Genomic DNA, 115,343 nt, shown 5'->3' on the forward strand with positions numbered 1-115,343 from the left:
GTGCCTTGCAGGCTTGACTCATTCAATTTCGGAACGTAGTTCTCGCTTGGCTCGAACTGCATCAATGTACCTAAACTCATCTCCCTCCTTCGGAGTTGATTCGTTAAGGATTTTTATACGGTTTACAGATTTTTCCCTTACAGGAAAAACTGCATCCATTGCTCTAAGATTCATCTGCGCCTTGCAGGCTTGACTCATTAAGAGCAATAGAAAAGAGCACACAGTTTACATCGCTTAGGGCTGCTGGATTCCTCCCCTGACCCGCTTCACGCAAAACTGTTGCTCCATGAATAGTATATCATATTTTTTTACTTTTGGCGACGATTTCTGAAAAAATCTTGCATGATTTGAGCGCACTCTTCTTGGAGAACACCTGTCTCCACCTCCACTCGGTGGTTTAGTCGTTCATCCGTTAAAATATCATACAGGCTACCAGCTGCACCAAACTTTTGATTTGATGCTCCGTAGACAACATGGGGTATGCGCGCTAAACCGATTGCTCCGCTACACATGACACAAGGTTCAATGGTCACAAAAAGTGTTGTATCCAGCAAGCGCCAGCTATTCTCATGCTGATTTGCCTCTTCAATAGCCATGATTTCCGCATGCATGACCGCCCGTTGCAATTCCTCACGTGCATTATGCCCGCGACCAATAATCTGACCGTCTCTAACAATGACACATCCGATTGGAATTTCATCATTTTCCAAAGCAATTCTGGCCTCTTTTAAGGCCTCTAGCATAAAATATTCTTTTTCCTCTTTACTATAGTTCATAAGTTTTTTCTTATCTTTCAGATTCTCTTTTGCTCTATTATAATGTTTAGAACCAAAAAAAGCCACCAAGAATCTTGGGGGCTTTTTAGGAGATTATGAAAAATTTTAGGATAGGTATATCATAAACTCCCTTGCTTAAAGAAAACTTAAAGTTTTTTAGAAATTATCAAAAGCAGTCGCTTCTATATTTTTTTGTTTTTCTACTAGAAAATAATCATCGGATTGATTAATAAGTAAATCCGCATCTTTTTCATAGATCTGATAAAAGCGCCTATATTGCTCTCGCCGAGCTAGATGCGTCTGCTTTATCCAATCTGGTCTGCGCTCTCGAACAGCCACATCACGAGCCAAGCGACGCTTTAACTCAGTCTGATCATCTGTGTAAAAGCAAATCGATAAATCAAACAAACTTTCAGGCAAAAAGGCAGCCGACATCCCTTCTACTATTAGAATTGGCTTTTGAGCTGATAAACGCAAACTGGATGACCAAGTTGTACCAATGGTCAGAATATCCAGACCAGACTGCAAGGCGCAAATATCTCGCTCCAGACTGCTTAGTTCATGAACCGCAGGGAGACAGGCTGTTACTTTTTGATGAGGAAAATCTTTGGAACTGAGCAAATCTCGATAGTCTCCAGTAATTACATAAGGATCTGTTTCCAGCAGATTGGCTCGTTCCTCACCCAAGGCTAGTTGGAGTTTTCGAGCAAAAGTTGACTTGCCTGAAGCACCATGACCATATATACGTATAGTATGTTTTTGATCTGCTATCAGATACGCTGTCAAGCTTTCCAGCAATTTTTCTTCATCTGACATGACCTCTCCTTTCAAATGGAGATTTTAGAAATTTCGATTGGATCGATTATAGCCGTAGCGTTCCATAAAATCTTCACGGAATTCTAACAAATTATCATCCATAATAGCTTGGCGAACTTTCTTCATAAGGTTTACTAAGAAGTAAAGATTGTGGTAACTTGTCAAGCGAAGACCAAATGTTTCGTCAGCCTTGAGCAGATGGCGGATATAAGCCCGCGTGTAATTGGTACAAGTGTAGCAATCACAGTTATGATCCAATGGCGTGAAATCTTCTTCAAACTGGGCATTTTTGACGACTAGGCGTCCTTCACTAGTCATACAAGTGCCGTTTCGGGCAATGCGAGTCGGCAAAACGCAGTCAAACATATCCACACCACGGATAACACCATCGATCAAGCTATCTGGCGCACCTACTCCCATAAGATAGCGGGGTTTGTTTTCAGGTAGTAGAGGAGTTGTGAAGTCCAGCACCGCATTCATCTCTTCGTGAGACTCACCAACAGCCAAACCTCCAATAGAGTAGCCTGGGAAATCCATGCTGACCAAGTCTTGAGCAGATTGGCGGCGCAAATCTTCAAAGCCAGCTCCTTGAACAATACCAAAAAGACCCTGATCATGAGGACGGCTGTGGGCCTTGAGTCCACGCTCAGCCCAACGGCTGGTCCGCTCAATAGACTTCTTGACATAGTCATAAGGCTGGTAGAACTGCGGGCATTCGTCAAAGGACATCATAATGTCACTGCCTAGATTATTCTGAATAGAGATAGCCTTTTCTGGTGAGAGAAACATCTTGGAACCGTTGAGGTGGTTTTTGAAGGTTACCCCTTCTTCTGTGATATTGCGACTATCAGCTAGAGAATAGACCTGGAAACCACCGCTATCGGTCAGAATAGGCTGGTCCCAGTTCATGAACTTGTGCAGACCACCTGCACGGGCAATCAGTTCATCGCCCGGCCGTAGCCAGAGATGGTAAGTATTGGCCAAGATAATACCCGACCCCATTTGCTTGAGCTCTTCAGGGGACTGAGTCTTGACTGTCGCCTGAGTGCCAACCGGCATAAACATAGGCGTCGGAAAGGTCCCGTGAGGTGTAATAATCTCTCCCAGACGGGCACCTGTGTGCTTTTCTTTTTTGATCAATTGATATTGAATCGGTGAATCTGACATTTTTACCTCCGATGCTGGGAAAGACAGTCCCAGATCTTATTTTCTGTGGAAAATTCCACAAGATACTGTATGATTTTATCAAAAAAAGCCCTGTCTGTCACGGGGTATGATATAATAGATAGCATTACTGGAGGTTTTTATGAATTTACGTCAACTGAGGGCTGAAGCCCGTCTCCTACAGAGGAAAATACCAGGACTCCTACTTCTCTTTTTCATCCCGATTATGATCTTGTTGCTGAGCAACTTTTTGGGTGATTCGCAAGAGGATTTGATGGAATATTTCGCGTCGATAGATCTAAAACAGGCTTTCTATCTTGAAGTCAGTCGCGGTCTTTTCTCTCAAGTTATCAATTTTATCATCTCTCTTTTTATCATTTCAGCGTCCTATGCTTTAATTGATTTGTTGCGCAGACAAACTGAACAGTTGAAGTTTTCGGACTCTCTGCGTGCTTTTTCCAATCAAATTTTTACTCCACTTGTACTTACTTTGTTTTGCAAGCGTCTGATTTTGTTTTGTTGGAGTATTTTACTTTGGGTTGGCTCTGTCATTTCTATATTTACGAGCTACCGCATCCTCTATATCTACAATCAAGCTCCTAATAATCAACTGTCTGATCAAGCTATTCAGCAGATTAGCAACTATTCGCCTTCTCTGTTTCTGGGCTTGCTTCTCGTTACTCTAGGCTTGATTATCTCCCTTCCTCAGCGTTATGCTTATTCGCAAGCTGAGTTTATTCTTTACGATCAACTTAAAGAAGGAACTTACCAAGGTCCGCTTCAAGTCCTTCGTCAAAGCCGGCTTATGATGAAGGGATACAAAGACAAACGCTTTATGCTGGATGTGAGCTTTATCGGCTGGCAGGTTTTAATGTTTCTGACCCTTGGTCTTGCTGGAATCTATGTTATTCCATATATCCATACCAGCTCCGTCCTCTTTTATGAGCAATTAAAAGCCCTGAAAAAATAAAAGCGCCTCTGCTTGAGTGTACTGACCCCAAAAAGTTAGACAGTAAATCTAACCGATTGGGGGTAGTTCATAAGGCAGAAGTGCTTTTTGTTTGTACGCTATTTTAAGCCAGCTCGACTTTAAAGACCAGTGGCAGGTTAGTCTCAACTTCAGACAAGAATATCCGTAAACCTTGAGAAGTTTGCTCCCATTTCAGTGCTTTTTCATAGCCCAGCAAGGAGACACTTTTTATAATACCGTGGAAACGAGAGGCGGGATTTTCCCTTTCATCCGCCAAGGCTTCTACTGTCAGCCATTGATCCATAGCTGGCTCCATTGCATATACATAAACAGAACCTCCCTTGGCTGTAAAACGGAAATCTTGATGAGTATAGGTTACGGTATCACCATCAGAAAATGGTCCACTAGCCGGCTGTGTCGGCCCTTCTCCAAATTGTCTCCAAGCATAGGAGTCATATATCGCTGGCCCATTCACCTCCAGCCAAGCTCCTATTTCCTTTAAGATAGCCTGATCTCTCTCAGGAATCGAACCGTCTCCTTTAGGTCCGATATTGAGTAGGAGATTCCCATTTTTAGAAACTACATCGATCAAGGTTTGGATGATTTCTTTAGCAGATTTATAATCCAGCTGCTCTGTGTAGCCCCAAGAATTACGTGCGATAGCTGTATCTGTCTGCCAAGTGAAAGGCTGTATCTCCGCAAAACCGCCGCGTTCCATCTCGACAATCCCAGACCCAAAAGCCAGGGCATCGTGCTTGTAACAAATACTAGCTGGCTTACCGGTCGCAACTCCCAAATTATAATAATAAGCCGCAAAAAGTTTCAAATATTCTTTAAAGGCTGTATGTTGAATCCACCAGTCAAAGTACAAAATCTCTGGCTGATAGTCTCGGACAAGCTCACAGGTCCGCAAGAGCCAATCATCTAAAAATTCTTGATCAGGATAGGGCTGACCAAATAAATCATGGTGATCTGGCTCTGGCATGGCTGGCCAATAAAGTTCATCTCTGCTGACTTCCTTAGCGATGTCACTATCGAATTCTTTCCCATGTGAGAAGAAAAAATGATGCTCAGCCCGATGGGAAGAAGTACAGAAATGAAGATGGGCTTGATCTGTTGCCTGCTTTAACTCCTGTAAGATATCCCGCTTTGGTCCCATTTCCACACTATTAAAAGGTGATAGCTGACTTTCATAAAGCTGGAAACCATCATGATGCTCAGCTACTGGAAAAATGTAGCGCGCCCCAGCCATTTTAAAAATCTGTACCCACTCCTCCGCCTGAAATTTTTCGGCAGTAAATAGAGGAATGAAATCCTTATAACCAAAATCCTTGTGGGACCCATAGGTTTTGACGTGATGTTCAAACTCTGCTGTACCTTGGATGTACATATTACGAGAATACCATTCACTTCCAAAAGCCGGTAGACTATAAAGCCCCCAATGGATAAAAATCCCAAACTTAGCTCCTTTGAACCAGTTGGGCACCTGATAGGTCGCAAGAGAATCCCAGTCTGGATAGAAAGGCCCTTGATTGGCAACTTTTTTGATTTCTTCTAAGCTAATTATCATTACTACTGCCTCATTAGTTTATTTTTAAAACGCTTTCTTTTATTCTACCAATTTTTTAGTAAATTAAACAGATTATTTTAGCAAAAATGATTCTAGATTTGCTTATCCATCATATTCACTGCTATCAAAAATATACTCTTCCGTATGAGGTAGTAGGGTTATCTCATCCTCTTGCTTGACATGATGGTAATCTTGAAAATAGAGAATCTTTTTTTCTCCTGCATAAAAAAGTGGGATCATAATCAGTTTTCCATTTTTGCAAACACGATAAAAAATCATGCCCTCTGTCATATTTTCAATAAAAATACCTTCCTGCCCTTCTGAGATCAAACATTGAAAACGCGCTAATAACTGGTCATGAGGTTCATATAAAGCGATCGTTGTAAGACCTACTGGTGTTTCTTCTAGTCTTTTTGGAAGCATTGCTTTTTCCTCTTTCTACTGAGATTATACCTACTTCTCCTTGCTCAAAACAGGACATGGATGTCACTATGATATTTGATGCTTTTAGCAAAAAACTCTTTTTCTAAAAGACTCATTTAGAAGAGGACTTTAAAACCTGAACTAGAAAAAAGAAGGCTAAAGCAATGTTCAACCTTCTTTGTCTTTGAATCTGTGAATAGGATCATTTTGCAGGCAATTAGTTGTTTTCACAGATACACATCATTTACTAATTTGCCACTCGGTAGTATGGATGAAGTGCTACATCAGAACTTTGACCAATAATTAAACGATCCTGTTTTTCGTCCACTTGATGTGCAGCCTCATCTTGACTATAGGCATCTGGCAGACGAATACCACCTGGCACTAGTAGACATAAGGCCCCACTCAAATTTTTGGCTCGGAACTCTCCAATATATAGCCCATCACGTATTTCTTTTAAAAGTATAGCCCCATCTTTGTTCGTTGTCCCATTATTGTAAATAACCAGCTTGTCTCCTTGGTCATTTTGCCAAGTTCCCGCAAGACTAGCGAAGTTTCCCTGTGCCAATTCATCAAAGTTGAAATTGGACTGTTGATTAGTGCTGTCTTTGCTCTGATCTGCTTCAGAGGAAGGGGAGGTATCTTCTTTTTGACTAGCTTTGGAATCCTGGCTACTTGAGTTGGCCGTAGCCTTTTCCTTTGTGGATGATTTTTCTGATTTTTCGCTGGATTTGGTAGTCTGAGTAACCTTGCTTGAGCTATTGGTTGCACTTTCTTGCTTATTCCCATTCCCACAAGCATTGAGAATGAAGCAAGTAGTTAAAGAAATAACAACTAAAAGAGTAAATTTTATAGTTTTCATCACTTATTCTCCTTTTTGTAACAAAAGAAATATTTTGTAATTTAATTGTAATTTTTTGTAATATATATGTCAATAGTTTTTTGATTATATTTTAAATTTAATAGGAGGCTACAAAAAAAGTGACACTTAAACCGAAATGTCACTTTTAAAATTGGGTAAAGATTAAAATCCGTCTAAATCTTGACAAATTCGCTGAAAAGCTGTCTCAAGCGAATCCTCATCTGTGAAAAAGACTTCCTCTTCCCAGGCTAAGAAGTCTCGGTCTTTCCACCAGCGCTTCATGTCGGCTGGGGTAAATTCTTCTTGTTTAGCTCTGGTCTGATGGCGGCGGACAGTTTCTTCAAAGGATAGGTCATAGTAGTAAGCAAAGACCTGCGGAGCGAAGATTTTTTTCAACCGTTCTAGCATCTGTCCGTAAATGTCTGTCTCATAAAACCCTTCAACCAGAACCAGCAAATCATGCTCGTAGCCGAAGTGGGCCAGTGTCTCCGTCAGGTCAATAGACAAATTTCCCGGCTCGACTTCTTCCTTGAGCATGTCCCGTCTAATCGTATCCTGCGCAATCAAGAGAGTACCTCGACCGTAGTGAGCCTGTAGTTTCTTGGTTAGGCTAGACTTGCCAGAGCCGGAATTTCCACGAATGATGACTAACTTGGCCATCTTATTCACCCAGAATCAAGCGGGTATGCTCGCGTTTAATACAACGGTCCATGACAATATCGTCTCGACCGGCAGCCCGCAAAATCTGCTCAGCTTCCTCACTCTCCAAGCCCAACTGTGCCCAGAAAATCTTGGCATCTGCTTCCAGAAAATCACGCGCTACATCTGGCAAAAACTCACTGCGACGGTATACATCGACAATATCCACCGGGAAAGGAATGTCTTTGAGACTGGCATAAACAGTTTCACCAAAAATCCGATTGCCTGCTGCCCGAGGATTGATTGGGATAATGCGATAACCTCGCTCCTGCATCTCCTTGGACACGCGGTTGCTGGTCGTTTCCTCACGGTCTGACAGACCAACAACAGCAATCACCTTGCTGTTTTCCAGATAATGCTTGACAATGGCATCACTGGGATTTTGAAAATGATAAGTCATAGACTTCCTCCTCATTCATAATAAAGCTAGATAGTTTTACAGTATTTGCGTCTTAACTGAATCCGGGCTAAACACCGTGTGAAAAAGACAAGCTTCCTTGCATTCATCGAATGCTATGTCAGCTTTCTATTTTCACTTTGTGTTTTACGCCCTTGATATCTTAAACTGAACACGAGCTAAAACCTTGGAAAATAGATATATTCTCCTGATACCGTTACCATTTAGTTGTTCTGTTAATTTTGTATGCTTAATTGAATCCGGGCTAAACACTGTGTGAAAAAGACAAGCTTCCTCGCATTCATCGAATGCTGCGTCAGCTTTCTCTTTTCACTTTGTGTTTTACGCCCTTGATATCTTATTTTGCCTCGTACCAAGTTTGGCCGGCATTTTCATCAGCCACTAGTGGAACGGCTAGCTCAATCGCGGCTTCCATGGTTTCTTTGACTAGCTGGCGGACGGCTGTTAGCTCGTCATTGGGCACTTCCAGCACGATTTCATCGTGTACCTGCAAGAGCATGCGCGACTTGAAATTCTTCTCTGTCAGAGCTCGATCCAGATTAATCATGGCGACTTTGAGAATGTCTGCGGCCGATCCTTGGATGGGGCTGTTAATGGCTGTGCGCTCCGCAAAATTTCGGATGTTAAAGTTGCGGGAATTGATGTCCGGTAAAGAACGACGGCGATGGTAGATAGTCTCTACATAACCCTTATCACGCGCTTCGCGGACGATGGTTTCCATATAATTCTTAATCCCTGGGAAGCGCTCAAAATAGGTCTCAATGTATTCCTTGGCAGCCTTGCGGGAAATGTCCAGATTATTGGCTAGGCCAAAGTCAGAAATGCCATAGACTACTCCGAAGTTGACAGCCTTGGCATTGCGGCGGTCATTAGGCGTCACATCCTCTGCCTTTTCAATACCAAAGACCCGCATGGCAGTAGCCGTATGAATATCTTCTCCATGTTGAAAGGCGGCAATCAGATGCTCGTCCTGCGAAATGTGAGCCAGCACCCGCAGCTCAATCTGGGAATAATCCGAGCTGAGAAGTACACTATCTGCCCACTCTGGCACAAAGGCCTTACGAATGAGGCGCCCCTGCTCCAAACGAACGGGGATATTCTGCAGGTTCGGGTCAACGGAAGACAGGCGGCCAGTCTGAGTAAAATCCTGAACATAGCGAGTGTGAATCTTACCGTCAGCAGCAATCGCCTCCTGCAATCCTATGATATAAGTGGACTGGAGCTTGCTGATTTGACGGTATTCCAGAATTTTAGACACAATCGGTGCAATCGGTGCTAAACGCTCCAGCACGTCCACCGCTGTCGAGTAGCCTGTCTTGGTCTTTTTAGTGTACTCCAGCGGCAAACCCATATCCTCAAAGAGAATGGTTCCCAGCTGTTTCGGTGAGTTGATATTAAACTCCTGACCAGCCAGATCATAAATCTCCTGGGTCAGACTTTCCAGCGTCTTTTCATTTTCTGCCTGCATGCCCTGCAGGGTTTCCCGCTCAACCTTGATCCCCGCAATCTCCATCTTGGCTAGGACAAAGGCCAGCGGCTGTTCCATTTCAAGCAACAAATCCAGTTGATCGTGGGAACGGAGCTGGTCTTTCATTGGCTCTTCTGTTTCCAACAACACTTGAACCTTACGAGCTAGATGCTCAAAGAGCTGCTCTTGCTCCGGCAAAGCTCGCTTGGCTCCCTTGCCATAAACCTCGTCATCAGTCGGCAGAATTGTTTGGCCGTAGAGGCGAGCAATAGTCGCCAGCTCATTATCCTCGACCGTCGAAAGCAAATACTTGGCTAGGCGCGCATCAAAGGAGGCTGCTGGTAGTTCAATGCCGTAATGACTGAGCAGTACCTTGGTCCGCTTGAGGTCGTAGGTTTTTAGAGCTGTTTTTGCCAAAAATTCTTGAAAGAGAGGCTGCTGCAGTAAATCGCTGGAACCGACATAAATCTGACGACTATCGCCCCAGGCAAGACCGACAATCTCTTCCTTATGGTAGTTGTCGCCCAAAATTTCAAAATAGAAGAATTGCTCTGGTGCCAGCATATCCGCTGTCACCTCAGTCACTTTGGTAAATTCAATTGGTTTGACTTCTACTGGTTCCTGACCAGTTCCTAGCTGAGCCTTGAGCTGCTTGAAGCCCATCTCGTCGTAGAACTTGCTCAGGGTCTCTACCTGTGGCCCCTTGTAAACCAAATCATCCAGTCCGATTTCGATCGGAGCCTGAGTATTGATGGTTGCGAGGGTCTTAGATAAGAAGGCCTTGTCCTTGTCATTAATCAGATTTTCCTTCATCTTGGAAGCCTTGAGCTGGTCGATGTTTTCATAGAGATTTTCCAAAGAGCCATACTCCAAAAGGAGCTTGAGGCCAGTCTTCTCACCGATCTTGGTCACGCCAGGGATATTATCCGACTGATCGCCCATCAACGCCTTGAGGTCAATAAACTGCTCTGGTGTGATGCCCATCTTTTCCATGAGGTAGGCTGGGGTAAATTCTTCGAACTCGGCCACACCTTTCTTGGAAATCTCCACCACTGTATTATCATCCGTCAGCTGAATCAAGTCTTTATCGCCGCTGACAATGGTCACATCGTAAGGCACAGCTGTCTTTTCAGCCATCTTGTCCAAGGTTCCGATGATGTCATCCGCCTCGTACTGAGCCAAGTCGTAGTAGTGAATGCCTAGGTGGCTCAGCATTTCACGGATAAAAGGTAGCTGCTCACGAAATTCATCCGGTGTCTTGGCCCGACCTGCCTTATAATCGGCGTACATCTCGGTCCGGAAGGTCGTCTTGCCAGCATCAAAAGCTACTAGGACATGGGTCGGCTGCACGCGCTCCAAGAGATGATTGAGCATAAGGTGGAAGCCATAAATGGCATTGGTATGCAGGCCCGATGGACTCTTGAAACGGTCAATTTGATTGTAAAGCGCAAAAAAAGCGCGAAAAGCAACGGACGAACCGTCGATTAATAATAATTTGTTCTTTTTTTCCATAGGTTTATTATAACACGAAAGGCGGACAAAGACAGAAAAGGCGGTGTGGAAAATAGAAAGTGATTTTAACTACTCCTCTGTGTTATAATAATAAAAACTAGGAGGTAAGAGATGTTTCCAATCCGTATTACAACTCTTATGACTGAAGAAGTTTATAAAAGATTTTCTTGGGCTATTCTCGTGCGACGAAAAGGATTTGTATTATACATAATCATACTGATAATCGGACTGTTCACCTACGTAATGTTCAGTCCGTTAGAGAAAAAGATAATATCTATCATATTGGCTCCCCCTATTTGCGCCTCTATGTACTATTTTGGCATGAATTATCAGATAAAGAGAGCCTATCAAAAAAATCCTTTATTTCAGAACATGGAGGTCACTCTGATATTTGACAGAGAGGCTTTTGTAGCTCAGAATAAACGTGGAGAATTTCACTATACCTATGATGATATTGTCAAAGTCATTAGGACAAAGCGAGATTTTTATATCTTGATAGGGGAGAACACTGGTTTTGCAATTGAAAACAAGAACTGCACTCCCGAAGCTCTTGAGTTCTTGTTAGAACTTCACATTGAAAATATGTAAAATAAAAAGCAGGCTAGGCTGACAGTAGATCAGTTTTAGTCTGCTTTTTATCTTGTAAATAATTGCTTTATATCCACCAATTTCTCGATTTTTTGATTGATTTCTGGTCGGTAGTCACAGAAGTTAATGCTCTGGATGCCACTGTTGACTGCGACATCCACATCCAATGTCCGATCGCCGATATAGTAGGTTTCCTGCTTGTCCAGGTCATATTTCTCGAGCAGATAGTCGACACCCTCTGGGTGGGGCTTGCGCTCAAAGCCGTTGGCTGTTGTGATGATTTCTGTAAAATAATCATGAATGCCCAAGTCTTCCAAGATTTGATGGGCATTGAGTCCCTTGTGAGTATAGACAAACTGGGCAATGCCCTGCTCTTCAGCCCAAGCCAGTATCTCCGCCGCTCCTTCCATCAGATGAACCTGAGCATTTTTCTCCTTTAGACTTGCTCCACGGAAGACATTCATCTCGGCAGCGTCCAGACCTTTCTCAGACGCTACTTTTTCCAAGAGCTTCTGTACAGAGTGCTTTAGGATATAGCTGTGGATACCTTCTCTGTCAAAGTCCAGACCATAGTGAGCATAGGTTTCCTCAATCCCTGCCAAAATAGCATCATAGGAGTCCAGCAAGGTGCCGTCCAAATCCCAAATAAATGCTTTTGTCATGTGATTTCCCTCATTTTTCTTTCAAATAAAACCTTTAAAAATAGCCAGCGGAAGCCATTGTCCAAGAGTGTCCCAGCCCAGACCCCCGGAAGGCCCAAGCCAAAGGTCACACCCAACAAATAGCCTGATATGATGCGAATCAGCCACATGCCAATAGTCGTAGCATAAAAGGGCAGTCTAGCGTTGCCCAGCCCCTGCCAGAGAGCTGTGTAAATCACGGTCCCCACTGCCATGGGAGTCCCCAGTAGGGAGAAGAGGATGACTAACAGACTGGCTGTGATAGCTCCGCTATTGTTCGTATAGAGCGAGGTCAACGGCCGACCAAAAGCAAAAATCCCTAGAGCCACGGGTAGCATACAAGCAAAAGATAGCCAGAAGGTCCGCTTGCGAATCAGACTGAGCGCTTGCAGATCTCCCTCACCAACCGCATGGGCGACCAGCATGACTGTTGCTGTTGCGACCCCGAAGATTGGCATATAGTTAAACTGAGTCAGAACTTCACCGATAGCATTTCCCGCTACTGCTTCCGTACCAAAGGCGACCACAATAGCGATAATCACCACGTCACCCGCCCGCATCATGAGACGCTCTCCTGCAGCCGGCAGAGACAGGCGCAAAAGTTCTCCATCTAAGCCCCAGCTCCAGCGAATCGTGAAAAAATCCAGCTCTCGCCAAAGAATGACTACACCGACCAATCGAGCCAGCACGGTTCCCAGTGCTACACCGACAATACCAAGCTGAAAGACGTAGATCCCTAGACCGGACAAGAGAGCATTGAGCACATTTGTCAGAAGACTGACATACATGGGAAATCTTGGATTGCGCGTGACCCGCACTAAAGCTCCAAAACTAGTCATCAAGCCTAGCAGAACAATAGTCCCACCAACCAGAGCCAGATAAAGACCCCCAGCTTCAGCCACCGCCTTTTCTGTCCCTAAAAGATCCAGCATCTGCCTGCCAAAGAGTAGAGAAATCAGCCCCAACAGAAGGCTCAAAAGCAAGGTCAGCTTGATAGCTTCAGCTGTATGATAAGCTAGATTTTCCTTGTCTCCCTGAGCCAGAGTCTTGGAAATGAGACTTGAAATAGCAGCCCCTAAAGCGATAAAAATTGCTTGATAAATAGTAATAATATTGCTGGCCACCGAGACACCAGAGATTGCAATTAGCCCAAGACTGGCTACCAGATAGTTGTCTACCATACCCATGAGCATTTGCAAAAAGTTCTCCGCCATTGCCGGCAGGGCGATATTCATGATTTTTTTATAAGTCGTCATAAAGAAAATTCTTCCTTTTAAGCATAAGCTACTTCACCTTTCCATAGGACATCTCAAGAAAAAATCAGCCAGATATCTAGCTGATTTTAGGCTTTCTAAGCAATATTTATAATCCTAAGTAATCCTCAACCGCTGCCTGCATTTGGTCTGCAGCAACCGTCGTTTTGTGGCGAACCGGTGCTGTTTCTAAGCCATCCACTGCTGGTGGAAGGGCTACGCCAGAAAGTTCGTGCAGTTGGCCCAAAGCCTCGAAGTCACTAAGTCCTGTTTGATCAGTCACAGCTTCAACGGCTACAACTGGGAACTTGTAAGGACTAGCGGTAGACGCGATAACAGTCTTGCGCTGATCACCTGTCTCTGCCAAGTATTTTTGATAGACAGCGGATGCAACGGCAGTATGTGGGTCTTCGATGTAATCAGATGCTTGATAGACCCGCTTGATTTCAGCAGCTGTTTCTTGCTCTGTCGCATAATCAGCCGCAAAGAGCTCTAAAATCTCAGCGTCAAAGTCTGTCAGTTCATACTGTCCATGCTCATTTAGGGCAGCCATCAGGGCAGCTGTTTTCTCAGCGCTATTACCAGACAGATGGAAAATCAAACGCTCCAAGTTAGAGGAAACCAGAATATCCATGGACGGACTAGACGTCACCTTGAAGCTCCGTTTCTTGTCATAAACCTGAGTCTTGAAGAAGTCCGTCAGGACATTGTTCTCATTCGAAGCACAGATTAGCTTGCCAACTGGCAGACCGATTTGCTTGGCATAGTAGGCCGCCAAGATATTACCAAAGTTCCCTGTCGGAACTGTAAAGTTAACCTGGTCGCCCGATGTGATTTCTCCCGTCTTCACTAGCTGAGCATAAGCATAGACATAGTAAACAATCTGAGGCACCAAACGGCCGATATTCATAGAGTTAGCTGATGAAAACTGGAGTTTGTGCTCCAAGAGACGAGCTCGTAGGTCTGTGTCATTGAACATATGCTTGACATTGGTCTGGGCATCGTCAAAGTTGCCGTCAATGGCCACCACATGCGTATTGGCACCTGTCTGCGTTGTCATTTGCAGCTCTTGAACCTTGCTGACACCGTCTTTGGGATAAAAGACAATAATTTCAGTCCCTGGAACGTCCGCAAAGCCTGCCATAGCCGCCTTGCCTGTGTCACCAGAAGTTGCCGTCAAAATGACAATTTTGTTTTCCAAGCCGTGCTTTTTGGCTGCGGTTGTCATCAGGTGAGGCAGGATAGATAAAGCCATGTCCTTAAAGGCAATAGTCGCTCCGTGGAAAAGCTCTAGATTGTACTGACCATCCAGCTTGACCAAGGGAGCAATCGCCGCGTCATCAAACTTGCTGTCGTAGGCATGGTTGATACAGTGGTCCAGCTCCGCTTCAGAAAAATCATCTAAAAAAGCAGATAAAATCAACTTGGCTACTTCCTGATAAGAAGCGTCTTTGAGCTTGGCAAAGTCCAAATCGACCTGCGGATAAGTAATAGGTGTAAAAAGGCCTCCGTCTGTTGCCAAACCTTGCAGAATCGCCTGGCTAGCTGTTACTCTATTCTTTTCGTCACGTGTTGATTGATAAACTAAAGTCATTCTTTCTTTTCCTTTATCTGTAATTCGTTTTATTATACCAAAATTTATCAGAAAATTCTCGCTTTTTCACAAAGAATATAAGAAAAAGCCCATTTCTGGGCTTTTAATTGTCTTATTTATTCATTCATAGATACGTGCACGTGGTCGTAATGGTTTTCAGTCACACTACCACGGTCTGGCATTTGGTTCCAAGTATTGGCTGGACCGTAAATGCTATCAAATGGTGCATAGAATTTCTGTTGCCAGATAACATAAGAGATTCCTCTTCCGGTCATGTTAGAAGTAACATCAGCTGCAACCTGATTTCCTAACTCAGTATTGTTGCCAACGATAAAGTCAGCTGCCAAGCCCTTACCATGATCTCCGCTATCACCTGGACGATAAAGACTGAATTCTGTAATTCCATATTTAGCTGCTATTTCTTCTTTCAAAGCAGCAGTCTGTGGTCTCAAACCTTCATTAGCAGCGTTATTGCTTGTTTGAGTTGCTACAGCTGGGGCAGTGTAGGTTGGAGATTCAATATTAGTTACATCTTGGTTAACCTGCTCTTGGTCTAATTGAGGGGCCGCTTGCGTTACAGCTTCTGCTTGAGTTGCCTCTGGCTGAGCTGGGGTCGCTGGAGCAGCTGGTTCAGTGATAGGCTCAGCAGACTGTGGTTCACTCACTTCCGCAGCAGCTGCCACTTGACTTGAAGCAGCTTCTGGAGCTGATTGAGCTTCTGCAGGAACTGCTGGTGCATCAGATGACGCTTGTTCTTCTACAGGGGCTGGAGCCACTGGAGCATCAGTTACTGGGGCTGCTGGAACTTCAGCATTTGCTTCAGTTGAAGGAGCCGTAGTTTCGGCAGGAGCTGCCTCAGGCTGAACTGGAGTTGCTGGAGCTGGCTCAGAAACAGGTCCTGTTACAGCTCTTGTTGCTTGTGGACTTGTAATTTCTACACCAGTTATTTCGTTTTTATCATTTGTCGTAATATTTAAAACCGTATTTGGATAGATTAGATCAATATTAGCAATCGCGTTAATATGAGCCAGAACATTTACATCCAAGTCAAATGCTTCCGCAATTGTTCCAAGAGTATCGCCATATTGGACTGTATAAGTCTGTTGATTTTCACTACTAGTAATGTCAGCTTTGATTTGATCAACTGTCCTAGCTGTCCAATTTTGTGATTCCTCTTCAGCATTGGCTGTTATCAATGGGAACACCGACAAAGCTACTGTTGAAGCGAATAGCATTTTTTTATTGATTTTCATATGTAAAGTACACCTTTCTTCATTCATACTACAAATCTCATCTTAACATAATTTCCCCAAGAATAAACCCTTTTTCATCCGATTTAATCGAACTGTCTGACCTTTGTAATATAGAGACGCACTTGTAACATATCCTCAATAGTTAGTAATAAATATACAAAAAATAGGACAGCTTTACTTCTTAATAAAAGGCGATTATACATTGGTATATCAAAGCATTAAAAATGATTAATAGCTTTTTATTTCAGATTTTCACATAGTCAAAGAAAGGCTAAAATAAGCCTAAAAACTCGGAAAAAAGAGAACTGGGCTTGAATTCATCGAATCCATCGTCCAGTTCCTATTTTTTTATTCAGTTTTCTTTATTTTTTTGTATCCTGCGAAACTGACCCCGACCTAAGCTCTTGGCAAAAAAGATAAAATCTCCTAGAAGCTATCGCTTCTCCGTCTATTTTCCTATTTTTGCTGTGAGCTCTTAACGGTCTTGGTATCTTACTTCACCTTCATCATTCGGACGAGGCTAGCCCGTTCGGCTTCTTCTAGCTTCATCTCGATGTAGTAGATGGTTTCTTTGAGATCAGGGATGGTAGCATACTCTAGTCCGTTGACTCGGCGGCGGGTTTTCTCGATTTCATCCGCCATAAGCTGGCAGCTTTTCTCAATTTCAGCCAGTCGCAGCAGGTCCGGAAGCAGATCGCTCATACTTTCAATGGTTTCATCCATCTGGCTGTTAGACGCCACATAGCTATAAACCACGTCTCCCTCGTCATCACCATAGGGATTGTCAATATGGGCGTGCATCTTGGGCACGCGCACACTCATGATATTCTCAGTCTCCACATGTAGATTGACTTCCCGCATGGGCACAGCGAAAATCTCCTCGACCATGAGATCGCTCTCCAGCGCCTTTGCCATGACAAAGTCCTGCAGATGACCGACCAGAGCGGATTCGACCTTTTGGCGAAGCTGATTGTTCTCACGGACAGACTCAATGAAGCGCCGCATCAGCTCATCCCGCTTATCCTTGAGCAGTTTATGCCCACGGACAGCCGTTTTGAGACGGGCTTTTAAGTTATTCAGCTCCATCCGAGTCGGCTTGACATTGAGTCGTGTCATCTTTCTTCCTCCTTGGTCTGCGGCAGGTATTGGTCAATCATATCGTCCTTGATCCGCTTAAGCTCCGTTCTTGGTAAGATAGATAGGAGTTCCCAGCCCAAATCCAAGCTTTCCTCGATGGTTCGGTTGGTCTGGAAACCTTGATTGATGTATTCCTGCTCGAAGCGATCGGTAAAGCGCACATAGAGCTTGTCCGTTTCGGACAGGGCGGATTCCCCTAGAACGACAGCCAGCTCCTTGGCCTGCTTTCCTTGCGCATAGGCGGCAAATAGCTGGTTCATAGTCGCGGCATGGTCTCCTCTGGTCTTACCCTCACCAGAACCCTTGTCCTTGAGACGAGACAGAGATGGCAGGACATTGATGGGCGGACGATAGCCACTGTTGTAAAGGTCGCGTGAAAGGATAATCTGACCTTCCGTAATATAACCCGTCAAGTCTGGAATCGGATGGGTAATGTCATCCTCTGGCATGGACAGGATCGGAATCTGCGTCACAGAGCCTTTCTTGCCGACCAGACGTCCAGCCCGCTCATAGAGGGTGGACAGGTTAGTATAGAGGTAACCCGGATACCCACGACGGCCCGGCACTTCACGACGAGCTGCGGAAACTTCCCGCAGGGCTTCACAGTAGTTGGTCATGTCAGTCATGATAACCAGAACGTGCATGTCCTTTTTATAAGCCAGGTACTCAGCTGCTGTCAGGGCAATCCGTGGCGTCGCAATCCGCTCGATAGCTGGGTCATTAGCCAGATTGATAAAGAGCACCGAGCGGTCAATGGCTCCTGTCTCCCGGAGGTCATTCATGAAGAATTCGGCTTCTTCAAAGGTAATCCCCATGGCCGCAAAGACCACGGCGAAGTTTTCATCAGAGTTAAGCACGGTCGCCTGACGGGCGATTTGAGCAGCTAATTCCTTGTGGGGCAGACCAGAGCCAGAAAATACTGGCAGTTTTTGCCCCCGAACCAAGGTATTGAGGTGGTCGATAGCTGAAATCCCAGTCTGAATAAACTCATCTGGATAATCGCGAGCTACTGGATTGATGGCTTGACCGTCAATATCCAGATATTTTTCTGGCAGGATAGCTGGGCCACCATCAATCGGCTTGCCCATCCCATTGAAAATCCTGCCCACCATGTCTTCTGACACTGGCAGCTCTAGCGGACGGCCAGTAAAGCGGACCTTGGCTTTTTCCAGATTGATACCGCTAGATCCCTCAAAAAGCTGGACCATAGCCTTGTCTTCCTGGACTTCCAGGACCTGGCCCTGACGCTTGCTACCGTCATGTAGCTGGATTTCTACCAATTCATTGAAATGCACGCCAGCGACTTGGTCGACAATCATCAGAGGGCCGACAACTTCACTGACGGTGCGGTATTCTTTAATGACGCTCATTGTCTAGTCCTCCTTGGGCAAGAATCTGGTGCAGGGTTTCCTCGATAGTCTGACTGAGGGCTTGGATTTTTTCTAGCTGGTCTTCATGTATAAACTTGCTGCGGGCAATTCGGTCACGCAGCTCCACCGTTCCTTCCATGATTTCCCGGAAATAAGCTCCCAGCTCCAAGGCACGATTGGCCTCCGCATCGAAGGTCAGGATATTGCTCAATAAAGCCACCTGCTTTTTGAAAGAAGTATAGGTGTCCACATCATCAAAGGCATTCTGCTGCAGGTAGTCCTCGCGGATCATCTTGGCTGCATTCATGGTCAGCCGGTCCTTTTCAGACAAGGAATCCAAGCCCACCAAACGCACGATTTCCTGCAGTTCACTTTCCTTTTGCAGGATATTCATGGCCTTGGTCACCTTTTCTGCCCAAGCAATCTTCTCATGCTGGTCGATATATGCTCCCACTTCGTCTAGATAGAGCGAGTAAGAGCTCAACCAGTTGATAGCTGGGAAATGCCGGCGTTGAGCCAGCTGTGCATCCAAGCCCCAGAAGACCTTGACAATCCGCAGGGTATTTTGCGTTACTGGCTCAGAAATATCTCCACCTGGAGGTGATACGGCTCCGATAGCGGTTATAGAGCCTTCGCGCGCAGTTGAACCGAGCGTCTTGACCCGGCCAGCCCGCTCGTAATACTCAGCAATCCGGCTGCCAAGATAGGCTGGATAGCCTTCGTCACCTGGCATTTCTTCCAGACGGCCGGACATTTCCCGCAGGGCTTCTGCCCAGCGAGAGGTGGAGTCCGCCATGATGGCCACGGAATAGCCCATGTCACGGAAGTATTCTGCGATCGTAATCCCTGTGTAAATCGATGCCTCCCGAGCCGCTACTGGCATATTGGAGGTGTTGGCTATCAGCACCGTCCGCTGCATGATGGACTGGCCAGTTGATGGGTCGATTAGTTCTGGAAATTCATTGAGTACGTCAGTCATCTCATTGCCACGCTCACCGCAGCCGACATAGATAACGATGTCAACATTGGCAAACTTGGCCACCTGGTGCTGAACGACAGTCTTACCGGCTCCGAAAGGTCCTGGTACGGCTGCTGCTCCGCCCTTGGTCACTGGAAAGAAAGTATCAATGACCCGCTGACCTGTCACCAAAGGCTCAACCGGAATCAGCTTCTGAGCAAAAGGACGCCCTCGACGGACTGGCCATTTTTGCATGAGAGTCCCTTTAAAAATAGACCCTTCCGCCTGCTCAATCTCGTAAACAGTCTCTTCAACAGTGAAACTGCCAGCCGAGATATTAGCCAAGCGTCCACTGACGCCGACCGGCACCATGATGCGGTGCTCCACCAGATTGGTCTCCTGCACCGTTCCCAGAATATCGCCAGCCTCAACCGTATCTCCGACAGACAGACTTGGAACGAAATCCCACTTAGCCTCCCGATCTAGATTTGGCAATTGGACACCGCGGACGAGGAAGTCGCTCTCCGTCATGGTCTGGAAACGCTCCAAAGGCCGCTGAATTCCGTCAAACATCTGGGAAATCAGACCTGGCCCCAGTTCAACAGACAGAGGGCTTCCAGTCGTGATGACCGGCTCTCCCGGACCCAAGCCAGAAGTTTCTTCATAAACCTGAATAGAGGCTTGGTCCCGCCGCATTTCGATAATTTCACCGATTAGCCCCAAATCGCCAACCCGGCAGATATCCTGAATATTCGCTTCCTGCATCCCTGATGCCAGCACCAGGGGACCAGAAACTTTGATAATCTTTCCTTGACTCACAATCTTCCTCCATTCTTGGGAGATTTTTCTTGTTTCTCAATGAAAATCAAAGCTCAAACTAAGCAAGAGTTTGAATTTCATTTCCAAAGAGTGTTTTTTGATCCTTGCCGCGAGTTTGAAATCTTTCTTAGCTAGCTCTAGGGCAAGGATTTTGGCTTTTTATTTTAAAAATCAGATAAGGCTTTTATTTGCTGGCCCTTTTCGTCGAAATTATCTGGGCTTAGCCATTTTTCTAGACGGCTCTTGACGGCCGGCCAATCCTTGTCAATCATAGACAGCCAGTCAGTATCTCGGTTGCGCCCCTTATAGACAACAGCCTGACGAAACCTACCCTCATAGGTGAAACCAAGTCTCTCTGCTGCCCGTCTTGAAGGCTGATTGAGGGAGTCACATTTCCATTCATAGCGGCGATACTCCAGCTCTTCAAAGACATAGCGTGCCAGCAAGTACTGGGCTTCCGTAGCCAGCCTAGTACGCTTCAGCTTGGGTGAATAGGTCACAGCTCCCACTTCAATGACACGGTTATTTCTGTCAATCCTCATCAAGGCAAAAGTTCCCAGAGCCTTACCGTTCTCCTTGTCCACAATCGCATAGTGGAAACGATCCTGTTCTGCCAGCATCTGATCTAGCTTCTGTGACCATTCTGCCTGATTTTGGGCAGGATTTTGGAAGAGATAGGTCCACATATTCGCAGGAGAATCTGGGCCATACACCTCATACAAATCCGCTCCATGATTGTCCTTGGACAAACGCTCGATAATAACATACTGGCCTTCGATTCGCTCCAGATTGGGCAAGTCCCCCGGCTGAAAATCCGGCAGAGCATCCCCAATGGGTTGGCCTAGTTCATTCATTCGCATAAAAACCTCACAATATATCTTGTCCGACAGCCTTTTCGACATTTTCATGAATCCGCGAAAGAGCCAGTCCCGTGCTCCCCTTATGGGTAGGAATGAGCACAAGAGCAGGAATCTCCAGCTGGTCATAGTAGGCCAGAGTTTCTGGAATATCCGCAGCCATATCCTCCGTCAGATAGATAATACCGAAATCTTCGTGAGCGAGCCGACGCAGGGTATTGACCGTCTCCTGAGCTTCTTTTACTGGAAAGGTCTGAAAACCAATCAGCTTAAATGGGAGAATAGTATCGCGATTTCCCACGACAGCAATCTTGTAGCTAGTCTTGTCCATAAATCGGTCGCATCCTTTCTCTGATAAGCTCTACTGGCAACTGATTGTCCATGCCGGTCAAAATCAACCGCAGATTCTTAACTTCCAACTCCTTACCCAGCAGATAGCGGGCGAGAGGAAGCGGTCCATCTGTCTCAAACTGACCAGCCGCCAGCAACTTAGCCTGCAAGAGGTCCGCTAGATATTCTAACTCTACTGTCGTCAAGGTCTGGTTCCGCATTTTCTCCTCATAGGAACGCAGATCCAGATCGTAACCACAGGGATTGACCTGGCTAAACCAAGTCAAGAAATCTCCCAGCTCCGCCATGGCAATCCAGTTGGCAGCAGAAAGACTCCCTTCATCAGACAGGAGCTGCCTCATAAAGCTGCGCGGTTTCTCCAAGCCAACAGCACGCTTGACCGTGATGGCATTGTAAAAATCAATAGTCAGATTCACCAGCTGCAGCAGACGGTCATCTTCCAATTCCTGTGTCAGGCGCTTGAGATGCTGGAAATAAGCCATGTCCATGCCAATCTCCAGCACGCGCACATCCTGATAATCCTGGTATTCCTGCCAGGTCGCAAGCACCTCGTCTAGCATGAAATCTGGACAATACTCAGCCGAAAAGGCCATAACTAGGTGCTCTAAAACCTCCAGCGAATAGGTCCCCACCGGCATCAGCAAATGCTCCAGGGACTGACCTGTCGCCCGACCCTTGAGAAAAACTTTGAGATTGTGGTAGGTATAGCGGAGCGTGAAAATCTCCACTAACTCCTTACTTGGACTGATCTCAAGCGCCCAATTATAAACGGAATACAAATGCTTCATCAGTACTTGCTCAATCGCATTGAGATCCTTGATAGCTTCAGCATCCATGGCATAGACCGTTCCCTGCAGAAGAGCCGAACGGCTGGCAGCATCGTCAGTCTGCAGCAACTGATCATATTGCTGGGGCGTCAAAAAGGAAGCCTCCTGCACGCTAATGGCTGTATTGACTTGAGAGAAGCTTGTTTCACTCATGGTCCGCCTCCTATTCTGCCTGGTCTTTGAAAATATCCTGAGCCAGTCGGTAGCTTTCCTCCTGCCAGACAGAGTTCAGCAAGTCGCGATAGAGATAACTATCATCCACCCGTCCTTGGCTCAGCACAAAGCCTGCTTGATTGGCTATAAACTGGTCTGAAAAATGCACTTGCGGAAAGACCTTTTTCAAGTCTTCTAACTTGATGGTGTTAAATTTCTCAGCTGATAGAGCACCGAAAGTCAGTGTCAATTCTTCCTCTGGGTATTTAGCCAGGACACTCTTCAGAAAATGCTCCTCTTCAGCTGGTGACCAAGCCGCCATCTGAGCATAGGCCTCCTCAAAAAGCTCTCTGAGAACCCGCTGCTTGATGACCAAAGTAGACTGGCGCTTTTGATTTTCCAGCTGCTGAATATCGCGCTGACTACGCCGGCTGATTTCTTTCAGCTGCTGCTCCCGCTGTCCAAGCTTTTGCCGAACCAGCTGGGCCTCACGTTCCTTGGCTTCCTGTTCTATTTTCTCAGTAGCCTCGGCCAAAAGCAGACGCCCCTTCTCGTGAGCCTGCTCCAAGACAGAAGCTTTGAGATCTGATATGTCAGACATAAAAGCCTCCTTACTTCACATTCAGAACCATGATGAAGGAAACAACGAAGGCCAAGATGGCGTAGGTTTCAACCATGGCCGCGAGTATTACCCCTTTCATGACCTCTTCCGGACGCTTGGCCAAAATCTGAATACCAGCTGTCGCCACTCGTCCTTGATGCTTGGCTGAAAAGTAACCGACAATGGCAACTGGCAAAGCAGCTAGGAAATAAGCTACGCCTGATTGCAGAGCCAATTCTGGCTTGATATTAAAGAAGACGGTAATCCCGATAACAAAGCCGTAGAGACCTTGGGTACCTGGCAAAAGCTGTAAGATCAGAGCTTGAGCGAATTTTTCCGGCTGTTCTTTCAAGAGGGCTGCTGCTGCCTGACCTGTGCTTCCAACACCCAGAGCTGAGCCCATTCCGCTGAGAAAGACCGCCAAAGCTACTCCCAGACCTGCAAAAAAGGCGCCGCCGTATGTTCCAAAATATGATGCTAAATGTTCCATGATTTACTCCTATGAAAATGCTGTAATTGTCGTAAAACCAACAGCTAGTTAAATGAATGATACTTGTTTTGATGTTTTAGAAAGTGTTTTTCTAAAGATGAGCTTCTCATCTATTACCATAGTGTCTAATCTTTATTTCTTACTTTGCTGAACGTATTTCTCACTAGGCTTGAGCGGAGTGAAAGGCTTACCGCCTCCGTCGTAGAATTTCCCGAAGAATTCCACGAAAATCAAACGCGCTCCGTGTACATAACCGGACAGAAAAGATAGAAACATATTGACCAAATGCAGGGCAATAAAGAGCAGAATGCCGATGCTAAAGCGAGCGACAGGTGGAAAGAGGCTGACAATCAAGTTAAAGGCCGAGCCAATGCTGGCTCCTGAAAGCCCCAGAGCCATCAGCCGCGTAAAGCTGACAAGATCTCCTACATAACCGCTGACATTGTAAAGATTAAAGAGACCTGACCCCAATCCTGCCAAGCTCTTAGCACTGACAATGGATACTGCCAGTATGCCCAGAGCATTGATGATAGCCAGCCACTGACCAATCGTTGCAGCAAAGGCCAAGGATGGGAAGAAATTTCCCAAGGCCAAGAGTAGCAGCCCCAGCAAAATCAGCACCCAAGCAAAGCCTGCATTATAAGCTTCTGCATAATCCTTGAGGCGGATATTTTTCAGACCGCTGAGGAAGAGGCCCGCCAGCACCGTAACAAAACCAAAGACAACCGAAATAACCAGAATCGTCATGGCATCGGAGCTGGTGCTAATCAGAGCGAAGGGCAGTTCAAAGCCAAAGAAAGAACCATAAACCAGTCCCCAGATGATGACTGCCACACCCAGCAGGCGGAAGAATCGCAGATTCTTAGCCAGTCCCGGCTTGACATGCAAGAAGTGTAGCGCCAGACTGGTGCCTACAAAGAGTAAAAGGCCGTAGCCGATGTCAGCGACCATCATGCCAAAGAATACAAAATAGAATAGGGAAACGATAGGGGTTGGATCCTTGTCACCATACTTAGGCAGGGAATACATCTCCGTCACTAGCTCGAAGGGCTCCACCAAGGCATTGTTTTTAAGCTTGGTCGGAACCTTATCTTCCTCGTCCTGTCGAATCTCTCTGGTCTGGATGAGAATGCTCTGGCCGAACTGCTCTGTCAAGCAAGCCTCAAGAGCTTTCACTTGATTGCTTTCGATCCAGCCTTCCAAGGCTGCCAGATTTTGCGTACTGGCTAACTGATTTTTACTTTCTTGACGGGAGGAGAGATTGCAGAGATAATCAAGCTGAACCTTGAGTTGGTCCAACTCATTCTTGGAAGCTGCCAGACTCTTGGTCATAGCATCTGCTACCGCCTCCTGCTGTCGAATATTGGCCTTGAGCTGATCTATTCGCTCAGCGGGTAGTTCCGCATGGGCGTACTCAAAAGGCTTAAAGCCGTACTCTTTCAAGACTTTGCGAACTTCTTCCAGAGTGCCTGCCTTGTAAAAAATAAGAACCCCATGCTCCGTATCATCGGTAAAGACTTCCTGAAACTTCAGGTCAGGATGTGCTCCCAGAGTCAGACGCAGAGCGTCGTCATCGGTATTGGGAATCGTCCCAATCAAAGCTCCCAGATGGCTGAAAGCTGCTGCTGCTTGCGGTGTTAGCTCCAATGGCTCCCACTTCTCCAGCGCAGCCACTTCCAAGCGGTCAGCCTCTATCTGATCTTTGGCCTCTTGCAAGACCTTGAGTTGCTTACTGATTCCTTCTAATAGCGCCTCCTCATCCCTAGCCTTCCCTGCCTGCTCTAAAGCAGCAAAGGATAATTCCAAAGGCTTTTCTTTTAAGGCTTCCAGCAGTTTCTTTTTGGGCATAAAGGGCTCCAGCTCTGCAATCAGCCTCTCGAGCTTTTCCTGACGACTCAGCAAATCCTGCTGAGATAACTCTTGATCCGGCCGACCGACTAAAGCCTGCTCAAAGGCTACCTGCCAGTCCTCTTCCTCCCGCAAGTTGTGAATCTGTACCGACTCTAAATCCTGGAGGAAAAAGAGAAGTTGATCAAGCAGTTCCTTGGGCAGGAGCAGAGACAGTTGCCGCATTTGACTAATGGCCATAGGCTTCTACCACCTTCTCTACAATGGCTTGCGCCAAGTCTGCTTTTTTGTCTGTCAACGCAGCCTCAACCTTATCCTCATTTTGCTGGGTTGTCTGCTCCAAGTCTTGCTGCAGGAGCACCAACTTTTGCTGGGAACTCGCTGTTAATTCCTCTGCCAGCTTCTGCGTTTCATCGTCATAGGTCAGACCCAGTCGTCTGAGATTTTCATCTACTTGCTGTCGCAGCTCCTGAGCCTGCTTCCTGTAGCCCATCAAAACTTCTTCTGCAGCAGTCTCAATTTCTTGCATCTTCTCTAAGGTCGTATTTGTCATATCCCCACTATCTCCTTTGGGTTGTATGTTCTTTCATGTGTAAATTATAACACATTTATGCTTTATCCGTCATAAGCTACAAGTAGTTGCTTCTGTTCAATTACTGTACAGACTTATATTCTGTCATATGGAAATATCTTTCTCAGATCCTCTTTTCAAAAACAAGTTCGCTTATGTTTTTACAGATTATGTTATAATATAAACATATAATAACGCTTACTAAAATTTCAAGGAGATATTGATGGGAAATCAGCTGCATATTATAGATATCATTGAAAACAGTTTAGATAGTATGACCGGCCTAGAAAGAGAGATTGCCCACTACTTCTTGAACTCTACAAATATTCAGGAAGATCTATCTTCGCTTCAAGTGACCAAGCAACTGCATATTTCCCAGGCAGCCTTGACTCGATTTGCCAAGAAGTGTGGTTTTAAAGGTTATAGAGAGTTCAAATTTCAATACCAACAGCAAACTACATCGAGTGAGCCCGAAGTGCCTTCTCTCGGGCATGACTTATCACGTCGTGTCTTGCGAAATTATACACAACTTCGAATGCAGACGGAAGAAGTCATAGACGAAGATAAACTACAGCGAATAGCTACTTTGATTGAAGATGCTGATCGGGTTTATTTCTTCGGTATTGGAAGTTCTGGTTTAGTAGCTCGTGATATGAAGCTACGCTTTATGCGTCTAGGAGTCGTTTGTGAGGCCCTGACTGACCAAGATGGTTTCGCTTGGACAACCAGTATTTTAGACAAAAACTGTCTTGTCATCGGATTCTCCCTGTCAGGACAGACTCAATCTATTATTGACAGTCTAATTGATGCTAAAAACATGGGGGCAAAAACAGTTTTGGTGACTGGACAGCCCCAAAAGGTCCAACAAGATTTTACAGAAATCCTTGCTGTAGCTCTGCAAAGCAAACCTGAATTCATCCTGCGTATATCAGCCCAATTTCCCATGTTGCTTATGATAGACCTCATTTACGCCTTTTTTCTTGAGATTAATCGTGAAAAAAAAGAGAAAATCTTCAATAGCTTTTGGGAAAACCAGAAACTAAATGGCTATCACCGTCGAAATACTCATAAAAGATAAAAACGAATCAGAATTTCTTGACTCGTTTTTCTTTTTCGGTTCTCGCTTTTTCGTCTTTTTTCACAAGGGAAGGATTGGACCGTAGATTTCCAATTGAGGCTGAACTTTTTCCATATGAAAGGTATCATAGGCACGCCATTTTTGATAAGTAGACTGATCGAGTTTGAGACCACTAAGACCAATTAAAAAACTAGCACTTTTATGGAATCTTTCAAGAGCAATGAGGAGACGGTTATCAAGGGCTTTGGTTTTCTCCAAACTCTTCAAAACTTCTACTAAACACTCGTAAAAGAGAATTTCATCTCTTGATCGAATTGCCTTCTTTTGAAAATCTTCCATCAAGGAACTTAGAAGCTGAGTGGCTTCCTGAATGAAACTTTTTTCTGTCATTTGATTTTCCTCCTGAAAGACAAGGAACCTGAGAAAAATCTCAGGTTAAACTTGTTTATTTTTGAAATGATAGTAGGCTCCAAACATACCCGCAGTATTTTGATGATGAGCAAAAGCGAGTTTCGTTTTATCGGCAATGCTTGGAACCAAGGCATCCTGCAAAGCCACCTGAATACGCGGTCTAAGAATAGCTTCTTGTCCCATGATGCCACCTCCTAGGATGACAACTTCTGGATTAACAACATAGCAGATATTGGCAATTCCCTGACCCAGATAACCAACCATACGATCAATGCCCTGTATACAAATCTTATTTCCTTCAGTTGCTTCTTTGAAAATCCGTCGGCCATTCCAATGCTCTGCTTCTTCTCCGTGTAGCTCAGCCACATAATTGACTAAAGCAGTTGTAGATGCCACATCCTGGAAAGCTCCATCCGGTAGATGCAGGTAACCGACCTCACAGGCAGAGTTACTAAAGCCATGGAAGACCTGACCATCTACGACCAGACAGCCTCCGATACCTGTACCGATTGTCAAACAAAGGGCAATCTTGGCTCCCATGCCACTGCCCGACATAGCCTCTGCTAGACCAGCACAGTTGACATCATTTTCAATCTCACATGGTAAGGAAAATTTTTCTTCCAGCACTTTTTTGAACTGGGTTCCAGCGTAATTAGGAATCTGCGGCCCAGCATAGAAAATTTCACCCTTGTCTGGATCCACCATACCAGCAGAAGAAATACAAATCCCAGCGAGAGGTCCTTTTTCTAAATAGGCTGCAACAATCGCTTCAACCTTTTGCATAATTCCCGGACCACCTTTGTGGGCCTCTGTCGGCATTTCATGTGCTTCCACCAAGGTCTCAGCCTCGTTGATCAAGCCATACTTGATATTGGTACCGCCAATATCAATGGCGACATATTGTTTCATAGCACACCTTCTCTCTAGTATCTGTTCTTTGACTTATAAGAACTGCTCCTTAGTATGACGAATCAACTGAGCAGCCTCTTCCACGATCGACCGGTCTTCTTCAGTCACTGGTGTCAGAGGTGAACGAACAGACCCAATATTGAGTCCTTCATTGATTTTCAAGACTTCTTTAATCACACCATACATATTACCATGCGCACTCGTTAATTTTCCGATAATAGCATTAATAGCATATTGCAATTCTTTAGCACGTTCCAATTCCTTGTCAGCAATCAGTTGATTGAGTTTGAGGAAGAGCTCTGGCATAGCCCCATATGTACCACCGATACCAGCTGCAGCACCCATGAGTCGGCCACCTAAGAATTGTTCATCTGGTCCATTAAAGACTACATGATCTTCTCTCCCAAGAGCTACAAAGGTCTGAATATCCTGCACCGGCATTGAAGAATTCTTCACACCAATCACACGCTTATTCTTGAGCATTTCTTTGTAAAGACTAGGAGTCAAAGCTACACCAGCCAGCTGAGGGATATTGTAAATCACGAAATCCGTATTAGGCGCTGCCGCACTGATGTCATTCCAATACTTGGCAACCGAATACTCTGGCAACCGGAAATAAATCGGTGGAATAGCTGCAATAGCATCGACTCCTAAACTTTCCGCATGACGAGCCAACTCCACGCTGTCTTTAGTATTGTTGCAAGCCACGTGGGCAATGATGGTCAGACGCCCCTTAGCAACTTTCATCACTTCTTCTAGAACCCGTTTTCGGTCTTCTACACTCAGATAGATACACTCGCCCGAAGAACCGTTGACATAAAGACCTTGCACGCCCTTGGCGATGAAATATTCCACTAAAGCGCGAGTCCGCTCCGGACTGATTTCACCTTCCTCGTCATAGCAGGCGTAGAAAGCCGGAATGACACCTTGGTATTTTTTTAAATCTGACATAGTTTTCTCCTAATGTTTTAGAAATGAGAGGGACGAAAATCATTGTTTCATCCCCACATCTTTTATTTTACAATTTCTGATAATTTAACTTTACGATCTTCAAACATAGACTGAGTACATGCATCTGCTGTCGCAATAGCCTCCAGAGCTGCTTCTCCCGTCAATAATTTTTTGAATTCTTCTGTTACTGGTGCTCCCTGCATAATTTCATGAAAGTAACGCATTTCCTTGTCAATAACAGATGATAACCACAATGGGGTACGTTTACCAGGTTTTCCGTAAGCAATCGCTCCATCCATTTCGGTACTATGGTAAATACGAGTACGATCATCATCTTCTTCCTGTGACTCATGGATTAGGAAGTAACTTTCTTGGCCATCTAATTTGAGAGTTCCTTTACAGTTGAATAAGTCCAGACGAATCGCTCCTTTTGTTCCTTGAATCAAGACATAGTGTTCACCCCAGCGATAAGCAGAACCCCATTCTAGCAAAGCGAAACGCTTGTTTGAAAATTCCATATTAACAAAAATCATGTCATCTTCGTCACCAAAGTTTTCTCCCTCGTGAGCTACATTACCACCAGTCATTGTGACAGTTTCAGGCATCCCGCCCATAAGAAATTGAACACAGTCCAATTCATGGATATGGTGATATAAGTGACCACCAGATTTTTCTCGAATTTTTTTCCAAGATACTGATGGTTGTTGTTCCTCCCATCCATTACGAGCTGTATGACAATATAGAACGTCCCCGATCACACCTTGATTGATTAATTCTTTAGCATGGTGAACACCATTAAAGAAGTTCATGATATGCCCCGCCATAAAGGTCACATTATTTTCTTTACAAGCGTCTACCATTTCGCGACAATCCTCATAGGAAAGAGCAATTGGTTTTTCACAAAAAACATTTTTCCCATGTTGAGCTGCTTTGATAACTGGCTCTTTGTGCAGATTATTTGGAGAAGCTACAATAACACAATCAACTTCGTCGCTAGCGACTAATTCATCTAACGATGCCGCAACTTTTGCTCCTAGCTCTTCAGCTACTGATTCCGCATTTTCTGGATCATAAACAACCGTAATCTCTGCACCATCGTTTTTTTGCATATATCGAGCCAATTCAGCTCCAAAATATCCTGTTCCTACGACGCCATATTTAACCATTTGTTTCTCCTTTGTTATTGTGTATAACATTTTTATTTTTTCTATTTCACAGATCCCTCAGACAATCCTTTTGCTATTTTATTTTGAATAATAGAGAAGAAGATAATTGAAGGAAGGACGACGATAACAGAAGCTGCCATCATATCTCCCCAATCCAGAATTTCTGAACCATTTAATGAACGAAGTGCTACTGCCACTGTCATCTTACTGGTATCATTAATTAAGATTAAGGCATATAAAAATTCATTCCAAGCATTGATAAAAGTATAAATTGCTGTTGCCACAATCCCTGGTGCTACAATAGGTAATACAATCTTATAGAATGTCACAAATTTATTTGCACCGTCAATTCTAGCTGCTTCTTCAATACCGATTGGGACAGTCTGGAAGAAACCTACCAGAAGCCAAACCGCATAAGGAACACTAAAAGATAGATAAACCATCATTAAACCAAATAAACTATTTGTCAAGCCAACTTTTGCAATTGCTATTGAGTAAGGAATCGCCAACAAAATTGGCGGGAAAATATAGGTAATTACAAGCAATCTAGACATGATTGCTCCTAGCTTTGGAAAGAATCGAACAATCCCATAAGCAGCCATTGCCGAGATAATAATTGCAATGACTGTAGTCGTAAGGGCAATGAGTAAACTATTTTTGATATTATCAATAAAGTGTAAATCATTAATAACATGAACAAAATAGTCAAAAGTAAATTGCTCAGGCCAAAATCTAGTAGGAAACTGAGTCAGTTCTCCCTTACCCTTTACTGATGAGATAATGATCCAAATCAAGGGGAAAATAGCAACTATTGTTGCACCTACCAAGAGTATATGTGAAAGAATATCTAAATAAATTCCTGATTTCTTTTTCATTATTTTCTACCCTCCTTTTCCCACTTGCTTATAATGCCAAAATAAATAAAGCAAACTGCCATTAAGAAGATAAAGAGTAAAACAGTTACAGCTGAGGCACGACCCAACAATTTAGTTCCCCATCCAAGATTATAGGCAAAAATTGGGAGAGTCATTGTTGCATTTGAAGGTCCTCCACCTGTAATCAGATAGATGATATCAAAATTATTAAATATCCATACTGTTCTTAAAACAACTAGAAGCCCTACTACGACTTTAATATGAGGGAACACAATAAACTTAAATACTTGCCAACTAGACGCCCCATCAATTGTAGCTGCTTCAAATTGCTCTTCTGGAACTGTTTGAAGAGCAGACAAAACGTTGACCATAATCATTGGAGCACCAAACCAGATATTGATAAATACCAAGCAGATGAAGGCCCATGTGCTGTCTGTTAAAAATGCAGGAACATGATTCATGAGACCTAATTTAACAATCAAGTTTGGTAAATAACCATAAACTCCGTTCAAAATCCATTGCCATGAAAAAGCTATAACGATAGTCGGGAAAGCCCAAGGAACAATCAAAAGAGTGCGATAGAGTTTCTTAAATCGTCGTACTCGATGCAGGGCTAAAGCTAATACAAAACCTACTAAAACTTGCCCAACCAGCGAGAAAACCGTCCACTTAATGGAGTTAAAGAACGCATTAAAGAAGTTGGGATCTGATAGCACAGCCTTGTAATTCGCTAATCCAACAAATCGATAGTTTGGCATGATTAAATGTTTGTTGGTAAAGCTAAAATAGATGCTGGAGAAAAATGGATAAACAAATAATAGTCCAACAATGATAATAGCAGGTAATACAAACACCCATCGAGTCAAATTTCTATTTTTGACCATATGCTTATTCCTCTCTAAAAACAGAGGCCACATAATTGTAGCCTCTGCTATTATTATTTAACATCAACTGCTACAGTTTCAAATAAATCATTCAATTGTTTTTCTGCATCCTTAGCAGCCTCCATTGGATCTTTACCATTTGTAATAATATCTTGGAACATTTGTTCAATGATATGTTGGTTTGTTAACATTCCAGCTTGAACACTTGGACCATTTTCATATCCAATAGCTGTACCTTTTTCTGCCGCTTTTGTAATAACTTCTTCTGCATGTTGGAATTTCTTACGGACGTCATTATCTTTATAGGCTGGATCATCGCTAATGCCTTTGATGGCAGGCAACATTCCGACAGGAGTTGAATCCAAGAAATGAATATAGTCTTTCTTTTCATACAAAGATTCTAAGAATGCTTTCGCTACTTCTGGATGTTTTGAATTCTTCCAAACTACCAATGGAATATTAGAAGTTTCAATACCATAATCTTTATCTGATTCTTTTACTTTTGGAATCGGATAAGCATCAATCGCATCAATTAATTGAGGGCTATTTGCTTGGATACCACCAATATGGAATCCTGAGTTAAAGTCAAAAGCTGTCTTTCCTTGATAGAACAAAGTAGCTTGTTGCAAGACATTAAAGTTCAGTGAATCTTTTGGAGAAAATTCCTTGTACATTTTCACCCAATATTTAATTCCATCTTGAGCCAATTTGCTTGTCAAGTTGGCTTTCATATCCTTTGTCAACAGACTTCCACCGCCACTTCGTACATAGAAATTCAAGAAGCGTGTCCCCATCAGATCATTTGTCCCAAAAGGAACAGACAATCCATAAACTCCATTTTCTTTTAATTTTTTAGAAGCTTCATACAACTGGTCCCATGTTTTTGGAACTTCAATATTATATTGTTTCAATAAATCAGTGCGAACCCACATGACTTGAGCATGGGAGTACAATGGAACAGAATAAAAATTGCCATCAACTTTTGCTTCATCTAGTGCTGTTTTTGTAAACTTATCTTCCCCGATTTTCTTAACAGTATCATTCAATGGAATCAAAGCATCTGAATTGACCATTTCCATAACTTGGTTTGGCAAAGCCGTGCTAATATCTGGAACATTGCCATTCGCTAAACCAGTTGTCCATTTTGTATAAAAGTCATTCCAAGAAAACGTTTCGATTTTAATTTTTGTTTTTGGATGTTTTTTCATAAATTCATCTGCTGATTTTTGGATGCTTTCTAGACGAGGACCCTGTGTAAAGGAGTGCCACATAGTAATCTCACCAGATAATTCTGTTGATGAGCCTTTGTCAGCTGTCTTTTCCGTCTTGCCAGAACAAGCAACCAAGGCAAGACCTGTCAGAGCAAGACCTGCAAGACATAACATTTTTTTAAATTTTTTCATTGTTATTTCCTTCCTTTATTACGAAATTGCAACTTTAAAAACGACTTTTTTTACAGGAGCATCATTTACACGAACCTTAGGTTGATGGAGATCTTCTGGAAAAGTAATTAAACATTCTCCAGCTCTTAGATGCACTAATTGCTCTACTTTTCCTTTGTATAACGCAATATCTTTATTTTCATCGTATTCTTGGGTTACGCTTACGCTTTCTGGTGAAGTAACTGCCATTGCTTCCTCATTTTCTAAAACCAAGTGGATATCTAAATATTTTTGGTGTGTTTCAAAAAATGTGCCCGCTTCACCATCAGCTAAATAAGTAAAGCAATTCCCAAATATACTATCTCCATCAATCTCCAGCAAACCCTCTTGAAGATCATCTAAATCAGTTGATTTTAGAAAGGAAATTAACTTTTCAAAATGCGGATTCACACCTGTATAGGTTGCTAAACGATTGATTTTGGTAATAATCATCCTCCATCCTCCTCTTTTTTCGTTAAGTAAAATTATTCCTATTTTTTTACAGCAGCCACAAAGCGTTCTGTTATTTCTTTGGGACGAGTAATTGCCCCTCCAACCACAATACCACGAACACCTAAATCATGAATCACTTTAGCATCTGCGGGGTAATGAATCTTCCCTTCCGCAATGACATCCAAACCTGCATTACAAAGATTTTTGATAAGTTCGAAATCAGGCCCATCTACTTTAGGACTGTAAGAAGTATAACCCGATAAGGTTGTCCCTACAAAATCTACTCCCGCCTCTGCCGCGTCTACACCCTCTTCAAGAGTGCTAATATCTGCCATTAGCAACTGTTTAGGGTACTTTCTCTTGACTTCCTTAATAAATTCCTCAATCGTTAAACCATCAAAGCGATCCCTTTTAGTACAATCCATTGCAATCACTTCAATATCTAACTCCGCCAACTCATCCACTTCTTTCATTGTTGCAGTGATAAAAGGTTCTTGCGGTGGATAATCCCTCTTAATAATTCCGATAATAGGAAGAGAGGATATCTCTTTAATTTCCTTGATATCCCGAACACTATTTGCTCGAATACCAATTGCTCCCCCCTGCTCAGCAGCCTTAACTAAAAGCGGAATCACTCCCCCTTTTTCTGTATAAAGCGGTTCATGAGGTAAGGCTTGGCAAGATACGATGATGCCATCCCTAATTTGTTCAATTAATGCTTCTTTGGAAATTTGTGCCATAGACAATCTCCTTTTTCTTTTGATATTCCGTTTATTTTGTAATGTCATTATATACAATTATTAAAGCGCTTTCAATATTTTCTGGCGTTTAGATTTTAGTTTCCTATTTTTAGTATTTTTCACAAAACTCTGAAAGTAGTTTCAGAATTTAGTCCATTTCCATAAAATAAAAAAAAAGATTTTTTTACTTTCTTTTTCATTTTTCTCATCTTCCTGCGAATAGTTAAGTGTAAGCAAAATCGCTTAACAAACTGTAAAGGAGTAGCAAGATGTTTTTATTACCACTTTTCTGGCCTCTATTTTTCAAAATCTAAAAGATTGGAGATAATAATGAAAGAATTCAAAGAACTAAGCAAACAAGAGTTAGAGAAAACATGTGGCGGAGTTGCCATGCCTGCCTTATGGTTTTTTAGACGCCAAGCACCTTCAGGAAATCGACGGTCCTCTAGATTTTCACTTCTCATTCTCTAGACCATAGATGAGATAAGGTTCAACCACTAGTCCTAAAGCTAGCTTCACTTCTACCAACTTAACAGTTGGTGGCCTATATAATAAAGGAGAATATACAATGGAAAATATGACAACAATTGAAAACCACTACCTCGCCCTAACCGAAGACGAATTAATGAATGTTGAAGGGGGAGAATTCTTAACTGCTACTATTGCGGGTATTGCTGTATGGAAACTTGGAGTAGCAGCTCTATCTGGACTAAGCCTAGGTTATTTAATTAACCGCTAAAAACCTATACTTATATAAAAGGAGAATAACATGAGTAATTTCAATAGCATTGATAAATATGAAACACTAACTGAGATAAACTTGGCAGAAATCCAAGGTGGTGATTTAGGAGTTTTAGTCGGAATTTTCGCTGCTGCATATGTTATTGGTAGTGACTTAGCTAGACGAAAAAAATAGTCCATTATGTTATCTAAAAAAGAAATAGTTATAACTGTCTTGTATCTTGTCTATGTCATTTTTTATGTATTAAACGATATGCATGTTCTGAAAATTGGCAACCTTCCTAATCTATTAGTGCCAACTATTCTATTTTTATGCTTAAAATACGAAATCAGACGAAATAGCGAACATAAGAAAAAGCCTGTATCTTAGGCTTTTTTCTAATCCTTCAGCCAACACACACTTCAGCACCTTTACCTCTTTGACAACTCTACGCCTGAAAGATAGCTAGTAGACCACTCTTTGATTCCACCTAATCGACATTCAGTTTATGTTTAGCACGGAGAAGGCAACTCATTAATCCCAACATAATGAGCTCCTAGTGAGGAGAAAAACGATAGCCTAACAACATCAATAGAATTAAGAAATCGGTGTTCGCTATTGCTCCTCCTAGACTAAATTTCAGTCCATGCCACCAATCACTACATTTTGCTGATCAATATACGAAAATCCCTCACTCATGCGAGCGAGGGATTTTTTTATGATCTTTACAGGAGTTTTTCACTCCTTCAGCCATGTACTTATTTGCGACGTCCTGGACGTTCTTTGTAACCGTAGTAAGAATCTTCGATGATTTCTTGCATATGGTCAACCATTGGAAGACGTGGGTTAGCAGGCGAACATTGATCTTCATAAGCAAGGAAAGCCAATTCACGAGAATGTTTCTTCCATTCTTTTTCATCAATTCCTTGAGCCTTGAAGTTCATTTGGATACCAACGCGCTCACCAAGTTCGTAGACAGCTTTTGCGTAAGATTCCACACCTTCTTCTGGAGTAGAAGCCGGTAAACCAAGCATACGAGCGATATCTTGGTATTTTTCATCCGCACGGTAGTAGTTGTACTTAGGCCATGTCGCTGTCTTAGCTGGACGTGTACCATTGTAACGGATTACGTATGGCAGCAAGATAGCATTGGTACGACCGTGGATTGTGTGGAATTGCGCACCAATCTTATGAGCCATTGAGTGAGAAATACCCAAGAAAGCATTGGCAAAGGCCATACCAGCGATTGTTGAAGCATTATGCATCTTTTCACGTGAATGGAAATCTGCATTCTTCACAGAGCTTTCAAGGTTTTCAAAGACAAGTTTGATTGCTTGAAGGGCAAGACCATCAGTGTAGTCACTAGCCATTTGAGATACGTATGCTTCAGTAGCGTGGGTCAATACGTCCATACCAGTGTCCGCAGCAACAAATCCTGGAACTGTTAATACCAAAGCTGGGTCTACGATGGCTACAGTAGGAGTCAATGAGTAGTCAGCGATTGGGTATTTACGGTTGTTAGCCTTATCAGAGATAACGGCAAACGGTGTTACTTCAGATCCTGTACCAGATGTTGTTGGGATTGCGATAAACTTAGTCTTCTTACCAAGCAATGGGAACTTGAAGGCACGTTTACGGATATCCATGAATTTTTGAACAAGGTCACGGAAGTCAACTTCTGGTCGTTCATAGAAGAGCCACATTACTTTAGCTGCGTCCATTGGTGAACCACCACCAAGTGCAATGATTGTATCAGGTTTGAAGGAACGCATGATCTCTGTACCACGTTCAACTGTTGTGATATCTGGCTCTGGTTCTACGTCAGCAAAGATTTGATAAACAACCTTATTACGACGAAGATCGAGTTGCTCGATGATACGATCTAGGAAACCAAGCTCTACCATAGCATGGTCTGTAACGATCATGACACGCTCAACGTCACGACATTTTTGAAGGTATTGAATTGAGTCACGTTCAAAGTATGTTTTTGAAGGAAGTTTCATCCATTGCATGTTATTTCTCCGTCTTCCGACTTTTTTGATGTTCAAGAGGTTGATGGCGCTGACGTTATCTCCAACTGAGTTGCGTCCGTAAGAACCACATCCAAGTGTCAATGATGGCAAGAAGGCATTATAAACGTCCCCGATACCACCGAAAGTAGAAGGTGAGTTACAGATAACACGAATAGCTTTAACTGCTTTACCAAATTCTTTAGTCAATTCTTCATCTGCAGTATGGATGGCAGCTGAGTGACCAAGACCGTTAAATTCAACCATTTGGCGAGCCTTGTTAATTCCGTCTTCACGACTTTCAGATTTCAAAACTGCGATAACTGGAGATAATTTTTCACGAGTTAACGGCTCTTTTTCGCCAACTTCTTTACATTCTGCAGCAAGGATATTGGTTCCTTCTGGAACTGTAAATCCTGCTTGTTCTGCAATCCAAGCTGCTGGCTTACCTACGATATCTGCATTGAGCTTCGCACCAGCACAGTTCTTACTGTTTGCCTTAGCACCGAAGCAGAATTCTTCCAACAGAGCTTTTTCTTTCTTATTTACAAAGTAAGTATGATAAGACTTGAATTCTTCTACAAATTCATCGTAAATTTCTTTGTCAATGATAACAGCTTGCTCAGATGCACAGACCATACCATTGTCAAAGGACTTAGACATAACGATATCATGAGCCGCCTGACGGATATTCGCTGATTTTTCAACATAAGCTGGTACGTTTCCAGCACCTACCCCAAGGGCAGGTTTTCCACATGAATACGCTGCCTTCACCATTGCATTACCACCAGTTGCAAGGATCGTTGCCACTCCTTCATGGTTCATAAGAGCACTAGTTGCTTCCATAGATGGTTGGGTAATCCATTGAACACAGTTCTCAGGAGCACCCGCTGCGATTGCTGCATCACGAACGATTTGAGCTGCATGAGCAGATGATTCTTGAGCAGATGGGTGGAAAGCAAAGACAATTGGGTTACGAGTCTTCAATGAAATCAAAGACTTAAAGATTGCAGTCGAAGTTGGGTTGGTTGTTGGAGTAATTCCGCAGACAACACCAACCGGCTCAGCAATCAAAGTTAAACCTGTTACATCATCTTCTTCGATAACACCAACAGTCTTCGTGTGACGCATGTTGTTTACCACGTGTTCACAGGCGAATAGGTTTTTTGTTGCCTTATCTTCAAAGACCCCACGACCTGTTTCTTCATAAGCATGAAGCGCCAATTCTCCATGGGCATCAAGTGCTGCAACAGAAGCTTTGGCTACGATGTAGTCGATTTGTTCTTGGTCTAATTTGCGCATTTCATCAAGAGCAACCAAGGCTTTTTGTACTAACTCATCTACATGCTTTTCAGCTGCGAGTTTCTTTTCCTCAGGTGTCACAGTTTTTTTATCAGCCATATTTTCCTCCATAGCTTTCAAGGAATTTATCCTTTGTTAATTTTTTCACAATTTCATTATAACCCATTTGCTTTCCTTTGTAAACACTTTCGCTTACATTTCACAAACTTTTTTATTATTGTTTGTGAAATATATTTCAATCTCCATTTATTGCTGCGACTACCTCTATTTTTTTGTGAAATCAAATTTTGTAATAATTTAATTTCACATAGATTTGTTTACATATTTTCACAGAAGCTTGTAAAAATTAGGTAAGCGCTTTCATATATTATATATAAAGAACCCGAATATCGGGCCTTTATATTCATCATTAAATTAAGGTTTGACAGGGCCTTGATTAGCTTCATCAAGCGTAGCCTTGATTGTTTGAGCATATAATTGACCACCTGCAGCAATGCTTTGTGACTCAGTGCCAAAGTGAACGTAATCTGTTCCATACCAGATAGCAGGATTATCAATGGCTGCTTGATACCAATCAGCTACATAAACATAATTATATTTCTTCGCCAATTCCAATTGGTACTGCCGAGTTTTTACCAGATCACTGTTTTCATCTCCAGCAACTCGTCCATCATATGGAGTCACTAAGATTAAACGATGTCCCTTAGGAAGTTTTTCAACCAGTTTATTAAGCACTTCTTCGTAATTAGGAACTGTATTAGCACCTAAAGCAAGGACTACATTTTGCAGAAGAACCTTGTTGCTAATATCTGTTTGATAAACCTCTAAACCTGATTCCAGATTTCGGCTGACAGCTGCATCCAATTGCACGCCAGGAATAGCTTCTTGTAACCAGTCATTAGCTCGCAAAGCTACAGAATCACCTATCAAGGTCGTTCCAGGCGCCACATTGTAATCAGTAGCTGTTGTTTGATCCGCTTGGCTACGGGTTAATTGCATCTTACTATCCGCTTGATTTAAGGCATTAATCATTAAGTCTTCCTCAAAAGCTCCAACCTTAGGTGAAGTAAAGATGATAAAGAAGCAGATGAGCCCCAAAGGGATCAGACTATAAAAAATCGGTCTCGCAATTGATTTTACATCGAGCTTAATACCAAACAAATCTGGTTTTCTTCCCGCTAAAACAGGTTCCAAAATATAGAAAGAGACTGCTGCAAAGGCAAAGGATAGAAGAGTAGTTAATACTACTGCTCCTGCATTTCCCATCAACTGACTGAAAATAATGTAAAAAGGCCAATGGAAGAGATAAACACCGTAACTCGTATCAGCAATAAATGTGACCCAGATTGGCTCTTCCAGCTTAGGTGTCTTTTCATGGAGAACACGAGCACCCAAAATCATAGCCAAGGCAGCTATCGTTGCGAGGAGAAAGCCAACTAAATAAGTGAAGATATTATCAAAACGAAGCAGGAAGGTTAGAAGAATTAAGACAACAAAACCACCACCAATAGTGGCTATCGTCTGCTTCATGCTCCAAGACTGTTCTAGTTTCTTGAAATTTGCCCCTACATTTTGAACACCAGAAACTGTAGCTAAAGCTGTCCCAGCAAAGAAGGGGAAGATATGTGTCCAGCTTGAAAAATAAAGGGAAGAAAAATTCTTAGTGAAAAAGCTACTTACAAACATGGACAGAAAACTAAATAAGAAAATTCCTGTCGAAATCAGAAAAATCATCCCTCGAAATTGGCCGAGACTCCGACTTTTCTTAGCCAAGAACCAGACTGCCAATCCCCACAAAATATAATAATGCACCTCAAGTGCTAAACTCCAAGTATGTACAAATAAATGAGGTACAAACTGACTCTCGTAGCTACCGCCCGATAAAATTTCATAAAAATTTGTTACAAAACCTAGGGCACCCGCTATCTGCGTTCCAATACCAGCCACAAAATCTTTGCGAATGAAGAGGGTAAACGGCAGAGTGATCAGAATCATAAAGACCAGAGGCGGAAAAATCCTATAAAAACGTCGTCTTAGAAATCCTAAGATATCAATTTCTTGACGTTTAGCAAATTCATCAATCAGGAGTGAGGTGATCAAGAACCCAGAAAATGCGTAGAAAACGTCCACCCCAATAAAGCCTCCAGGAAACACTCCCTGGAAGAAATGATAGAGTAGAACGAGAAGCAAACCTGCTATCCTTACTAATGAAAACCATTTAATGCGCATTTTGATAAATTCCTTGTTTAAACTTTCCTTTGTAAACGACCTTTTGCTCGGTTGTTAGAGTGCCTTGGCCGTCCGCTTGGCCTTTACTAAACTCACCTTCGTACTTCCAACCGCTCTTAGAGGTAAATTTCCCCTTGCCATCAAAGATTCCATTTTTGAAATCTCCTTCGTACTTATCGCCATTTTTGAAAGTCAAAGTTCCTTGACCATCCATCTTTCCATGAACCAGACTGCCATCATACTTAATCGCTCCCTTATCAAGAGTAAGCACTCCTTTATCTGGAATATTAGAAGTAAAAACTAAAATCGCAGACAAAGCAATTAGTGTAACAGCAGCTATCTCAAAATTTGTTCTTGTCAAATAATGCTGGTAACGATTATAAAATTCTTTTAATTTATCCATTTTTATCCATCCAAACGTTCCAGCCAGCGCTCACAGCCTGCTTGAACTAGCCGGTAAGTTTCATCAAAATCATTAGTATACCAAGGATCTGGTACACTTTTATCCATAAATTGATATATCTTATCCTGGTATTTCCGAGGGGCCATCTCTTTTAAATCTGCCACATTGGAAGCATCCATACCAACGATATAATCAAAGAAGGCAAAGTCCTTTTCAGACATCTGCAGAGAAGTTTTTTCAACATCAAATATAATCGCATGCTCATTCAAAGCTGCTTGAGTCCCTTTGTGAATTGGATTTCCATGTTCCCAATTAGAAGTTGCCCGACTTTCAATATGAAATTTATCAGTCAAGCTTTTCATAACAAACTCAGCCATCGGACTCCGACAGATGTTGCCCAAGCAAACAAATACAATTTTTTTCATAGAAATACCTCTTCTTAATTATATCAGAAAATGACATTAAATAGGTTGCTGACCTCCAAAAAAACTGGACGCTTTCCTGCCAATTTAGCATTTTTCTTCCTTCCAATAAGCAGGAAAAGACCACCTGATTGGGTGGTCTTTTAGGGAGATTATTATGAAAAAGAAAAGTTTTAGGAGTTCAAGCTAAGTATTCTTAACTTATGACTACAGTATACTCGAGCCAACTTAAAAATATCTTAAAGCAATTTTAAGTTTCTTTTTCTGGCAAATAAATGTCCAACCTAGGCCACTTAGATTGCCATTTTTTCTTTTCCAAACGTTCTCTATAAAGTTTGATCCTTTCCTCATCCGCTAAAAAATGTGGTGTAGGATTGACTTGAAAGTTAACAAGATCAGTCAAGCCATAAGCTGTGAATAACTCAAGATCATCATTTTTTAATAAACGTAAACCAAGAGCTGTACAGGTTTCTGGATATTTACTCATAGCGTCCTGTGAACTGGTATAAGGATCAGTATTAGGACTATGAATATGCATATAAACTTGATTCTTTACTTCCCATCGATAGAGTGGATGAGCTTCTCTTAAGCGCTTCTCAATTTGTAACGTCTCCTCATAAGAGACTGTCGGATCAAAGAATATCACATCTATATCTGTTTCAAAATCAAATTTTTCCCGACCTGACAAATGATTCCAGATGAAATTTCTAACACTTCCAGCTGCCAGCCAGCTATCCTGTAAATTCAACTCCCGAATAATCTTTACAATAGTCATTAGATGCTGATCAGCATAGAAAAGGTCTAGAAGATTTTTCTCTTCTACTTCCATAAGCCTATTTCTCCATATATTCATAACCTAAATGTTCATAGGCTTTTCTAGTCGCAACACGACCAGTTCTCGTCCTCATGATAAAGCCTTTTTGAATCAAATAAGGCTCATACATATCTTCGACCGTTTCACGCTCCTCAGCAATATTTACGGACAAGGTACCTAGACCGACTGGACCACCACCATACATCTCAATCATCGTTCTCAGAATTTTTTGATCGACATAGTCCAGACCTTCATGATCTACATCTAACATGGAAAGAGCTTGATCTGTGATCGTCTCATCAATCAAACCATTGCCCATAACCTGAGCATAATCCCGGACGCGCTTTAATAGACGGTTAGCAATTCGGGGGGTGCCACGACTACGCAAAGCCAGTTCTTTAGCTGCTTCATGAGTGATATCCATCTCAAAAATTTCTGCCGTTCGCTCAACAATCTCAGTCAAATCAGCTTCTTCATAGTACTCCATGTGCCCTGTGATACCAAAGCGAGCTCTCAGAGGATTGGACAACATTCCTGCACGCGTTGTTGCACCGATAAGTGTAAATGGTGGCAAATCAAGATGGACACTGCGATTAGCATCCCCTGAACCAATCATGATATCGATGTAAAAATCTTCCATAGCACTGTAGAGGACTTCTTCTACTGCCATTGGCAAACGATGTATTTCATCGATAAAAAGAACGTCACCAGGCTCTAAATCATTTAAAATAGCAACCAAATCTCCTGCTTTTTCAATAACTGGTCCCGAAGTCTGCTTGATATTCACACCCAGCTCATTGGCAATCACAAAAGCCATGGTCGTTTTCCCCAGTCCAGGAGGGCCAAATAAAAGAGCATGATCCAAAGCCTCATCCCTTAGTTTAGCTGCTTCAATAAAAATTTTCAACTGATTCTTGACCTTATCTTGGCCAATATACTCCTGCAGATATTGTGGTCGAAGCGTGCGCTCCACCATTTCTTCATCCATCATTTGTTCATTATCTAAAATTCTACTCATGTCACCATTATATCAAAATATCATAGTTTAGGACTATTTTAAATAGAAAAGAGAGCGAGAAACCTTTTTAATGAAGGTTTTCCATCGCTCTCTTTCTTTTTAAACCCAAAGATTAATTAACCTTTTTAGTACGATATAAGAAGACTGAAGCTGCAAGGATCAGGAAGCCAACAAGAACAGAGAAGGCTGAGGACTCAGCTGTTCCTGTCTTAGGCAATTCTTTCTTCACTTCTTTTTTAGGTTCTTCCTTCTTAGGATCTTCATGCTTATCACCTGATGGTTTTGGTTTTTCTTCAGATGATGTTGGAGGTGTTTTAGTAGCATATGTATTGGTAAAGGTTGGTCCGTTACCAGTAACGGTCGCTACAAGGTTACCATTCGTATCATAAGCAACCTCCACAGTCACTTTGTGAACTGCTTTATCATAAGTCACACCAGCTTCATTACCAGCTTTTTCAGTAATAGTGTATTCATACTTACCTGGTGAAGTGAAGCTTTGTGATTTAAAGGTTACTGAGCCATCCGCTTTATTCTTAGCAGTATCCACTACGTTACCTTGATAAGTCAACTCAAATTCAAACTGACCATCTTTCAGCTCTTTACCAGTCAAGACCTTGTTTGCTTGAATAGTTGCAGTGGCTGGAGTTGGTTGTTGCGGATTTGGATTTGGAGTTGGCGGTGGAGTTGGTGCAGTGTATTTATTCACAAATGCAGGTTTATTGCCAGTAATTGTAGATACCAACTTACCTTGGCCATTGTCCGTAACCTCTACGGTTACTGTGTGGACTGTTGTATCGTAAGTAACATTCTCTTCATTGCCAGCTTTTTCAGCAACAGTGTAGGTATGTGTACCTGCTTCTGTATATGTGATTGATGGGAATACAACTTTTCCATCTGCAGCATTTGTTGCTGTACCAATGACTTTGTCGCCTTCCTTCAATTCAAATTCATATTTACCTGCTTCTAATTCCTTTCCAACTAAAGTTTTTGTTGCTTCAATTGTAATGGTATCAGCAGCTGGAGCTGGTTTTGTATAAGTGTTAGTGAAGACCGGCTTGTCAGCTGGAACAGTTGCTTCAAGCTGACCACGTCCATTGTCCGCAACATCTACAGTTACTGTGTGTGAAGCTGTGTCATAAGTCACACCTGGTTCATTACCAGCTTTTTCAGTAATTGTATATGTATGAGGGCCTGCAGCAGTATACTCAATTGCTGGGAAAACTACTGAACCATCAGCTTTGTTTTTAGCTGTACCAACTACTTTATCGCCTTCTTTGAGCTCGAACTCATATTTGTCAGCTTCAAGGGCTCTGCCTTTCAAAACTTTAATTGCTTCAATAGTTGCTGTAGTTGGTTTAGCAGAATAAGAATTTACAAATACTTTGTTGTCGTATTTAACACTTGCAAACTTTTCTCCAAAGACATCTGTTACTGTAACTTCAGCATTAATGGTCTTGTTATCATAAACATAGCCTGGTTCTTTCTCATCCACTTCTTTGATTTGGTATTTGAAAGTACCAGCCTTTGAGAATTTAATTGCTTTAAATTTAACTTGTCCGTCTTTGTCGTTTTTGGCAGTTTCAACCACTTTGCCATCTGGATCAATCAATTGGAAGATGAATTCATCACCTTTCAATGTTCCACCATTCAGTTGTTTTGTAACTTCAAATTCAACTTCAGAAGGGCGAGCACCTGATCCAATTCCTTCAGTAGTTGTCAGAGAGGCAAAACCATCTACATCATAGACACCATCTGATGTTGTCACTTTCACATTGTTGAAAGCTTTCTTGGTAGTATTGTCAACTGGAGCAGTCAAACGAGTACGGTACAAAACATACAGACCTTGTGTACTCAAGTCACCATTTCCATTTGGAGTGATAGTGAAAGAGTTTGTACCTGTAACATTTACATGTGAAGCATCCAGTCTTGGACGAGCCTCAGCCTTATTCCACTCAGTAAAGTAATAACCAGTAATTTCACTTGCTAGTACTTGTCCTTCAGGGATTGTATCCTCAATCTTAACTCCTGTAACAGGTTTTACGTAACGATTGATACGAATACGCCAGTTAACATAATTAGGATCATCAGCATCTTGGACACCCCACTTGGTATAACCAGTAGGATCATCATCTGGTACGATACGAGTCAATCTGTATGTTCCGGCACCAGGAATATCAATGCTGTATTCCTTATTTAACTCGACATCATCCGCCCAAACTACAGTGAATAAAGCAGTCAATTCACGATCTTCTGTCAGATTTTTGAAGTATTCTTCATTAGTAATGGTCACTGTAGCAGAATTAGTTGCAGCATTTGTCTGCAGTTCTGCGATTTTAGTAGCTCCATCCTTGGCGTAGATATCTGTCGTGATGTCACGCTCAACTTTAAACTCTTTTGGCACTTTATAAACCATAAAGTCCCCGTTCTTCAAAGTGGCAGAATCATCAAACTTGTAGGTCGGATTAAGATAAAACTTTCCTTCACCATACTTGGCACCATCAACCAACCGATTATTATTAATGGTTGGAGAGGTTGTCATCGTATAGTTGTTTGACGGTAATTCGTCCGCTTTAACTGTGTAACTTGTTTTTAGTAGAGGTATGAATACCGATACTATTAACAACAGCGTCATAAATGCATGAAAGAGCTTTCTATTCGTCTTTTTCACAACATTTCCTCCTTTATATTTGGGTACAATCCCTTACTTTATATTATATATTCTTCTATGAAGTTGTCAAGGATATTTCATCTAATTTTTATGCAATCTATACATTATAAACACGACAAATAGATTTTATACATAAAATCAAATATAAAGTCATAAAACAACAGAAATTTCAACATTTCTTCCTCTTTTTCTATATGCCTTGCCTTCTAGCCCTATGTCTTCATCCTCCATAAAACAAAAACCCCAGCAGTCAGAATTAAGATCTAACTGATGGGGTTATCTAAGAGAATTTTTTATTTATCTAAATGCCACACTTCATCATTGTATTGTTGAATCGTGCGGTCAGCTGAGAAGAAACCAGCTTTAGCAATGTTTACAATAACTTTATCCAACCATGCGTCACGGTCTTCGTAGTCAGCAAGCATTTGCTCTTTCACTTTGATGTAGTCTTCCAAGTCAAGGAGAGTCATGAACCAGTCTTTGTTGATCAACTCCTTGTATAGACGTTCCAAACGCTCTTTGTTTCCAACTGCAAGAACTGCATCACTTACGATGAAGTCAACCAACGGTTTGATAGCTTCACGAGCGTAAAATTCACTTGATTTGTAAGCAGATTTCGCATAAAGATCGATAACAGTTTCTGAATCTTCACCGAAGATGTAGATGTTTTCGTCGCCAACCAACTCAGCGATTTCCACGTTTGCACCATCCATAGTACCAAGAGTCAAGGCTCCGTTCAACATGAATTTCATGTTACCAGTACCTGAAGCTTCTTTAGAAGCAAGTGAGATTTGTTCTGAGATATCACACGCTGGGATAAGGAAGCTTGCTGCAGTAACATTGTAGTTTTCAACCATGACTACTTGCAAGTGTGGAGCTACTGCTGGGTCGTTTGCAATGACTTCTGACAAGCAAAGGATCAAGTGGATAATATCTTGCGCAATTGTGTAAGCAGGAGCTGCTTTACCACCAAAGAAGACAGTAATTGGACGAGCAGGAATGTTTCCAGCCTTGATGTCAAGGTATTTGTGAATCACATACAAAGCGTTCATTTGTTGGCGTTTGTACTCGTGAAGACGCTTGATTTGGATGTCAAAGATAGAGTTTGGATTGATTTCCACACCTTGGTGTTCTTTCAAGTGACGAGCCAATTTACGTTTGTTGTGAGCTTTGATGCTTTCCAATTTTTCCTTGACAGCAGCTTTATCTTCATAAGACAAAAGATTTTCAAGTTCCTCTGCTTCATGGTGCCAACCCTGACCAAGAATCTCATCTAAATAGTGAGAAAGGCGTGGGTTAGCATGCATAAGCCAACGACGGAAAGTAATACCGTTTGTTTTGTTGTTGAATTTTTCTGGGTAGATGTCATAGAAAGCTTTCAACTCAGAGTTCTTCAAGATCTCAGTGTGGAGAGCCGCAACCCCGTTAACACTGTATCCATAATGGATATCCATATGAGCCATATGAACACGGTCATTTTCGTCAATGATTTGGACAGCAGGATCTTTGTAAACTTTCTTGACACGTTTGTCAAGTTCCTTGATAATCGGAACAAGATGAGGAACAACTTCTTCCAAGAATTCTAGTGGCCATTTCTCAAGAGCCTCTGCAAGAATAGTGTGGTTTGTATAAGCTGTCATTGACTTGACAATGTTTACAGCTTCGTCAAATTCCAACCCACGTTCTGTCAAGAGACGGATCAATTCAGGGATAACCATTGAAGGGTGAGTATCATTGATTTGTACAACTGCATAGTCCGCAAGGTCGTGCAAGTTGCTTCCTTTTTCGATTGCTTCATCAATGATCAATTGCGCACCATTTGAAACCATAAAGTATTGTTGGAAGATACGAAGAAGTTCACCTTGTTTGTCACTATCGTCTGGATAAAGGAAGAGAGTCAAGTTACGAGCAATATCTGTCTTGTCGAAATCAATTCCTTTTTCAATCAAGCTAGAGTCCACAGAATCTAGATCGAAGAGACGCAAACGGTTTTTCTTTTCTGTCTTATAACCTGGTACATCAATGTCATAGAGTGTAGAAGTTAAAGTAAAGTTTGCAAAAGGCACTTGGTAGCTACGAGTTGATTTTACCAACCAATTTTGGTCACTCAACCAGAAGTTAGGGATTGTTGTTTGCTCATTGTTTTTCAACACTTGTTGGAAGAGACCAAAGTGGTAGTTCAAACCTACACCGTCTCCATTTAAACCGAGAGTTGCGATTGAATCAAGGAAGCAGGCAGCCAAACGGCCTAAACCACCATTACCAAGAGATGGTTCTAATTCTACTTCTTCTACTTCAATCAAATCTTTACCTGCATCAGCCAATTCTTTTTTGACATCATCATAAAGGCCAAGGTTGATCAAGTTGTTTGACAAGAGTTTACCAATCAGGAACTCAGCAGAAATATAGTACAATTTCTTTTTTGAATCATTGACAGGTTTAGTTGCACTGTATTCTTTTGTATAGTTCAAAAGAGCTGTATAGAGTTCTTCATTGGTACAATCAGCAATGTTTTTTTGATACGCGTTTTGTACGTATTGCTGTAATTTAGACATTTTTTTCTCCTTTGGAATTCTGATTTACATTGTTTTTGGGTTTAAGTTTTGTATTAATTCGACGATAAATAGTTGTTAGAGAGAGTAACTCTGCCTCTACTTCTTTAGACAGTTCGTCTTCTGTCATACGCCATTGCCAGTTGCCACCAATAGTGGATGGCAAGTTCATTCTTGCAGAACCATCTAATTCCAGTAAATCTTGCATGGTTGCAATCGCCATATAGCTAACAGAAGCAAAGATCGTACGGAGCATTGCATGAGGAACTGTTTCATATTCTTTACGGTTGGTATAAACAGCTAAGTATTCCCGTGTTGGATCATCAATCTCATCTTTATACCAGCCAAGAACAGTATTATTATCATGAGTTCCTGTATACATCACTGAGTTATGAGGCGCCAAGTGTGGGCTATCGATGCTTTCATCATCTGGATTGAAGGCAAACTGCAAAATCTTCATTCCTGGGAAACCAGTTTTCTCACGCAACTCAATAACTTCATCAGTCATAAAGCCTAGGTCTTCAGCAATGATATTTAGTTCTCCCAAAGCTTCTTTAACAGCTTTAAAGAGAGCATAGCCAGGTCCTTTTACCCACTTACCAGTTGCAGCTGTTTCTGAATCCGCTGGGATTTCCCAATAAGATTCAAATCCGCGGAAATGGTCAATACGAACGATGTCATAAATCTTAAAGCTCTCGCGCAAGCGCTCAACCCACCAAGAATATCCATCTTTATCCATAGCTTTCCAGTCATAGATTGGGTTCCCCCAAAGCTGTCCTGTTTCTGAGAATTCATCAGGCGGACATCCTGCCACGCAAGTTGGTTTACCAACAGCGTCTGTTTTAAAGAAATGTGGTTGTGCCCAAACATCAGCACTGTCTGCTGCTACATAGATTGGCATATCTCCGACAATCTCAATATGATGCTTATTCGCATAATCTTTTAAAGCTAGCCATTGTTGGAAGAAGAAGTATTGAGTGACACGATGGTATTCCATCTGTTCGCTCAGGCGCTCACGGTAATCAGCCAAGGCCTCTGGCTTACGCAGGCGAATGTCTTCATCAGACCACTCTGTCCACGCCGCCAAATCAAAGTGCTCTTTGATTGCCATGTAGTCAACATACAGGTCTAACCAGTTGGCATTGTCTGCCACAAATTTTTTATAAGCCTTCAAATCAGAACTTTGAAGGAAATTTTTAACAGCTTTTTCCAATAGTGGACGACGTGCTTCGAATATCTTAGCATAGTCAACAGCCTTAGGGTCACTTCCAAAATCCACACCATCTAAATCACTTTCTTGAAGCAAACCTTCTTTTATAAGAAGATCTAAGTCAATAAAGTGAGTATTTCCTGCGAAAGCAGAAAAAGATTGGTAAGGAGAGTCTCCATAGCTAGTCGTGCCTAGTGGCAAAATCTGCCAATAGCGTTGCTTAGTTCTTACCAAGAAATCTACAAAATCATAAGCACTTTTCCCAAAAGATCCAATTCCGTATTTCCCTGGCAAAGAAGAAATATGCATGAGAACACCACTTTGACGTTCTTTCATCTTGTCACCTCAATATTTTTCTTAGTTAAAATCTACGTTTTGTTCAACGAAAACGTTTGCGTAGTTCGATTATATCTGTTTTTAGTTTTCTATGCAACCATTTTATAAAAATTTTTTCAATTCTTCAAGAGAATCATCTAACTTTTCTTTTTTTCTTCTATAATAATGACAAATAATTTGTCGGATAAAAAATATTTTTTTGATTTTTTGGAAAAATATCTTGCAAACGGTTACTTTTTGTGATATAATTTTTTTCAGTTTAAGAAAACGTTTGCGTAAACTTAAATGTAAATTATTACTTTTTTTATTCTTAGGAGGAATAAACATGAAAAACAAAGCTCTTAAAAGTGCTGCTGTATTGGGTACTGTTGCTGTAGCTAGCTTTATTTTAGCTGCTTGTGGTAGCAAGGCTTCTTCAACTAAATCATCTGAATCTGGTGATAAAAACGTTACTGTTTATGTTGAAGAGCAGTACAAGGCTTACATGGAGAAAGCTGCAGCAGCTTTTGAAAAAGAAACTGGTTCTAAAGTTACTATTAAAACTGGTGACCAAATGGGTGGATTGGACAACCTTTCACTCGACAACCAGTCTGGTAAAGCTCCAGACGTTTTGATGGCTCCATACGACCGCGTAGGAAGCCTCGGTACAGATGGACAATTAAACGAAGTAAAATTAAGCAAAGATAGTAAGACAGATAAAACTACTGAATCTCTAGTAACAACAGAAGGTAAAACATACGGAGCACCTGCTGTTATCGAAACTCTTGTAATGTACTACAACAAGGACTTGATTTCAAAAGCTCCAACTACTTTTGCTGAATTAGAAGAGCTTGCTAAAGACAGCAAATATGCATTTGCTGGTGAAGATGGTAAAACATCTGCCTTCCTTGCTGACTGGACAAACTTCTACTACGCTTACGGACTTCTAGCTGGTAACGGCGGTTATGTATTCGGTGACAATGGTAAAGATCCTAAAGATATCGGTCTTGCTAATGAAGGTGCAATTAAAGGTATCGAATACGCTAAAACTTGGTATGCAAAATGGCCTAAAGGAATGCAAGATACTGAAGGCGCTGGAAACTTGATCCAATCACAATTCCAAGAAGGTAAAACTGCTGCTATCATCGATGGACCATGGAAAGCATCTGCTTTGAAAGAAGCTAAAGTAAACTATGGTGTTTCAACTATCCCAACTCTTCCAAACGGAAAAGAATACGCTGCTTTCGGTGGTGGTAAAGCTTGGGTTATCCCAACTGGTGCTAAAAACCCAGAAGTTGCTCAAAAATTCGTTGACTTCTTGACTTCAACTGATCAACAAAAAGCATTTTACGATGCTACTAACGAAGTACCTGCTAACACAGAAGCTCGCGAGTACGCAGTAAGCAAGAAAGATGAACTGACAGACGCAGTTGTTAAACAGTTCCAATCAGCTCAACCAATGCCAAACATCTCTGAAATGAGTACAGTTTGGGATCCAGCTAAAACTATGTTGTTCGATGCTGTAAGCGGTAAAAAAGATGTTAAAACTGCTGCTGACGATGCAGTGAAATTAATCAAAGATACTATCGCTCAAAAATACGCTGACAAATAATAAAGAACTCTAGGGGTGGGAATTTTCCCTACCCCTTCTTTATTAAAAAAGCTATTAAAACAACTACGGGTTTCTTAAAAATTTTGAAAAAAGAGAAATATTTTCTAATATTTAGTTTTATATTCTCTGCTTTCAAAATTTTTAGCCCCTCTTTGAATCTTATTCAGGAGACAAATATGACTAGACAACAGAACCCAAGTAAAGCCTTGTTGCTGTCCCTGATTCCAGGACTTGGACAAATTTATAACAAACAGAAAGCCAAGGGGTTCATCTTCTTAGGTGTGACACTGGCCTTTCTAATCTATTTCTTTGCGATCGCTTCTGGTGAGCTAGGAAATCTTATCACACTTGGTGAAATGCGCGGACGCGACAACTCCCTCTTTATGTTGATCCGTGGTGCCTTCCACTTAATTATCGTGCTGGTTTATTTCCTATTTTATGCCTTCAACTTAAAGGACGCTCACACAACAGCTAAACGCTGGAATAACGGTATTCCGGTTCATACGACTCTGAAAGAAATGATTCACAGCATCTATGAAAATGGTTTCCCATACTTGCTGATCATCCCTTCTTATGTAGCTATGACCTTTGCTATCATTTTCCCTGTATTGGTAACTCTTCTGATTGCTTTTACAAACTATGATTTCAAACATTTGCCACCAACTAAATTGCTTGACTGGGTTGGTTTGACAAACTTCAGCAACATTTGGAGTCTCAGCACCTTCCGTTCAGCCTTTGGTTCTGTCCTATCTTGGACTATCATCTGGGCTTTATGTGCTTCAACTTTACAAATTGTTATCGGTATTTTCACAGCTATTATTGCTAACCAGCCTTTCATCAAAGGAAAACGCATCTTCGGTGTTATCTTCCTACTTCCTTGGGCGGTACCAGCTTTCATTACAATCTTGACTTTCTCAAATATGTTTAATGATAGTATCGGTGCCATCAACACCCAAGTTATTCCTTTGCTTAGCAAGGTATTGCCTTTCTTGAACAATACCCTCATCCCTTGGAAAACAGATCCTACTTGGACCAAGGTTGCCTTGATTATGATGCAAGGTTGGCTAGGATTCCCATACATCTACGTCTTAACTTTGGGAATTCTGCAATCCATTCCAAATGATTTATATGAAGCAGCTTATATTGATGGAGCAAATGCTTGGCAAAAATTCCGCAACATTACGCTACCAATGATTTTAGCTGTTGCTGCGCCAACTCTTATCAGTCAGTATACCTTCAACTTCAATAACTTCTCTATCATCTACCTCTTTAATGCGGGTGGACCTGGTAGTGTCGGTGGAGGCGCTGGTTCAACAGATATCTTGATTTCTTGGATTTATCGTTTAACTACTGGTACTGCACCTCAGTACTCAATGGCCGCAGCCGTAACCTTGATTATCTCAATTATCGTTATCGGTATTTCAATGATTGCTTTCAAGAAACTACACGCATTTGACATGGAGGACGTCTAAGATGAATAATTCTGTAAAATTAAAACGTCACTTTAATCATTTTCTGACTTACCTGTATCTCGTAGCTCTGTCAGTAATCATTATTTATCCTCTATTAATTACGATTACATCAGCCTTTAAAACTGGTAACATTGTCGCCTTCAAACTTGATTTTAATATCGATTGGAGTTTTGACAACTTCAGCAGGCTCTTCTCTGAGACACTCTACGGAACCTGGTACCTCAATACGGTCATCATTGCTGTCTTGACAATGATTGTGCAAACCAGTATAGTAGTTTTAGCTGGTTACGCATACAGCCGCTATAACTTTATCGCCCGCAAGCAAAGTTTGGTCTTCTTCTTGATTATCCAGATGGTACCAACCATTGCTGCCCTCACCGCCTTCTTCGTCATGGCTTTGATGTTGAATGCTTTGAACCAAAACTGGTTCCTCATCTTCCTTTATGTTGGTGGAGGAATTCCAATGAATGCTTGGCTGATGAAAGGTTACTTTGATACCGTTCCAATCTCTCTTGATGAGTCAGCTAAACTAGATGGTGCCGGTCATTTCCGACGCTTCTGGCAAATCGTCCTTCCTCTGGTTCGTCCAATGGTTGCTGTACAAGCACTTTGGGCATTCATGGGACCATTTGGAGACTATATCTTATCTAGTTTCCTCCTTCGGGATAAAGAATTCTTTACAGTTGCAGTCGGTCTGAGAACATTTGTCAGCGATGTTAAAAATATGAAAATCGCCTTCTTTGCCGCAGGAGCTATCTTAACAGCTCTTCCAATCTGTATCTTATTCTTCTTCCTACAAAAGAACTTTGTATCTGGTTTAACAAGCGGTGGTGACAAGGGATAATCTTGTCCCACCCTGTTTTTTGTCGGACGACTATAAAAATTAGAAAGAGCTACTATGTACCCCTACCCTTTTAATTATTTTTCAAGTATTTTTCAATTTAAAAAAGCTTTTACTAACCGCAAACTTTTGTCTTGGTTCCAACTGATTTTTACTAGTCTTTTCTTAATTTCTTTGACCTTGATTCCTTTGGCATTGCAGACTGCTGCCAAAGAGAGCTATCCATTAGATACCTTTATCGATCAAGTTTTTCAGCCTTTAGATGAGTCTGCTATGAGAGAGCTTAGCAATCATGTTCAGATCAAAGACGGCCAACTAACTTATGATAGTCACTTTGGTGTACAAAAAAATAAAGCCGGCCAGGTTATTATCGGACATCACAAGGATACCAGACCAGGGGACAAGTTAACGCTTTATTTTGATAAGGATCATCTCCTGATCAGTAAAAGCAAGAAAGAGTTAGCAGCCATTCGTTACCAGGCAATCAACCAGGAAGCTTTAAAGGATAAGAAAAGCTTGAGCGAGGCCATTTCCAAAGATTGGTTCCAGCAAAACCGTTTGATTATTAGCCTCTTTTTACTCTTGGTATCTGGCCTGCTCTTGACTTTTAACTTCTTCATTGTGACCTTTGGAGCCAGTCTCTTCCTTTATCTAACTAAAAAATCTAAACTCTTTTCATTTAAAAAGTTCAAGGAATGTTATCATTTCACTCTAAACTGTCTTGGGCTTCCGACTCTCATTGCTGTCTTCTTTGGCATCTTGGGCCAGCCTTTGACAACCATGATTATGATTCAAAATATTCTCTTTGTGTTGTTCCTTGTTATCACCTTTTATCGTACGCATTTCCGTGATGAAAATTAGGAGGTCATCATGCCTGTTACTATTAAAGATGTTGCCAAACTAGCTGAGGTTTCGCCCTCAACTGTAACCCGTGTTATCCAGAACAAGTCTACAATTAGTGATGAGACAAAAAAACGGGTTCGCAAGGCTATGAAGGAACTGAATTACCATCCAAATCTGAATGCCCGCAGTCTGGTTAGCAGTTATACTCAGGTTATCGGCCTCGTCTTGCCAGATGATTCAGATGCTTTCTACCAAAATCCATTTTTCCCATCCGTTCTGCGAGGAATCTCACAAGTAGCTTCTCAGCACCAATACGCTATTCAAATCGCTACTGGTAAAGACGAGAAAGAACGGATGACAGCTATTTCCCAAATGGTACACGGTCGTCGGGTAGACGGACTTATTTTCCTTTATGCTGAAGAAAACGACCCTCTGGTTCGGATGGTTTATGAGGAACAATTTCCTTTTCTTATTCTAGGAAAATCTCTTTCTCCTTTTATTCCGTTGGTTGATAATGATAACATCCAAGCAGGATTTGATGCAACTGAATATTTCATTAAAAAAGGTTGCCGTCATATTGCTTTTATCGGAGGAACTAAAAGGCTCTTTGTAACCCAAGACCGTTATACCGGCTACGAAAATGCCTTAAAAGAACATCATCTGGAATTAGATCCTCAGAGCACTGTCTTTGTCACAGAATTTTTGGAAGAAAAAGGTTACCAGTTTACCAAGCGCTTGCTAGCAAAAAATCCAAATATTGATGCCATCATCACTACAGATAGCTTGCTGGCATCTGGTGTTTGTGATTTTCTCTCTTCACAAAACTTAACTATCCCAGTCCTTTCTTTTGATTCGGTGGATCCAAAGTTAGACTTGGCTGCCTATGTTGATATCAATACCCTAGAACTGGGTAGAGTGTCCTTCCAAACCATCCTACAGATCATCAATGATACCAAGGAAAATCGGAAAATCTGCTATCGCCAGCTGATTTCTCATAAAATTATCGAACGGTAAATTGGTATTCTCATCGGAACGTAAACCGAAATACTAAAAACACGAAAATGGGACCTCAATCCCAGATAAAAAATAACAACCGTAGTTACATTCAAGTTAAACTACGGTTGTACTTCTCTTTGGCCTTGCATTTTTATGTTTGGCAATCATTTAGACTTACTATTTAATTTTTTACTGGCAGCCTCTGATGGTACATGCGCTTCTGGGGCTAGCTTATCTTGTATAAAGGAGATTTATGTCTTTTAGAACCTTTCAAGCTTATTTAGATAATACACGACTGATTAATCTTCAGTTACCCATCATTTATGATGCTAAGGACCTGTCCTTTACTTTGGAATCTGACGACCAGGTGATTCCTCTGACTATTCAAACATGCAAATCTTCTACCGAACATTGCCTCTACAGCCTGACTTTGGAAGAAGATATCGATTTGGAACAGCATTATCTCGTCTACGACCAGGACCGCAATAAAACTGTTCTAGCATTCCGACATATTGTCCAAGAACCGATTTTTGATCAAATCTTCGACTACGACCAGGATGATCTTGGTGCAACTTATTCTTCGAAGGCTACTTCTTTTGCATTTTGGGCTCCTATTTCCGAACAAGTCCTTATCAAGTTGAAAAAAGATGGCAAAGAAACTGTCTGGCCTCTCCTTCGCCAGGAAAAAGGCGTTTGGAAAACAACGATTCCTGGTAATTGGGAGAGAGCTAGCTACACCTATCTTCACAAGGTCAATGGTCAGTGGCTGGAAGTACATGATCCTTATGCCCTTTCCTCTGAAGCCAATTCTGGTGCTAGCTTTATTATTGATCCAAAGAAACTACTCAATACAACTGGAGTTAAGCGGGCTAAAACCCAGATAAGCCCGACTAAAGCCGTCATTTACGAGATGAGTGTTCGCGACTTCTCTAGCCAAAAGGTGGCTGGCTTTAAAGAACCGAGAACATTCCGAGCACTGACAGAGTCTCCCAAGCTAGGCAAACGTAAAATTGGTATGCAGCACTTGCTAGATCTGGGAATCACCCATATCCAGCTTATGCCTGTTTATGATTTTGGTAGTGTAGATGAGAAACACCCTGAACAAGTCTACAATTGGGGCTATGATCCTGTTCAGTATAATGTTCCTGAAGGTAGTTTTGCCAGTGACCCTGAGGACCCTTACGCACGCATTCTAGAATTGCAGGAATCTATCGCTGCCTACCATGAGGCAGATATGAGTCTGATCATGGACGTCGTATACAATCACGTTTACGATGCGGATAGCTTTGCTTTTGAAAAGATTGTTCCTGGTTATTTCTATCGCTTGGATGAACAAAAACAACGAACCGACGGAACTTTCTGTGGTAACGATGTTGCTAGTGAAAGGGCCATGGTCCGTCGCTTCATCAAGCATTCGGTCAAGCAATGGGTGAATCTCTATGGCTTTGACGGTTTCCGTTTTGACCTCATGGGTATTTTAGATATCCAAACTATGAATGAGCTAGCAGAAGAGCTAAAAGCGAGCTACCCAAATGTCTATCTCTACGGAGAAGGCTGGAAAATGGCGACTGGTTTGGAATCAGACCTCCTAGCCCACCAGTATAATGCGGCAGAATTGACTGATTATGGCTTTTTTAGCGATAATTTCCGTGATACCATCAAAGAAACCATCTTAAATAAGCAAAGACTGACTGGATCCGAATGGACTTCCAGCATGGCTAATATCCTAACAGCTAATGTCGGTTTAGAAACAGCAAGCCATTTCCAAAGTCCTCAACAGGCCATTAACTACACTGAGTGTCATGACAATGCAACTATCTTTGACTACTTTAAAATGGAAGATCCAAACATCAGTCAAAAAGAACGTTTGGCAAGTGCTCGCTTGGCCTTACACTTGGTCTTGCTTGCTCAGGGAGTTCCTTTCCTCCATAGTGGGCAAGAATTCTTCCGCCACAAAGACTTGCTAGATAATAGCTACAACATCCCAGATACTATTAATCGTCTGGACTGGCAAAGCTTACTCAACTACGAAGAAGATGTTGACTTCATTCGTGAATTAATCAGCTTCCGAAAAGAACACCCTCTACTCAGCCTCGAAAGTCGAGAAGAAATCTTGGAAGCTTGCCAAGTTGAGTGGCTCAATGATTCACTGGTCAGGTATCAGATTTCACAGCAAGATGAACAAATGACCATCTTGATCAACTTTGGTTCAAAAGATCAGACCTACCAAAACGAACTAGGTCAGGAAGTCTTTCTATCCTACCCAGCCATTAGTAGCCACAAAGCTATCGCTCCCTTAGCTGACAGCTATGTTGTTCCTGCTAAGCAAGTCCTAGTCCTAAAATAAATAAAAAGCACGTCTCAATCTAAGAGACGTGCTTTGACTTTTCTGATGTGAGCTAATTTAAAGCTGATAGAGTTCTGCGATCTTATCACCGACACGGCTGATATCATTTTGCAGACCACGAAGCTCAAAAGTATCTAACAGAGGAAAGCCAAAACGCTGAGAATATTGCTTTGCTGTTAAACAATACTGGTTGTTGAAATTACGGTTGCCACTGCCTACGATACCGAAACATTTTTTATAGTTCTCTTCATATTCAATAAAGGCTGCTAAATCATTGGTTAAAATCTCAACATCACCAGAGTCCACTCCGTTTCCACCCTCTAAATAAGTCGGTAGGAAGGCTACAAACTGATTGTCCATAGCAAAGAAATCCCGGCCTTCTTTGACCAAATCCTTAATATTGACCTGTTCTACTTCAAGATCCACATGACCTTCTTGCAAATAGGCCGTCAGACGCTTGATAAAGCTCGCTGTATTCCCACTTAAACTAATATACACTAAGGAAACCTTTGCCATTCTATCCTCCTAAAACTAAAAATAACATCTATCCTTTTCTTAAAATTGTAAGACGATAAATGTTATTTGTCAAATTTTAAATAGGTTCCTTTTTCACTTCCAAGTCATTCTGCTGACGCCAAGTATAAAAGAGGACAATAGCTAAAAAGAGGATATTCAGTAAGAGTCCGACTATGGTTACAGCCTTAGGGATCATCATGATTGATTCGCGAATCGCTGGATCACTAAAATAATGATAGAGTGGCTGAGAAGATAGATAATCATAAGCCATGACAAGAATGGTAAAGACCGAGTAGACAGAGTATAGGATGTTGGCTAGAAGAAGATTCTTTTTGATCAACAATACAAGTACTGCCGCCAATAAAAGAAGACCCACAAATAAAATCAGAGCTTGACTCATACTATGATTCAGATCAAAAACCACATTATAAAACCGATTATACTGCTGGGCTACCTCACCTTTTAGCTGCATAACTTCTGCGGGATTCTCTAGTCTTTTTCCTGCAAGAAGGTCCCAGAGACTAAGTAGAGCACCAAAGGCTGAAATCAACCAACACACGTACAAATAAATTGCTTTCTTTTTCATATTAACCCTCTATTTCTTCTAAAATAATAGAATCCGAAGACCATCGAAAGGGGAAACTGAATGAAGTTTAGAGATTGCATTTTCAGGAGACAGGCATACTCTTAAAATAGTTTGTGTAATGCTAAAAAGATTTTCTTGCCTTCGGATTTCTATACATTCATTATAAATAGCTTTTAAAAAAAGATGCACTAAAACTTCTAAAATGCCTCCTATTCTTCTTCAAAAGCCTCTTTTTCAAAAAATCACAGCCTTCTAGCTTGAAAAGAAAGGCTTTGTGATAGAATAAAGCTATGAAACGAGATTACCAAGAGATCCAATGGCTCTTTTTTGATATAGGTTCAACTCTAGTTGATGAAGAAAAAGCTTATGAAGCCAGAATAAAAACTGCCATTTCTGGAAAGAATATTTCTTATCAACTCTTCTATGACAAGATGCTCAGCTATTTTAAGGAAAATAAAAAAGGTGACTTAGAAGCACTCAGCTTCTATGGACTTGAACGCCCAGCTTGGAGAACGGACTTAGAGACTCTCTATCCGCAAACCAAAGGAATATTAGAGCAACTAGGGCAAGATTATAAGTTGGGAATTATCGCTAATCAATTACCTGGCCTAGAACAGCGCTTGAACGCTTTTGGAATTTTAGACTACTTTAGCGCTATCTTCTCGTCCGCTGATCTTGGACTGGCCAAGCCCGACCCTGCTATTTTCAGGCTGGCCTTACAAAAGACTAACTGCCTACCTCATCAAGCTATTATGATTGGCGACCGCTTGGATAATGATATCGTTCCTGCCAGAAGAATAGGCATGAAAACCATCTGGATCAAACAAGGCTTCAGTCGCCTAGCTCAAGTCAAAAATCTTGAAGAAGGAGCGGACTGGACCGTCGAAAAACTGACTGATTTACTGCCCATCCTCTTGTCCTAGCTGGCCTTGTCTTTCGGAACGTTCTATTGTATAATATAGTCATTTTAAACAGGAGGTCTTTCTATGAAAAAACTCACACCTGGTATGCACATTCGGGTCGTCAGCCCCTCGTCGTCAATCGAACACATCGGTGGCTTTGAGGCCAATCTAGCCGCCAAGGAGCGCTTGGCAAAGTTAGGATTTACCGTATCTTTTTCGGAACATTATCTGGAAAATGATATGCTAGGCTCTGCCTCCATTGAAAGTCGAGTGGCAGACATCCATGCTGCCTTCGCAGATGAGTCCGTTGATGCCATTCTGGCTACTATCGGCGGTTTCAACTGCAATGAGCTCCTGCCCTATCTGGACTTTGAGTTGATTGCTAGAAATCCTAAGATTTTCTGTGGCTACTCGGACACAACAGCCTTGCTCAGCGCTATCTATAGTAAGACTGGCATGAAAACCTACATGGGACCGTCCTACTCCAGCTTTAAGATGGAAGCCCTGCAGGACTATCAGACCGAGAGCTGGCTCAAGGCCGTCAGCCAGACTTCTTATGAATTGACTCCTAGTGAAAAATGGGGCGACAATGCTTGGTATCTGCCCGATGCCCCACTGACCTTCCGTGAGACGGAGTGGAAAGTTTATCATCACGGACAAGCCCAAGCCACTGTTATCGGCGGTAATCTCTCCACCTTCTCGCTCCTGCGTGGAACACCCTATGCTCCGACAGACGACAACTATGTCCTCTTTGTTGAAGAGGCGGAGGAAGATGATTATGTGGAGTTTGAACGCAATCTAGCAGCCCTCCTTCAGGCCTATCCTAACCCACAGGCCCTTCTCATCGGTCGCTTTCCAAAAGAATGTCAGATGACAGAGGAGCTGCTCCTTTATATCTTGGACAAACATCCAATTCTAAAGACGATTCCCGTCCTCTATGACTTGGACTTTGCCCATACTCAGCCACTCTTTACCATTACCATCGGCGCTCAAGTGACCGTGGATACGGAGACGATGTTGATTAGAATTGATGAATAGTAAGAACTCCTCATTCCAACTGGAATGAGGAGTTCTTGTTTTGAGGGATGCTAGAATGAAGCTACAAGTTTAGTGACCTCCTGGGGCGCCACCTCCGCCAGGGCCATCAGCTGTGATTTCAGTTCGAGTTTCACCATTGACTGTAATGGTTCCACCTGTGTAGGTAGCCGTGCCGTCAAAGTCAAAGGCAGAGACTGTAGAAGTAATGTCTAGATTCCCTCCTGTCATGATGATATCACCGTTAGAGTCAAGAGCATCGGTGTCCCCTTGACCAACCTCGACCTTGATGTCACCACCTGTAATTTTAATAAAGATGTCAGCTCCTGTTACCTTACTTGAGGCATTGATCCCATCATCGGAAGAGTAAAGATTTACTTTGCCACCATTAATGGTCACGTTGGTTCCCTCCAGTGCTTCAACACTTGACTCAACTGTAATCGTACCACCGTCAATTACTGCTGTATTAGATGCGTGGATCCCGTCGTCACCAGCATTAATGGTGATCGTACCGGACTGGATATAAAGATTTCCAAGTGTCGTATCTTCATCATTGTCAGCGTGAAGAGCATCTTCGGTTGCCGTCAGATTCAAGGTCGCATCCTTGATATTCAACGCGTCATTGGCAGAAAGAGCATTTTTATAGCCTTTGACTGTATAGGTTCCGCCAGTAATACGCAAATCATCATTCGACTCGACTGCATTGCCATAATTTCCTTCAATCGTCAAACTACCAGAACCATTGAAAGTCAGGTCATCCTTACTGTATATGGCTGCATCATAGTCTGTATTGGTGTGGTTGGCAGAGTCGGCAATACTATTCTTACTTCCTTCCGCAAGGGTGATAAAGGTCTTATCCGCACTTTCAACAACAATCGCTGCGTCAGTCCCTTTCATGGTCACACCATTCAAGACGATTTGGACCTTGTCTTGGTCTCCTGCTTTCACCACGATTTGGACATTTTCGCTACTTCCAGACAGGACATAGGTACCAGCAGCTGTGATTGTTACAGTTGACCCAGATACTTTCGCACCGTCTCCAGACACCTTAGCTGTTGAGCCACTTAGACTTACCTTTGTAGCACTAGATTCGTCATATGAGGCGTCTTGGTCCCGATCAGTGAAATAACTCGTTGAAGCTGTTGAGGCTTTGCTTGAGGACGTTTTACTAGTGGTTGAACTAGTAGTTGTGCTAGTGCTAGCAGCGCTGGACTTACTAATCAAGCTACAGGCTCCCAAGCTGGCTGTCAACAGAACCAGTGGGACCATCAGCTTTACTTTTCGAAATATTGTTTTTTTACTTGTTTTCATGATAGGCCTCTTTCTATTTCTTTTATAATTCATTTTCTTTTGTGATGAATCGACTGATAGCAATCTCTAGATTTCCATTGCGGGTCCGCAGAGCATCCATCAACTCTTTCTCTGTCATTTTGCCGTTGAGTTGGATGATATACTTGAGTTTAAACAAGCTACCCATGTCTGATGTTTTCACTGAGGCTAATTCCAGATGATTGGTCGCTTTATCAAAAATATCATCAAAGATAGATTCATAATCTAAACTTTCAGGAATAACAATGGTCAGCTGGCGGATAGAGTGTTTCATTTGACCAAAGTTGATGGTTTCAAGAAGGATAATCGCTACAGACATAATCAAGGTAAAAGCTCCTGCAAAGACCAGGTAGCCCATACCAATCGCAATCCCGATCGTCATAGCCAGGAAAATTGAGACCAACTCCTTGGCGCCACCTGGAGCCGAACGGAAACGAATCAAGCTGAAGGCCCCCATCACAGCAACCCCAGCACCCAGACTACCATTTACCAAGAAGATGACAACGGCAATCAAGGCCGGCAATAGGGCTAGACTCATGACAAAGGACTTGCTGTAGACCGTTTTATACTGGTAGACCTTGGCCACAACCAAACCTAAGACTAAGGCAACTCCAATTGCTTCTAGCATGGTCAATGGTTTTACAGCCGTACTGGTAAAAACGTCATTAAATAATTGATTTAGCATGGTTTACAACTCCTTTGTGGTCTGTGGTTTTTTTATAGGCTACGCCATATTTAGAGAAGGATTTTGGAAAGACCTGATGATGGTCCAAAATCTCACTCAGCCAAAGCGGATAAGCTCCTGAAACCTTGATTTCCATAATGACATAGCCTTCTGGTAAGAGCTTGTCCCCATGCTTGCCATCTAATAAACTTAAATCCTCTGATCGATAAGTCAAATCATAGTCAATGGTAATCCGAACATTTGGATCTTCTATGCCTTTCATGGAATAGCGATTATAGTAGATATACATCATGGGCTGAACCTTTTGATAACGAGCCATGAGCCAGTCAATCTCCTCGCATATCTGTGAATCATCTGTCTGACCTCGATTACCCGCTAGATAGGACTCCGCCGCCAGCAAGTCTGTTGAAATCCGGCGCTTATAGACGATTTTTCGCACTTTCTTTTTGATTTCCAAGAAAACCTGGCTGTCTTCTGATGGTGTTTCATCGTAAGTCCGTACCCGCAATTTTTCTTTAAAATAAGGTTTTTCTAGAGATTCACGAATCATTTGGAAGGTAGGAGTATCGTAGTAAAGATTGCTGATGGTTGAATATGCATGGTCGTCTTCTACCATGTGTTCCTCAAACTCCGTCAGCAAATTTGCTAGAACCTCCTTTGAAATAACGTATTTTGTTTCAAATCGCTGGAATTTATCTTTAAATGTTTTTTTAGCCATAGGACATCTCCCTTTCTCGCTGCTTGATTATTTACTTGGTTATTTTAAGTAGCAAAGCTTAAAAGAAATCTAAAAAAAACTTAAAGAAAACAAAACATCTCCCTTTTCAGGAGATGTTGCTTAGATAAAAAGGAAAAGAAAGATAGATCTCTCTTTTCCTCTTAAGATTCCGTCAAAAGACTAGACTCTTTCTTTGTTATCTGTTTGATAGACCAAGACTCCAGCAACCATAAATAGCACTAAGACTATCATCAGGAAGCCGACTTGTCCCCCAATCTGTCCCCCCATAGAAATAGTTTGACGAAGACCAGATACCGAGTAACTCATCGGTAGCCAAGGATTGATGGCTTGGAAGATCTTATTGGTCAGCTCAAGCGGATAGGTCCCTGCACTAGAAGCCAGCTGCAAGAGCAAGAGAATCAGAGAAGCAAAGGCTCCGAGTTTGCTATCCCATGTTACTAAGGCCGTCACAAGAGCCATGAAGGTCATGCTGGTTAAGATAATCAAACCAAGAGTTGCCAATTCATGGTTGGCAGATAATCCTATCAAATGGACAGCAGCGTAAACCAACACCCCAGCTACAACTGAAATTACACCATTTACTTCTAGGCGTGCTTTGAACCATTCCCATTTGGTCTTTGGTTCTTTTCCTGAAGGAAGTGTGCTAAAGATGATATTGGTTGAAATAGCAGCTACAAAGAGGGCTACAGAAATCATATAAGGAGCCATCCCTATTCCGTTTTTCTCAACCTTATCTCGGTCTGTCTTGTGAAGGCTGAGTGGATCTGCTAGGATCTTGGCATTATCCTCCTTAGTTGTGACTGTTGATAGCTTATCACCTGCTTCTGTCAGACCACTAGCCAAGCTCTCGCTCCCACTGGTTAAGGATGATAGTTTATTCGTCAACAGACTGCTACCATCGACCAGTTTTCCTGATCCATTAGCCAATTGGCTTGCACCATCTACTAATTTCCCGAAATTAGCTGTCAGTTCAGGTGATTTAGAGGCCAATTGACTTGCTCCAGCTGATAGAGTTGCTGAGTTTGTTAGTAAGCTAGAATTATTAGCGGCTAATCCACTAGCTCCTTCCGAAAGTTTATTGACAGCATTTGTATAATCCGTCACTCCTTGAGCTAATTGACCGGCGCCACTTGATAATTTTTCATTTAAGCTATCTACACCAGAAGCAATTTGACCGGCTCCTCCACTAGCTGTTTCAAGCCCAGCGCTAACCGTAGACAAGCCACCATAGAGACCATTGATCATGTTGGCTGCTTGTGGCAATACCTGATTAGAGACAGCCCCCAGCTGAGCTAACTGTGTTTGGCTGGCAGTCTTTCCTGCTTCCAGACTGGTCTTCATGGTCATCACTTCTGATAAAATGGTCTGAGCAGATTGATCACTACCCGCTTGGCTACCACTAACCGCCGCATCAATCTCCGCCTTGGCCTCTTCAGAAAGACTCTGATATGCACTTGTTCCTTGGACATTGGCTAGGGCAGCTGTTTTAACAGCTTGATTGTCATTGATGATATTTTGAGCAGATGCTGCTATATTCGTCAAGGATGCCTCAATATTTTCTGTTGAAGCTGAAGTTCCTGAGAGAGACGCCTGAATGCTTGCATTTAACTGGTTCAGAGCAGCTGTCAAATTGCTGACATTTTCCTGATTGCTAGTAAGACTCATATCTACCGATTCCTTCAGAGCAGTTAAACCAGTATTGAGCTTGGACGCTCCGCTAGCCAAAGCTTGGACACCAGCACTTGATTGAGTGAGTTGTTGGACACCTCCTACTAGATCAGCTGAACGCTCCGAAAGCTGATTGGCACCCGATGCAATAGTGGCTACCCCATTTGCATAAGTTGTTAACCCTTCTGACAAGCGATTAACTCCTGCTGATACTTGTGCAACAGCTCCTGTATAGGTTTCTAAACCTGAGTTTAATTGACCTGCTCCATCTGCTAAACTGATAGTGGCCTGATTCAGAGTTTTTAAGTTATCCGTAATGGTCTGGCTACCCGCACCCAACTGCTGGCTACCCGAAGCTAATTGCTGGGCTCCATCTGAGGCCTTATTCATTCCCGTCTTTAGCTCTCCCATATTTTTAAATAAAGCACTTGTATAAGTATTGGTTACGTTTTGCGCTACCGTCTGCTTTAAAGAAGTCATGGCTGAGTCACTCATCTTACCAGCAATGAAACTCCGACCACTCGAGATCTGATAGTCGATTTTCATTTGCTTAGGTTCGCCACTTAGGACACTGGCTGCCCGCTCTGACAAATCACTCGGCAGAGTGACCACCATATAGTAGTTACCCTTCTTCAAGCCATTTTGGGCATCCTCTTTACTAACAAAGTGGAAATCCAGATTTTTATTCTCCTTGAGGCTGGAAACAAGATCGTCACCAATCGCTAGGGTCTTCCCTGAACTTGTCACAGCCTTATCCTGATTAACAACTGCCACCGGCAAGTTCTCTACCTGTCCGTAAGGATCCCACATAGAGCTTAAGAAAATTACATTGTACAAGGCTGGAATCAGAGAAACACCTAACATTACAATGATAAAGCTTGGTTTTTTTAAAATAGCTTTCCACTCTTTTAACATATTTACCTCCAAAAAATTATACATACTGTCTAAATTTTGATATACTAGATTATACACCAATCCAAAATTATTACAAGCTAAAGAATTCGAAAATTAGACATACTGTACAAATTTGTTCGAAAGGATGAAAAAAATGGAAAGTAATAAAAGAAAGAAAACCAAGATGACCATTGAACAAGCTATGGTCCAACTACTGAAAGAAAAAAGCTTTGAATATATTTCAACTGTTGAGCTTGCCAAAACTGCAGGTATCAGCCGGAGCAGTTTTTATACTCATTATAAGGATAAGTACGACTTGATCGAACGCTATCAGCAAGGCCTCTTTCAAAAACTTGAAACGATTTTTGAGGAATATTACAATGACCGACAGCAGGCCATCTTAAATGTCCTCGACTTCCTGGAAAGCGAACCCCTTTTCTCTGCCCTTCTGTCGGAAAATGGAACAAGGGAAATCCAAACCTTTTTAAGACACAAGTTTCAAATGATGCTTCACCAAGAGTTGCAAGAACGCTTCAGTAATAAGGAATTCAGTCAGATTGAAAAAGAATACAGCACTGTATACCTGACCAACGCCTTGTTTGGCGTCGTGCAAATGTGGATTGCAAGAGGAAAAAAAGAAAGCCCGCAACAAATGACGGACTTCCTTCTTAAAATGCTAGGATAAGGAATTTCTTATTCGGCCAAGGACAGACTAAAGTTCTCCATGTTTCTGATGTTCGTCCATGCTTTCATCGCACTCAATAGTGGCTCGAACGATGCCAAAAGACTTGACCAGCTGGTGAACTGCCTGTCTGGTCTCTTGGCTTTTCTCGGTTTCTTTTAGACAAATGTGAATCATGGCGTATTTGTCAATACCGTCTGTCGTCCAAACGTTGAGTTGAGCAACAGCTTGAACATTGTCTAGACTCCCCAGTTCTTGATAGAGCTGACCCAGATCAATATCGCTTGGAACATGATCCAGAAAGATCTTGATATTATCCCAAAACTTAGGTAGAGACTGACTGAGGATAAAGACAGCAATCAACAGAGATAGCAAGGGATCTAGGAAATACCAATCCGTAAATCGTAAGACGATAGACACTAGAATAACCGCTAGCCAACCCAGAATATCCTCTAGAAAATGCAGACTGAGAATAGACTCATTGTGACTATGGCCGTGGCTGATCACCTTGCTGGCTGCCAAGTTGACCAAAATAGCCACAATTCCTAGGACCAGCATCCCGTTATAATCGACAGGTTCTGGGGCGAAGACCTTGGGAACATTTTCCCAGAGGACCAAGAGCGAACCTATAATCAAAATAATGGAAGTCAGAATGGCTCCCAGCAAACTGTAACGCTTGTAGCCCAATGTATAACGGCTATCTTCTTTTTTATTGGAAATCTTTTCTAAAAGCGTTGACAGGCCAATTGCCAATGCATCCCCTGTATCATGGACGGCGTCAGCCAAGACAGCACTGGAATTGAAGGCCAAACCGAAAATAACTTCAATAATGGCGAAAGACAAATTCAAAAGAAAAGCAATCATCATTTTTTGACTTGATTTCATGGCAACCCCCTGTGACATCTGACATTTTTATAGTATAATATATTCAAAAGCAAACACTTTGTTCGATTCTATTATCCATCTTTTTAGAAAAGGAAACAAGAAGCAAATCACGAGCTTTGTCAGATAAGAGACAAAAGACTGATTTTGTTCGGAAATACTATGGACAGACGAGTAAAAAAATCACGCGCAGCCATTTACCAAGCCTTTCTCAGCCTCTTGCATCGTAAGAGCTATGAAGCCATCACTGTTCAAGAAATCATCGACCTGGCCGATGTGGGAAGGTCGACTTTTTATGCTCATTTCGAGACCAAAGAAGCCCTGCTAGAGGAGCTCTGTCAGGAACTATTCCAGCACACCTTTCTTGAGCGTCCTGATGGAAAGGACCTATTTGAAGCGACCGCCCATATTTTCTATCATTTTCGGAAAAATCAGGATCGAATCGCTACACTACTTTTAGCAAAAAACACCTACTTTATCAATCGCCTGAAAATTGAACTGGAACATTACCTGTTCCCTCTAATTCAGGAAAAAGGCTTGATGAACAAGGCCCATCTGCCGCAAGATTTTTTGAAAAATCACGTAACAGCTACCTTTGTTGAAACTGTATCCTGGTGGTTGCAGCAAAGAAATCCCATCGATGAGGCCACAATTAGCCAATATTTTTTAGACTTGATGAAGTAAGAACTTTGTATTAAAAACTTAGAAAACTATTGTTTGAGGAGAATTTTATGAAAAAACATTCTGCATTTTTTGTCCCAGGCATTATTATGGTTGGGCTTGTTTTACGGACACCTTTTGCCGTTTTGCCGATTGTCCTATCGGATATCGCTGATGGCCTCCACGTTTCACTCAGCTCACTCGGGCTCTTGACCAGTTTACCTCTAGTCATGTTTGCCCTTTGTTCCTCTTTCTCCCCTCGCTTGGCACAAAAATTTGGGCTTGAAAAACTCTTTACAATGGTCCTAATCATCTTGACAATCGGATCTCTTATCCGGATCATTAATCTCCCCTTCCTTTATGTAGGAACTATTATCCTAGGAGCAGCTATTGCTTTACTAAACGTTCTGCTGCCTAGCATCATTCAAGCCAATCAGCCAGAGCGGATCGGTCTTTTAACAACCATTTATATTTCTGCTATGAGTTTATCAATTACAGCAGCTTCTGCTCTGGTTGTTCCGATCGTCAGGGCTACTTCTTGGCAGGGATTGATTTTGGCCTTAACTGCCATTTGTCTCGCAGCACTCTTGGTATGGCTCCCTAATACGAAACACAATCACTTCCTAGCAAGAAAAGAAAAAAGTCATCCAATCGGTTCCTTGCTAAAGAATAAAAAAGTCCTGGCCCTCATCGTATTTTGTGGCTTACAATCCCTACTCTTTTACACAGCAGCAACTTGGTTACCAACCTTGGCCTTGCAAGCTGGCCTATCAAAAGATGCAACGGGTATCCTCGCTTCGATCTTCTCATTGATTAGCCTGCCATTTTCTATGACAATACCAAGCCTCACAGCTCGTTTATCCGCTCGTGGACGCCTCATCATGATATCTTGCGTTGCAGCTTCTGGACTCATTGGTGTCTCTATGTTGCTAATTCCGACCAGCAATTTCTTTTACTGGCTGATCCTCAATCTCCTTCTTGGAGCTGCAGTCAGCGCCCTATTCCCTTACCTTATGGTAACCTTCTCTCTTAAGACCAGCACTCCTGAACAAACAGCTCAATTATCTGGTTTGGCTCAAACAGGTGGTTATATCCTTGCAGCATTAGGGCCTAGTCTTTTTGGTTTCAGCTTTGACCTCTTCCAGTCTTGGACACCTGCCATTATCGGTCTTTTGATTTTAACGGTGATTATGACTGCTTCTCTTTTCTATATTGAGAAATTCGATAAGATTTTGTAACATCTAAAGCCGCTTAGCAAACCTAGGCGGTTTTACAATTTCTAGACTAAGTTACCAGCCAACACTTATCTCTCAACGCTCCAAACGACTTTTTCGCACCCTGATAAATATTTATATCTGTTACAAGAATATTACATAGACAAACAAAGAGCAAACAAGCCAAACTCTTGATAGCGCTGTCTTTTCTCTGTTTTTCCTCTGTATTTTATGTAACGAAACTATTAAGCGGGTATGATAATTCAATGTCATATTCATTTTTTTATTGCGCCAAAAGCTTGAATCATATACTATGTAAGTAGAAGGAGGGATATGATGAAAAAATCAACAATTTATTTATCTCTAATTACACTAGTTTCACTCTTCTTTTTGGCTGCCTGCGGAAATTCTGCAGACAAGAATACAAAAGAAAGCTCAAGCTCAAGCGTATCTTCTTCATCTAAGGCCAGCTCTTCAAGCAAAGAAGAAAGCTCAGCATCCTCTGAAAGCGGCAAAGCTAAAGTTAAGGTTAACGGAGGCCAAAACGGTGGTAGCGTTAACGTAGAAACTGATGACGCTAAAGTAGAAGCTGACGGCGATGGCTCAGCTACTGTTGAAGCTGGCAATGAAAATGCTAATAGCAATGGAAATGTTAACGTAAACGAAGACGGCGTTCATGTACAAGGTGGCGGTGTCGATGTTAAAGTTGGAAGCGACGGAACAGTTAACGTCCAAACTCCATAATCATAAAGCTATTTCGAACATTATAATATCAAAAAAGCCAAGCACTGCTTGGTTTTTTTGATTGTTCATTTTATACTCCGAGCCAAAAGACTTACAAAGCATTAAAGAAACTTGAAAACACTTAATCTCTGTGCTATACTCTTTTTAGACAAACAGGGAGGGACTAGTATGTACCAAGAACAACGCTTGGCTGAAATCTTAGAGCTCTTGGCTGAGAAAAAACAGCTATCAGCCAAGGATATGATTGAGCATTTTCAGGTTTCTAAAGATACCATCCGACGAGATTTTTCGATTTTGAGCGAGCGTAAGCTTGTGCAACGCACTCATGGAGGTATTATCCCGCTGGACACTAGCCGGCAAATCCCTTCCTTTAACGACCGTCTCAAGCAGCTGAGCCAAGAAAAAAAGGATATAGCGCGAAAAGCGCACGACTTTCTCAAGCCGGGGCAGATTGCCTTCTTTGATGTCTCAACCATCGTTCTCCATCTGGCACAGCGCATCAAGGAGCCTATGACAATCTACTCTCACTCGCTGGATAATGCGATCATGCTGAGTAGTCAGGACAAAGTGGACTTTCATCTCTTAGGTGGAAAATTCTATCCCAAAAACCGATTCTACTACGCGCTCAATGAAGCAGAGCTGTTAGAGCAAGTTTCCTTTGACATTGCCTTTATCGGGGCAGCTAGTGTTTCTGATGGCCTAGTCAGCTTTGAAGACGAGGCTGATGCTCACCTGAAAAGACTGGCTTTGAAGCATGCCAAGACTAAGATTCTGCTGGCTGAGCAAGACAAGTGGCAGAAAGAGTCTAAGTACATCCTGGGGCCTATCAGCGACTTTGACTACTGGATCACGGACCAAGAGCCCAGCCCTGAAGTTCAAGAACTGCTTGGAGACAAGGTTAAAATACTTTATTAAATCAATTCATTAGACACATAGGAGGACGCCTCATGACAAAACAAGCGATTCGCCTGATTATCAGCGACATTGACGGTACCATTTTGGACAACCAGCACCAAGTAGATCCTGAGCTCAAAGACATCATTCCCCTACTGAACCGAGAACAAATCCCCTTCGTACTGGCTTCTGCCCGCTCTCCTCTGGGTATGGAGCCCATTGCCCGTGAGCTGGGGCTGGGAGATAATCCACTGGCCTGCTACAACGGTGCTCTGGTCATCAAGGGTGATCCGCAAGCTTACGAGACCATTATCGAGCACCCTCTGGACAAGAAAGAGATCCGCACTTTTCTAGAACTGGTCAAGTCTGAATTTCCTAGTGTGTCCATCAATCTCTACTCTGGCAAGGATTGGATTGCTGACCGTCTGGATAAGTGGGTGCAGATAGAGGCTTCTATTACAGGTGAGCAGCCGATAATTCAGAATGTTCTAATGCCAGTGCTGGATGTTCTAATGCCTGCTCACAAGTTACTCCTCATTGATGAAGCGCCTGTCATCCAGAAACTCCATGACTACCTGCAGACCTTAGACTTTCCCAAGACAGCCTTCTATCTCTCTAAGGACAACTATATGGAAGTCACGGCCAAGCATGTCTCCAAGGAGCAAGCCTTGTACGAAATTGCCCAGCACTACCAAGTGCCACTAGAAGAGGTCATGACAATCGGAGACAACTTCAATGACCTTCCTATGTTGCGACTGGCAGGACTCGGCGTCGCTATGGGCAATGCCCCTGAAGCAGTCAAAACCGAGGCCAAAGCCGTCACCAAAAGCAACAATGAGCACGGAGTCGCAGAAGCCATCAAAGAATATGTCCTCGGCTGAGTTTGCGAAATGGCTCAGATACCCCAACCTTAAAAATCAGCAAAATAATTTGTATTAAGGATTTAGTTCTACATTGGCTAGGACTAAGTCCTTTTAGCTTGTTTTTTGTTTTAGGCTTAGTGCATCACCTGAAATTTTCTTTATGATACTAAATGAAAAATAGGTGCTAGATAGAGACTGAGATATGGTAGGTAAAAGAAAACCACCTGAATTGATGTTCAGGTGGAATAGCAACTTCAAATAGAAATAGGCCTGAACAAAAAGCCCCAGGCATACTATTTCTTCGATAGACTATCTTTTTCCATTGTATGCATCTCGTGAAGAATAGCTGACTGCACAGCCAATAAGCGCTAGAGAAGAATCGCTCAACCTAAAAGAAATCGTTCCTGTATCCGATTACGATATGAAAGATAAAATAGGATAAAAGTATAACGATTATTTGCTCTTTTTCAATTGATTATAATAATCATTCGAGCGAATTTTATTCTTTTCTGCAATATTTTTATCTTCCATTGGGATAGATTCCAATCCATTATTTGCAGAAATTAATTTTGCCATTTTTGAATCAGCTTTCTCAAATTCTGCTGCTACAGAATTTAAATAGTTATTAAGATTCTCTACCGTAGTATGAATATCTGCTGAAGCCTCATCCAATAAGGTATTGCAGTCTGAAAATAATTCTGTAGACTCATCATCAACCCACTCTGAAGCATCATTTTGACCTCCTGACGCTACTGCCGCATCTAAGCGAACTGATGTTTCGTAAATTTGATCTGTATTAATCTGTCTCTTTTTCCCCATTTGCTTTTATCCTTTCCTGTGATTTTTTAGCTTCCGCTATCAAAGGCTTTTAAACTATCTAGTGCTAGATCCTTATTACCCGTTTCAGTCAAAGCCTGTTGATAAACGATGTTTCGCAAATTTGTGGCATATTAATTTGTCTCTTTTTTCCTATTTGCGTTTATGCTTTCCTGTGCTTTTTGAGCTTCCGCTTTGGACCAATCAATGAATTCTTGGTAATTATTTAAAGGAGTTTCTTCGTTCGTCTCATAATCCTTTGCGATTATATCTAGCTTATCCTGACCAACTGGCGCAAACCAATGGCGAAGATCTTCATAGTAATCTGCAGGAGAAACCAAGCCTCTTCGATACAGAATTTCTGTAATTCTATTTTTCTTTAAACGCTTGACCAAGTCAGGAAACTCATGGCTAAAGTTAATATCCTGCCCAATCTTGTTCTCCTTTTTATCATTAATATAACCTAAATTGTTTAAAGCTGAAAATCCATTAAAATATAGAATATCATCGAGATTGGTTCTGGATAGGGAAGGGAAATTATTTTGTGCGAGAAGCACCTCTTCCATCGCTTCACTAAGCTCTGTCAATTTCCCATTTTCCAAATTTAGCACTAAGCCTTTTGTTTCTTCCAAATTTTTTCTTTTTGACACATAAATCCGTACATAATCTTTACCCTCAAAATAAAAGCTGAAACCAACTTCTTGGAGGGCCCCATCATCCCTCAAAACATAATCTGAATCATATTCTTCTACGGCCTTTTTGAGGTCTATGCGCTTTTCAACGAAATTTTTTTTACGTAAATCATAAGTGATAATATCAAATTTTTTGAGTTTACCGGATGGTAAGGTATTCTTTTTTGCATAAAAGTGCTCATAAGTTATAAATGTTGAGACTACGTAGTTACGACTCATCCTTAAATCATTGGATTGCCAATTTACATCTTTAGGACTAACTAATACATAGCGCCCATCTTTTGTTAGAGTGATATCTTTCAGCGAAGAATCATATACAAGCGTTTCCTTTCTGGACTCCTCCTTTGGCTTGGAAGGAGAAAAGAATTGTTTTTTTAGATAAACAAAGCTACAGAAAGCTACTAGTAAGATAGCTATCACTAAAATAATTTGTTTTCTTTTATTCATTTATTGTCCTCCTGAACCAACTAAACGATCAAACAGCTGATTATGTTGGATTCGGATATCCTCTCCTGTACGGTACCTTATTTTATCATTAGGTTTACCATTTAAATTTAATTCCTGATACTCATTCCAATATTCTTTCGAAGGAATCATTTTTTTATCTTGAATTTGACTAAACGCATTTTGGAGCTCAGACGGCTTCGGTGTAATAACGTTCTCTCCTTTAATAAAGTTTGTCACCGTACTATTATAAATATTGGTGCCTTTCATATTTTTATCAAAGGCTTTTAAACTGTCTAGTGCTTGTTTCTTATTACCCGTTTCAGCCAAAGCCTGTTGATAAACGATGTTTCGCAAGCCATTTTCTTGATAGTCTGCATAAGATAGAGCAGACTGCAAATCAAAAGCTGAAGAAAAACGTGTCGAGATTACCTTTTGGTTTCCTTCAAGTCCAGTTGACACACTTCCTCCTCCAACATCGTTAAACGTATTGAATGCTTCTTTTTCGGAATTTTCCTTATCTTCGTCAATTTGTTCTAAAGCAGAATGATAGGTAGCAAATGCCTTGACAAGACCTGCACCAGAACGAACTGGAGCTTGATATTTTTTAGGTAATAAACCAGTAGAACCAGCTGCAGCATCTCTAGCATTAGAAGGGCCATCAGAGTTTGCAGCGGTATCTAACACCGCCCCTATAGCTTGAGTAACCGCTACAGTCTCAGGTCCACCTAAGTATCCGCCTGTCTTTATTACATCACTAACAAATTTCAGATTGGCTTTTAGACGTTTCTCTTCTATTTTATCCAATTCGGCAGCCATTTCACGTCCTTTACCTTCTCCATAAGTATCAAAGACCCCTACAGTAACTGTTTCACGCTTATCAGGAAATGTTCTCCATTCTGTTTGGCTTTTCTTAATTTCATCAAAAGTGATATTTCCATTCCCCATTTTTAGATTATCAATGGAACTTTTTTCTTCATAAGTCCCCCCATGCGGCATCTTATGAGGAACATGTCCCATCTTTCTGACATAGATTGCCGAATACAGATTTGTCAAAGCATTCGCTTTTTCAACATCCTTTTGTATTTTTCTTAATTCAGGCGTCATTTTTTCCTGAGTAGCTATAAAATCATCTATCCGTTTTTGATAAGAGGCATCTGATTCGTTCTCCTTTCTTTTAGGAAAACCAGGCATCTTACTTACACCAACAGCTGTTAATGATATGCCAAATCGATCTCCTGCTTCCATTAATTTATCCATATAACTTTGAACATCTTCTACTGAATTATTTTTCAATAAAGTATTTACGAAAGATTTTATATCATTTAATTCTTCGGGAGTTGTTTGATCTAAGTCTCCTTTCATCGTACCAAACAGGGTTCTATTAACGATTGTCATCATAGATACACTGACACCTTTAGATGGTACTTTTGCCATTTCGTTAAAGGGGTCTTTAGAATATGCAGCTGCAAGCATTTTCCCATCATTTTCATCCTGGATTGCTTCAAGATCTCCCATGTTTTCAGCAGTCAATTTTTTAAGTTCCATATAGCCAGCAATCTCATCAACACTAACTACATGAATATGCTTCGCATTTGCCATCGCATCTCTCAATCTCGTGAAAATACCCGCTAACTCTTGAAGCGCCTTAATCGCAGTATCTTGAGCACCAGATAGTGCGACATGAGTTTGATTTCTATTACTTGCTAAACTATTCAGCGATGTAGTTAACCCATCTTCAAATCCCTTAAAATCACTCTTAGGTTCATTCAGCAAATCTAACGCAGCATCTAATTTAGCTTGTAAATCTTTTTTGACTGTTTCTGCTTCGTCATATTGTTCTTTTTTCAATTTAGCTTGAACGCTATCATTATCTCCCTTGATAGACTGGATTAATTCATCATCATTAAATCCAGCAGATTCAAGACTTGATACATAGTTACTTAAAACTTTAGCATATTTTTTAACAGTTTGCGGATAAACTTCATAAACCATTTCTTGTAGCTCATTTAGTAGATTTAAGAAAGCCGTGACAGCATCAGCTTCTGAATCTTCTATCTTCAACATGAATTCTTGATAGCCCTTCTTTACTGCCGCCTCATACTCTGTCGCAAATAGTTCTTTGCGTTCTGAACTCTCTGACATGTACTTTTTGCCCTTAACCTTAATTTTATCTGTCATGACATTTCCCTCCGTTTTCTTAAAATGGATTTATTTTTGCTAATGTATATTCGAATGATACGCAAGTCTTGTCCCATTCTAATGTGCTGATTTTAGTAGTTAGTTTTGCATCGACCTCACTCTTTTTTGCTGAAAAGTCTTTTTCTAGCCCTTCTAAATAATCTTTCTCATCTGCAGTTTCTTCTTTATATTTTTTTCCTTTTAAATTATCCACATTCGTCTTGTCAGGTTTATAACTTACTTTAGTATTCGTATCATTTAAAGCTTTTTGGGCTGCTTTTAGAGCTTCGATTTCTCCATCAAGAGCATCTAATTTTGCTTTAATACTTGCTACCCTATCTTCTTTACTTGTCATTTTTTTCTCCTTCTATTCCATTAATACTTTAATTTTATTTGCCTGTCCATGTGATACAAAATAGTGAATCTGCTCATCTAATGCCACCTCTCTAAGAGGTTTAGATAAAACGTCTATGACATACTGATCATTTAGTCTCAATCCAACTAAACCTTGTTTTATGCGAAGAACCGTTTTGGATGCATAATCAATTTTTTTACTTAATTGATTATCGGTTTCAACAAATACCGGATAGCCCACTTTATGACCATTTTTAATAATATTAGCTAGACTATCTTGTAGCTGGTGATTTAAATCTCCTACTAAAGTAGACATATCATATATAACTATGATTGTATGTAAATCTTTTTCTTGATCCTCCATACGTTCAGAAATTAATAACTCAACTGCCTCTATAAAATCTTTCACATTTTCGGGGTCAGATATAATTGTATAACCATCAAGATCAGGTATTAAGTTATACTTTGGAGCGATAATATAAACATTAGAATTAATTTTTGATGAAACAATAGAAAATTGTTTCGTCATTGTTCTCATTTGCTCCTCACTATTGGCTACATATACAAAAGACCCTTGCTTTAGATTCCAACCCATTGGTTTGACAGTTTCTATATCTAACCCTAAAGGAATAATTTCTTGCGATAGAAGCTTCAAAACGTCTGTCCGACTATAGAAGTCCTTCTCTGTCAACTCCTCAGGTACCATCGGAATCGCCTGTGGTGTTTCACCTGTCCAGGCTTCTTGGATTCGAGCGACTTCTGCACGTAGGTTGTTGATGACTTGTGCATCACTGATACCTGCGACTGGCAAGGCAAGCTGGACGACATCAACTTCATCCCGTTTCATGAGGATGCGTCCCTTGATATCTTCCATGGTCGCCGCAAGCGGTGTGCTCCCTAGAATGGTCCGGACTTCACCGACATCATTTTGCTTGAGAGTCATCTGATGCTTGAAGTTGGCATAGAGCGTAGCTCTCAGGTTGGACTGGCGACCAGCTGTCATGATTAAGTGGACACCAATGCTGAGACCTTCGCGGGAAATCCGCATCAAGATCTTGAAGAGCTCTGCTTCAAATGGCTCTTCCTTCATCGCTTCATAGCTATCCAAGAGAATAACAATTGTCGGCTCTTCTTGGCCACTAGCCTGACGGTAGAGGTCTATGGTCCCCACACCGTAGTCAGACAAGAGTTTCTTCCTCCGATTGAGCTCTCGCTCCATGATCCGGACAAACTTAGCCACTTTCTCCGTTTGGTCTAGAAGCAGGGTATCTGCTACGTGAGGTAGATGGCTCAAAGGCGCCAGCCCATTCGTACCAAAGTCCATTAAGTAAAGTGTGACATCTTTGGGACTGTACTTTCTAGCCAGATCCATCGCTGTACTTTGCAGGAAGGTCGTCTTCCCTGTCCCTGGACTACCATACAAGAGGATGTTTCCATCCTTAGATAGATTGATCGTAACCGGCTCTTGCTTTTGTGCTTGTGGGATATCTGCCATCCCGATGAGAAGTTCGAGATCACTTGGCTTTTTATTCCATTCCTTATGGAAATCAACCGCTTCAAGCTCATTTAGTGTCATGCGCTCACGGAGCGGTGGTAACCACGGCTGTGGTAGGGGAGCGATCTCTTGGTTCTCTGCCAAGAGCTGGATATTTTCGGCGATGGCATCAAGCTCTGTCGGTACTTCCTTGATTTCATCTGCTAGATCCAGTCCAGAGAGGTCTTGATTGAGGACTTCATATTGGCCTAGGTCGTTGATACGATAGATGGTGTGATCTTCGATCCCCAGTTCATCCTTGTCCGGCTGGTAATCTGCTCCTGACCAAGCTGATTGGAAGAGCTCATAAACTTCATTGTTGCCGACTTGCAGGTAAGCACGACCAGCCTGCGTGATTTCTGCTGCATCTGGTGTATGGAGCATTTCCATGGAGTCACTTCGGTCTGCCACCTTGAGGGCTAGCTTGAAACGAGAGTTGGACCAGATTTGGTCATCCACGACCCCAGATGGTTTTTGAGTGGCAAGGATCAAGTGAACACCGAGGGAACGCCCGACCCGAGCCGTAGAAACCAGCTCCTTCATAAAGTCTGGCTGGTTGACCTTAAGCTCTGCAAATTCATCTGAGATGAGGAAAAGGTGGGGCAGAGGTTCTTTAGCTTCGCCATTTTTAAATTTCTTCTGGTATTGGTTAATGTGGTTTACTTCATAACGGTTAAAGAGACGCTGTCTGCGTTTTAGCTCCGCATTGATCGAAACCAAGGCCCGCATAGACTGGGCCCCATCTAGGTTGGTGATGGTCCCTAGCAGGTGAGGCAGTTTCTTAAAGAGATGGGCCATTCCTCCACCCTTATAGTCAATGAGTAGGAAGCCCACATCGTGCGGGTGGAAATTGACGGCTAGACTCAGGATATAAGACTGGATAGTCTCAGACTTACCAGAACCAGTCGTCCCCGCAATCAAACCGTGCGGTCCATGAGCCTTCTCGTGGAGGTTGAGTTGCACTAGGTCATCCTTGCCTCGAAGGCCGATTGGCACGGCTAAGCTCTTGTAAGGAGCATGGCTCTTCCATCTGTCTAAGACCTTCAAGTCCGCAAAGCTTTCAGCCCCATACATCTCCATAAAGGTAACTGTATCAGGGATAGAAGACTTGAGATTTTGCAAGTGGTTGAGCGGTGCCAAGGTCCGTGCAATTTGTTCCTTATCATAGCCGTCTGGGAAGTGATCCAAGCGGAAGTTGGTCTCCTTGAGAATCCCTTCCTCCATAACCAACTGTCCGATATTGCGGTCCTTGATATTGATGACGGTTTTGACATTTTCAGATAGGGAGCTCATCACATCTTCGACAAAGAGAAGTGAGCAGCCTAGGTCTGTCGGGTCTTCTGTGAAAAACTCCATGATGACGTGATCCAAAATCAGCTTTTCATCAGTAATTAAGACCACATAGTGAGGGCTGAAGAGAGTCGTCTCTTGGCGACTTGCCTCATCTCTTTGAGTCTTACGGAGTTTCAGGATTTGATTGAGACTGTTGAGTACTTGGTCACGAGTACGCTGATTGTATACGAAGCCTCGCACATTCATTTCCTGCAAGCTTGCATGTGGTAACCAACGCATCCAGTTCCATTGGTCCCGTTCCTCCTCTGGCATGATGGTAATAAACTGCACATCATGATACGAATGAAAGACACTCAACTGCATAACCAAGAGCTGGAGCTGTTCAAGGACTAGATTGCGAGGTCCGACATAACCAACTGGCCCGTGGCTAAGATTTGCTACAATCGGCAAATCAGGGATTTTTTTATGCTTGGTATAAAGAGCGAAGCCCTCCTCTTCAAGCGCATCTTTCTTCCCACTTCTCTCCTGCTGTCCATAGGTCAACTGATAAGAAGTCGGAACCTGCCCCAAGCCTAGACGATAAGTCAAAAAGTCAAAGTGGAGCGGTGTTTTTTCATAGATACGGTGACTGTAACGTTGAGTTAACTCAGTCAGCTCTTCCACCTTAGGGAAGTGATAAAGCATGCCCTGACGCTGTTTGCGTTCCAAGTCAGTCAGCTCAATAGCCTTGTCTTTTAGATAGAGACGGTAAAGATCCACGCGCTCTTTCTTGTCTGCCTTGTATTTTTTCCGATTTTTAAAGAAGGTCCTGACAGAAAAGACGATACTAGCTGCAGACATGGCCATCGTCGCGAGGATATAAATCCCCCGAGGCTGGATAAGGGTAATCAGGATTACAACCCCAATCATCAGCAAGGGCGGTACAATGAGCTTAAGCAATTCATCATTTGGTTTGCCGGGCTCTTTACCTGGAGGATTAATGACCATCTTATCTTCAGATCCACGATAGATAATCCGTGGCGAACGATGATAGTCTGGATAGTCCGGGTAAAAGCCGTAGCGAGATGCTCCTCGCAGAGATAGAACCTTGGCTGCTTGGACGGGACCACTCAGCCAGACTTCATCTGGATAGATTTTGATTGTTACAGCGCCAAAGCTGAGCTCATCTCCAAAAGAAAGCTGCAACTGGTCTTGTTTTTCTAAAATGTTATTTCGATAAAAGGTTCCTTTGAACTTGGTTAAATGCCAGTTTTCTCCGTTTTTTTGCAAGAGCAATTCTGAATCATCAGAGACTTGAAGGCTAGAGCCACTCTGAGCACCGATCCGTAGCTCTTGTTGGTCCAAAAGATCATAAACTGTCGGAGTTTTATCTCTAAGGCAAAAACGGATTTGATTCAGTACCAGTCCATCTGTCAAGAGGCCTGTCTCCTCCCCAAACTGGTAGAAAACCTCGTCTCCATCAGCCTTGAGTCGAATGTCCTCCTCCTGCTGAGGCAGATAGACCTGAGCCTTTTCGCTGGCCCCAAGAAGAAGCTGGCGTCCTTCTGTGGGTTCAACCTCATAACGCAGGCCCTGGGTATAGAAAATTACTTGTTTTGTCATCTTTTACTCCTTGACCTGCTTAGTGACTGCTAGATGCACTGGTTTCAGTTGAACTTGAAGCTTCTGTAGATGAAGCCTCCTTTTCACTAGAGTCGCTTGAGCTTGAATCGCTTGTCAGTAGTTCGCTCCGACTATCCCAGTACTTCTTGTATTCACCTTCCAGCGAGCTAAGCTTGCTTTCTCGATCCTTACCTGATAGCTTGTCATCTTCTCGTACTTGCTTGATTTCCTGTGCCAAAGCATAAAGGATGAGGTCATTATCATTAATCCGCTTGGCTGTATCCAAAGCATCCTCAAATGTGTTGCGACCGATTTGGATCCAGTAAATCAGGTAGAGCTCATCCGATTTAAGACTCACATTATTCAAGATGACCTTCTTTTGATCAGATGAAAATTCTAGTCCTTGAATATAAGAGTAAGCCAATTCGTACTTTTGAGTCGTTGGAAGACTAGAAGGGGCAATACCTTCTAACTCAGTGATAACACCACTATAATCGACCTTGATAAAGGCAGTATCTGCCTGCAGAAGCTTTTCTTTAAAAGGATTTTGCAGGAAAATGAGATAAATCAAGGGAATGATCAAAAGAACAACAGCTACTGACAGCCAGATAGATGCCAACTTGAAAACCCGATGCCATCTGCTAGACACCTGAATCAGAGTCGCTTTTTCTTCCTTGGTCTTATCTAGATAAGCCTTTTCTAGAACTGCCACTGCAGCGGTCTGGTCTTCTGCTTCACGGAGTTCAACCAAAAAGTCTGGTAAGGTTTCCAACTCCAAAGATCCATTGTAGAGTTCCATAAAGTCCACATCCGCAAACAAAGTCGCAGCAAAACACTTGGCCTGGCGCAAGAAATCTTCAGCAGTCAGTGCCTCCGGTGTCATAATACCTGGAACCGCACGATAGGCAATCTTAGCCTGAGCATCCTTGGTAATCATGAGGTTGCTCGGATGAAGAAGAAAAGTCACTGGTAGCTCCAAAGCAGCTTCAAGAGCAAAGACATTGAGAGCCAAGCGGATTCTTTCTGAGATTGGACGAGATTTAACCTCTTCATAGCTGAGACTATGTGGCTCTAGCTGGTAGGTAAAAGTTAAGCCATCTTCATCCGCATCCATGGTCTGCTCCAAAAAGAGCGGATGGTGTAAATCCAAAATCAGTAACTCTCGTAAGTCTTGCGTAGCCACATCTGAACGGCGTAAACTTAATTTCCATTCCTTGTCACTTTTCTCATAGGTAAAGGTTTGTTCTCCGTATACAAATTTTTCCTCAGTCACCTGATGCCTCCTCTATCTCTACTAAATCTCCTGTTGTAATTGGATAATCTGATAGGTACTTGCCCTCATCAAGTAGCAAGCCTTTATTAATAATTCTCAACTGGTATTTTGGCCTTTTTACTTCTGGCCCAAAAATGCTATCTATTTCTCGAATCAGCCGACGTACTTCAATCCGTCGAGGAATTCGAATATCGACATCCCTATCTGATAGGCGTAGGGTTATATTGATATGCTGCTTCATTCTCTCAATTCTCCTAATTTACAATCTCATATCTGGTCATGAGTTTTAGTTTTTAAAGGTCCACTTATGAAAGTCAGTCCGTAGCCACCTTATAGCTGATAAAGGCTGTAATCCCAACCAACAGGACGACTAGGCCAATATAGACAACCCCTGGCAAAAAATCTCCCCAGCTAGTGGTTCCATCTTCTCTCTGGCTAATTTCTAACTTCGAAACCGCTTGGCTTCTTGACTGAAATAACTGCTTTTCTTTGGCTTCCTTAACTGGCCCCTGTATAGCAGAAAACAGTTGTCCCCCTTCTGTGGCCAACTGTTTATTCTGATCATGCTGTATCTCCTGCAGTTTCTTTTGATCTGCGGCATTAAAAAGCGCCTTAATCCGTTCCGACTGCGCACCAAAATTTAACTCCTCTTCTCTCTCAAGTCTGGAGTTATCGATTTGCAAACTATTATCTTGGAGGTCGTCCGCAGCAGCCACTGAGACTGCTGCACACACCCCTACGGTAAAAAGCAAGAGAATTAATTTTTTCATATCCTATTATACTTTCTGGGTTTGACTGATTGTTCCTTGAAAACTTCTGGGTTTGACAAAGATATTAGCTGCTGCTAATAAGCCCAAAACAATTAAGAGAGCAAAGAAGACAAAGAAGCCTGCTGCTTGCCCGTCAAAGTAAGCTGAGAGTAGATTTTCCAAAACAGACAGTGCATTCAAGTCCTTGATGAAGGCTGGGAAGCCTGTCAGACTAGCCGTTGTTCCAATAGCATTGGATAGATAAACAAAACTAATCATCATAAAGAAGGCAAGACCCATACCGACAACACGGAGATGTTTCAATAAGAAATACTGCCCTTGGACAAGAATTTGACTGGCAAATACTAGCAAGAGTACCCAAGATGGCACATATTCACGACCAACTGAGAGCTGAATGCTTGAGATAATCCCAATTGCTAAACCAATGGTCAAGGCTAAGCTGGATAGGACACCAACTGTCGTAATATCTGTATCGTGCAATTTGTCTAGCTTGAACTTGTCTTTGACTTTGCGAACGATATTCTGTGTCGCAAAAAGATAAGCTGTAAAGAGACTCACAATTTCTAGGAGCAATATCCAAGTGAATGGACGATAGACATTGACTGTTGCTTTCACTGATGAAGAACGTTGCGCTACTGGACTAGATAAGAATTTAAGAAGAACCTCATTTGGCACGCCATTTTCATAAGCGTTATTGAGTACCTTGATAAAGGATTCTACAAAGTTCCCATTCGCTGCTAATTCTTCATTAAACTCTGCCATCAAAGTTTCTGCATCGCTAGACAATTTTTCTGTGTTACCCTGAGCATTCGCCAATTCCCGATGGAAATTACTGAAAATCTGATTCGCAGATTCAGCCGCCTGAACATTGCTTTGAGATGAAGCCTTAACGCCTGAAGTCGTACTTAACAAAGATCTGAATTCAGAATTAAGTGAAGACAGTTCAGAGTCCGTTTTGGCCAAAGCTGCTGTACTAGCAGTCTGAGATGTCGCAATTTCAGACAAGCTCTCTCTTAGCTTTTCATATTGTTTCAGCTGACCATCGATGGCTGTTCCTAATTCCTTATTGCTAAGTGCAATTTTTTCTAGGTTTTCCTTCAATTCAGGAGCTGTTTCTTTCAAATCTTTCAAGGTCTCGTCTAATTTCTGACGAACACCTGTTTCTTTATGATCCTTGTCATCTGAGGAACTGTTAGCTTGAGAAAGACTATCGTTGTAATCTTTCAAGTTAGCATTGATCGCTTCTGAGAGAAGCTGAGTCAAGGCATCTGCCATGTCCCCTTTTTTCAATTGTTCTATTGTAGAATAAACCTTAAGAAGAGAATCTACCTGCTGATAGGCTGAGGCAATTCTCTGAGCCTGCATACCATAACTAGCCGCCGCCTGCTGAACTCCTTGAATATCAATTGCTGCAGTAGCCGACTGTACACCATTGAGGGTGATTGAGATCTGAGTATTTGTCGCAGAGGCGGCATCGCTATCACTTGTATCAGATGATGCACTTTTGACGCTATAACGAATATCAAACTTAGCGTTTTCTACAAGATTAATTTCTTGACCATCTGTTACAGTGCTACCATTGTACGACACTGAATCTACTGTCACACCATCTGGCGCTTGCCAAGAAACCTTAGCCTTGGCTACAGCGCCATCAACTGCGTCAGTGCTTGTCACTGCTTTAGCTGCCAATTGGTTGAGAGTGTCAGAACTTGTCCCGTCACTAGGAGTCCCGTATTCCTTAAGCTCCGCATAGTTAATACTTGGCACAGTAATAGACAAGCCAAAAGCATTAAACGTCTTTCCACTGAAATCTTCTGCTGGCAAAGCAGCGATAGCATTGGCCAGTTCAGCCTTGATTGAGCTCTCAGAGTTCTCTAAATCCTTTAAGCCCCCTTTTTCGAAGACTTGATTTAGAGTGACTTTGTCCCCAGATTCAACCCCATAGTAACTAGCCAGTTTTTTCGTGATAAAGTCCTTTATATTATCTTGGTGTTCTTTGAATTTATCACGTTCAGCTTTGAGATCTTTTTCTAAATCTTCAATTTTCTGAGAAACACTTGTTGCCAGACCTGTATAAGTTTTTGCATCAGCTGCATCCTTACTCTCTGACGAGCCAATCTGCTTACCAAGTGTTTCCTGTTGCTTTTGCAAGTCATCATAAAGTTTCTTTGTTTCTGAGCTCAATGAATCACGGCTCATAGACATCAGCTGGTCCATAAAGGCCGCATAGCTAATCTGATCTTCACCTCTTTGCTTGAGCAAGCTGCTAAAATTATTGTCATAAGCAGTCTGAGACGTTCCAAGAGTATCAAATGACTGTGTAAAATTCTCCAAATTTGATTTCAGCATGTTATTAGCATCTACTGATGAATTGGTCATGCTGTAAAGCGTCGGAAAAATATTTTTTGAATTAATAGCTGTATCCAATAGATTGGTCTTATACTTGCCAATATTGGTCGCTTGAACTTGTGAACTTGCTTGAACATTCTTCTGGGCAGTATAAAGGTTACTTAAAATGCTAGCCATATACATATCAACCAACTGGCTGTTCAAATCTGCCACAATATCTTTCGCTAGCTTGTTTGCCTCATTTTCCACCTGCAGATTTCCAGCCGCATTAACCTTGTAGGTCACGGTTGTCTTATCCGCATTAATGCTGTTCACATCCAATACTTTTTCTGAAAAATCGCTCGGAATGGTCAAGACTAGCTGATAAGTTCCTTTTTCCAAACCTGCATCGGCTGCCCCGCGTGTCACGACAAACCAATTTTGGGAATTATCTCGTTCAATATTTTTTACATAGCTAGCCCCAAGATTGTACTCTTTCTTATCTACACGTACAGCTTGGTCTTCATTGACAATGGCTACGTTTAATTTAGTTTGTTGACTCGTTTTTTGTTTTGTTTTATCGCTGCTTGTCGTATTATTCTGTGCAGATATATTTAAAATTGTAACGATCGTAAACAGCAAAACCACTAAGAGACTATTGCCGATATATTTAAAGATTTTTTTATTCTTCATTCTTTCGCTTTTTAATTTTCTTTCTGATACTAAAAAGAGGAAGGCCCTCGCCTTCCTACTAAAGCCACTTATTCAAAATTAATGAATTTGTGCTGCAATATCTTGGTCAGTTTGTTCCACGATATCAGCAACTTTCACCAACTGAGCGTTAATGTCTTGAAGCAATTGTGCAAATTCTTTAATCTTTGGAGACAGTTCATTGAATTGTTCTTCAAAGCTTTGGAAGGCTGAACCTTCCCAGTTTTCAGAAATGATCGCTTGTTCATTCGTAAGAGATGAAAGAACTTGATTCACATTTTCTGCACCATCTGTGTAACGTTGCGCTGAAGCACGCAATTCTTCTGGAGTTAATTTAATCCGAGCCATAACGTTCTCCTTTTTATTTGTTTTGTATATTCTATCATAAGAAATTGTAGCTTGCAACATTTTTCTGTGAATTTTATACATTTTTTTTGAAAATATACTTTTCATCCGTATTATTTCCGAATTTTCTCTACCTTTTATCCTATTTTCTTTCTTAAAATAACATCATTTTCTCACCCTATCTTCAAATAAGTCGGCAAATTTTTTAAAAGAGGTAAGACGAAAGAGCACCCAAAAACCGGTATGAAAAAATTTGAGAGGCAGAAAGCTAGTAATATCGCCAAGTCCTTTTCTTGAAAAAAACATCTGCTCCTCAGCAGATGCCTTCATTTACCGATAGTAATCATAAGCTAACCGAGGACTTCCGTCTGCGACGTAAATGATGCCGCACTCAGTAAAGCCATAAGACAAGATAGCTGCTTGCATGGGCTTATTATCTGCATGAGTATCGATACGTAGATGGGGGATCTCCTGATAGCAAAAATCAAAAACCTGATGAGCTATACCTTTGACTTGGCCGTTTGAAGCGATACGATGGATCGTTCCATAAGACGCTGTCGAACGCCAAGCTCCCTTTTCAATGACTTGATAAGTTGGATCCTCTCCTATGATAAAAGCGAAAGTCCCAACTATCTTTCCATCCTCCTCTACAACAAAGGACTGATGAGAGCTTATATCTGCTTCTATTAAAAGTTTGCTAGGATAATCCTCTCCCCACTGAGTTGGATTTCCTTGCTCTTTCATAAACTTGCGAGCCAGATCATAAATCTCCATGATAGCTTTTAAATCTTCTTCTTTGGATAGACGTATCTTCATCTTTTCCTCCTTTATTGAATGATGGCTAGCTTCTTGATCCTTTCCAATCATTACATTATAAGAAAGGAGACTGAAACATTCTTGTCCCAGTCCCCATCTTGAAAGAATACTATTTAAATTCTTCTGGTTCACCAGTATATTGGGCCCATTCCGGACTAAAGAAACGGTCATTGAGCTTGTAAGCCGGCGCAGGCTGTGGATTTGCCACAAATGGATCCACGACCTTATCAAAAGCAAGCCAACCTAGCCAACCCATATGGATGGTGTCCTGCATAAAGTAAGACTTATCGCCATCCTTCGAAAAATCAGCAATGTTATTAAAACCTTGTTCGGTCAGCTGATATTTGATTTTCTCAACAGCCTGCTGATACTTTTCTTGACTCAGCCCCGTATATTCCATCCATTTGGCATTGACCGGAGGAATCACAAAGAGAACATTGGTCTTAGATTTAGCAAACTGATCCAGAGCCAATTGCAAATCATTGTATTCAGGAGATTGCACATAGGATAGATTCCGCTGAGAACCCTTGAGACGTTTCAAGGCTCTTTTTAGACGATTCTTATAGAATTTGTTTTCAATTCCAAGATCATTGCTACTAGTGTTTTTCTTAGCTTCTTCTGTTCCGACCTCTTCCAAGGCATCATAAGAAAATTTGTCTGGCAGATTCTTCAGCTTAGACAATACAAATTTTTCATAATTGTCGTTATTAGCTGCGACAAAATTGCTGAAAAAAGCATCCTCTCGCCGATTGATCCGTGCCATAAAACGGATAAAAGAACGATCAAAACTCGTCAATTTTTGCCTATTGGCCAATTTTTGAACATTATCTTTCATAGCAATGTTAGGATAAAGCTGCAGTAGACGCTGCGCTGCGTATTGGGCGGCACGATCCCCGCTCTGTTGCCTCAAAAAGCTGGTCAGCTGATCACTATTAAAGTATTGCTGGAAAGCCGAAGCATCATATCCCTTCTTGGTAAACCACTGGGGGGATACCACATAGACAGCTGTTTTATTTTCCAGTTGTGGCAGGATCTGCTGCATACCAAAGTACTGATTGAGAGAGGCCGCTCCACGTTGACCTAAGAAATAAGGTCGGTAAGAACGGTCATATTTTTCTGCTAAAACAGCCGGGTGCAGACTGTCAAAGCGTAGCCATTCACTCGAACCAAAGAAAGGGACAAAACGATGTTCTTCATCAGTCAAAGCCTTACTCTTTTGGGTTCGATTTTTGAAATTTTCTGCCGTTAAAGTGACGGCTGAACGCTTTTCACTCTCATAATTATGATTGTAGTTAATCGGATAGAAAAATAGCAAGGCAACTACCATCAGTAGCGCACAAAAAACTGGCCCCAAAATCAGCCATAATCGTTTAAGCATTACGAAGCTCCGTTACACCTTCAACGATTTTATTGGCCGTATTCCAGTCATCGCGACCAAATTCAGAAACAGGTACACGAATATCAAAACGATTTTCCAATTCTACAATCAATTCAACTGTTCCCATGCTATCTAGGACACCTGCATCGAACAAATCTTCATCCATCATGTCAGAGACATCTTCCATAAATAATTCATCGATAATTTCGATTACTTCTGCTTTTACATCCATTGTATTTTCCTCATTTATTTTTATTTTTTAAACCAAAGATCATTCAAAAATCCTGAGAAGATTAAGAATGACAGCATAACAACATGGAAGGTAATAACCATACCAAGAGCTTGAGTCCATTTGTTATCTGGTAAAGGTGCCAAGCCTTTGACCTTTCTTTCTTTATTGATGGTCTTTTTCTTGCGAATCCAAGCATCATTAATAATCAGACCAAAGCCATGGAAAACTCCATAAGCCACATAATACCAGGTTACACCATGCCAAAAGCCCATGATGGTCATGTTGATCAAATAAGCCACTCCCGAGGTAACGTTTCGGTTTTTAAAGACCTTATTGCGCATCAGGACCATGACTATTCGCATAAAGACGAAGTCACGGAACCAGAAGGACAGACTCATGTGCCAACGATTCCAAAATTCCTTTAAATCCCGAGAGAGAAAGGGTTTGTCAAAGTTAATCGGACTCTTAATCCCCATTAGATAGGAAATGGCCACCGCAAACATAGAATAGCCTGCAAAGTCGAAAAAGAGATCCAAACCAAAGACATACATAACGCCCAGTGCTCCTAAGTTGAAGAAACCGCCTGTATAAAGTGCATAGGTCTTGACATGTCCCAAAAGCAAATGTCCAAAGATATGAGCCAGGACAAACTTATACAAGAAACCTAGCATGATATAGTGCACGGCTTTCTCAAGCATATTAAGAAGTTCTTCTCGGTCAGGAATCTGAACATAATCTTCATTGAAACGTTTGAAGCGATCAATCGGCCCACTAGAGAAGGTGGGCATAAAGAGCATGAAGCGCAAAAACTCCCAAAGACTAAAGTCTGTCAGAGCCCCATCTCGTAGCTCCATCATCATACCAACAGAGCGGAAGGTCAGGTAGGAGATCCCTAGAAAACCTAGCAAAGATTGATGGTGATCTTGAATAGCTGGTGTGACTTTCACAATCGTTAAGGGCAAAATTGCCAAGAAAACGTGCAGATAGAAGACCCACTTATTATCCCATCTTTTCCGATAAAACTTGTAAAGAAAGAGCCAGAAGGTCTGCCAAACTACGTAAAAGATAAAGGCGAGAAACTGAGTCAGGTCGGGGCCTACCAACATAAAGACGATGAAGGCCAGGCTGACCAATACTTCATAAAGCGGAAATCTTTTTTTAAAGAAGAGCCCGATGAAGATAGGTAGAACTGCTAAAATAATGTAAACAAAATATTGGGGATCGCCATAAGGTTCCAGGTGAGGAAGTTGTTTTAAAATTTCCATCATCGGTTATTGACCTCGCTGATTAAGCCCTTGATATCGATCTTACCATTAGGTGTCAGAGGTAAAGATTCACGATAAAGGAATTTAGATGGCATCATATAAGACATCATGATATCTTCCAAGTCTTCCTTAATAGCTTTTGTAATATCAATCTCACGCTCAAACTGTTCTGCCACCCCATCTTTTAAGATAACATAGGCCAAAAGATTTTGTACCTTGTGGTCCTTGTTATAGCGAGGCACAGCCACTGCTGAATCAATGTATTTTGATTTATTAAGATTTTGTGAAACATCCTCCAGCTCGATGCGGTAGCCATTAAACTTAATTTGGAAATCCATCCGACCGCCGTAAAGCAAGAGTCCTTCATCAGTCATGGAACCCACATCTCCAGTATGATAAGCAGGCAAGCCTTCAAATTCAAAGAAAGCCTCTGCTGTTTTTTCTGGATTGTTCATATAGCCTTTAGAAACTGCTGGACCAGATACGATGATTTCTCCTTGCTCACCATTCGGAAGCTTCTGGCCGTTTTCATCAATGATAAAGGTTGGAGAATCTTCCTTAGTATAGCCGATTGGCAGACGTTTCATGGTAGCTAGCATTTCATCTGTAACAGCTACAGCTGATAAAGCCACTGTCGCTTCCGTCGGTCCATAGGCATTGATGATACGAGCATTTGGGAAACGGTCACGCAGTTTTTGAGCTGTCTTAACCGTCAACTCTTCTCCATCAAAGTAGAAATGAGTCAGTCCTGGCATCTTTTGGCTATTGAAATCATCTGAGAGCATGGCCATATCTGCAAAAGATGGTGTTGAGGTCCAGATAGCAATCGGCAAGCTCAAAATAGTTTCAAAGAGTTGCTTAAAGTCTTGCGTAATAGCACTTGGAAGTGCAAACAGCGTTCCTCCCAAAGCCAGAGTCGGTGCCCAGTACATCACAGACAAGTCAAAAGAGTAAGGTGGCTGAGCCAACATTTGCGGTTGCGCAGGCGTTGCGAACTCTTTATCCGTAATCATCCAGTTGGTAAAGCTCAGCAAATTGTCATGGGAAATTTGAACACCTTTGGGTTTTCCTGTTGTTCCAGAGGTAAAGATGATGTAGTAATTATCATCTCCCTTGACAGAATGAGTGATTTCATAAGCTATCTTTTGAGCAAAGCTTGCCTGTAATTCTGTTAAACTCAGGCTTGGAACAGTTACTTCCATAGGAAAGTCTGCAATTGCAATGATCAAGCTTGGCTCAGCAACTTCTACAATTGCTGCCACGCGCTCCAAAGCTGAATGACTATCAATCGGAATATAAGCATGACCTGACTTGGTCAAGGCTACAAAGGTCGCAAGCATCTCATACTCTTGGCCCCCATAGACCACAACGGGAGATTTAGCAGGTAGACCTAGACTGTCAATCTTAGCTGCTAGCGAATCTGAATCAGCCTTCAAGTCAGCGTATGTATGAACCTCCCCCAATACATTGTATACAGGGAAGTCTGGTTGTGTCTGAGCATAGTGCTCAATTGTTTCGATCATATCGTTAATGGTCGTATTCGTCACGAAAGGATACCTCTTTTAATCTTAAAATTCATTGTAAATAAAGCCACCCTGGCCTTGGCCCAGGTAACTAAAGAAATAGAGAAGTGCTAAAAAGATAACAAAATAAAGCAGGGTTCTCCACAAAAAAGTGTAAATTGTTTGATGTTTTTTCATTCTTCATTCCAAATCATTCAATAAATATACTCTATTTTACCATTTTATTCACTCAGTTTTCAATCCTAAATCTATTTTGTTTCTAAGTGAAAAAATTTATATATAAAATTTTTATATATTTTCTTGACAAGTCATTTTATTATGTATATAATTTATATATAAAATAATTATATATAAATATTTTTTATATTGATAAAGGAGGAAAAAATGTGTATTACTTCCCAACCTCATCAGCCCTAATTGAGTTTCTCATTTTGGCTCTCGTAGAAAAAGAAGATTCCTACGGTTATGAAATCAGCCAGACCATTAAATTGTTAGCCAATATCAAAGAGTCCACTCTTTACCCAATTCTGAAAAAATTAGAAAAGAATAGCTACCTAACCACCTACTCACAAGAGTTTCAAGGTCGTAAAAGAAAATATTATTCTCTCACAGGTTCGGGGCTCGACCAGCTCAACAAGCTCAGAGAAGAATGGAATCAGTATATTAGTACAATCAACAATATTATAGAAGGGAACATCCATCATGACAAGAACTGAATATCTCGCTCAGTTAGATAAATATCTGAAGAAACTCCCCAGACACGATTATCAAGAAGCTATGGACTACTTTGTTGAGTATTTTGATGAAGCAGGTCCTGAAAATGAATCCCAAGTCATAGCCGAACTCGGCAGTCCTCGTGAAGCCGCACATGAAATCATGGTCAACCTCTTAGATAAGATCATAGAAGAAGACGAGCCAAAGAATACTAAGAATGTTATCCAAATTGCTATCCTATCTATTCTAGCAGCACCTCTAGCTATTCCGCTGGCTCTGGTCGTCGCTATTTTAGTCTTTGTCTTCTTCTTCTTGATTGGAGTTTTTGCTTTTGTCCTAGCTATCGGCTCTTTCGCCTTTTTTGTCTTTGGTATCAGCTCGATCTGGGACAGCCTGACCATCTCACTAGGAGTTTCGATTCCTAGTTTCCTACTTACTATTGGAATCAGCCTTCTAGGTTTTGGACTATCCGCTTTCTGCGCTTTAGGTGTTTCACCGCTCATACAGTTCACCAAAAACAACTTTATCAAGCTAGCGAAACGACTTTCAAAGAAAGGAGCACGCCATGCCTAACTGGAAAAAAACATTACTAACTGTCGGAATCTCAGCATGTCTACTAGGAGGTGCTTTGATTGCTACAGGAACTGCAACTGGTGGCATAAACCACTTGTTGCAAGCCAATCATACCAAATACAGTAAAAAGACAGAGGACTTCTCCGATATTTCTGCTCTGGATATCGATCTCGGAAATCGAAACCTAGTCATTGAAGAATCAGAAGATGATAAAACACATTTGACCTATTATCAAGGCAAGGAAGCTTCTGAGCGAATTGTTACCTCAGCCAATCAAGGAACCTTAAAGATTCAGCAACCAAGGCCCCTGATAACTTTCGGCTGGAGCAGTGGCATCCGTTCTATCTTGAACTTTTTTGACAACGAAGGAGGGCGTTCAACGGTTACCCTCAGCCTACCTAAGGGAACAAAACTTTCAACCCTTAAAGGCAACAGCAGTCTAGGTGACGTTTCCCTATCTGGCTTGTCCGTTCAAAAATTAGACCTTAGTCTTTCAGCAGGCAGCCTAACCGTCAAAAACAGTACGATTTCCACGGGAGACTTATCGAATTCTCTTGGAGATGTCTCTTTATCTGATCTGACCATCCAAAAATTGGATCTTAAGCTCTCATCAGGCAGTGTGACTATCGATAACACTACTGTTGAAAAAGGGTATTTAGCAAGTTCTCTAGGGGATATCAACCTAAATAAAAGTAAGCTATCAGATAGCACAATTAAGCTTTCATCAGGTAGCATTAACTCTCAGCAACTCACTCTGTCAGGTGATATCAATATTGACAATAGCTTAGGTGATATTCAGCTAAACTTAGTCAAAGAAAGCCTTGAAACTCTTTCATTTGATATAGAAACAAGCATGGGTAGCATCACTGTCCCCCACAATTTTCAATCTATCACAGGTGAAAATGACGAGGTTGGTTCTAAACTGAAACGCCAACTGGATAAGAGTAGCGGAAAAGTTTTTGTAAGAGATAGCGCCGGAAGTATCGAGCTGTCTGTTGCTGAGTAAAATTATTTTAACACTTCCACCAAAAACTGCATCCGTCTGTGGATGGATATGAATACATAAAAAAATAGACCGGGATATCTATCCCTGCCTATTTTTTATTTAGCAATTGCATGATAAGTGGTTGTGCTGGTAAACTCCTGACCAGCCCTAACAATGACCTGGTCTTTCTGATGGCTATGTATAGCATCAGGAAGAGCCTGCATTTCAAGCGCTACTCCATTGTGCTGTTTCATTGTCTGACCAGCAAAACGAATTTCTTCATCAACACAATTTGCGGTATAGACTACCAAACATGGCGCCTCTGTCTTAAAGGTCAAGAAACGCCCGGATTCCTGATGATAGAGGAAGCCTGCCGTTTCATGTCCTGGCTTCAGTGCAAAAGGATGATCTAGGCCTGACACCAATCGAACCTGCTCATCCTTTTCAGCAAAGAGGTCCTTCAGGAGCATAGCTTGCTGCAGATGCTTTACAAAATCACTTGTTTCTACCTCTTTAGCTGGTACTCCATCCGCCGCAATTGGATAAACCCCCAAGCTATCTACCTGAAAGACATGGTCATCAATGGTCTGAGCAAAATCAGCTGAAAGATTAAAATAGCTATGGTTGGTTGGATTGATAAGGGTATCTCGGTCAGTTTGTACCTGATAAGAAATTTCCAGCTCCCCTTTTTCAGAAAGTGTATAAGAAATCCAAACCTTGAGATGACCTGGAAAACCTCCAGTCCCATCTGCTCTTTCTGTAAAAAGGACTAGGCCTTCGTCAGTGACTTCTTCCACTTGAAAAACAGCACTGTCCCAACCAGTCGATCCACTGTGATTGCAGTTTTGACAATTGTTGGCTTCCAGGTGATAGGTTTCTCCACCCAATTCAAAACTTGCCCCGGCAATTCGACCAGCTACAGGTCCAATACTGGCTCCATGTTTAGGGCTATTGCCAATATAATCTTCAAATTGATCAAATCCTAAAATAACATTAGCAAACTGGCCTTTTTTATCTGGTGTTTGGTATTCCAGGATCGTCGCTCCATAGTTCATAACACTGAGACGATAGCCCAGATCGTTTTCAAAGGTGAAGCGAAAAATGTTTTGCCCTTGAAACTCTCCAAATAGATCTTTTTGATACGATTTCATAATAACTCCTTGTGATGAAAATGTAAAAGAGGGAAATCAGAATCTTCTTTAGCAATTCCTATCCCATACTTCTTTTACTATAACACAGTACCCATCCTAAAAACACCTACTTATTAAAGAGTTTCTTCTACTTTATCAAACCAGCAATGGGCACTTTTCGAAAGAATCTTGTTCGCTTAAATCCTATTGAGTAGAGCCAAGCACTACAACTAATCCTCTTTTCCTATTTAGCAAAGGGATGAATAACAACTCCCTGCACAACACGGTTAACTGTACCAGTTGGCGAAGGTGTATCTGGTCGATTTTTAACTTTCAAAGAAGTAAGCAAAGCAAAAAGCTGGCCATAAATGATATAAGGGAAGGTCCGATAGATATCATCCAGTAATTCACTTGCCATTTCTACTTCTTCTACTTTTGCCAATCCTTCTGCCTTGTCTGTCAGCAAAATGACCTTGCGGGCAATCTCATCCCCAGCAACTTCTCTGACTAAATCTAGGTCGTATTGCTTGGTATATGGATCTGTCGATCCAAAAACCAGGACAATTGTCTGCTCATTGACCAAAGATTTTGGTCCATGTCGGAAGCCGACTGGACTTTCATACATTGTTGCCACTTGGCCGGCTGTTAACTCTAGAATCTTCAATTGAGCTTCATGGGCTAGACCAAAGAAGGGGCCTGCTCCAAGATAGATTACACGATTGAAGTCTAAGTTTACCAAATTTTGAATCTCATCTACTCGGTCTAAAGTTTGCTGACTTAAGGCAATCAAAGACGCAACTTTTTCCTCTTTTACTGCAAGTTCGGATTTATCAAAGACCAGTAAAGCCGTTAGCATCATAGAAGTAAAGCTCGACGTCATAGCAAAACCAGCGTCGTTGGATGGAGAAGGTTGGAGCAAGAGCAGGTTTCTATCGTCCCCATGAGCCTGCTGGGCTAATTTCCCTTCTGCTGCACAGGTAATTGTTACCTGATAAAGCTCATCTACCAACTGTTTAGCTAAATCGACTGTTGCTACACTCTCAGGAGAATTACCACTACGGGCAAAGGAAACCAAGACTGTCGGAACATCCTTACGCAAATGAGTCAAAGGATTGGCTACAATATCCGTTGTCGCAACCGAGTTAAAATTCCATTTTCGCTCATCGTAAATACTTCTGAGATAGGGAATCAAAGTATCCCCCACGTAGGCTGAAGTACCCGCCCCAGTAAAGATAACCTTGACATAGTCGTATTTACCATCAATCGAGTCTATGAAAGCCTCAATTTCAGTTTGGTGAGCTCTATAAGCATCGAAGGCTGCCTGCCAAACTTGTGGTTGTTGGTGGATTTCGCGCGTGGTGATTTCAGCTCCTAAGTCTACTAATTGCTCTCTTGAATAATTAAGCATTTTCTTTTTTGTTTCCTTTCTATTTTATTCGAATGTTTTCAAACATTTATTTTTAAAAAAGAGGAGAGGAAAAGCTCCCTCTCCCCTCATTTGTAGTCTATAAAACCCTAAATAGTGACTGGTGTCTACAAGACTTTTTTCGACACCTGCCTACTCGTCTTCATCATCGTCAGCAAGTCCTGCTAAGAGGTCGTTGACTTTAACAATGCTTTCGGCCGCTTTTTCTTGATAGTTGCTGTCGGCGCCGATCAAGGAAGAATTGATAAACTCAATCACCATTGGTAAATTCATACCAGCATAGAGTTCAATTTCTTTACCTTCCATAATCAAGCGACTAACAACATTACATGGTGTGCCTCCCAAAAGATCTGCAAATACCAGATAGTCATCAAAATCTTTGATAGTATCTAAAAATTTTGCCAAAAAATCGTCTGGTCCTTCTTCTGGAAGCAAGGCAACACTATGGATGGACTCTTGTGGGCCCATTATCATCTCTGTACTGTGTTTTAACTCTTCACAGAAACGACCGTGGCTAATTAATACTAATTGCTTACTCATAAATTACTCCATTACGCCATTCCAAAGAAGAAATGACCGAATGCTGAGAAAGCAACTGCTGCAAGAATGATGAGCAAGATAGCTTTTGTAGAGTTCATACCCTTACGTCCAAGCAACCAATAGATTACACCTGTGATGATAGCTGGAACCAAACGTGGGAAGATCAAGTTAAGCATGTCTTGGATATCGATAGCTTTGTCCCCGATGTGTGGCATCCATGATACATCGACATTGATCATAGACGCGATCAAGGCACCGACCATGAAGATACCAAGTACAGAAGCAGCTTCGATCAAAGCTGTCAAGGTACTTTGCATGTTGTTGATTAAGTTGGTACCTTCTTTATAAGCAAATTCCAACTGTTTCCAACGGAAGATATCATAGGCTACTGCTACCGCGATCCAAAGGAAAATACCCCATGGTTGACCTTGTGACGCGATTGTTGCTGCGATAGATCCCATAATAGCTGGAACCAAAGATCCAAAGATAGAGTCTCCAAGAGGGGCAAATGGTCCCATGAGACCTGTCTTGATCCCGTTAACTGCATCTTTAGAGTTGACACCGTCTTTTTCTTCCAAGGCCAAATCAAAACCAGTGATAATGGTGTGGAAGAATGGTGAAGTATTGAAGAATTGCGTATGCAATTTCATCATTTCTTTCAATTCTGGAGTGCCATCACCGTACATTTTACGTAACTGAGGCAAGAGCATATAAAGGTAACCAGAAGCCTGCATCCGTTCGTAGTTCCAACCCAATTGGAAGGTGAAAAGGCTACGTTTGTTGATTTGTTTGAAATCCTCTTTAGTGAGTTTGTAGTTCTTAGAATTCGTCATCTTCAATTTCCCCGCTTTCTACATTGCTTGCTGGAGCAGCTACAACCGTACGTTGGTTGTTTTTAAAGTGTTGCACTGCAAGGAAGATACCAATGATGGCAACCCCGATCATAGATACAGATTTGAAGTTGTTTGTGAAGGCAACCATTTGTTCTTTTGGAAGTTTTGCAAAAGCATCTGTTCCAAGCATTGCTGAAACGGCAGTACCAACACTTTGAACGTTGCTGTAGAGCACTGTTAACATTGCTGTCAAGCCAAAACCAAGAGCAAGATAGTGAAGGTGACGTTTCACAGGCAAGTAGTGAAGCAAGATGGCGAATCCAAGACCTGGAAGCATACGTCCTGCAAGGGTCAAACCATTCGCAATCCATTTATATTGTTCAACAAAGTCTACAATAGATTGAACAAAAGCACCACCAAAAGCAAGAGCTAAGAAGACTGGAAGGGCACGAGAGAGAGCCCAAGGAAGAGCACCAAGGAGATAGTTGCGTTCAATTCCTTTATAGTCAAAGCGTTCGATTGCAGCATCAATACGGTGTGCAAAGGCAGTTGTACTCATCCGACCAAGGATATCCGCATAAGTCAAAAGACCTGCTACTGGAACGGCAATAGTTGAAATCGCAATTTCTGGTTTGATACCTTGTGCTACTGAGAAGGCAGTTGCAAGAACGGCACCAGAAGTCGCGTCAATACGAGAAGCTCCACCGAAAGTACCAACACCGAGTACTGTCAATTGAAGAGAAGCTCCGATAACGAGACCTGTCCCTAAATCTCCCATGACAAGTCCTGTAATGAAACCAGCAAAGACTGGTGAGCCTGCTGATGAAACGATCGTCAACTCATCGCAGATTTGATAAGCTGAGTACAGAGTGAGTAGTAAAATTTGCCACCATTGTATCATGACAAAGACCTCCTAAAAATTTTTCCTTATTTTAACAAATTCATAAAATCCGCAACCGGATCATTTGGAACCATCTGAGCTGTCAGCTTCACGCCTTTTTCATGCAGTTTGTGGAAAGCTTCCACATCCGCATCAACCACATTGATGGAGCGAGTGATTGGACGAGTTTCGTCTGACTGAGACATATTTCCGACATTAAGTGTTTCTAGTGGCACACCAGCCTCTACCAAACGAAGGAAACGGTCTGGTTTACGAGCAACGATAAAGAGTCGTTGTGAGTCATATTTTCCAGCCAAGATATTTTCTGCTGCTTTAGCGATTGGCAGAATGCTGAGCTTCACTCCTGGCGGTGTTGCCAACTTGAGCCCGCTCTTTTCAATATCATTTTGTGCCACTTCGTCATCAATTACCATGATGCGTGTCACATTAAGCTTAGTAGTCCAAAGATTGGCTACTTGTCCATGAATCAGACGTCCGTCGATTCGATTCCCTACGATTGTCATAAATTTTCCCCCTTTATATTTTTAAATGTAGGTTGGTTAACAAGATGAATAGAATCTTTAAATTCCCCTTCCGTCTCAAAAATAATGATACGGTTTGCTCCTTCCTTTAGAAGGCCATGAGGAATATAAAGAGATAAGGTTGGCCCGACATTCCAGAAACGCCCAATATTGACTCCATTGATAAAAGCGACGCCTTTCCCAAAGTCTGTCAAATCAAGATAGGTGTCTTTAAGCGCTTTCATTTCTAGGTTAAAATCAAAGGCATAGAAAGCTGGATGCCCCGGGTACCATTCTTTTGAAAAGTCAATCTTTTCAGGTTGATCTAAAGTAAGGCAGTAATGTTGCCAATCTAGCATGAAGTGTAAGTCCTTGCAGATTCCTGTTCGGATACCTTTTCTCTGAGTATCTGCCAAGAGTTTATGGCCGTAGTTGACTCGACCCATATTTTCTACGAGGATGTCAATACTATGCTTCGTTTTGACCTGTCTATCGACAAAGATATCTGCACCAATTTCAGTTTGATATTGGGTAGCAATATGTTCTTGGTCTACAAAAAGTTGCATCCGATCGCGACCGTCAATAATACGAATCTTTTCTTGATCTGCATCCCAGTCAGCTTCTGTATGATAGAGTAGATAACCGTAGTTCTGTCCTAGTTCCTCCATCTTTTTAGGATAGAGACTTTGAACAGGTTCTGCCAAATCCGCCAAAGTTTCAAACAAACTAACCTTGTCGCTCAAGGAAATATTTTTTTGTTCAAAGCTGCCTTTCACCAGAGGTTCCATTTGTGGGAATTCTGGGTAATAAGTCTTTAACATCTTTTGAACTGCAAAATACTTGGGTGTTGGATTTCCAGCTTCATTTAGCAAGGCATCGTAGTCATAGGAAGTGACTTGTGGGAGATCAATTGTTCCACGCGCTGAACAACCATTCATGAAACCAAAGTTGGTTCCCCCATGAAACATATAAAGATTGATCGAACCTTGCTTGAGAACCTCATGAACGGCTTCTGCTAATTCCTCAGGATCCCTTGTAATAATAGGTTCCTTCCAACGATTAAACCAGCCGTCCCAAAATTCCATACACATGAGTGGCCACTTCTTGTCATGCTCTTGGAAAAATTCTTTCATCGAAGCAAAATTTTCATCTGCTCGAGAACCAAAGTTTCCAGTAACCAACAAATCCTCATCAATCAGTGTACCTGCTTCTAAAGTTGCTCGCCAAGGGCCATCTGAGGTAAAGAGTGGACAGGTTACGCCTCGCTCTATCATTAGGTCTCTGACAGCTCTGAGATAAGCTTTATCCTCACCATAGGAACCATACTCATTCTCAACCTGCATCATGAGAATATTGCCACCCCGATCCAATAATCTAGGCGTTAAGCGAGGAAGCAGTTCATCGTAGTAAGCCGCTACAGCCTCAATAAATCTGGGATCAGATGAACGAATCCTCATGTCTTCTGTCAAGAGCCAAGCTGGTAAGCCACCAAACTCCCACTCTGCACAGATGAAAGGCGACGGTCGAACAATAGCGTAAAGTCCTAAGTCTTGAGCTATCTGCAAGAACCTTTCTAAGTCCAACTGTCCTTGAAAATTGAACCGTCCCTTCTCGGGCTCATGTACATTCCAAGGAACATAAGTCTCAACCGTATTAAATCCTAAAGCTTTTAAGTTGTAAAGCGAATGATGCCAGTCATCTGGATGCACTCGAAAGTAGTGGATTGCACCCGATAAAATCTTAAATGGCTTCTGATCTAGTAGAAAATTATCAGACACTTCAAATCTTTCCAAACGCCCACCCTCTTTCAAAGAAAACTCTTTCATTAATTAATATAATAATATTTTGAAAAAAAGTCAATAGTTTTGAACTATTTTTTAGAAAATATGGTAAAATTCTAGTAAGAGGGAATAGAAGTGAGGTGAAATAACAATGGCAATCCCTAAATACCAATACATAAAAGATGAACTAAAACAAAAAATCATTTCTGGTCAATTTGAAAATGGTGATAAGTTTTACACTGAGGCTGAATTGATACAGATGTATGATGTTAGTTCTATCACTGTCGTCAGAGCACTAAACGATCTTGCCAACGACGGATATATTATCCGCCAGCAAGGAAAAGGCACCTTCGTATCTAGAGCCCGTAAGCATAAACTAGTCGAATTTTCTGATGTAGAGGTTTTTCCATCCCAAAGTGACCATGTCACTGTCTTATCCATTGAGCGTGGAAACGATGGAGCCATTCTAGACAAACTCGGTCTAAAGAGCAACCAATTCTATTATAGGATCGAACGGGTCAGAGAAACCAATGGTGTGACCTATATCTATCAGCAATCCTATATCCCAGAACAATATGTAAATGCGAACTATCCAAACTTAGAGTACTATAGTTCTATTTATGGTCGCTTCAAAGCAGATTATCATATTCATATGAACGATGAACCCTTTGAAGAAATCAACGAAATTGTTTTCCCAACACCTAAGCATGTAGCTGAAAAACTAGGAATCGATCCTCAATTTCCTTCTGTACATCAAGTGAAAACTACTCAGCTTGAAAGTACTGGACAAATCCTGGAATATGTTGAGAGTTACAAACGCGGAGACTTTTATAAGATTAAGTTTATTGCCTCTGATAAAAGTCGTTAATAGTAGTAAAAAACGAACTCTATCAAGCATTTACACCCTTTTGTAAAAGCGCTTTCATTGATGTTTATATTATATCGTGTTTTACCTAAAATGAAAAGTTATTTTGTTAGATACCTTTAATTTGTTTGCTAAAATATATAATATGAACACTTATTTAAACAAAAAGCTATCGATTAACTGAATCGATAGCTTCTTTAGCTTTTGTTTTATGGAAAGTATGTTGACTCACTTTCGTCAAACAAACAAATTTCCTACTTAACTAAGGCGTTTCTTCCTTTACCTAGAGTCTTTAAAAGGAAAAATATATAGAAAATGGACAGGTCTATTATCAATGTCTAAAATGTCTCACTCCAGTGAAGATCATGGTCAAACCATATTTGTCCGCAGCTTCGATAGACTCTTGGTCACGAACCGAGCCCCCAGGCTGGATGATAGCCTTGATACCCGCTTTGGCGATTTCTTCCACGTTATCGGCAAATGGGAAGAAGGCGTCGGAAGCAAGCACAGCACCATCAAGACGATCTTTAGCTTGATCAATGGCGATACGAACAGAGGCCACACGGTTAGTCTGACCCGGGCCAACACCAAGTGTCATGTGGTCGTTGGTCACGATGATACCGTTTGATTTCACATACTTGATTGCCTTCCAAGCAAACTCAAGAGCTGTCGCTTCTGTCTCAGTTGGTTGGCGCTTGGTCACCACTTGCCAGTCAGCTGGGCTCTCTTTGACCACGTCTTGATTTTGAACAAGGAGACCACCAACAACACCTGTGTATTCTGCCTCTACCTCACTAGCATCTTGAGCATCAAATGGCAAGGCGAGGATACGCAAGTTTTTCTTTTTGTTGGTCAAAATGGCTAGCGCTTCATCTGTATAGCTCGGTGCAATGATGATTTCAAGGAAGACACCATGCATCTTCTCAGCTGTCGCAGCATCCACCTCACGGTTAAGGACGACAATTCCACCAAAGATAGACACCGGGTCAGACTCATAAGCGTAATCCCAAGCAGTTTCGATGTCATCAGCTTGACCGATACCGCATGGGTTCATGTGTTTCAAAGCCACAACAGTTGGACGGCCTTTGAAGTCACGAATGATACGAATGGCCGCATCAGCGTCACGGATGTTATTGAAGGACAATTCTTTACCGTTGAGCTGTTTTGCTGAAGCAATCGAGTAGTCTGTCGGCAAGGCTTTTTGGTAGAAGTCCGCATCCTGTTGAGGGTTCTCACCGTAACGCATAGCTTGCTTGAGGTCATAAGTCAAGGTCAATTTTTCAGGCTTGCTTTCTCCGACTTGAGTAGTAAAATACTCTGCAATCAAGGCATCATAAGCCGCTGTGTGGCGGAAAACTTTTGCTGCTAAACGTTGGCGAGTTTCGTAAGTAGTTTCGCCATTGGCTGACAATTCTTCAAGAACTACAGCATAATCAGCAGGGTCTACCACAACTGTTACGCTGGCGTGGTTTTTAGCTGCTGAACGAAGCATAGATGGCCCGCCGATATCGATATTCTCCACCGCATCAGCGTATGTCACATCTGATTTGAGAATCGTTTCCTTGAATGGATAAAGGTTGACCACCACAAGGTCAATAAGCTCAATATTATTATCTTTAGCCGCCTCTAAATGGCTATCGAGATCACGACGAGCGAGGAGCCCACCGTGGATATTCGGGTGCAGGGTCTTGACACGACCATCCATCATTTCTGGGAAGCCAGTCACGTCGTCAATAGCAATGGTCTCTACCCCAGCACTATCGAGGGCAACCTTTGTTCCACCTGTCGAGATGATCTCCCAACCGAGTTTTTTGAGTTCTTGGGCAAATTCAACAATGCCTGCTTTGTCTGAGACGCTGATTAAGGCGCGTTTAGTCATTTTCTTTCCTTTCCTTGTATCTTTCACATCATTTAAACTAAAGACTGGCGATCATAGTCTGTAATCTGATTCCCAAGTTCTTGCAATAATTTTCTTACCTCAAGCTTACTTGTTTCACTTTCATACACGCTTCGCAGTTCTGCATCTGTCGCACCAATCAAGGTTACAAATTCTACTTTTCCATGCGGAGTGTCTAGGGGCTTAGCTAGATTATCGCGAGCAGTCAGAAAACCTGTCAACTTTGATTTTTGATGGGCATCAATTCCTACCGTTTGCTTGGTGTAAATGTATTCTTCTGGTAAAACAACTTTACCCGTTTTAAAAATATATCTTGCCACATATTGCAATAAACCGCAGCCATTTTTGATTTCTTCTTCGTCATTATCTGATTTCTTTAACTTAAAAGTCAATTCAATCCCATAACCACTGTATTCAGGGTCTGAGCTTTCTTTTGTGTATAACTCCGACAAGCCATAGCCAACAAAATGCCAAAATTCCCCCGCATCATAAACACTGATACCATCAAGAGGATCTGGACCTCCAAACATATATTTGATAAGTGTTCCATAATGCCGGGGATTGGGCTGATCAGGATAGAGACGATCAAATTCTGCATCAATGGCTTCCCATCCTGGAGCGCTATCATCTGTATTATCAGATTGAACAACAGTTTTGTCTCCATCTTCAATCGGCTTTTCCTCACCAGAAGATTTCTTCTTAAAAAAATCAAATAAACCCATAAATTCTCCTTAGCAGATGACTTTTAATCCTTGCCACAAAATCATCTATGACTTCCTTCTTATTTTCGTGCAACTCCCAAACTATCCAACACCTCTGGATACAACTTGTACTCAGCCTCATGAATGCGAGCTTCAAAACTGTCGATGGTATCATCAGCTAGCCTTGGCACACGGACTTGTTTGATGACCTTTCCAGTATCTACACCTGAGTCTACCCAGTGAATGGTCACGCCGCTCTCAGCAACCCCAGCATTCCAAGCATCCTCAATTCCATGAGCTCCTGGAAATTCTGGTAGGTAGGCTGGATGAATGTTAATGATCCGACCCTCGTAAGCAGCGAGCAAAGTTGGCCCAACGATTTTCATATATCCTGCTAGGCAAACCAAGTCAATCTGGTGTTCTTCCAAGAGTTCAACAAGAGCTGCTTCGTAGTCTGCCTTGTTCTCAAACTCCTTGAGTTCAAAAGCATAGGACAGAACGCCGAGCTTGTCTGCACGCTCGAGCACATAGGCGTCACGATGGTCTGAAAAAACAAACTCCACTGGAAATTCTTCGGCAATCACCTGAAAATTTGAGCCATTACCAGAGGCAAAAACCGCTATTTTTTTCATTTGATGATGACACTTTCGTTTTCTTTCTTGACGATGCGACCAATTTCATAGATTGGTTCATCCAACAATTCCTTGACACGGCCTACATTTTCAGGGCTAACTGCCAACATGAGTCCAACACCCATATTGAAGATTTCAAACATTTCTTCATGCTTGATTTCACCGTATTTTTCAAGAGCTTTGAAAATCGGAAGCACTGGAACCTTGCTTTCCTCAATCTCTGCAGCCAAGTCATCTGCAAACATACGTGGGACATTCTCGATAAAACCACCACCTGTGATGTGGGCAATACCGTTGACCAGCTCTTCCTTGATGAGAGGCAAGACAGCCTTGACATAGATACGAGTCGGCTCAAGAAGGACTTCCTTAAGTTTCTTGCCTTCCAATTCTGGCAAGACTTCCTCACCTGTATAGTCGGCAAAGACGCGACGCACGAGTGAGTAACCATTGGAGTGAATCCCACTTGAAGCAAGCCCGAGAAGAACATCTCCTTCCGTCACTTTTGAACCATCAATAATTTGAGATTTTTCAGCCACACCGACTGCAAAACCAGCCAAGTCATAATCATCTTCACCGTACATACCAGGCATTTCAGCCGTTTCTCCACCGATAAGAGCGGCGCCTGCCTGCACACAACCTTCTGCTACACCAGCAACCACTTGTTCTAGCTTGGCTGGTTCATTCTTGCCAGTCGCGACATAGTCAAGGAAATAGAGGGGCTCCGCACCTGCAGCGATGATGTCATTGACACACATGGCCACACAGTCCTGACCAATGGTATCGTGCTTGTCATACTTGATAGCTAGCATCAACTTGGTACCAACACCATCTGTACCTGAGATCAAAACAGGCTCTTTGACACCTGTTTTTGAAAGGTCAAACATACCACCGAAGCCACCCAAAGCTCCCATAACCCCTGCACGCTCCGTACGAGCCACATGTTTTTTGATTCGTTCAACTACTTCATACCCCGCTTCAACATCCACACCAGATTGAGCGTATGCATTCTTATTTGTCATTTAGTCTCCTCTTCCTTTTGTATAATGGAAAATCTCATCCGTCTATTTGTAAAAACTCGTCTTTTCTTCCAAACTTCTACGATATTCTTCTTCATAGTCGTAGAGAGGAGTTGGGTAGTCGCCGTCAAAGTAAGCGACACAGAGACCACCGTTTGGCGCATCTGTTTCAATCCCGATAGAGTTAATCAAGCCATCAATAGAAAGATAGGTCAGGCTATCCGCACCAATGATTTGGCAGGTTTCTTCAACGGTATGATTGGCAGCAATCAGCTCCTGCCGCGTCTGGATATCAATCCCGTAAAAACATGGATAAGCTAGCGCTGGACTGCCAATAGCAACGTGAACCTCAGACGCCCCTGCTTCTTTCAAGAGCTGAACGATACGGCGAGAGGTTGTCCCCCTAACAATGGAATCATCAATCATCACCACACGTTTGCCTTTGACAACGCCTGAAACAGCTGACAGTTTCATCCGCACCCCTTGCTCCCGCAATTCTTGAGTTGGCTGGATAAAGGTGCGTTGTGTATATTGGTTTTTAATTAATCCCATTTCGTTTGGCAGACCAGATTCTTCCGCAAAGCCCATGGCTGCGCTTAGTGAAGAATTCGGAACACCGACTACGATATCCGCCTCATGTTTGAATTCACGCGCCAATTGAGCCCCCATTCTCTTGCGGGCTGTATGGACGTTGACACCATGGATATTGGAGTCAGGACGCGCAAAATAGATATACTCCATAGAGCAAATCGCCAACTGGGTATCATTCGTATAACTATCGTACTGGATGCCACTGTCATCAATGATGACAATCTCCCCTGGCTTCACATCACGAATCCACTCAGCACCAATCACTTCAAAAGCACAAGTTTCAGAAGAAACCACAACTGCTCCATTGCTCATTTTCCCAATAGAAAGCGGACGGAAGCCATTTGGGTCAAGCGCCGCAATCAACTTGTCTTCAAAAAGTAGAATATAAGCAAACCCACCTTTGACAAGACTGAGTGCTTCTTTAATTTTACCCATTAGACTAGGATTATGACTACGACGAATCAAGTGAGCCAAGATTTCAGAATCAGAGGTTGAGCTGAAAATAGCGCCTCTTTGTTCCAATTCTTTCTTTAGAGATTCTGCATTAGTTAGGTTCCCATTATGAGCAAGTCCAAACTGCATATCATGAAAGCGAAAAATGAAAGGCTGGATATTATCCGCAGAAGCTTCTCCTGCAGTCGCATAACGAACGTGCCCAATCGCACTCGTTCCAGTCAGTTTATCCAAATTAGCTGGATTTCTGAACACTTCTGATAGAAGTCCCATATCACGATGGCGCTTTAGTTGTCCCTGGTCATTGGAGAGGATTCCTGCCCCCTCCTGACCGCGGTGCTGAAGACTATGGAGCCCAAAATAGGTCAATTTAGCCGCATCCGGATGTCCCCAAATACCGAAAACACCACATTCTTCATTAAGTGACTTTACTTCGTATGTCATTTTTTTACCTAAATTCTTTTATCCTGAAAAGGGAGAAAACCTGATCTGACAGACCAAGTAGACTCCTTTTTGATTACTTTCTATTACAAGCCAGTGTTATCTTGACCCGCTTGGAAATAACGAACGGCACTTTCAAACAATTTCTGGTCTTTCTGGCCTGGAATATTTTGGAAAAGACCATCTTCATAACGTTCTGAGTGTCCCATCTTACCGATGATTTGACCATTCTTGCTAGTAATTCCTTCGATGGCATTAACAGAACCATTCGGATTGTACTTAGAGTCCATACTTGGTTTGCCGTCAAAGTCAACGTATTGGCTAAAGATTTGACCATTGTCACGGAGCTCCGCGAATTCCTCGGCCGTCACGACAAACTTCCCTTCACCGTGCGACACTGGGATGGCATGGATATCTCCTACTTGCACGCCAGCCAACCATGGTGAGTTGGTATTGGCAATTCGAGTTTCCACCATCTTGGCCACGTGCTGATTGGCATCATTGTAAAAGAGAGTTGGGCTACTAGCACCTGCATCTTCAAAGTTTCCGTAAGGAAGAAGTCCAGATTTGACTAAAGCCTGGAATCCATTACAGATACCAATGATGAGGCCACCACGACTGATGAAAGCATCAATGGCTTTCTTAACCTTCTCGTTGAGCAGGATGTTGACGATAAACTTAGCTGACCCATCTGGCTCATCTGCAGCAGAGAAGCCACCTGCAAAGAAGATAATATTTGCCTTGTCAATATTGTCAACCATTGCGTCAACAGACTTGACAATAGCTACTTCATCCAAAGTAACAAAGGGAACTAGATTAACCTTTGCACCAGCTGCTTCAAAGGCCTTAGCTGAGTCGTATTCTGAGTTTGTTCCAGGAAAGACTGGTATGTAAACCAGTGGCTCAGCTACTGTATCCTTGGCTTTTATCACTGTATCAGAGACTAGTGCAGGGACATCCTCTAAAACTTTAGATTGTTCAAATTCAGTTGGGTAAACTGCTTCTAACTTTCCTTCAAAAGCATTGAGCACATTTAAACCATTTATGTCAATATCGTTTACGGTCAATGTAAACAATTGAGTTGTTTGTCCAATCTTAGCTACATTTGGAATATCCTCTTTAGATGTAAAGACAAAGCCACCTAGCTGACCAGTTAAACAAGTTGACAGATCTGTTAAGTTTACTTTTGCTCCTATACGATTCCCCAGACTCATAAGAGCTAAGCTTTCAAGTACTCCACCATATTTAACTGCTGATGCCGCACTGATTTTATGTTCTTTTTGAAGACTTGTAAACTGTGTAAAGTTTGCCTTTACAGTCTCGAAATCAATTTCTTGAGATAGGGCTGGTCCTGGGATATAGTAAATCCATTCTCCCACTGCTTTAAATTCTGGAGACAGGACTTTTCGACTATCTGCAGTTGTTACACCAAATGCAACAAGAGTTGGAGGCACTGTCAACTCTTCAAAAGTACCTGACATAGAGTCCTTACCACCAATAGATGGAAGGCCTAGCTGAATCTGCGCTTCAATAGATCCTAAAAGGGCAGATACGGGCTGACCAAAACGTTCAGCTTTCTTATCCATCCGCTCAAAGTACTCTTGGTATGAGAAACGAGCCTTAGACCATTCTCCACCAGCGGCAACTAATCGGGCAGTTGCTTCGATCACAGCATATGCTGCTCCATGATAAGGTGACCATTCAGCCAAATACGGATGGAAACCTTGAGCTATTACAGATGCAGTATTCGTAAAACCAGACTGAACAGGTAGTTTTTGAACAGAAGCTTCTGTTGGAGTTATTTGATAACGACCTCCCAGAGGATGATTGACAGTTGAACGTCCTACAGAACTGTCAAAAATCGTCTGTAAACCTTTTTGACTAGTATGGTTGAGATCAGATAGAAGAGATAATAGGTCTGTTTCAAGACTTTCAGCTGATGTTGTCCTTTCTTCAGGTAGCTTGACATCCTTGTCAACCACCTTGGCATCGACTACAACACGAACGCCATTTGTATCAAGGAAAGAACGCTCCAAGTCGACAATTGTTTCACCATTCCAGTGCATAACCAGATTTGGTTTTTCAGTCACTTTCGCAACAACAACAGCGTCAATATTTTCTTTGTTACATTCCGAAACAAAGGCATCCACATCCTCAGGACGAACAACAACAGCCATCCGTTCTTGTGATTCAGAGATAGCGATTTCTGTTCCATTGAGCCCTTGGTATTTAAGAGGTACCTTATCAAGATTGATTTCAAGACCATCTGCTAATTCACCAATAGCTACACAGACACCACCAGCTCCAAAGTCATTTGATTTCTTAATCAGTCGAGTCACATTTCCATTACGGAAAAGGCGTTGAATCTTGCGTTCTTCAATGGCATTCCCTTTTTGAACTTCAGCACCAGCAGTCTCTACAGATTCTACAGTTTGCACCTTTGAAGAGCCTGTTGCGCCACCAACTCCGTCGCGCCCTGTCTTTCCACCTAATAAGATGACCACATCACCCGCTACTGGTTTTTCACGAACAACATTTTCTTTAGGAGCCGCTCCGACAACCGCTCCAAGCTCCATCCGCTTAGCTACAAAACCTGGGTGGAAGTACTCACGGACATAAGTTGTTGCCAAACCAATTTGATTACCGTAAGAAGAATAGCCATGCGCTGCTGTTTTAGAAATGATCTGCTGAGGAAGCTTTCCAGCTCGCGTTTCAGCAATCAGCTGGGTAATATCGCCCGCACCAGAAATCCGCATTGCTTGATAAACATAAGAACGACCAGAGAGTGGATCACGAATAGCTCCACCAATACAAGTCGCAGCGCCACCAAAAGGCTCAATTTCTGTTGGGTGGTTGTGGGTTTCATTTTTAAACATCAGCAGCCATGGTTCTTTCACACCATTGACATCCACTTCAATTTCGACTGAGCAGGCATTGATTTCATCAGAAACTTCCATATCATCTAGACGGCCATTGGCTCTTTCGTAGCGGCCAAAAATAGTCGCCATATCCATGAGAGTCTGCGGTTTTTCCCCACGTCCCAACTCATTGCGCATAGCCAAGTATTTATCATAAGTAGCCTGCAATTGTTTTTCAAACTTAGAAGCTGAAAAATCAATCGTTTTTAACTCAGTCTCAAAGGTTGTATGGCGACAATGATCAGACCAATAAGTATCTAGGACCTTTAGCTCTGTCTCTGTTGGCACGCGCCCAATGGATTTGAAATAATCTTGAATGAATAAGAGATCGTCAACTTCCATAGCCAAACCTTGTTCAGACTTGTAGAGCAAAAAATCTTCTGCCGTATAGTTTTCAAAGAAATCTAGATTTGGAATTTCCTTGTCAGAGCTTGAAAATTCCTGAGGACGGAGGCCTGAGAGAATATCTTTAAAGCGGGAATCCACTGGATTTAAAAGGTAACGCTTAATCGCCTCCAGTTCATTGGCATCAATATTTTTGTTGACCAAATAAAGTTGAGCTGTATTCACAATTACATTGCTATCACTGCCCAAGAGCAATAAAGCCTCCTGAGCGCTAGCTGAGCGTTGGTCAAACTGACCCGGCAGAGCTTCGATAGCAAAAAACGCTGTTTCTGCAAGTGCAACCTCTACTTCCTCTTCTGTCAGCAATCTATCTGTTACTTGCTCAGAAAAAATATGTTTTTCAGCCCGAGTATACAAGTCTTCTGCCAGATGAAAAACATCGTAAACCTGAATTATACGAAGATCTGATAATGTTTTTAACTGGAGATTATATATCAGCTCTTTCATTAAACTCTGTGACTTGATACCAAAGTTATTTTTCTTCTCTACAAAAATACGCTTGTCCATGACTTTTCACACCCGTCCTTACTTAATCGCCTGCAACTTCTCCCAAACAACTTGGTAAACATCCGTCAATTCACCAAGACCACGTCGGAAAACATCTTTATCCATGTGGTGTCCTTCTGCGTCCCAGAGACGGCAGTTATCAGGTGAAAATTCATCTGCTAGAATAATCTTGCCATCTTTGTCAAAGCCGAACTCTAACTTGAAATCAATCAATTTCAATCCAATTTGGCGGAACCAGTCTGATAAAAGCTCATTTATCCGACGAGTCTCCTCTTTCAAAAAGGCAATTTCTTCGTCGTTAGCAATCTTCAAGAATTTTACATGCTCATCATTGATGAAAGGATCGTCCAAATCATCATTTTTGTAGTAAAATTCCACAATCGGGGTCTCAAGTGCAATCCCTTCTTCTACTCCAAAACGCTTAGAGAAAGATCCTGCTGTATAGTTCCGAAGCACTACTTCTAATGGAATAATCTTTACTTTTTTGTTGAGTTGATCTGTATCTGAAATCTTTTCAATAAAATGCGTGGCTACACCCGCAGCATTCAATTTTTCAAAAATAAATGATGAAATCTGATTATTGAGTACTCCCTTACCAACAATCTGTTCTTTCTTAACCCCATTAAAAGCGGTAGCTTGATCCTTATAATGTGCTACAATCACATCCTCATCATCTGTAGCAAGAATATCTTTGGCTTTTCCCGAATATATCAATTTATTTGACATTTTAATGTTCGCCTTTCGTAATTTTTATGCCTTCATTTTATCATATGAACTAGATATTTACAAGCTGTATCCGTATTTTTCAACCTGACTTCTTTTGATTTTTTTATTTAAACTACCTTCCTTATCAAAATATAGAAAAAAGTAGGTCAAGGCCTACTTTGTTTTTTTCTCAATATATGCTACTACATCTGCAACACTGCATAGACGATCAATATCTTCATCTAAAATATCAATTCCAAATTCGTCTTCTAAAGTCAGAATAAACTCCATCATATCAACAGAATCCGCCCCAAGATTATCCTTAAAGCTTAATTCCGGAGTTACCTCAAAACTTTTACCTTGGCGTTCTTGAATGATAGATACGATCTTTTGGTAGATTGTTTCCTGCGTCATTGTGTTTCCTCCTTTGAGAATTCTGTAACTGATTTACCAACCACATCAGTATGTAGCATTGTTCGAATTTGACGAATCGTACTGCAAACTGTTTTTGCATCACTTGAGCCGTGAGTCTTAACAACTGGCGCTTTTAGACCAAATAATACGGCTCCTCCAGCATCAGAATAATCTAGTCTAGATTTTAGTTCCTTCAGGCTATCTTTTAAAAGCAAGGCACCCAACTTGGCCTTGAGACCACCACCTAAAATACTCTTCTTAAGCTGCCCCATAATGCTGAGCGCTGTTCCCTCAATAGACTTTAAGACTGCGTTTCCGGTGAATCCATCTGTCACTACAACATCAGCTACACCATTCATCAACTCACGCGCTTCCACATTTCCAATAAAATTAAGAGAGGAATCAGCAGCAAGTAGTTCATAGGTCTCCTTACGTAAAGGATCACCCTTGCTACTTTCTGTCCCGTTGTTCAAAAGACCTACACGTGGTTTCTTAATTCCTCTCACACTCTCAGCATAAAAAGATCCTAACTTGGCGTACTGATACAAATGATGAGCGGTATTTTCTGCATTTGCTCCTAAATCCAGCATATCAAATCCCTGACCATCAACGGTTGGTAGAGTTGACAACAGACCTGGTCGATCAATGTTTTTAATACGGCCTACAATAAAGAAGCCTGCCGCTAAAAGTGCACCTGTATTCCCAGCAGAAAGAACAGCATCTGCTTCTCCTGCTTTAACAGCCTTAGCAGCTAAGACCATACTAGAGTTCTTCTTTTGACGAATGGCCTTGGTTGGCTCATCATCAGAATTAATCTTTTCATCTGTGTGGACAATGCTAACTCGCTCACTTGCAGTCAGATACTGCTTGATCTTGGCCTCATCTCCATATAAAATCAGCTCGATATCTGAAAACTCTTGAAGAGCTTGATTAGCTCCTTCTACCAAGGCCTGAGGGGCAAAATCGCCTCCCATAGCATCAATGGCAATTTTTTTCATATTGACTCCTTATTTTCTTTATCTTTTAAAATACTTCCCCAGTCTCCTAGAGAATCAATGAATTTCTTTGATTTCAAATGAATTCCAACATAATCGTCGTAAATTTGATCTATAAATTCGCGTAGTTGTTGTTTAATTTCTGCTTTTAGTGAAATAGTTTCCAGAGTGCTATATTCTACTGCCTGAAATTGATCAAGTAAGAATGGGATATTGGGATGGAGATGACAGCGACGATCGTCCTCATGATAGTGATCAGGACAAAGGACACCACTGAATTTAAAGGAAAAATCAAAAGGTAGTCCAGTTCGATGACAAAAGACACATTCGTGGAAATTCAGAGAAACACCAAAACGGGACAAAATCTGAACTTCAAAAATATTTGTCAAAATCTCATGGTCTAAACCTTCTTCCATTAGCTCCAAGGTTTTTGTCAGAAAGGCAAAAAGAGCAGCATCTGGTTGACTGTCCGGAATACTAGCGTCTGCCAAGGCAGCGACATAGGTCGCATAGGCCATGATGAACAAATCACTATTAATCCGAGTGAAAGGCTGGACATCTTGGTAATCTTGAATATAACTCAGACCATCATCATTCACCTTCATAAGCAGATTTGCCAAGGTAAGGGGCTGAATAACAGGACTCAGCTTAGAGTTGGTGGCATGTTTCACGAAAAACATACGCTTGCCAGCCTGTTCTGTAAATATTTTTACTAATTTGTCATCTTCACGAAAGTTTCGATTATAGAGTACTAGCGCCTTACTCGTGATGGACTGCATCATATTCTTCCATGTACTCCTTGAGTCGCTTCATAGCCTCTTGAATGACCTCCATACTAGCTGCATAAGAAAGGCGAATATAGCCTTCCCCATACTGGCCA

General features: G+C 41.9%; 105 protein-coding genes and 1 other RNA gene (1 of these 106 running past the window's edge). 23 read left to right on the forward strand and 83 right to left on the reverse strand.

Going from position 1 to position 115,343, the window contains the following annotated elements:
• Nucleotides 1-198: 198 nt before the first annotated feature.
• From ffs to tgt, 4 genes are all read right to left on the reverse strand, one after another.
• An RNA gene (gene ffs, locus PCY06_RS06880) (signal recognition particle sRNA small type) lies at nucleotides 199-296 on the reverse strand.
• A 12-nt stretch (nucleotides 297-308) separates the two neighbouring features.
• A complete protein-coding gene (gene tadA / locus PCY06_RS06885) occupies nucleotides 309-776 on the reverse strand; it encodes a tRNA adenosine(34) deaminase TadA (protein ID WP_020992832.1) in 468 nt (155 codons plus the stop codon).
• A gap of 156 nt (nucleotides 777-932) precedes the next feature.
• A complete protein-coding gene (locus PCY06_RS06890) occupies nucleotides 933-1,592 on the reverse strand; it encodes a uridine kinase (protein ID WP_008808171.1) in 660 nt (219 codons plus the stop codon).
• Between the two features lie 24 nt (nucleotides 1,593-1,616).
• The gene (gene tgt / locus PCY06_RS06895) at nucleotides 1,617-2,759 is read right to left on the reverse strand and encodes a tRNA guanosine(34) transglycosylase Tgt (protein ID WP_082307271.1); all 1,143 of its coding nucleotides are present in this window, start codon (nucleotides 2,757-2,759) and stop codon (nucleotides 1,617-1,619) included.
• A gap of 139 nt (nucleotides 2,760-2,898) precedes the next feature.
• Between tgt and PCY06_RS06900 the strand changes: the two genes are divergently transcribed.
• Complete coding sequence (locus PCY06_RS06900; RefSeq protein WP_045634470.1) at nucleotides 2,899-3,726, forward strand: DUF975 family protein; 828 nt, start codon at nucleotides 2,899-2,901, stop codon at nucleotides 3,724-3,726.
• 103 nt (nucleotides 3,727-3,829) lie between these two features.
• Here the strand turns inward: PCY06_RS06900 and PCY06_RS06905 are convergent, their stop codons facing one another.
• From PCY06_RS06905 to polA, 6 genes are all read right to left on the reverse strand, one after another.
• Nucleotides 3,830-5,296: an alpha-L-fucosidase gene (locus PCY06_RS06905; RefSeq protein ID WP_061599064.1), complete on the reverse strand. Its 1,467-nt coding sequence runs from the start codon at nucleotides 5,294-5,296 to the stop codon at nucleotides 3,830-3,832.
• 102 nt (nucleotides 5,297-5,398) lie between these two features.
• Nucleotides 5,399-5,719 carry a hypothetical protein gene (locus tag PCY06_RS06910; protein WP_061599066.1) on the reverse strand — a complete coding sequence of 107 codons (321 nt, stop codon included), beginning with the start codon at nucleotides 5,717-5,719 and terminating at the stop codon, nucleotides 5,399-5,401.
• A gap of 247 nt (nucleotides 5,720-5,966) precedes the next feature.
• Nucleotides 5,967-6,581 carry a DUF6287 domain-containing protein gene (locus tag PCY06_RS06915; protein ID WP_061599068.1) on the reverse strand — a complete coding sequence of 205 codons (615 nt, stop codon included), beginning with the start codon at nucleotides 6,579-6,581 and terminating at the stop codon, nucleotides 5,967-5,969.
• 162 nt (nucleotides 6,582-6,743) lie between these two features.
• Entirely contained in the window at nucleotides 6,744-7,241 is a 498-nt protein-coding gene (locus PCY06_RS06920) for a kinase (RefSeq protein ID WP_082307272.1), read from the reverse strand.
• Between the two features lies 1 nt (nucleotide 7,242).
• Nucleotides 7,243-7,680 (reverse strand): CoA-binding protein, encoded by a 438-nt coding sequence (locus PCY06_RS06925; protein ID WP_061599072.1) that lies wholly within the window; start codon nucleotides 7,678-7,680, stop codon nucleotides 7,243-7,245.
• A gap of 355 nt (nucleotides 7,681-8,035) precedes the next feature.
• The gene (polA, locus tag PCY06_RS06930; protein ID WP_082307273.1) at nucleotides 8,036-10,678 is read right to left on the reverse strand and encodes a DNA polymerase I; all 2,643 of its coding nucleotides are present in this window, start codon (nucleotides 10,676-10,678) and stop codon (nucleotides 8,036-8,038) included.
• Nucleotides 10,679-10,789: 111 nt separating this feature from the next.
• Here polA and PCY06_RS06935 point away from each other — a divergent pair, with 111 nt between their 5' ends.
• Complete coding sequence (locus tag PCY06_RS06935) at nucleotides 10,790-11,266, forward strand: YcxB family protein (protein WP_048779127.1); 477 nt, start codon at nucleotides 10,790-10,792, stop codon at nucleotides 11,264-11,266.
• A gap of 47 nt (nucleotides 11,267-11,313) precedes the next feature.
• Here the strand turns inward: PCY06_RS06935 and PCY06_RS06940 are convergent, their stop codons facing one another.
• The 14 genes from PCY06_RS06940 to PCY06_RS07005 all read right to left on the reverse strand — a co-directional run bounded on the left by PCY06_RS06940 (nucleotide 11,314) and on the right by PCY06_RS07005 (nucleotide 26,010).
• Complete coding sequence (locus PCY06_RS06940) at nucleotides 11,314-11,928, reverse strand: HAD-IA family hydrolase (RefSeq protein WP_048779131.1); 615 nt, start codon at nucleotides 11,926-11,928, stop codon at nucleotides 11,314-11,316.
• On the reverse strand, nucleotides 11,925-13,202 hold the full coding sequence (locus PCY06_RS06945) for an MATE family efflux transporter (protein ID WP_048779133.1): 1,278 nt from the start codon (nucleotides 13,200-13,202) through the stop codon (nucleotides 11,925-11,927). The genes PCY06_RS06940 and PCY06_RS06945 overlap by 4 nt, the downstream gene beginning before the upstream one ends.
• A 106-nt stretch (nucleotides 13,203-13,308) precedes the next feature.
• Complete coding sequence (gene thrC / locus PCY06_RS06950) at nucleotides 13,309-14,793, reverse strand: threonine synthase (RefSeq protein WP_008808160.1); 1,485 nt, start codon at nucleotides 14,791-14,793, stop codon at nucleotides 13,309-13,311.
• A gap of 116 nt (nucleotides 14,794-14,909) precedes the next feature.
• Nucleotides 14,910-16,046 carry a LysM domain-containing protein gene (locus tag PCY06_RS06955; RefSeq protein WP_008808159.1) on the reverse strand — a complete coding sequence of 379 codons (1,137 nt, stop codon included), beginning with the start codon at nucleotides 16,044-16,046 and terminating at the stop codon, nucleotides 14,910-14,912.
• A 492-nt stretch (nucleotides 16,047-16,538) separates the two neighbouring features.
• Nucleotides 16,539-17,162: a V-type ATP synthase subunit D gene (locus PCY06_RS06960; protein ID WP_004192619.1), complete on the reverse strand. Its 624-nt coding sequence runs from the start codon at nucleotides 17,160-17,162 to the stop codon at nucleotides 16,539-16,541.
• Complete coding sequence (locus tag PCY06_RS06965; RefSeq protein ID WP_048779140.1) at nucleotides 17,159-18,553, reverse strand: V-type ATP synthase subunit B; 1,395 nt, start codon at nucleotides 18,551-18,553, stop codon at nucleotides 17,159-17,161. Before PCY06_RS06965 ends, PCY06_RS06960 begins: the two co-directional genes overlap by 4 nt.
• Nucleotides 18,540-20,330: a V-type ATP synthase subunit A gene (locus PCY06_RS06970; protein WP_082307274.1), complete on the reverse strand. Its 1,791-nt coding sequence runs from the start codon at nucleotides 20,328-20,330 to the stop codon at nucleotides 18,540-18,542. Before PCY06_RS06970 ends, PCY06_RS06965 begins: the two co-directional genes overlap by 14 nt.
• Nucleotides 20,331-20,494: 164 nt before the next feature.
• Entirely contained in the window at nucleotides 20,495-21,190 is a 696-nt protein-coding gene (locus PCY06_RS06975; RefSeq protein WP_082307275.1) for a GNAT family N-acetyltransferase, read from the reverse strand.
• A gap of 7 nt (nucleotides 21,191-21,197) precedes the next feature.
• Nucleotides 21,198-21,518 carry a V-type ATP synthase subunit F gene (locus PCY06_RS06980; RefSeq protein WP_061594200.1) on the reverse strand — a complete coding sequence of 107 codons (321 nt, stop codon included), beginning with the start codon at nucleotides 21,516-21,518 and terminating at the stop codon, nucleotides 21,198-21,200.
• Nucleotides 21,505-22,518 carry a V-type ATPase subunit gene (locus tag PCY06_RS06985; protein WP_082307276.1) on the reverse strand — a complete coding sequence of 338 codons (1,014 nt, stop codon included), beginning with the start codon at nucleotides 22,516-22,518 and terminating at the stop codon, nucleotides 21,505-21,507. Before PCY06_RS06985 ends, PCY06_RS06980 begins: the two co-directional genes overlap by 14 nt.
• A 10-nt stretch (nucleotides 22,519-22,528) precedes the next feature.
• The gene (locus PCY06_RS06990; RefSeq protein WP_082307277.1) at nucleotides 22,529-23,119 is read right to left on the reverse strand and encodes a hypothetical protein; all 591 of its coding nucleotides are present in this window, start codon (nucleotides 23,117-23,119) and stop codon (nucleotides 22,529-22,531) included.
• A gap of 10 nt (nucleotides 23,120-23,129) precedes the next feature.
• Nucleotides 23,130-23,609, reverse strand: coding sequence for a V-type ATP synthase subunit K (locus PCY06_RS06995; protein ID WP_002898768.1), 480 nt, complete (start codon nucleotides 23,607-23,609; stop codon nucleotides 23,130-23,132).
• A 132-nt stretch (nucleotides 23,610-23,741) separates the two neighbouring features.
• Entirely contained in the window at nucleotides 23,742-25,697 is a 1,956-nt protein-coding gene (locus PCY06_RS07000) for a V-type ATP synthase subunit I (RefSeq protein ID WP_082307278.1), read from the reverse strand.
• Nucleotides 25,687-26,010: a hypothetical protein gene (locus tag PCY06_RS07005; RefSeq protein WP_048776421.1), complete on the reverse strand. Its 324-nt coding sequence runs from the start codon at nucleotides 26,008-26,010 to the stop codon at nucleotides 25,687-25,689. The genes PCY06_RS07000 and PCY06_RS07005 overlap by 11 nt, the downstream gene beginning before the upstream one ends.
• A 241-nt stretch (nucleotides 26,011-26,251) precedes the next feature.
• Here PCY06_RS07005 and PCY06_RS07010 point away from each other — a divergent pair, with 241 nt between their 5' ends.
• Entirely contained in the window at nucleotides 26,252-27,106 is an 855-nt protein-coding gene (locus PCY06_RS07010; RefSeq protein WP_082307279.1) for a MurR/RpiR family transcriptional regulator, read from the forward strand.
• Nucleotides 27,107-27,166: 60 nt separating this feature from the next.
• On the opposite strand, the gene PCY06_RS07015 is transcribed toward PCY06_RS07010, so the two are convergent.
• From PCY06_RS07015 to PCY06_RS07055, 9 genes are all read right to left on the reverse strand, one after another.
• Complete coding sequence (locus PCY06_RS07015; protein ID WP_082307280.1) at nucleotides 27,167-27,496, reverse strand: DNA helicase; 330 nt, start codon at nucleotides 27,494-27,496, stop codon at nucleotides 27,167-27,169.
• 45 nt (nucleotides 27,497-27,541) lie between these two features.
• Entirely contained in the window at nucleotides 27,542-28,426 is an 885-nt protein-coding gene (locus tag PCY06_RS07020; RefSeq protein ID WP_060971172.1) for an ROK family protein, read from the reverse strand.
• Nucleotides 28,427-28,459: 33 nt separating this feature from the next.
• Nucleotides 28,460-29,377: an N-acetylneuraminate lyase gene (locus tag PCY06_RS07025; RefSeq protein ID WP_060971171.1), complete on the reverse strand. Its 918-nt coding sequence runs from the start codon at nucleotides 29,375-29,377 to the stop codon at nucleotides 28,460-28,462.
• A gap of 62 nt (nucleotides 29,378-29,439) precedes the next feature.
• Complete coding sequence (locus tag PCY06_RS07030) at nucleotides 29,440-30,543, reverse strand: Gfo/Idh/MocA family protein (RefSeq protein ID WP_082307281.1); 1,104 nt, start codon at nucleotides 30,541-30,543, stop codon at nucleotides 29,440-29,442.
• A gap of 41 nt (nucleotides 30,544-30,584) precedes the next feature.
• The gene (locus PCY06_RS07035) at nucleotides 30,585-31,418 is read right to left on the reverse strand and encodes a carbohydrate ABC transporter permease (RefSeq protein WP_011999670.1); all 834 of its coding nucleotides are present in this window, start codon (nucleotides 31,416-31,418) and stop codon (nucleotides 30,585-30,587) included.
• Nucleotides 31,418-32,302: a carbohydrate ABC transporter permease gene (locus PCY06_RS07040; RefSeq protein WP_045634488.1), complete on the reverse strand. Its 885-nt coding sequence runs from the start codon at nucleotides 32,300-32,302 to the stop codon at nucleotides 31,418-31,420. Before PCY06_RS07040 ends, PCY06_RS07035 begins: the two co-directional genes overlap by 1 nt.
• Nucleotides 32,303-32,355: 53 nt before the next feature.
• Nucleotides 32,356-33,705, reverse strand: a complete 1,350-nt coding sequence (locus PCY06_RS07045) for an ABC transporter substrate-binding protein (RefSeq protein WP_045634489.1) — start codon at nucleotides 33,703-33,705, stop codon at nucleotides 32,356-32,358.
• Nucleotides 33,706-33,723: 18 nt separating this feature from the next.
• A complete protein-coding gene (locus PCY06_RS07050) occupies nucleotides 33,724-34,176 on the reverse strand; it encodes a YhcH/YjgK/YiaL family protein (RefSeq protein ID WP_045634490.1) in 453 nt (150 codons plus the stop codon).
• A gap of 38 nt (nucleotides 34,177-34,214) precedes the next feature.
• The gene (locus PCY06_RS07055; RefSeq protein WP_045634491.1) at nucleotides 34,215-34,916 is read right to left on the reverse strand and encodes an N-acetylmannosamine-6-phosphate 2-epimerase; all 702 of its coding nucleotides are present in this window, start codon (nucleotides 34,914-34,916) and stop codon (nucleotides 34,215-34,217) included.
• A gap of 568 nt (nucleotides 34,917-35,484) precedes the next feature.
• On the opposite strand from PCY06_RS07055, the gene PCY06_RS07060 reads away from it, so the two are divergent.
• Both PCY06_RS07060 and PCY06_RS07065 read left to right on the forward strand, forming a co-directional pair.
• Nucleotides 35,485-35,655, forward strand: coding sequence for a class IIb bacteriocin, lactobin A/cerein 7B family (locus PCY06_RS07060; RefSeq protein ID WP_105165094.1), 171 nt, complete (start codon nucleotides 35,485-35,487; stop codon nucleotides 35,653-35,655).
• A 30-nt stretch (nucleotides 35,656-35,685) separates the two neighbouring features.
• Entirely contained in the window at nucleotides 35,686-35,832 is a 147-nt protein-coding gene (locus PCY06_RS07065; protein ID WP_185760645.1) for a hypothetical protein, read from the forward strand.
• 563 nt (nucleotides 35,833-36,395) lie between these two features.
• Here the strand turns inward: PCY06_RS07065 and adhE are convergent.
• The 9 genes from adhE to malQ all read right to left on the reverse strand — a co-directional run bounded on the left by adhE (nucleotide 36,396) and on the right by malQ (nucleotide 50,600).
• Nucleotides 36,396-39,047 (reverse strand): bifunctional acetaldehyde-CoA/alcohol dehydrogenase, encoded by a 2,652-nt coding sequence (gene adhE, locus PCY06_RS07070; RefSeq protein WP_082307283.1) that lies wholly within the window; start codon nucleotides 39,045-39,047, stop codon nucleotides 36,396-36,398.
• Between the two features lie 315 nt (nucleotides 39,048-39,362).
• Entirely contained in the window at nucleotides 39,363-41,177 is a 1,815-nt protein-coding gene (locus PCY06_RS07075) for an acyltransferase family protein (RefSeq protein WP_082307284.1), read from the reverse strand.
• Nucleotides 41,167-41,580 carry a hypothetical protein gene (locus PCY06_RS07080; RefSeq protein ID WP_008808141.1) on the reverse strand — a complete coding sequence of 138 codons (414 nt, stop codon included), beginning with the start codon at nucleotides 41,578-41,580 and terminating at the stop codon, nucleotides 41,167-41,169. The genes PCY06_RS07075 and PCY06_RS07080 overlap by 11 nt, the downstream gene beginning before the upstream one ends.
• A gap of 2 nt (nucleotides 41,581-41,582) precedes the next feature.
• The gene (locus PCY06_RS07085; RefSeq protein WP_053794258.1) at nucleotides 41,583-42,005 is read right to left on the reverse strand and encodes a low molecular weight protein-tyrosine-phosphatase; all 423 of its coding nucleotides are present in this window, start codon (nucleotides 42,003-42,005) and stop codon (nucleotides 41,583-41,585) included.
• A gap of 247 nt (nucleotides 42,006-42,252) precedes the next feature.
• On the reverse strand, nucleotides 42,253-42,831 hold the full coding sequence (locus tag PCY06_RS07090) for a nucleotidyltransferase family protein (RefSeq protein ID WP_082307285.1): 579 nt from the start codon (nucleotides 42,829-42,831) through the stop codon (nucleotides 42,253-42,255).
• A gap of 4 nt (nucleotides 42,832-42,835) precedes the next feature.
• Nucleotides 42,836-43,834, reverse strand: coding sequence for a Holliday junction branch migration DNA helicase RuvB (ruvB, locus tag PCY06_RS07095; protein WP_082307286.1), 999 nt, complete (start codon nucleotides 43,832-43,834; stop codon nucleotides 42,836-42,838).
• A gap of 112 nt (nucleotides 43,835-43,946) precedes the next feature.
• Nucleotides 43,947-46,502: an FctA domain-containing protein gene (locus tag PCY06_RS07100; RefSeq protein ID WP_185760777.1), complete on the reverse strand. Its 2,556-nt coding sequence runs from the start codon at nucleotides 46,500-46,502 to the stop codon at nucleotides 43,947-43,949.
• Nucleotides 46,503-46,795: 293 nt separating this feature from the next.
• The gene (glgP, locus tag PCY06_RS07105; protein WP_082307287.1) at nucleotides 46,796-49,057 is read right to left on the reverse strand and encodes a glycogen/starch/alpha-glucan family phosphorylase; all 2,262 of its coding nucleotides are present in this window, start codon (nucleotides 49,055-49,057) and stop codon (nucleotides 46,796-46,798) included.
• A complete protein-coding gene (gene malQ / locus PCY06_RS07110) occupies nucleotides 49,050-50,600 on the reverse strand; it encodes a 4-alpha-glucanotransferase (protein WP_008808135.1) in 1,551 nt (516 codons plus the stop codon). Before malQ ends, glgP begins: the two co-directional genes overlap by 8 nt.
• A 325-nt stretch (nucleotides 50,601-50,925) precedes the next feature.
• Here malQ and PCY06_RS07115 point away from each other — a divergent pair, with 325 nt between their 5' ends.
• From PCY06_RS07115 to pulA, 6 genes are all read left to right on the forward strand, one after another.
• Nucleotides 50,926-52,191, forward strand: a complete 1,266-nt coding sequence (locus PCY06_RS07115) for an extracellular solute-binding protein (RefSeq protein WP_125399854.1) — start codon at nucleotides 50,926-50,928, stop codon at nucleotides 52,189-52,191.
• A 176-nt stretch (nucleotides 52,192-52,367) separates the two neighbouring features.
• Nucleotides 52,368-53,663, forward strand: a complete 1,296-nt coding sequence (locus PCY06_RS07120) for a sugar ABC transporter permease (protein WP_011999652.1) — start codon at nucleotides 52,368-52,370, stop codon at nucleotides 53,661-53,663.
• A 1-nt stretch (nucleotide 53,664) separates the two neighbouring features.
• A complete protein-coding gene (locus PCY06_RS07125; protein ID WP_048776449.1) occupies nucleotides 53,665-54,507 on the forward strand; it encodes a sugar ABC transporter permease in 843 nt (280 codons plus the stop codon).
• Nucleotides 54,508-54,561: 54 nt separating this feature from the next.
• Nucleotides 54,562-55,365: a DUF1189 family protein gene (locus PCY06_RS07130; RefSeq protein ID WP_045634497.1), complete on the forward strand. Its 804-nt coding sequence runs from the start codon at nucleotides 54,562-54,564 to the stop codon at nucleotides 55,363-55,365.
• A gap of 9 nt (nucleotides 55,366-55,374) precedes the next feature.
• On the forward strand, nucleotides 55,375-56,361 hold the full coding sequence (locus PCY06_RS07135; RefSeq protein ID WP_048779188.1) for a LacI family DNA-binding transcriptional regulator: 987 nt from the start codon (nucleotides 55,375-55,377) through the stop codon (nucleotides 56,359-56,361).
• A gap of 235 nt (nucleotides 56,362-56,596) precedes the next feature.
• The gene (gene pulA / locus PCY06_RS07140) at nucleotides 56,597-58,690 is read left to right on the forward strand and encodes a type I pullulanase (RefSeq protein ID WP_125399852.1); all 2,094 of its coding nucleotides are present in this window, start codon (nucleotides 56,597-56,599) and stop codon (nucleotides 58,688-58,690) included.
• A gap of 57 nt (nucleotides 58,691-58,747) precedes the next feature.
• Here pulA and nrdI read toward each other — a convergent pair whose 3' ends face one another.
• Together nrdI and PCY06_RS07150 are read right to left on the reverse strand one after the other, a co-directional pair.
• Complete coding sequence (nrdI, locus tag PCY06_RS07145) at nucleotides 58,748-59,206, reverse strand: class Ib ribonucleoside-diphosphate reductase assembly flavoprotein NrdI (RefSeq protein WP_125367427.1); 459 nt, start codon at nucleotides 59,204-59,206, stop codon at nucleotides 58,748-58,750.
• Between the two features lie 76 nt (nucleotides 59,207-59,282).
• Nucleotides 59,283-59,792 carry a hypothetical protein gene (locus tag PCY06_RS07150; RefSeq protein WP_061592915.1) on the reverse strand — a complete coding sequence of 170 codons (510 nt, stop codon included), beginning with the start codon at nucleotides 59,790-59,792 and terminating at the stop codon, nucleotides 59,283-59,285.
• Between the two features lie 290 nt (nucleotides 59,793-60,082).
• On the opposite strand from PCY06_RS07150, the gene PCY06_RS07155 reads away from it, so the two are divergent.
• Nucleotides 60,083-60,715 carry an HAD family hydrolase gene (locus PCY06_RS07155; RefSeq protein WP_125367429.1) on the forward strand — a complete coding sequence of 211 codons (633 nt, stop codon included), beginning with the start codon at nucleotides 60,083-60,085 and terminating at the stop codon, nucleotides 60,713-60,715.
• A gap of 63 nt (nucleotides 60,716-60,778) precedes the next feature.
• Nucleotides 60,779-61,732 (forward strand): S66 peptidase family protein, encoded by a 954-nt coding sequence (locus tag PCY06_RS07160; protein WP_082307293.1) that lies wholly within the window; start codon nucleotides 60,779-60,781, stop codon nucleotides 61,730-61,732.
• A 69-nt stretch (nucleotides 61,733-61,801) separates the two neighbouring features.
• Here PCY06_RS07160 and PCY06_RS07165 read toward each other — a convergent pair whose 3' ends face one another.
• The 4 genes from PCY06_RS07165 to PCY06_RS07180 all read right to left on the reverse strand — a co-directional run bounded on the left by PCY06_RS07165 (nucleotide 61,802) and on the right by PCY06_RS07180 (nucleotide 67,065).
• Nucleotides 61,802-63,040 (reverse strand): carbohydrate-binding domain-containing protein, encoded by a 1,239-nt coding sequence (locus PCY06_RS07165; RefSeq protein WP_082307294.1) that lies wholly within the window; start codon nucleotides 63,038-63,040, stop codon nucleotides 61,802-61,804.
• A 22-nt stretch (nucleotides 63,041-63,062) separates the two neighbouring features.
• A complete protein-coding gene (locus PCY06_RS07170; RefSeq protein WP_061582611.1) occupies nucleotides 63,063-63,743 on the reverse strand; it encodes a DUF4956 domain-containing protein in 681 nt (226 codons plus the stop codon).
• Nucleotides 63,724-64,461 carry a polyphosphate polymerase domain-containing protein gene (locus tag PCY06_RS07175; RefSeq protein ID WP_061582610.1) on the reverse strand — a complete coding sequence of 246 codons (738 nt, stop codon included), beginning with the start codon at nucleotides 64,459-64,461 and terminating at the stop codon, nucleotides 63,724-63,726. The genes PCY06_RS07170 and PCY06_RS07175 overlap by 20 nt, the downstream gene beginning before the upstream one ends.
• 180 nt (nucleotides 64,462-64,641) lie before the next feature.
• Entirely contained in the window at nucleotides 64,642-67,065 is a 2,424-nt protein-coding gene (locus PCY06_RS07180; protein WP_105165096.1) for a YhgE/Pip domain-containing protein, read from the reverse strand.
• Between the two features lie 133 nt (nucleotides 67,066-67,198).
• On the opposite strand from PCY06_RS07180, the gene PCY06_RS07185 reads away from it, so the two are divergent.
• Nucleotides 67,199-67,729 carry a TetR/AcrR family transcriptional regulator gene (locus tag PCY06_RS07185; protein WP_061594263.1) on the forward strand — a complete coding sequence of 177 codons (531 nt, stop codon included), beginning with the start codon at nucleotides 67,199-67,201 and terminating at the stop codon, nucleotides 67,727-67,729.
• Nucleotides 67,730-67,756: 27 nt separating this feature from the next.
• Here the strand turns inward: PCY06_RS07185 and PCY06_RS07190 are convergent, their stop codons facing one another.
• Entirely contained in the window at nucleotides 67,757-68,611 is an 855-nt protein-coding gene (locus PCY06_RS07190; protein WP_082307295.1) for a cation diffusion facilitator family transporter, read from the reverse strand.
• Nucleotides 68,612-68,770: 159 nt separating this feature from the next.
• Here PCY06_RS07190 and PCY06_RS07195 point away from each other — a divergent pair, with 159 nt between their 5' ends.
• From PCY06_RS07195 to PCY06_RS07215, 5 genes are all read left to right on the forward strand, one after another.
• Complete coding sequence (locus PCY06_RS07195) at nucleotides 68,771-69,292, forward strand: TetR/AcrR family transcriptional regulator (RefSeq protein ID WP_082307296.1); 522 nt, start codon at nucleotides 68,771-68,773, stop codon at nucleotides 69,290-69,292.
• A gap of 47 nt (nucleotides 69,293-69,339) precedes the next feature.
• Complete coding sequence (locus PCY06_RS07200) at nucleotides 69,340-70,506, forward strand: MFS transporter (protein ID WP_096754902.1); 1,167 nt, start codon at nucleotides 69,340-69,342, stop codon at nucleotides 70,504-70,506.
• A gap of 309 nt (nucleotides 70,507-70,815) precedes the next feature.
• Nucleotides 70,816-71,226 (forward strand): hypothetical protein, encoded by a 411-nt coding sequence (locus PCY06_RS07205; protein WP_082307297.1) that lies wholly within the window; start codon nucleotides 70,816-70,818, stop codon nucleotides 71,224-71,226.
• Between the two features lie 168 nt (nucleotides 71,227-71,394).
• Entirely contained in the window at nucleotides 71,395-72,141 is a 747-nt protein-coding gene (locus PCY06_RS07210; protein WP_061582607.1) for a DeoR/GlpR family DNA-binding transcription regulator, read from the forward strand.
• A gap of 32 nt (nucleotides 72,142-72,173) precedes the next feature.
• On the forward strand, nucleotides 72,174-73,001 hold the full coding sequence (locus PCY06_RS07215; RefSeq protein ID WP_082307298.1) for a Cof-type HAD-IIB family hydrolase: 828 nt from the start codon (nucleotides 72,174-72,176) through the stop codon (nucleotides 72,999-73,001).
• A 435-nt stretch (nucleotides 73,002-73,436) separates the two neighbouring features.
• On the opposite strand, the gene PCY06_RS07220 is transcribed toward PCY06_RS07215, so the two are convergent.
• The 16 genes from PCY06_RS07220 to PCY06_RS07295 all read right to left on the reverse strand — a co-directional run bounded on the left by PCY06_RS07220 (nucleotide 73,437) and on the right by PCY06_RS07295 (nucleotide 92,717).
• Nucleotides 73,437-73,802, reverse strand: a complete 366-nt coding sequence (locus PCY06_RS07220) for a hypothetical protein (protein WP_061594266.1) — start codon at nucleotides 73,800-73,802, stop codon at nucleotides 73,437-73,439.
• Between the two features lie 131 nt (nucleotides 73,803-73,933).
• Nucleotides 73,934-74,938 carry a hypothetical protein gene (locus tag PCY06_RS07225; protein WP_105165098.1) on the reverse strand — a complete coding sequence of 335 codons (1,005 nt, stop codon included), beginning with the start codon at nucleotides 74,936-74,938 and terminating at the stop codon, nucleotides 73,934-73,936.
• Nucleotides 74,939-77,116: a hypothetical protein gene (locus PCY06_RS07230; RefSeq protein WP_061582604.1), complete on the reverse strand. Its 2,178-nt coding sequence runs from the start codon at nucleotides 77,114-77,116 to the stop codon at nucleotides 74,939-74,941.
• A 19-nt stretch (nucleotides 77,117-77,135) separates the two neighbouring features.
• On the reverse strand, nucleotides 77,136-77,471 hold the full coding sequence (locus PCY06_RS07235; protein ID WP_061582603.1) for a hypothetical protein: 336 nt from the start codon (nucleotides 77,469-77,471) through the stop codon (nucleotides 77,136-77,138).
• A gap of 12 nt (nucleotides 77,472-77,483) precedes the next feature.
• On the reverse strand, nucleotides 77,484-81,899 hold the full coding sequence (essC, locus tag PCY06_RS07240) for a type VII secretion protein EssC (protein ID WP_301389729.1): 4,416 nt from the start codon (nucleotides 81,897-81,899) through the stop codon (nucleotides 77,484-77,486).
• Nucleotides 81,900-81,918: 19 nt separating this feature from the next.
• Nucleotides 81,919-83,172, reverse strand: coding sequence for a type VII secretion protein EssB (gene essB / locus PCY06_RS07245; protein ID WP_061596325.1), 1,254 nt, complete (start codon nucleotides 83,170-83,172; stop codon nucleotides 81,919-81,921).
• Nucleotides 83,165-83,413, reverse strand: coding sequence for an EsaB/YukD family protein (locus tag PCY06_RS07250; RefSeq protein WP_011999611.1), 249 nt, complete (start codon nucleotides 83,411-83,413; stop codon nucleotides 83,165-83,167). Before PCY06_RS07250 ends, essB begins: the two co-directional genes overlap by 8 nt.
• A gap of 73 nt (nucleotides 83,414-83,486) precedes the next feature.
• Complete coding sequence (gene essA / locus PCY06_RS07255) at nucleotides 83,487-83,942, reverse strand: type VII secretion protein EssA (RefSeq protein ID WP_061596327.1); 456 nt, start codon at nucleotides 83,940-83,942, stop codon at nucleotides 83,487-83,489.
• Nucleotides 83,943-83,948: 6 nt separating this feature from the next.
• Complete coding sequence (esaA, locus tag PCY06_RS07260) at nucleotides 83,949-86,963, reverse strand: type VII secretion protein EsaA (RefSeq protein WP_195916530.1); 3,015 nt, start codon at nucleotides 86,961-86,963, stop codon at nucleotides 83,949-83,951.
• 78 nt (nucleotides 86,964-87,041) lie between these two features.
• Complete coding sequence (locus PCY06_RS07265) at nucleotides 87,042-87,329, reverse strand: WXG100 family type VII secretion target (RefSeq protein ID WP_011999608.1); 288 nt, start codon at nucleotides 87,327-87,329, stop codon at nucleotides 87,042-87,044.
• Nucleotides 87,330-87,656: 327 nt separating this feature from the next.
• The gene (locus PCY06_RS07270) at nucleotides 87,657-88,142 is read right to left on the reverse strand and encodes a GNAT family N-acetyltransferase (RefSeq protein WP_105165100.1); all 486 of its coding nucleotides are present in this window, start codon (nucleotides 88,140-88,142) and stop codon (nucleotides 87,657-87,659) included.
• A 109-nt stretch (nucleotides 88,143-88,251) separates the two neighbouring features.
• A complete protein-coding gene (gene dltD, locus PCY06_RS07275) occupies nucleotides 88,252-89,520 on the reverse strand; it encodes a D-alanyl-lipoteichoic acid biosynthesis protein DltD (RefSeq protein WP_061596333.1) in 1,269 nt (422 codons plus the stop codon).
• Entirely contained in the window at nucleotides 89,513-89,752 is a 240-nt protein-coding gene (gene dltC / locus PCY06_RS07280; RefSeq protein WP_005591431.1) for a D-alanine--poly(phosphoribitol) ligase subunit DltC, read from the reverse strand. Before dltC ends, dltD begins: the two co-directional genes overlap by 8 nt.
• A gap of 20 nt (nucleotides 89,753-89,772) precedes the next feature.
• Entirely contained in the window at nucleotides 89,773-91,020 is a 1,248-nt protein-coding gene (gene dltB, locus PCY06_RS07285; protein ID WP_082307308.1) for a D-alanyl-lipoteichoic acid biosynthesis protein DltB, read from the reverse strand.
• Entirely contained in the window at nucleotides 91,017-92,564 is a 1,548-nt protein-coding gene (dltA, locus tag PCY06_RS07290; RefSeq protein ID WP_082307309.1) for a D-alanine--poly(phosphoribitol) ligase subunit DltA, read from the reverse strand. The genes dltB and dltA overlap by 4 nt, the downstream gene beginning before the upstream one ends.
• A gap of 21 nt (nucleotides 92,565-92,585) precedes the next feature.
• Entirely contained in the window at nucleotides 92,586-92,717 is a 132-nt protein-coding gene (locus tag PCY06_RS07295; RefSeq protein WP_011999604.1) for a teichoic acid D-Ala incorporation-associated protein DltX, read from the reverse strand.
• A gap of 209 nt (nucleotides 92,718-92,926) precedes the next feature.
• Here PCY06_RS07295 and PCY06_RS07300 point away from each other — a divergent pair, with 209 nt between their 5' ends.
• Genes PCY06_RS07300 through PCY06_RS07310 form a run of 3 tightly spaced genes read left to right on the forward strand, consistent with a single transcriptional unit; the run spans nucleotide 92,927 to nucleotide 94,833 of the window.
• Nucleotides 92,927-93,256: a PadR family transcriptional regulator gene (locus PCY06_RS07300; RefSeq protein ID WP_061596338.1), complete on the forward strand. Its 330-nt coding sequence runs from the start codon at nucleotides 92,927-92,929 to the stop codon at nucleotides 93,254-93,256.
• Nucleotides 93,243-93,827, forward strand: a complete 585-nt coding sequence (locus PCY06_RS07305; protein WP_061596340.1) for a DUF1700 domain-containing protein — start codon at nucleotides 93,243-93,245, stop codon at nucleotides 93,825-93,827. Before PCY06_RS07300 ends, PCY06_RS07305 begins: the two co-directional genes overlap by 14 nt.
• Nucleotides 93,820-94,833 (forward strand): DUF4097 family beta strand repeat-containing protein, encoded by a 1,014-nt coding sequence (locus PCY06_RS07310; protein ID WP_061596342.1) that lies wholly within the window; start codon nucleotides 93,820-93,822, stop codon nucleotides 94,831-94,833. Before PCY06_RS07305 ends, PCY06_RS07310 begins: the two co-directional genes overlap by 8 nt.
• Before the next feature lie 95 nt (nucleotides 94,834-94,928).
• On the opposite strand, the gene PCY06_RS07315 is transcribed toward PCY06_RS07310, so the two are convergent.
• The 7 genes from PCY06_RS07315 to PCY06_RS07345 form a co-directional block, all read right to left on the reverse strand.
• On the reverse strand, nucleotides 94,929-95,963 hold the full coding sequence (locus tag PCY06_RS07315; RefSeq protein WP_061596344.1) for an aldose epimerase family protein: 1,035 nt from the start codon (nucleotides 95,961-95,963) through the stop codon (nucleotides 94,929-94,931).
• Nucleotides 95,964-96,186: 223 nt separating this feature from the next.
• The gene (locus PCY06_RS07320) at nucleotides 96,187-97,350 is read right to left on the reverse strand and encodes an SIS domain-containing protein (RefSeq protein ID WP_082307310.1); all 1,164 of its coding nucleotides are present in this window, start codon (nucleotides 97,348-97,350) and stop codon (nucleotides 96,187-96,189) included.
• 150 nt (nucleotides 97,351-97,500) lie between these two features.
• Nucleotides 97,501-97,908 carry a PTS sugar transporter subunit IIA gene (locus PCY06_RS07325; protein ID WP_008808082.1) on the reverse strand — a complete coding sequence of 136 codons (408 nt, stop codon included), beginning with the start codon at nucleotides 97,906-97,908 and terminating at the stop codon, nucleotides 97,501-97,503.
• A gap of 11 nt (nucleotides 97,909-97,919) precedes the next feature.
• On the reverse strand, nucleotides 97,920-98,741 hold the full coding sequence (locus PCY06_RS07330; protein ID WP_008808081.1) for a PTS system mannose/fructose/sorbose family transporter subunit IID: 822 nt from the start codon (nucleotides 98,739-98,741) through the stop codon (nucleotides 97,920-97,922).
• The gene (locus PCY06_RS07335) at nucleotides 98,728-99,642 is read right to left on the reverse strand and encodes a PTS mannose/fructose/sorbose/N-acetylgalactosamine transporter subunit IIC (RefSeq protein ID WP_008808080.1); all 915 of its coding nucleotides are present in this window, start codon (nucleotides 99,640-99,642) and stop codon (nucleotides 98,728-98,730) included. The genes PCY06_RS07330 and PCY06_RS07335 overlap by 14 nt, the downstream gene beginning before the upstream one ends.
• Nucleotides 99,643-99,668: 26 nt before the next feature.
• The gene (locus tag PCY06_RS07340; RefSeq protein WP_008808079.1) at nucleotides 99,669-100,145 is read right to left on the reverse strand and encodes a PTS system mannose/fructose/N-acetylgalactosamine-transporter subunit IIB; all 477 of its coding nucleotides are present in this window, start codon (nucleotides 100,143-100,145) and stop codon (nucleotides 99,669-99,671) included.
• Nucleotides 100,142-101,968, reverse strand: a complete 1,827-nt coding sequence (locus tag PCY06_RS07345) for a beta-galactosidase (protein ID WP_081102620.1) — start codon at nucleotides 101,966-101,968, stop codon at nucleotides 100,142-100,144. The genes PCY06_RS07340 and PCY06_RS07345 overlap by 4 nt, the downstream gene beginning before the upstream one ends.
• A gap of 106 nt (nucleotides 101,969-102,074) precedes the next feature.
• On the opposite strand from PCY06_RS07345, the gene PCY06_RS07350 reads away from it, so the two are divergent.
• Nucleotides 102,075-102,791, forward strand: coding sequence for a GntR family transcriptional regulator (locus PCY06_RS07350; protein WP_008808077.1), 717 nt, complete (start codon nucleotides 102,075-102,077; stop codon nucleotides 102,789-102,791).
• A gap of 328 nt (nucleotides 102,792-103,119) precedes the next feature.
• Here the strand turns inward: PCY06_RS07350 and purH are convergent, their stop codons facing one another.
• From purH to PCY06_RS07405, 11 genes are all read right to left on the reverse strand, one after another.
• The gene (purH, locus tag PCY06_RS07355; protein WP_061596348.1) at nucleotides 103,120-104,667 is read right to left on the reverse strand and encodes a bifunctional phosphoribosylaminoimidazolecarboxamide formyltransferase/IMP cyclohydrolase; all 1,548 of its coding nucleotides are present in this window, start codon (nucleotides 104,665-104,667) and stop codon (nucleotides 103,120-103,122) included.
• 32 nt (nucleotides 104,668-104,699) lie between these two features.
• Entirely contained in the window at nucleotides 104,700-105,407 is a 708-nt protein-coding gene (locus tag PCY06_RS07360) for a suppressor of fused domain protein (protein WP_061596350.1), read from the reverse strand.
• A gap of 59 nt (nucleotides 105,408-105,466) precedes the next feature.
• Entirely contained in the window at nucleotides 105,467-106,018 is a 552-nt protein-coding gene (purN, locus tag PCY06_RS07365) for a phosphoribosylglycinamide formyltransferase (RefSeq protein WP_061596351.1), read from the reverse strand.
• A complete protein-coding gene (gene purM, locus PCY06_RS07370; RefSeq protein WP_061596352.1) occupies nucleotides 106,015-107,037 on the reverse strand; it encodes a phosphoribosylformylglycinamidine cyclo-ligase in 1,023 nt (340 codons plus the stop codon). Before purM ends, purN begins: the two co-directional genes overlap by 4 nt.
• A gap of 42 nt (nucleotides 107,038-107,079) precedes the next feature.
• Nucleotides 107,080-108,522, reverse strand: coding sequence for an amidophosphoribosyltransferase (purF, locus tag PCY06_RS07375; RefSeq protein ID WP_048777304.1), 1,443 nt, complete (start codon nucleotides 108,520-108,522; stop codon nucleotides 107,080-107,082).
• Nucleotides 108,523-108,605: 83 nt separating this feature from the next.
• Nucleotides 108,606-112,349, reverse strand: a complete 3,744-nt coding sequence (locus tag PCY06_RS07380) for a phosphoribosylformylglycinamidine synthase (protein ID WP_061596353.1) — start codon at nucleotides 112,347-112,349, stop codon at nucleotides 108,606-108,608.
• Nucleotides 112,350-112,367: 18 nt separating this feature from the next.
• Nucleotides 112,368-113,075, reverse strand: coding sequence for a phosphoribosylaminoimidazolesuccinocarboxamide synthase (gene purC, locus PCY06_RS07385; protein ID WP_061596354.1), 708 nt, complete (start codon nucleotides 113,073-113,075; stop codon nucleotides 112,368-112,370).
• 153 nt (nucleotides 113,076-113,228) lie between these two features.
• The gene (locus tag PCY06_RS07390) at nucleotides 113,229-113,468 is read right to left on the reverse strand and encodes an acyl carrier protein (RefSeq protein ID WP_008808067.1); all 240 of its coding nucleotides are present in this window, start codon (nucleotides 113,466-113,468) and stop codon (nucleotides 113,229-113,231) included.
• Nucleotides 113,465-114,466 (reverse strand): phosphate acyltransferase PlsX, encoded by a 1,002-nt coding sequence (gene plsX, locus PCY06_RS07395; protein WP_045772604.1) that lies wholly within the window; start codon nucleotides 114,464-114,466, stop codon nucleotides 113,465-113,467. Before plsX ends, PCY06_RS07390 begins: the two co-directional genes overlap by 4 nt.
• A complete protein-coding gene (gene recO, locus PCY06_RS07400; RefSeq protein WP_045772603.1) occupies nucleotides 114,463-115,245 on the reverse strand; it encodes a DNA repair protein RecO in 783 nt (260 codons plus the stop codon). Before recO ends, plsX begins: the two co-directional genes overlap by 4 nt.
• A protein-coding gene (locus PCY06_RS07405) for a pyridoxal phosphate-dependent aminotransferase (RefSeq protein ID WP_061596356.1) crosses the window boundary here: on the reverse strand, nucleotides 115,223-115,343 show its end. 1,067 nt of this gene lie beyond the right edge of the window; only the last 121 of its 1,188 coding nucleotides appear in the window; the start codon falls outside the window, past its right edge; it ends in the stop codon at nucleotides 115,223-115,225. The genes recO and PCY06_RS07405 overlap by 23 nt, the downstream gene beginning before the upstream one ends.

The organism is Streptococcus sp. SG1 (assembly GCF_030439935.1).
GTDB classification, from domain to species: Bacteria; Bacillota; Bacilli; order Lactobacillales; family Streptococcaceae; genus Streptococcus; species Streptococcus gordonii.

What these genes read in the sequence shown, in the direction of transcription:
- tadA (WP_020992832.1), bottom strand. Translation starts at nt 776, where the DNA reads ATGAACTATAGTAAAGAGGAAAAAGAATATTTTATGCTAGAGGCCTTA.
- PCY06_RS06890 (WP_008808171.1), bottom strand. Translation starts at nt 1,592, where the DNA reads ATGTCAGATGAAGAAAAATTGCTGGAAAGCTTGACAGCGTATCTGATA.
- tgt (WP_082307271.1), bottom strand. Translation starts at nt 2,759, where the DNA reads ATGTCAGATTCACCGATTCAATATCAATTGATCAAAAAAGAAAAGCAC.
- PCY06_RS06900 (WP_045634470.1), top strand. Translation starts at nt 2,899, where the DNA reads ATGAATTTACGTCAACTGAGGGCTGAAGCCCGTCTCCTACAGAGGAAA.
- PCY06_RS06905 (WP_061599064.1), bottom strand. Translation starts at nt 5,296, where the DNA reads ATGATAATTAGCTTAGAAGAAATCAAAAAAGTTGCCAATCAAGGGCCT.
- PCY06_RS06910 (WP_061599066.1), bottom strand. Translation starts at nt 5,719, where the DNA reads ATGCTTCCAAAAAGACTAGAAGAAACACCAGTAGGTCTTACAACGATC.
- PCY06_RS06915 (WP_061599068.1), bottom strand. Translation starts at nt 6,581, where the DNA reads ATGAAAACTATAAAATTTACTCTTTTAGTTGTTATTTCTTTAACTACT.
- PCY06_RS06920 (WP_082307272.1), bottom strand. Translation starts at nt 7,241, where the DNA reads ATGGCCAAGTTAGTCATCATTCGTGGAAATTCCGGCTCTGGCAAGTCT.
- PCY06_RS06925 (WP_061599072.1), bottom strand. Translation starts at nt 7,680, where the DNA reads ATGACTTATCATTTTCAAAATCCCAGTGATGCCATTGTCAAGCATTAT.
- polA (WP_082307273.1), bottom strand. Translation starts at nt 10,678, where the DNA reads ATGGAAAAAAAGAACAAATTATTATTAATCGACGGTTCGTCCGTTGCT.
- PCY06_RS06935 (WP_048779127.1), top strand. Translation starts at nt 10,790, where the DNA reads ATGTTTCCAATCCGTATTACAACTCTTATGACTGAAGAAGTTTATAAA.
- PCY06_RS06940 (WP_048779131.1), bottom strand. Translation starts at nt 11,928, where the DNA reads ATGACAAAAGCATTTATTTGGGATTTGGACGGCACCTTGCTGGACTCC.
- PCY06_RS06945 (WP_048779133.1), bottom strand. Translation starts at nt 13,202, where the DNA reads ATGACGACTTATAAAAAAATCATGAATATCGCCCTGCCGGCAATGGCG.
- thrC (WP_008808160.1), bottom strand. Translation starts at nt 14,793, where the DNA reads ATGACTTTAGTTTATCAATCAACACGTGACGAAAAGAATAGAGTAACA.
- PCY06_RS06955 (WP_008808159.1), bottom strand. Translation starts at nt 16,046, where the DNA reads ATGAAAATCAATAAAAAAATGCTATTCGCTTCAACAGTAGCTTTGTCG.
- PCY06_RS06960 (WP_004192619.1), bottom strand. Translation starts at nt 17,162, where the DNA reads ATGACACGACTCAATGTCAAGCCGACTCGGATGGAGCTGAATAACTTA.
- PCY06_RS06965 (WP_048779140.1), bottom strand. Translation starts at nt 18,553, where the DNA reads ATGAGCGTCATTAAAGAATACCGCACCGTCAGTGAAGTTGTCGGCCCT.
- PCY06_RS06975 (WP_082307275.1), bottom strand. Translation starts at nt 21,190, where the DNA reads ATGCGAATGAATGAACTAGGCCAACCCATTGGGGATGCTCTGCCGGAT.
- PCY06_RS06980 (WP_061594200.1), bottom strand. Translation starts at nt 21,518, where the DNA reads ATGGACAAGACTAGCTACAAGATTGCTGTCGTGGGAAATCGCGATACT.
- PCY06_RS06985 (WP_082307276.1), bottom strand. Translation starts at nt 22,518, where the DNA reads ATGAGTGAAACAAGCTTCTCTCAAGTCAATACAGCCATTAGCGTGCAG.
- PCY06_RS06990 (WP_082307277.1), bottom strand. Translation starts at nt 23,119, where the DNA reads ATGTCTGACATATCAGATCTCAAAGCTTCTGTCTTGGAGCAGGCTCAC.
- PCY06_RS06995 (WP_002898768.1), bottom strand. Translation starts at nt 23,609, where the DNA reads ATGGAACATTTAGCATCATATTTTGGAACATACGGCGGCGCCTTTTTT.
- PCY06_RS07000 (WP_082307278.1), bottom strand. Translation starts at nt 25,697, where the DNA reads ATGGCCATTAGTCAAATGCGGCAACTGTCTCTGCTCCTGCCCAAGGAA.
- PCY06_RS07005 (WP_048776421.1), bottom strand. Translation starts at nt 26,010, where the DNA reads ATGACAAATACGACCTTAGAGAAGATGCAAGAAATTGAGACTGCTGCA.
- PCY06_RS07010 (WP_082307279.1), top strand. Translation starts at nt 26,252, where the DNA reads ATGGGAAATCAGCTGCATATTATAGATATCATTGAAAACAGTTTAGAT.
- PCY06_RS07015 (WP_082307280.1), bottom strand. Translation starts at nt 27,496, where the DNA reads ATGACAGAAAAAAGTTTCATTCAGGAAGCCACTCAGCTTCTAAGTTCC.
- PCY06_RS07020 (WP_060971172.1), bottom strand. Translation starts at nt 28,426, where the DNA reads ATGAAACAATATGTCGCCATTGATATTGGCGGTACCAATATCAAGTAT.
- PCY06_RS07025 (WP_060971171.1), bottom strand. Translation starts at nt 29,377, where the DNA reads ATGTCAGATTTAAAAAAATACCAAGGTGTCATTCCGGCTTTCTACGCC.
- PCY06_RS07030 (WP_082307281.1), bottom strand. Translation starts at nt 30,543, where the DNA reads ATGGTTAAATATGGCGTCGTAGGAACAGGATATTTTGGAGCTGAATTG.
- PCY06_RS07035 (WP_011999670.1), bottom strand. Translation starts at nt 31,418, where the DNA reads ATGAAAAAGAAATCAGGAATTTATTTAGATATTCTTTCACATATACTC.
- PCY06_RS07040 (WP_045634488.1), bottom strand. Translation starts at nt 32,302, where the DNA reads ATGGTCAAAAATAGAAATTTGACTCGATGGGTGTTTGTATTACCTGCT.
- PCY06_RS07045 (WP_045634489.1), bottom strand. Translation starts at nt 33,705, where the DNA reads ATGAAAAAATTTAAAAAAATGTTATGTCTTGCAGGTCTTGCTCTGACA.
- PCY06_RS07050 (WP_045634490.1), bottom strand. Translation starts at nt 34,176, where the DNA reads ATGATTATTACCAAAATCAATCGTTTAGCAACCTATACAGGTGTGAAT.
- PCY06_RS07055 (WP_045634491.1), bottom strand. Translation starts at nt 34,916, where the DNA reads ATGGCACAAATTTCCAAAGAAGCATTAATTGAACAAATTAGGGATGGC.
- PCY06_RS07060 (WP_105165094.1), top strand. Translation starts at nt 35,485, where the DNA reads ATGGAAAATATGACAACAATTGAAAACCACTACCTCGCCCTAACCGAA.
- PCY06_RS07065 (WP_185760645.1), top strand. Translation starts at nt 35,686, where the DNA reads ATGAGTAATTTCAATAGCATTGATAAATATGAAACACTAACTGAGATA.
- adhE (WP_082307283.1), bottom strand. Translation starts at nt 39,047, where the DNA reads ATGGCTGATAAAAAAACTGTGACACCTGAGGAAAAGAAACTCGCAGCT.
- PCY06_RS07075 (WP_082307284.1), bottom strand. Translation starts at nt 41,177, where the DNA reads ATGCGCATTAAATGGTTTTCATTAGTAAGGATAGCAGGTTTGCTTCTC.
- PCY06_RS07080 (WP_008808141.1), bottom strand. Translation starts at nt 41,580, where the DNA reads ATGGATAAATTAAAAGAATTTTATAATCGTTACCAGCATTATTTGACA.
- PCY06_RS07085 (WP_053794258.1), bottom strand. Translation starts at nt 42,005, where the DNA reads ATGAAAAAAATTGTATTTGTTTGCTTGGGCAACATCTGTCGGAGTCCG.
- PCY06_RS07090 (WP_082307285.1), bottom strand. Translation starts at nt 42,831, where the DNA reads ATGGAAGTAGAAGAGAAAAATCTTCTAGACCTTTTCTATGCTGATCAG.
- ruvB (WP_082307286.1), bottom strand. Translation starts at nt 43,834, where the DNA reads ATGAGTAGAATTTTAGATAATGAACAAATGATGGATGAAGAAATGGTG.
- glgP (WP_082307287.1), bottom strand. Translation starts at nt 49,057, where the DNA reads ATGTCTAAATTACAGCAATACGTACAAAACGCGTATCAAAAAAACATT.
- malQ (WP_008808135.1), bottom strand. Translation starts at nt 50,600, where the DNA reads ATGAAAGAACGTCAAAGTGGTGTTCTCATGCATATTTCTTCTTTGCCA.
- PCY06_RS07115 (WP_125399854.1), top strand. Translation starts at nt 50,926, where the DNA reads ATGAAAAACAAAGCTCTTAAAAGTGCTGCTGTATTGGGTACTGTTGCT.
- PCY06_RS07120 (WP_011999652.1), top strand. Translation starts at nt 52,368, where the DNA reads ATGACTAGACAACAGAACCCAAGTAAAGCCTTGTTGCTGTCCCTGATT.
- PCY06_RS07125 (WP_048776449.1), top strand. Translation starts at nt 53,665, where the DNA reads ATGAATAATTCTGTAAAATTAAAACGTCACTTTAATCATTTTCTGACT.
- PCY06_RS07130 (WP_045634497.1), top strand. Translation starts at nt 54,562, where the DNA reads ATGTACCCCTACCCTTTTAATTATTTTTCAAGTATTTTTCAATTTAAA.
- PCY06_RS07135 (WP_048779188.1), top strand. Translation starts at nt 55,375, where the DNA reads ATGCCTGTTACTATTAAAGATGTTGCCAAACTAGCTGAGGTTTCGCCC.
- pulA (WP_125399852.1), top strand. Translation starts at nt 56,597, where the DNA reads ATGTCTTTTAGAACCTTTCAAGCTTATTTAGATAATACACGACTGATT.
- nrdI (WP_125367427.1), bottom strand. Translation starts at nt 59,206, where the DNA reads ATGGCAAAGGTTTCCTTAGTGTATATTAGTTTAAGTGGGAATACAGCG.
- PCY06_RS07150 (WP_061592915.1), bottom strand. Translation starts at nt 59,792, where the DNA reads ATGAAAAAGAAAGCAATTTATTTGTACGTGTGTTGGTTGATTTCAGCC.
- PCY06_RS07155 (WP_125367429.1), top strand. Translation starts at nt 60,083, where the DNA reads ATGAAACGAGATTACCAAGAGATCCAATGGCTCTTTTTTGATATAGGT.
- PCY06_RS07160 (WP_082307293.1), top strand. Translation starts at nt 60,779, where the DNA reads ATGAAAAAACTCACACCTGGTATGCACATTCGGGTCGTCAGCCCCTCG.
- PCY06_RS07165 (WP_082307294.1), bottom strand. Translation starts at nt 63,040, where the DNA reads ATGAAAACAAGTAAAAAAACAATATTTCGAAAAGTAAAGCTGATGGTC.
- PCY06_RS07170 (WP_061582611.1), bottom strand. Translation starts at nt 63,743, where the DNA reads ATGCTAAATCAATTATTTAATGACGTTTTTACCAGTACGGCTGTAAAA.
- PCY06_RS07175 (WP_061582610.1), bottom strand. Translation starts at nt 64,461, where the DNA reads ATGGCTAAAAAAACATTTAAAGATAAATTCCAGCGATTTGAAACAAAA.
- PCY06_RS07180 (WP_105165096.1), bottom strand. Translation starts at nt 67,065, where the DNA reads ATGTTAAAAGAGTGGAAAGCTATTTTAAAAAAACCAAGCTTTATCATT.
- PCY06_RS07185 (WP_061594263.1), top strand. Translation starts at nt 67,199, where the DNA reads ATGGAAAGTAATAAAAGAAAGAAAACCAAGATGACCATTGAACAAGCT.
- PCY06_RS07190 (WP_082307295.1), bottom strand. Translation starts at nt 68,611, where the DNA reads ATGAAATCAAGTCAAAAAATGATGATTGCTTTTCTTTTGAATTTGTCT.
- PCY06_RS07195 (WP_082307296.1), top strand. Translation starts at nt 68,771, where the DNA reads ATGGACAGACGAGTAAAAAAATCACGCGCAGCCATTTACCAAGCCTTT.
- PCY06_RS07200 (WP_096754902.1), top strand. Translation starts at nt 69,340, where the DNA reads ATGAAAAAACATTCTGCATTTTTTGTCCCAGGCATTATTATGGTTGGG.
- PCY06_RS07205 (WP_082307297.1), top strand. Translation starts at nt 70,816, where the DNA reads ATGATGAAAAAATCAACAATTTATTTATCTCTAATTACACTAGTTTCA.
- PCY06_RS07210 (WP_061582607.1), top strand. Translation starts at nt 71,395, where the DNA reads ATGTACCAAGAACAACGCTTGGCTGAAATCTTAGAGCTCTTGGCTGAG.
- PCY06_RS07215 (WP_082307298.1), top strand. Translation starts at nt 72,174, where the DNA reads ATGACAAAACAAGCGATTCGCCTGATTATCAGCGACATTGACGGTACC.
- PCY06_RS07220 (WP_061594266.1), bottom strand. Translation starts at nt 73,802, where the DNA reads ATGGGGAAAAAGAGACAGATTAATACAGATCAAATTTACGAAACATCA.
- PCY06_RS07225 (WP_105165098.1), bottom strand. Translation starts at nt 74,938, where the DNA reads ATGAATAAAAGAAAACAAATTATTTTAGTGATAGCTATCTTACTAGTA.
- PCY06_RS07230 (WP_061582604.1), bottom strand. Translation starts at nt 77,116, where the DNA reads ATGACAGATAAAATTAAGGTTAAGGGCAAAAAGTACATGTCAGAGAGT.
- PCY06_RS07235 (WP_061582603.1), bottom strand. Translation starts at nt 77,471, where the DNA reads ATGACAAGTAAAGAAGATAGGGTAGCAAGTATTAAAGCAAAATTAGAT.
- essC (WP_301389729.1), bottom strand. Translation starts at nt 81,899, where the DNA reads ATGACAAAACAAGTAATTTTCTATACCCAGGGCCTGCGTTATGAGGTT.
- PCY06_RS07250 (WP_011999611.1), bottom strand. Translation starts at nt 83,413, where the DNA reads ATGAAGCAGCATATCAATATAACCCTACGCCTATCAGATAGGGATGTC.
- essA (WP_061596327.1), bottom strand. Translation starts at nt 83,942, where the DNA reads ATGAAAAAATTAATTCTCTTGCTTTTTACCGTAGGGGTGTGTGCAGCA.
- esaA (WP_195916530.1), bottom strand. Translation starts at nt 86,963, where the DNA reads ATGAAGAATAAAAAAATCTTTAAATATATCGGCAATAGTCTCTTAGTG.
- PCY06_RS07265 (WP_011999608.1), bottom strand. Translation starts at nt 87,329, where the DNA reads ATGGCTCGGATTAAATTAACTCCAGAAGAATTGCGTGCTTCAGCGCAA.
- PCY06_RS07270 (WP_105165100.1), bottom strand. Translation starts at nt 88,142, where the DNA reads ATGAAGATACGTCTATCCAAAGAAGAAGATTTAAAAGCTATCATGGAG.
- dltD (WP_061596333.1), bottom strand. Translation starts at nt 89,520, where the DNA reads ATGCTTAAACGATTATGGCTGATTTTGGGGCCAGTTTTTTGTGCGCTA.
- dltC (WP_005591431.1), bottom strand. Translation starts at nt 89,752, where the DNA reads ATGGATGTAAAAGCAGAAGTAATCGAAATTATCGATGAATTATTTATG.
- dltB (WP_082307308.1), bottom strand. Translation starts at nt 91,020, where the DNA reads ATGATGGAAATTTTAAAACAACTTCCTCACCTGGAACCTTATGGCGAT.
- PCY06_RS07295 (WP_011999604.1), bottom strand. Translation starts at nt 92,717, where the DNA reads ATGAAAAAACATCAAACAATTTACACTTTTTTGTGGAGAACCCTGCTT.
- PCY06_RS07305 (WP_061596340.1), top strand. Translation starts at nt 93,243, where the DNA reads ATGACAAGAACTGAATATCTCGCTCAGTTAGATAAATATCTGAAGAAA.
- PCY06_RS07310 (WP_061596342.1), top strand. Translation starts at nt 93,820, where the DNA reads ATGCCTAACTGGAAAAAAACATTACTAACTGTCGGAATCTCAGCATGT.
- PCY06_RS07315 (WP_061596344.1), bottom strand. Translation starts at nt 95,963, where the DNA reads ATGAAATCGTATCAAAAAGATCTATTTGGAGAGTTTCAAGGGCAAAAC.
- PCY06_RS07320 (WP_082307310.1), bottom strand. Translation starts at nt 97,350, where the DNA reads ATGCTTAATTATTCAAGAGAGCAATTAGTAGACTTAGGAGCTGAAATC.
- PCY06_RS07325 (WP_008808082.1), bottom strand. Translation starts at nt 97,908, where the DNA reads ATGAGTAAGCAATTAGTATTAATTAGCCACGGTCGTTTCTGTGAAGAG.
- PCY06_RS07330 (WP_008808081.1), bottom strand. Translation starts at nt 98,741, where the DNA reads ATGACGAATTCTAAGAACTACAAACTCACTAAAGAGGATTTCAAACAA.
- PCY06_RS07335 (WP_008808080.1), bottom strand. Translation starts at nt 99,642, where the DNA reads ATGATACAATGGTGGCAAATTTTACTACTCACTCTGTACTCAGCTTAT.
- PCY06_RS07340 (WP_008808079.1), bottom strand. Translation starts at nt 100,145, where the DNA reads ATGACAATCGTAGGGAATCGAATCGACGGACGTCTGATTCATGGACAA.
- PCY06_RS07345 (WP_081102620.1), bottom strand. Translation starts at nt 101,968, where the DNA reads ATGAAAGAGTTTTCTTTGAAAGAGGGTGGGCGTTTGGAAAGATTTGAA.
- PCY06_RS07350 (WP_008808077.1), top strand. Translation starts at nt 102,075, where the DNA reads ATGGCAATCCCTAAATACCAATACATAAAAGATGAACTAAAACAAAAA.
- purH (WP_061596348.1), bottom strand. Translation starts at nt 104,667, where the DNA reads ATGACTAAACGCGCCTTAATCAGCGTCTCAGACAAAGCAGGCATTGTT.
- PCY06_RS07360 (WP_061596350.1), bottom strand. Translation starts at nt 105,407, where the DNA reads ATGGGTTTATTTGATTTTTTTAAGAAGAAATCTTCTGGTGAGGAAAAG.
- purN (WP_061596351.1), bottom strand. Translation starts at nt 106,018, where the DNA reads ATGAAAAAAATAGCGGTTTTTGCCTCTGGTAATGGCTCAAATTTTCAG.
- purM (WP_061596352.1), bottom strand. Translation starts at nt 107,037, where the DNA reads ATGACAAATAAGAATGCATACGCTCAATCTGGTGTGGATGTTGAAGCG.
- purF (WP_048777304.1), bottom strand. Translation starts at nt 108,522, where the DNA reads ATGACATACGAAGTAAAGTCACTTAATGAAGAATGTGGTGTTTTCGGT.
- PCY06_RS07380 (WP_061596353.1), bottom strand. Translation starts at nt 112,349, where the DNA reads ATGGACAAGCGTATTTTTGTAGAGAAGAAAAATAACTTTGGTATCAAG.
- purC (WP_061596354.1), bottom strand. Translation starts at nt 113,075, where the DNA reads ATGTCAAATAAATTGATATATTCGGGAAAAGCCAAAGATATTCTTGCT.
- PCY06_RS07390 (WP_008808067.1), bottom strand. Translation starts at nt 113,468, where the DNA reads ATGACGCAGGAAACAATCTACCAAAAGATCGTATCTATCATTCAAGAA.
- plsX (WP_045772604.1), bottom strand. Translation starts at nt 114,466, where the DNA reads ATGAAAAAAATTGCCATTGATGCTATGGGAGGCGATTTTGCCCCTCAG.
- recO (WP_045772603.1), bottom strand. Translation starts at nt 115,245, where the DNA reads ATGATGCAGTCCATCACGAGTAAGGCGCTAGTACTCTATAATCGAAAC.